Source organism: Chryseobacterium indologenes (genome assembly GCF_018362995.1).
Lineage (GTDB): Bacteria > Bacteroidota > Bacteroidia > Flavobacteriales > Weeksellaceae > Chryseobacterium > Chryseobacterium indologenes_G.
The window spans coordinates 3112074-3227416 of sequence record NZ_CP074372.1; the positions used below are offsets into that span (position 1 = coordinate 3112074).

A 115343-nucleotide genomic window follows, 5' to 3' on the forward strand; every position below is an offset into this window, starting at 1 on the left:
AGAAGAAGAAGAGGCACCTCTTGGGGATGATGAAGATGATGATTTTAATTTAAAAAATTAAACTATTTTTTATGAAACAAAGAACACCTGTTGTTATAAACATCTTAATAATAATCGGACTTTTAATAGTTTTTTATTATTTATTTGTACAGAGCTACGCGTTCCTAGCTTCGCCTTACTTCTGGGGAACTGTTGTGATCGCTGGTATCCTTGCCTATATCCATGGTGCAATTGGAGATCTGATTGAAAACAACAAATTCAAAAAATTATCTCCGGAGGAGAAAGCAGCCTATTTAGCTGAAAAGAAAGTACCTTTCTTAAAAAGAATGTATTTGGCTGCATTCAAAAAGCAATCTGAAACTGAAGAGAAAGATATCCTTATTGACCACGGTTTCGATGGAATCATGGAATTAGATAACCAATTACCAAAATGGTGGGTAGGTTTATTCTATTTTGGGACCGCTTTTTGTATTGTATATATTGCTGCATACTCTTTCACAGACTTCGCTCACCCGTTAAGCGAATATGAAAAAGAGTATAAAGAGCAGTTAGCCAGTATTGAAGAATATCAGAAATCTCAGCCTCCTGTAACCATTGAAACAGCGAAGTATTCAGCTGATAACATTGCAGAAGGTAAAGAATTATTCAAAACAAACTGTGCATCTTGTCACAAAGAAGACGGTAGTGGAGGTATCGGACCAAACCTTACTGATAACTACTGGATCAACCAGCCTGAGAAAACGTTATTTAAAAACGTATTCCATATGGACTGGAATGGTTCTCCTACTAACCCTGCGATGAGAGCATTCGGTAAAAACGGAGAAGTTTCAGGTGCAGAGATTGAAAAGATTGCAGCGTATGTATATCACATCAATCAAGAGCAGCCACCAGTGACTCCGGCTCAGGGAGGAGCAGCTCCTCAAGGAACTGAAGCACATTGGGAAAAAGAATAATTTAAAAAATTAGAAACATATGAAAAAAACATAATTTGTTATTAGATTAAAATAGTAACGAATTATGTTTTTTCTTTTTTAAAACCTATTAACATATGTCAGACATAGAAGAAATAGAAGTACGCGGCGGACAGGGACAGGTTCTGGACCCTGAGACTTACAGAGATTCTATAGGGACAATGGAGCAATCCGGAAAAAGAAGATGGGTCTTTCCAAGAAAACCTAAAGGAAAGTACACCAACTATAGAAACATTGTAAGCTATCTACTATTAATTATTTATTTTACATTACCATTCATCAAAATCAATGGCAACCCATTGTTGATGTTTAATGTAATAGACAGGGAGTTTTTCATCTTTGGACAGCCTTTCTATCCACAGGACTTTTTCATCCTCACTTTAGGTGCTATTGCCTCCTTAATCTTTATTATTGTTTTTACGATTGCGTTCGGAAGAATTTTCTGCGGGTGGATTTGCCCTCAGACAATTTTTATGGAATCGATTTTCCGTAAAATAGAATATCTGATTGAAGGTGACAGAAACAAGCAAATGAAGCTGGACAGACAGGAGTGGAACAGCGAAAAGATCTGGAAAAGAAGTTTAAAATGGACTGTTTATATCATCATTTCATTAATAATCACCCACTTCATGTTCATGTATATTGTAGGATATGAAGAGGTATTCAAGATCATTGGTGAAGGGCCATTTGCACATCCTACCAATTTTATCGTAATGATTCTTCTTACTGCTGCATTTTACTTTGTATTTGCATGGTTCAGAGAGCAGGTTTGTACATTGGTATGCCCATACGGAAGACTTCAGGGAGTATTAATTGATAAAGACACAATCAATGTTTTCTATGACTTCAAAAGAGGAGAAAACAGGTCAAAATGGAGAAAAGGCGAAGATCGTAAGGCTGCCGGCAAAGGAGATTGTATCGACTGCCACCAGTGTGTAGTGGTATGTCCTACCGGAATTGACATCAGAGACGGACAACAGCTGGAATGTATCAACTGTACCGCATGTATTGATGCCTGTGATGAAGTAATGGAGAAAGTAGGTCTTCCAAAAGGATTGATCCGATATGCTTCTGAGAACGAAATTGAAAAAGAAACTCAATTTAAGTTTACAGGAAGAATGAAAGGATTTGCTGTATTCTTATTCCTTCTTGTAGGATTCTTAGGATACCTTCTTTACAGCCGTGGTGAAATGGAAGCAAAATTCATTAAACCGGCAGGAAGTACATTCTTTGTAAAAGAAGGTAAAATTACCAATACCTATAATTATACATTCCTGAATAAGACAAACGAGAAAAAAATCGTTACGATCAAAGTAATTGATCCTGCACATGGTGAAATCACTTACAGTGCATCCAGTAAAATTCAGGTAGACCGGGATAAAATTTCTAAAGGAACTATTAATATCAGCTTCCCGGAAGATGAAATGAAACTCTCTAAACAGAATATTACCATTGGCGTTTACGATATGAAAGGAAAACTGGTCGATTCATATCAGACTTATTTTGAAGGACCATTCAAACTGCAATTTTAATTAGAAAAAAATGAAGAACTTTAGTTGGGGACACGGTGTTGTAATTGCATTATTAGCATTCATAGTTTTTATATTATCCATGATGTTCCTTTTCCCGAACGGGCAGAAGAACTCTGAAATGGTAACGGATAATTATTATGAAGAGGAGTTGAAATATCAGGATGTCATTGATGCTAAGAAAAAAGCAGATGAATTACCGGAAAAACCAGTATACAGCCAGGATCCTAAGGGAATTAAAATTACTTTTCCAAAAGAATATAACAACTCAAATACTACGGTAAAATTTGTTTTAAACAGAACCGACGACCAGAATTTAGATATCAAAAAATCTGTACAGCTTGATGCCAGCCAGTCTTTCATAATCCCTTCACAGGTATTGAAAATGGGTAACTATACACTTAGACTGAGTTGGACAACAGACAAAACAGACTACAGAATGGATTATGATGTGATATGGAAATAGGACTTATTGTATCGGCTATTGCTTTAGGCTTTGCTTCCGGTTTTCACTGTATCGGAATGTGCGGACCTATTGCCTTGTCGATGGGATTAACTAAAAAACAGGCAGCCAATTTCTATCTTCAAAACCTTACCTATCAATTCGGAAGAATTTTCACCTATTCATTTTTAGGGGCACTTCTTGGGATTATCGGACAGGGATTTGAAATGGCGGGCTTCCAGAAATATCTGACTATTACTGCAGGGATTCTTTTGATCATTATGGCTGTATTTTCATTTGGCGGAAAAGATTTTGCATCAAAGATTCCTTTCCTATCCAAATTTCTATATAGTGTAAAAATGAATCTGGGAAAGCTTCTTCAGAAAGCAGATTACCGTTCAAGATTTACCACAGGACTTCTTAATGGTTTTTTACCATGTGGAATGGTTTACATGGCTCTTACGGCAAGTCTTGCAGGCGGAGGAATATGGCAGGGAGCTTTATATATGGCTTTATTTGGTTTGGGAACCCTTCCGTTCATGTTTGCCATTGTTTTGGCTGGAAATCTCATGAATCAGGCTTTTAGAGTGAAAGTTTTGAAAGCGGTTCCGGTAATCATGATTATTTTAGGAGGATTATTTATTCTAAGAGGTCTTGAACTGGGAATTCCTTATGTTTCTCCAAAAGCAGAAGCAATGACAATCTCTAAAGATCCGAACGGAGCTGTTAACTGCCATTAATTCGTATTTAAATACACCATGAAGAAAACCATTGTCTTATTTCTGATAAGCTTTTTTATGCTGCAGTCCTGCAGTGTGAATTCTGAAATTGTCTATCACAAGGACGCCGCCTCTACTTCCGTAACCGATATTGATACGAAAGAGTTTATGACAGAAATGATGGCCATGACTCCAGACTCGCTAAAGCAGAAAGAATTTGGAGAAGTGGACAAGCTTCCAACAACCTGGACAAGTATGTACGATCTTGCCAAAAAGGAAGGAAAATTAAAAACTGAAAATCCGGATTCAATCAGGATCATGAGAAAGATATTCATGAAATCAACGAAAGAAGACAATAAACTGGCAGGGTTTTCTTTTAAAATGGAACATTTTGCTCCAGAAGATTATCAGGCTCTGAAAAATTTTACAAAAAAGGAAAAGATCCCTTTGGATCAGAACATTTACAATAACTGGGACGGAAAAACACTGACGATTGATACCGAAAATTTTAATCTTAAAAGTATTGAAGAGGCTATTCGCTCCAAAAGCTCAAAGGAGGAAACTGAGAAGATGGCCGGAATGATGATTATGTTTTTCAAAAATATCGGTACTACTTTAAAGTTTGAAAATCCCATAAAATCAATGACAGGGAAGCATGACTGGGTAAAGCAGATCGATGATCATTCCATAAGAATAGAATATGATCTGAAAGCCATTTATGATAAGGATACAAAACTCAAAAACGAAGATAAAAAGATTATCATCGTTACAGAATAAAGCAAAACCCACCGATCTCGGTGGGTTTTTATTGTATACTCAATTAATTGATTAGTTTAGTTGATTACTTCAAATCTTGCATATTCTGCAATCTTTTTAGGAAGCCTAATTCCTTCCGCTGTCTGGTTGTTCTCAAGCAATGCCGCCATAATTCTTGGCAGTGCCATTGCAGATCCGTTCAGGGTGTGAACCAACTGAGATTTACCATCACCTTTGTAACGGCATTTTAATCTGTTCGCCTGGAACGTTTCAAAGTTGGAAACAGAGCTTACTTCCAGCCACATTTCCTGCGCTGCACTCCATACTTCAAAATCATAAGTCATAGCAGATGCAAAACCAGTATCACCGCCACAAAGTCTCAATACTCTGAATGGAAGTTCAAGATCTGTAAGGATTTCCTTGATGTGCTCTACCATTTCTTCCAAAACAGCGTAAGAGTTTTCAGGCTTTTCAATTCTTACAATCTCTACTTTTTCAAACTGGTGAAGACGGTTCAAACCTCTTACATGAGCTCCATAGCTTCCCGCTTCTCTTCTGTAGCACTGAGAGAATGCCGTATTCTTGATTGGAAGATCTTTCTCATCAAGCAATACGTCACGGTAAAGGTTCGTTACAGGAACTTCCGCTGTAGGAATAAGGTATAGCTTATCTTCGTTGATATAATACATCTGTCCTTCTTTATCCGGCAGCTGTCCGGTTCCAAATCCAGATGCTTCATTTACAACGTGAGGAGGATTTACTTCTGTATATCCTTTTTCTACGTTTTTATCCAAGAAATACTGAACCAAGGCTCTTTGCAATCTTGCCCCTTTCCCTAAATAAACCGGGAAACCTGCTCCTGCAATTTTAACCCCTAATTCAAAATCAATAAGGTTATATTTTTTGGCCAGTTCCCAGTGAGGAATAGCGCCTTCACCAAGACCTTCTACCGGATGAGACTGGAAAATCATTTCATTATCATCAGCAGAAGCTCCGCTTTTTACCAATTCATTTGGAATGTTCGGAAGCTGGTACAGGATATTCAGTAAGTCATTTTCTTTAACTTCTAACTGGGATTTCAATTCTGAGCTCGACTCTTTGTATTGTGCTGTTTTAGATTTTGCAGATTCCGCTTCTTCTTTTTTCCCTTCTTTCATCAAAAGCCCGATTTCTTTCGAAATTTTGTTGATTTCGGATAGCTGGGAATCTAGTTCAAACTGGATTCTTTTTCTTTCGTCGTCGGCAGCGATAGCCTCGTCTACCAACTCAAGATTTTTGAATTGTCTTTTCTTAAGACCTTCTAAAACGCGTTCTTTATTGTCGCGCAAAAAATTGACTTGTAACATTTTATTTAGATGTTAAATATTAGATGTTTAGCTTATAATAAGCTAACAATTGTACAAATTTAAAAATTATTTTGTGATAGTAACGGTATTTATCGAAGTTGGTGCATCAGCATCTTTTGAAAATACCGGAACCCTGTTATACAAAACTTTTGAAACCTGGAATACGGTTGGTGTATTACGATACTGAATTTCCAAAGTATCAATCACATTGTCAGCTACATTAGTACTTTTTGTGTAGGTAATCTGCATTCTGGAATAGTAAGAATTTCCTGTACCCGGTTGATCCGGGCTGATAGAATCCAGCCTTCTTCTTTTTGCTCCTGCCAGATACTCCATATAGAATAATGAATCCGTTGTCATTCTTAACGAAACACTTACCGGGGAAATATCTTTAGTTCCAAAAATATCATTTACCGAAAATCCTGTATAAGACCCGGCCTTTTTACTGTTCAGAAGATCCTGTCCAGCGCTGTTTTTCATATAAATATTAAGTACCTGATCTATTCTCTGCAAAGAATCATCATCACTTTTACAACTTACAAGTGCAAAAACCGCAACAAGTATGCCCCAAAAATATTTCATCATAAATACAAAGGTAAAATATTAATCTTTAGGCTCCTTCTTTATTTTTCAAAATATTTCTGATACCACAGTTCAAAAGTCACCAGCTGCCAGATTTTCACCCAATCATACTCATGTTCCTGGTGATTCCACCACTCATCTATTACTGCAGCGTTGAAAAAATTTCTCTTTTTTAAACTTTCAAGATTTTCAACAATGAAATCCCTTACTCTTCTTTCATTCTTAATAAAATAATGCACCGGAAAAGAAAATCCTTTCTTAGGCATATTCAAAACGGATTCAGGAAGATATTTTTCAGCTGTTTTACGCAGTAATGGTTTATTCTGACTTCCGTTAAATCTGATATTCTCAGGTAATGACGCTACATAATTGATCAGATTATTACTCAGATAAGGATAGCGAAATTCCACGCTATATTTCATCGCACTCAGATCATCCCTGAATACATGATGGGAAGACAGGGAATATTTCATATCATATTCAAAATATCCGGAATAGCTTTTTGTTTCAGAAGTATGGTAACCGGACAAATCAGTATTAATATTTTTAAAAATAGAAGTATGAAAAAGATTTTTTACTTCCGAAGGCATCATACTGATCTGGCTCTGTCTGAAAAAATCAAACATATCATCCTGAGAAAAGTAGTTTTTTACCCGTTGCGAAAATTTATCTTTGGTAAAAATAAAAGGCTTTACAAAGTTAAAATTCCTCATCAGCAGCCATCTATTCAGCTTCAAGGTATGGGAATAACCGGCAAAAAGTTCATCGGCACCATTTCCGCTTAATACCACTTTAAAATCTTTGTCATGTGCATATTTTGCAGCATTGATCAAGACTTCAAAACTGCTGTAAGGTTCTTCAAAATGCTGGATATTTTCCTTAAGCTGTTCCAGCGCTTCATCATCACTCACTTCTTTTATGTCATGCGAAATGCCAAAATGTTGGGCAGCCAGAGAGGCGTTTTTCACTTCTTCTTCAGAAAACGGATAAGAGATAGTGTATGTATTGATATCTGGATTAAAAGGTTTTGATTTTGAAGCAATTAAAGTAGAATCTATTCCACCGCTCATCATCATTGCTACAGGAACATCAGCGTATAACTGTTCTGAAATGCTTTCCGAAAGCAATTCATCTATTTTTCTTACAGCTTCTTCTTCCGGAATATTTTTAACAGACGGTGAAGGGAGTGTCCAGAATTTTTCTTTGGTAATTTTTTGATCTGATAAATCAACGGTCATCAAAGAGGCAGGTTCCAGGGATAAAATATCCTGAAAACAGGTTTGCGGTGCTAATGTTGTTTGAAAAAGGAAATTGGTGTAAACTCCATTCCAGTTGATTTCAGGCTTTACAAATTCATTTATCAGCAGTGCTTTTATTTCTGAAGCCCAAACCAGTCCCTCTTCACTTTGATAGTAAAAAAGCGGTTTCATTCCTACTCTGTCCCTTGCCAGTATAAGTTTTTTATTGGTAAGGTCAACAATACAGATCGCAAACATCCCATCCAGCTTCACAAAGGTTGAATTTCCCCACTCCTTATAGCCCCTGAGGATAACTTCAGTATCAGAATTGCTTCGGAAAGAATGACCTAAGGACTCGAGTTCTTTTCTTAATTTTTTAAAATTATAAATCTCTCCATTAAAAGTAATAATGACCTGTTCATTCTCTGAAAGCATCGGCTGATGACCTTTTTCAGAAAGGTCAATAATGGATAATCTGCGGAAACCCAGGGCAATATCAGAGCTTCTTTCCTGTAAAACCGGAAACTGTTCTTTAATTTTAGGGGTAGAATCATTTCCTGAGAAAGAAATCCCCTGCTCATAATCATACAGCCAGAACCCTTCATCATCGGGCCCGCGATGTTTGATCGCCTGATTCATTTCCAGAATATTTGTGGAGGAAATACTTTTATGAAATGAATAATAACCGCTGATTCCGCACATACAATGAATTAATAGATTTGTAAAAATAGGAAAATGACTTTATTTTCCGTCCCTGAACTGAGTAAATTATTTTTTCAAAAATTTTTCTTTTAAAAGCTGAATTTCTTCTTTTGATACCATGTAATCTTTCAAACTGAAGGTGGTAGAACTATAAAATTTCCGAAACAGCAGAAAGGCAGAAACCAAATATGATGATGTGGTTGCAAGACAAGCACCCAAAATTCCCCATCTTGGTATGGCAATGAAAGAAAACACTACCGTAACAATAAGTCCTACAATTGATTTTATATTGAGAATTTTCAATTCCCTCATTCCAGAGAAGTAATGTCCTACCATATCACTCACAGCGATGGCAAAAATTCCCGGAGATAAGAGAAGCATAATTTCTTTGGTATTTCTGAATTCTTCTCCGAAAATCATTTCATAGACCTGTGACGGGATCATAATGATTCCCAGTACAAAACCTATCATCAAAATGAAAGTCAGTTTTAAAGCTTCTTTTGTTTTTTCTATAGATTCCTCACTGCTTTTACTATTCACCACATCTGAATATAAAATTACAGCAATACTGCGGGTAATCGTCCAGATCGCTTCGGAAAAAGTGACCCCGATAGAAAAAATCCCTACGCTGGCAATGCCTTCAAAATATTCAAGAAAATAAAATGAAAGTCTATAGTTCAGAAACTGAACAAATGCACTTAGCTGGGTTTTCCAGCCGTATTCAAACATATTCCTGGCAACATCTTTACAGAATGATATTTCGGAAATATTGCATTTTTTGATGATCTGAAAAAAGCTGGTCAGAAAAAGAAGTGCCAGACATCCGATCTGTGCAAGAAAGTATACTGAAACATCTTTCTTTCCGAAGAGATATACCAATATTCCGATAAAGATGATGTGTATCAGCTGTTGTAAAACAGTATAAATATTAAACTTCCTAATATCCTGTGTTCCAATAAACAAACTAATATTGGTGGACAACAGTGAAGAGAAAACAGAGATTCCGATAAGACACAAAAGATATTCACCCTGAATAGATGCCAGGCTAAATAGAAAAGGAATCAAAAGCCCCGTCAGAAGAGACCACAAGTAGGCAAATAATAAAACTTTCTCTATTTTAAATCTTGAAGCAAAATAGGAAGCACTGCTTCCCGAAAAGATACTGCTGAAAAAACTCACTGCTGCAGCATTGGCAACCACAATAGAAATGGTTCCCTTTCCTTCGCTTCCCCACATATTCGTAGAATAGATCACCAGCCCGAAACTCAGGATCAGAATAAGAAAACGTGAGACAAAGGTTTTAATAATAGTAAGCTGCATAGCAATTATTTATCAATAGATTTTTTCACAAAATCAACAAACGAATCTTTTATCGTTCCCCAATTATATTTTCTTTCAAATTCATTCCGTGCATTGAGAGCATGCAGATGATACAGTTCCGGGTTTCTTACATAATTGAGAATAATTTCTGAAATAGCCTCAGCATTCTGCGGATTTACCAAACTGCCAAACGGAAGCGTGCCCATATGTTTTCTGATGCCTTTTAAATTTGAATAGATCACAGGTTTTCCCGCTCCCATAAAGTAAAATAATTTTATTGGCAGTGAGTGGTTGTTTTCAAAATTGATTTCCCGAAGGTCAAAACATAGGTCTGCATCTGTCAACGCTTCTGTAAATTGCTCAAAAGCAGCAGGTTTTCTGATCTCGATATCATCAAAAGAATATTTCTCCAATAATGCTGAAAAATAGAGTTCATCACTTTCCTGTACTGTTGATCCGATAATCAGAATCTTAATATGAAGGGCTGGAACCTTTTGACGGAGAAGATCTACGGCTTTAAAGAAATTTTCAATCCCTTTATCCTTAGAAATCTGGCCTGTATAGCATAAAGTAATGACATCAGATCCAAGATTCCTGATATTTTCACTGATATAAACAGGATCGGGATAATAAGGAAGAATCATCTGCTTTTTAAAACAGAAAAAATATGCTAAAGGAAACTTTTTGGTAGTTTCTCCGAAAATAATATGAGTGCTTAAAGACCCTGCATACCACTGAATAAGAGAAAACTTAACGGCCTGAAATATTTTAGCCGGAAAACGATACCTGTCCAGCATCGACATAGAAGGATACCATTCTGTAACATCATAAATACAGCTTGCATTATGCTTTTTTACAAATTTCTTTGAAGCTACCACAGCAAGAGGTTCGGAACAAATAATAGTCTGGGGCTGAAAATTGTCGCAAACCTTACGGAATGTTTCCATTTTCTTTTCTATACTTTCTTCCAGTATGGCGTAGGATTCTATTTCAATTCCGTCAATAACTCCGTTGTACTCTGCATATAAACTGCATATTTTTACTTCATACCCATTATCTCTAAGAGCCTTTGCCTGATGATAAAAAATACGGTCATCATTATAGCTGTGGGATGTCGTTAAAAAAAGTACTTTAGGCATTAGTCTTAGTCGAATCTATACAAATATACATTAAAACAAAAAAGTGAGAAATAGGTTCTCACTTTATGATTATTCAGTTGTATAAGCTTAATAGTGTTTATTTTATAGAAGCCGCCCAGCTTTTCTCTAAAGGAAGAAGGAAGTGGCTCAAAAAGTCAAGGTAAGTGTTTTTTGAGAAGTCAAAAACCTGGATATCGTCTGAAAGTTCTCCGTTTCTCAATTTTGATTTAAAATCAATCAGCTTTAAAGTTTTCACTTCACCATTTTCTACAAAACTAGCTTTCATTCTGTCGAAAAGCCCCAATTGATATTCTTCATCAATTTCTCTCATTACCTTCCCTAAAGCATCAATGCTGCATCCTGAAGCCATTTCTTTTTCTTCATCTACACACACCACAATAAACTGATTCTTTTCAATTTTAAATGAAGAAGAAAGCGGTTTACCATGTGCGGCCCATGTAGCAAGGAAATCAAATAGTTTTTCGGTAATTGTCTTTGCTTCTTTAGTTTCAAAAGGTCTTGAAGCCGGATATATAATGACTCTGTAGTCGTTGGTTTCTACAATATTAGATTCTTCGATTTTCATAATGTAAGTATTTATTTTTCAAGGACCTCTGCAATCATTTTCAGTTCTGATTCCTGATCAGAATATTTCTGAGATTGTGATTTCAGATCCTTATTATCTTAAAGCAAAATTACGCAATTTTCTCGAGTTTGAGATCATTGTATTTTTTACTCAATACATAGAGCATCATAATAAAAAGCGGAAAAATAAACGGAAAGAAGAACCTCAATGCTGCCGACTGCGGAAAGAAAAAGAATTTGATGTACACGTTCACAAGGAAAAGTACTGAAATCATCCTTACCCAAGCATCTTTTGAACGCCAAAAAATTACTGCAATCATGATGCCTACAGATAAAGTCACCTTTTTGAAGTAAATAATCTTGATATAGATAATACTCAGATAGTCTTTTAAACTTACATCGATGGGATGTGTCGAAATAATAGGTCTTCTGTCAATAAAAGTATCATAAAACAGATCTTTCCATCCGGGATAATGATAAAACTTAATGATGGCGAGATACATGGCAAGAAGTACGATTCCCTGTGCGATAAAAGAAACATCAATCTTCTTTTCTCTGAAATAGTAAAAGAAGAAAACAGCCATAATATAAGTCAGGGTAAATGTAATATAGTCCGGCCGTATAAAGGTGATTGAAAACAGAAGTACAAACATCCCCCATTTGTTCCATTTTTTGAGCAGCCCAATGATAAAGATCAGGATAAACTGAAAAATGAACATATCCGGTGTGGAAACCCTGGACATATACGTCACTGGCGGCAAAAGCATGCAGGCAACTGTTAATACTGTTGCTAACCAGTATTTCCTTGGAAACAGAAGTTTTAGAATATAAAACAATAATAATCCGGAAAAAAAGTAAGAAATAAGACTAGTAAACAGGACCGCCATTGGAGAGCTAAGTCCCAGCTTATAAAAAAGGGTTATTACAAGAATATACCCTACTTTAATTTGAAAATAGGGTAATTGTTCTGTAAAAGATTGTGTATTTTTTACGAAATACTGCCTGGGAATATCCCACTGTTTTATTCCGATGATGTCTGTATAATGATCCGCAGGAGCTTCTTTTTTTATTTCATCATAAGTGATTATCCGAACTTTATCCGGTGAATTCGGGAATTCAGAAGTGTACATACTTCCTAAATACCCCGGCATATCCCAGTCATATACTCTGTTCTGGTAATTCCAGAATGTAAGAGCAGCAAGTATCGAAATTATAAACAAAAAGGAGAGTCTCCATTCTACCTTCATAAACCTGTGTAAGATTACAATTATAAATCTTCTGCTTCAGCAAGAAGTTCAACAATATCTTTTACGGCAACTTCGGTATTTTTGTTAAAGTGTTTTACACCATCTGTCATCATGGTATTACAGAATGGACATCCTGTAGCAATTACTTTTGGCTCAAAAGATAAAGCTTCTTCTGTTCTTTCGATATTGATGTCTTTATTTCCTTTTTCAGGTTCTTTAAACATCTGTGCTCCTCCTGCTCCACAGCAAAGTCCGTTGGTTTTACAACGCTTCATTTCTACAAGCTCTGCATCCAGCTTCTCAAGCAGCATTCTTGGAGCTTCATATTCATCATTGGCACGTCCCAGATAACAAGGATCATGGAAAGTGATTTTTTTCCCTTTGAATGCGCCTCCTTCTATTTTCAGTCTTCCTTCTTCCATCAAGGTTTTAAGGAACTGAGTATGGTGCACTACATCAAAGTGCCCACCTAAGCTTGGATATTCATTTTTCAGGGTATTGAAACAGTGTGGACAAGCCGTTACGATTTTCTTTACTTCGTAAGCATTCAGCACTTCAATATTCGTAAGGGCCATCATCTGGAAAACGAATTCGTTTCCTGCTCTTTTTGCAGGATCGCCGGTACAGCTTTCTTCCTGTCCTAAAACCGCAAATTCAACCCCTATCTTATTTAATATCTTGCAAAATGCTTTTGTAATTTTTTTAGCACGGTCATCAAAGCTTCCCGCACATCCAACCCAAAATAAAACTTCCGGGGCTTTTCCTTCGGCAGCATATTCTGCCATTGTTTTTATATTGAAATCCATTTCTTTTTCAATTTGAAAATGTGAGAATCTGGAAATTTGAAATGATTAGAATTGCATCAATTTCAAATTTTCAAATCGATTAATTATCTAGTTTTCCGATGCCCAGTTAAGACGGTCAGCCTGATTATACTGCCAAGGAGCTGCATTATTTTCCACATTGGTCATCATCAGATTCAGTTCCTGTGGAGCAGCAGACTGTTCCATCACCAGGAATCTTCTCATTTCAAAAATAATGGAAAGCGGATCAAGCAATACCGGACAGGCTTCTGTACATGCATTACATGTTGTACAAGCCCAAAGTTCTTCTTTTGTGATATAATCGTTCAGCAGTTTTTTACCGTCATCAACAAATTTTCCATTTGCATCAATATTTCTTCCTACTTCTTCCAATCTGTCTCTGGTTTTCATCAGGATCAGTCTCGGAGAAAGTTTTTTTCCGGTAATATTAGCCGGACAAACGGAAGTACAACGTCCGCATTCTGTACATGAATACGCATTAAGCAGCTGTACCTGGTTCAGGTCAAAGATATCTTCAGCACCGAATTTAGACGGTACATCAGCTTCAGCTCCTTCAGCTGGTGCAGCATAAGGATCTGCGTTAGGATCCATCATTAATTTGATCTCCTTGGTTACAGAGTCAAGATTATTGAATTTTCCTTTTTTATCAAGATTTGCATACCAAGTACTTGGAAATGCAAGGATAATATGCAGGTGTTTTGAGTAATAAAGATAGTTCATGAAGAAAAGAATCCCCACAAAATGGAACCACCAGGCTCCTTTTTCTGTGAACATCAAAAATCCGCTATCAAAATTGAAGATTTCCAAAAACGGAACGAATGTCATTTCACTGATCGGGAAGCTTCCATGTTCAGGAAAAACACCTCTCGCCTGTAAAATAAAATCTGAAGCATTCATCATAAAGAAAGCCATCATCAGTGCGAATTCGATGATCAAAATCCAGTTTGCATCATTTTTTGGCCAACCGAAAAGTTCTTTCATGGTTAACCTTTTCACTCCGTAAAAATTTCTACGGATAAAGAAAATAACAACTCCAATCACCACCAAAAGTGCTAAAACTTCTAGTGTTGCAGTGAAGAAATTATAAAATGTATGTCCTAAAATGCTTGATAAGAAACGATGCGTCCCAAATATTCCATCAACAACAATTTCTATTAATTCAATATTAATAATCACAAAACCGACATATACAAAAAGGTGCAAAACTCCTGCAACAGGACGTGCTGTCATTTTACTCTGCCCCATTGCTACACGAGCCATAGTTCCCCAACGTTCTCCTTTTCTGTCGTTTCTGTTGATTTCATGACCCAACCTGATATTTCTATAGATCTTTAGAAGGCTTTTGGCAAACAAACCAAATCCGGCCACTAATAAAATCAGGAAAATAATGTTATCGATGTACTGCATACGGTGTATTAGTCTTTATTATTTTTACCGAAAACCGAGAAGTTGATATATCTTTTCGGGTTCGCTTTCATATCTTCAATTAATGTATTCAAGTTGGAAGATGCTGAGTTCAGATTATTGTAAAGCTGATCATCTTTCATCAATTTACCTAAACTTCCTTCTCCTTTGTCTATTCCACCAATTACCTGATTCAGTTTTCCTACAGTAGCATCCAAGTTGGCGATAGTTGCATTCAATTGTTTAGTATCAATGCTCTGAGCCAGATTTCCGTATTTATCCAGCGTCACTTTTCCACTCTGCATCGTAAGACTGGCATCATCCAGTACTTTCTGCAGTTTAGGGTCATTGTGTCCTACAAGGTTGTTTACACTTCCTGCTGTAGTCTGTAGTGCACCTACTGTTTTATTAAGATTGGATAATAAAGCTTTTATTTCAGCTCTGTTTTGAGCATCCACAAGCAGATTGGCATTAGCCATCAGAGAGTCTACTCTGTGTAGAACCACCTGCAGCTGATCTTTTACCGGACCTACCTGAGAAGAAAGACTTCCCAATGTTCCCAGTTTAAAAGCACCTTTCAGGGTATCACCGTCTTTTGCAGTCGCACCTCCGTATGCAAGGTTTACTCTCATTTCTTTGCCGGACATTAGTCCTGGTTCAAAGATTTCTAATGATGAATTTTTTGAAAATTCAAATTTGTTATCTACTGTAATTTTTACAACAAAATTAATTTTACCGTCTTTTGAGGTCAGAGGAATAATTTTATCCACCTGCCCTACTTTCAATCCGTTGATAGAAACTGCCGAAGACTGCGCCAGACCTTCTACATTATCATATTTTGCGTAAAATATATTGTCGGTAGTAAAAAGGCTTTTCCCTTTCATAAACTGAAACAACACGACAAAGCCTACAATAGCCAGAAGTGTGATCACACCAGCTTTTAATTCTTTACTGAACTTCACTTGCTAATTTTTTTTCTAATAAGCAAATATAACACATTTTAAATAAATCTTTTCCAATATTGTTCTGCGTTAAATACAAAAAAAGGCGACAAAAAAAATTTGCCGCCTTTATATCATTGAAATGTATTTCTTATTGTTGCTGATTTCCAAGCTTACCCCAGATCTCGATTCTAAAATCTTCAATATCTGCATTGTCCTGAAGACTCTTCATCCAAGCCTGTCCGAACATTCCAGAACTTCTCTGAGTAAGAGACTCTGTAAACTGCTTAAGATCTCCAGGTTGTTTGTTGATCGTTTCTGATTTTTTGATCAAAACATAAACTCCAGTTCCTCCTTCAACCGGGTTAGAAAGCTTACCTTTTGCAACACCGAATGCTGCACCGGCAACTTTAGGCTCCATAGCACCCGCTACTGAAGGGTTCAATAGATTTACCTGAGCAGACTGTTTAGGAGCTGCAAATAATTTAGCTACCTGATCTAAGCTTGAAGCTTTTGCTGCAGTAATTTTATCAGAAATTTGTTTTGCAGCCAGTTTATTTTTAACGATAGTTTCAATCTGATCTCTTACAGATTCCGGATCAGCAAGACCTGCATCTTGTTTTCCGTTCAGATAAACTACAATTTTATCACCTGTTCCATCTACAGTAAATAGTTCAGTATCTCCTTTAGTTCTTTTCTTGTCGAAAGCCCAGGTAAGGATGTCTGCATCTTTTTCAGTACCTAAGCCCTGAATCTGACCTTCAAATCTTTTTGCTGCTTTTGGATTAGAGAACTGGTAATTTCCTTTTTTAGCAATGTTCACGAAATCGTTGAAAGATTTTCCTTGAACCTGCTGAATGAATTTTCTTGATTTTTTGTCTGATTCAGCCTCAGTAGCATCTGAAGGTTTAATTGCTTTCACAAGGTTGGCAACTTTATACCCCATTGATCCTGATTTTTTATCTTCAATATTGATGATATGGTAACCGAACTGTGTTTCTACTACACCTGTAGCTCCTTTAGGATTGCTTGCAAGGTAAGCAAGGAATTCTGGTACGAAAGGTGTTTCCGGAGTTGTCCACCCTAAGCTACCTCCCTGTGCTGCAGAATTCGGATCGCTGGAAAGCTTAAGGAACTCTGTAAATTTAGCAGGAGTTGCTTTTACAATAGCACCAATAGAGTCTGCTAATTTCTTAGCCTGCTCTTTAGTTCTTGTTACTCCTTCACCCGCAGGGCTTCCTTTGAACGCAATAAGGATATGTCTAGATAAAGTAGAGTCTGAAGCTCTTTTACCTATAAGTTTAGAAACTACATAAACATCTTGCTCTTTATAAGGTCCAAAAGTCTGACCTATTGCTGCTGTAGTGATCTGATCTTTGATCGTTGGAGGCAATTGAGCAGGACTTGTATACTGAGGATTGAATGGCGCATCAGAATTTGCCATTACAAACATAGAATCATTTTTCGTATTCTGGAAGTTTTCCGTACCCCCGCTTGCATCTGTACCTCCTGAATATAATTTTGTAATTTCTTTCAGAGTTGCTGCATCATCTGCTGCACTAGGTTTTGATGGGAAGTATACAACACCGATATTTCTGCTTGGTTCAGCTTTGAACATTACAGGGTGCTTCTGGATGTAGTCTGCAAGATCCTGTGTTGTAACATTGATCTTGGTTTTCTGAAGATATGCCGCATAATCCACTTTCACAAAGTCGATATCTGCAAGCTGATCTCTCTGCTTCATCAATTCTTCTGCTTCTTTCTTACCGGTAGTGATACCTGCTGAAATATTGGTAAACACCTGTCTTGCCATTAGTCTGTACTCAATCGTCTTTCTAGTTTTCAACCATTGATTATATCCTTCAGGATTGGTGTTTTTTAATGTTTCAATTTCTTTTTTAAGATCTTGAGTTTTAAAGTTACCTTTCTCATCAAAGAACTGTTGATTCTGGGCAAACATCTGATCGTACTGGATTTGGTTCCAGAAATAATCATCAGTCATTTCAAAACCTAGTTTCTCAAACTGTTGTTTGATAAGTTTAGATTGTACAAGTAACTGCCACGCCTGCTCTTCAAGACCGGCTTTCGGACGACCTTGTTGTTCAGCCTGCTGCTGCAACACGAAAAGCTGATCATTGAACTCTTCGCGGGTGATTTTCTCACCATTTACTTTTCCTAAAACGTCAGGATTTTTACCAAAAACCTTGTCGATACTATCGGGGTTCACCAAGAACGCCAAAAGCGCTAAGGCTATTACTCCCATTAAAAGCCAAGGCTTACTCCTAATCTGTCCTAAAATTGCCATTTTATAAATTATAGTTTTTTATCAGTTTGCGAAAATACACATTTTTAAGAAATTACAGAAACAGAACTGCTTTATTTTGATTTTTAATGCAAAGATTATCTAAAAAAGGAAATTTTGACCGTATTTTTAAGTAAAAAACAAATGGCATAAGTATTGTGCATTTTTAGAATATTATAATATGCCACACGTTTTCAGAGCATATTATAAAAAATCCCTTTAACGATAAAAAACGAAAATGACAATTTGTCATTAGATTGACTATGATAGAATTTGAAGATATTAGTTTAGAAGAAATGATCAGTGACGGATTTGATATCGTAACTGAAGAAATCAATCTTTCCGACTTCGCTGAGACTGATAAAAATTCCGAACAGAAAATATTCCCTATACTTCCCGTAAGAAATATGGTGATGTTCCCCAATGTGGTAATTCCTATTACTGCAGGGAGAAAAACCTCTATACAGCTTCTTGAGGAAGCACAGAAGAACGGAGATTTCATTGGAATTGTAAGCCAGAAAAATTCGGATATGGAACAGCCTGCCGAAAAAGATATTTATACAACAGGTACCTTAGCAAAAATCATTAAGATTATTAAGCTTCCGGAAGGAAATATTACGGCGATCACGAAAGGCTTCCATCGATTCAAGATTAAAAAGATTATTGAAAATCAGCCTTATTTCAGGGCAGAAATATCAAAATTAAAAGATACACGTCCTAAAAATCAGGAGGAATATGAAGCATTGCTTGAGAATATCAAGGATCTTGCTTTAAAGATCATTGAACTGGACCCGAATATCCCTAATGCAGCCAATTTTGCGATCAAAAACATCAATAATAATGATGACCTTCTTAATTTCATCTGCACCAATGCCAATTTTTCTTCAATAGCAAAACAAAAGCTTCTTGAAGAGAAAAACCTGATGATAAGAGCAAATCAATGCTACGAAATGATGCATGAAGATTTCAGAAAACTGGAACTGAGAAGCCAGATCCATCAGAAAACTTCAAAGGATCTTGACAAGCAGCAGAGAGAATATTTCCTGAATCAACAGATCAGAACCATCCAGGAAGAATTGGGCGGAGGACCTGAAAGTGATGTGGAAGATCTGATTGCCAAGGCTAAAACCAAAAAATGGAGTAAAGAAGTAGAGGAGCATTTTCAAAAGGAAATCGGCAGATTACAGCGCCAGAACCCTAATTCTCCCGACTATAATGTACAGAGAAACTATCTGGATTTCTTTACAGACCTTCCCTGGGAAACGTATACAAAAGATATTTTTGATATTGCAAAAGCAGAAAAAGTGCTTGACAAAGCTCACTTTGGGCTGGAAGATATCAAGAAAAGAATTTTGGAACACATGGCTGTTTTAAAATTAAAAAACAACATGAAGTCTCCTATTTTATTACTGGTAGGGCCTCCGGGAGTTGGTAAAACCTCTTTAGGAAAATCTATTGCAGATGCTTTAGGAAGAAAATATGTGAGATTATCTTTAGGTGGTCTTCATGACGAGAGTGAAATCCGCGGACATAGAAAAACCTATATCGGTGCTATGGCGGGAAGAATTTTACAGTCGATCAAGAAATCCGGTACTTCAAACCCGGTAATCGTACTTGATGAGATTGATAAAATCGGACAGGGACTTCATGGTGATCCAAGCTCAGCACTATTAGAGGTTCTTGATCCTGAACAAAATAAGTCTTTCTATGACAATTTCCTTGAGATGGGTTATGACCTGTCAAAAGTAATGTTTATTGCTACAGCCAATTCTCTTTCAACGATACAGACTCCTCTTTTAGACAGAACGGAGATCATTCAGATTGCCGGTTATACTTTGGAGGAAAAGATTGAGATTGCGAAAAGACACTTAATCAAGAAACAGCAAGAGGAAAATGGTCTGGATGCAAAGTCATTCAAACTTGGAAATGCAGAGCTTAAACATATTATAGAAGCCCACACTTCGGAGAGCGGTGTAAGAACTCTGGAGAAAAGAATTGCTGCCATTGGAAGATGGGTGGCCCTTCAGACTGCTTTGGTAAAAGAATATGATCCAAAAATTTCTGTTGCTAAAGTAGATGAAATTCTTGGGGTTCCAAGACCGAAAAGCCTGTCAGAAATTACCGGAGTTCCAGGCGTTGTAACAGGTCTTGCCTGGACAAGCGTAGGCGGAGATATTCTTTATATTGAAAGTATTCTAAGTAATGGTAAAGGGGCATTAACGATGACCGGAAACCTTGGTACAGTAATGAAAGAGTCTGCAACTATTGCCTTAGAATATATTAAAGCTAAGCATGACGAACTGGGAATTCCTCAGGAGGAACTGGACAAGAAAAACATCCACGTACACGTTCCTGAAGGAGCAACTCCTAAAGATGGACCGTCTGCAGGTATTGCAATGCTTACATCAATGGTTTCTTCTTTTAAAAACAAGAAGATAAAACCTCACCTTGCGATGACCGGAGAAATTACTTTAAGAGGAAAAGTACTTCCTGTAGGAGGAATCAAAGAAAAACTTCTTGCTGCTACAAGAGCCGGAATTAAAGATGTTATCCTTTGTGAAGCTAACAGAAAAGATGTTGAAGAGATCAAAAAAGACTATTTAAAAGATCTGAAAGTACATTACGTCAGCAGAATGGAGGAAGTCATTGACATCGCCATTGAAGAATAAAACAATTTGTAACATATTAACTTCTCAATAAGGAAACACGTTCTGAGTATCAGAGCGTGTTTCTGTTTTATAAACAAATACATTCCTTTCTCCGCTGCATGGAATAAAATTTGATACAATAGAAGAAAATCCTGAAGGATTGAATAAAAAATTTTTCAATTCAGATGGGTTTTCTTATTTTTATTCCACACTGCAGATTTTTAGATTATGAATTTTCTTAGACTTCCTTTCCTTGTCAAGCTTACGCTCGTGGTCATTTCTATCATTGGCCTTGGCTACCTTCTGGCGTTAGGACAGAGCATTTTAGCTCCGTTTTTTCTTGCATTCCTTATGGCTATGCTATTTTTGCCGGCAGCCACTTTTATGGAAAAAAAGTTAAGATTTCCGAGATCCATGTCTACCATGACTTCAGTATTTATTATGCTGATGATTCTAGGCGGTATTATTTATTTTTTCACCAATCAGCTGTCTGATTTCAGCAAAGATCTTCCACACCTCAAGGAGCAGTTCACCACCGTTTTCAATAGCCTTCAGCACTGGGTTTCAAAAACATTTAATGTGAAAGTGGATGAACAGGTGGATTATATTAATCAGGGATTAACTAAACTGCTGTCTTCTTCGGGGGTAATTTTAGGATTTACCTTTGGAATATTTTCAACAGGATTCGGTTTTATTATATTTTTCACTCTGTTTTTTATCTTTATTTTAAATTACAGAAGGCTTTTAAATAATTTTATCGTCACCGTTTTCAACGAAAGACACAAAGCAAGCGTACAGGAAGCTGTAAATGAGATCCGTATCATGACCAAGAAGTATATCTTCGGGCTTTTTCTTCAGGTAATCATCGTTTCTGTTTTAACATCTATTCTCCTTACAGTTTTAGGAGTAAAATATGCCATTCTCTTAGGAGTTCTTACCGGATTATTAAATGTTATTCCATATCTGGGAATTTTTATTTCCCTTTTAATCTCCTGTTTTATAGCTTTTGCAACTTCTACTCCTTCAACGTGTATCTATGTTGCTTTGGGATATATTGCAATTCATGCTGTAGACGGAAATATTGTCCTGCCATTTGTGGTGGGCTCCAAAGTAAAAATCAATGCTTTATTTTCCTTCATCGGGATTCTTTTAGGAGAGCATCTCTGGGGAATTGCAGGAATGTTCCTGTGTATTCCGGCGATTGCCATTATTAAGATTATTTGTGAAAGAGTAGATGACCTTAAACCTTGGGGAAGATTGCTTGGGGAAGAACAGAGACCTGATAAAAAGAAGAAAAGTTATAAGATTTCTAAAAATATTACGTTGAAGGAAATGGACTGATCATTACTAATGAGTAATTTGTAATGAGTAATAAATAATATTATTTTGAAGACTTGAGCTTTTAAATTAAATAAAAAAAACTGCCTTTTCAAGACAGTCTTTTTTTATTGTTATGGAAGAGGACACAAAGGACTCGTTCCATTTGGACAAGTTTCTGTACATAGAATATAAGATTGACTGTCCGGACAGTATCCATAAGTCGGACCTCCGGGTTCTCCTCCGGGGCCACCTAAACAAGGATCCCCAGGTGGAATTTTACATGGACATCCTATCGGTCCTATATCACATTTTCCAACACCTCCTCCCCCTTGGATTTCTCTTAAATCCGTACGGTTTAATTTTTTAAGATTTTTTAGCATGATTTATAGTTTTGATTTGCTTTTCGAAGATATGCAATAAAATTATACAAAAGCACTAATTAACGCACATTAACAATTGATTTAATATTTTATGTTAAATAAATAACAAAATATTCTATTTTTATTTTACATTTGATATCAAATCATCAATCATGAAAATAATAAAATTCATTTTATGCTTACTGTTCGGTCTTATGTTTATTAATGCCGGATTAAACAAGTTTTTTAACTATATGCCTATGGAGAAACCTACTCCGGAGCAAATGAAACTCTTCTCTGCTTTCGGAGAAATCAGCTGGCTCATGCCATTAGTGGGTATCGTAGAAGTCATTGGTGGATTACTGTTTATTTTCCCAAAAACGAGGGCGCTGGGAGCTATTGTTATTTTACCCGTGATGGTAGGAATTGTTGCCCATGTTTTCACTTTAGACAAATCTCCAATGGGTATGGGTATTGCCGGGGTGATGTTCCTGATCAACCTTTGGATACTCATTGACAACAAGGAGAAATATAAAAACTTAGTTTCATAAGGTTGCAGATAATAGGTTGTAGGTCGCATTGCCCACAACCTATTATCTGTTTTCTGCTACCTATTCCTCTACACAAAAGCACTGAAGCCTGTAATAGAACGTCCTACAATCAAAGAATTGATTTCTTTCGTTCCTTCATAAGAATAAATGGCTTCTGCATCAGCAACAAACCTGGCTACATCGTATTCCAGTAGAATTCCATTTCCTCCCATTACTTCTCTTGCTCTGGAAACAATATCTCTGGTTCTGAGCGTACAGAAAACTTTAGCCAAAGAGGCATGTTCATCTTTCAAAATTCCTTCATCCTGCATTTCAGACAACCGGAACACCATCGTTTGCATCGCAGTAAGATTGGACAACATTTCTACCAAATGCCCCTGAATCATTTGAAATGAAGCAATAGGTCTTCCAAACTGTTCTCTTTTTCTGGTATAATCCAGGGCACTTTCATAGGCCCCTCGTGCGCAGCCGGTTGCCATCCATGCCACCCCAGCTCTGGTCATTCTGAGTACTTTTCCGGTATCTTTAAATGAGTTGGCATTCTGAAGACGGTTTTCTTCAGTTACAATACAGTCTTTTAATGTGATCAATCCGTTCTGGACAATCCTTAAGGCCATTTTCCCTTTGATCTTTTCTACAGAAAATCCGGGATTATCTTTTTCAACAATAAATCCTTTCACCTCTCCGCTATCAAGATCTCTTGCCCAGATAATAATTATATCAGCAAAAGTGGCGTTCCCTATCCATTTTTTCTGACCATTCAGAACCCAGCCTTCAGGTGTTTTTTTACACGTTACGGTGAGACCGCCTGCTGCTCCGGAACCTACTTCCGGCTCTGTAAGTCCGAAAGCACCTATTTTTTCAAATTTCTGCATCTGCGGAAGCCATTTTTGTTTCTGTTCTTCAGATCCGCAGATATAAATAGATCCCATTGCCAGCCCAGATTGTACTCCGAAAAACGTTGCTATGGAAGCATCTACTCTTGCCATTTCCATAGCAATGACTCCTTCCATCAGGAAAGGCATTCCCGGACAGCCATAACCTTCGTAAGTCACGCCGCAGATATCCAGTTTTTGGAATTTGGGAATCAATTCAAATGGAAACTCGTCTCTGAGCCAGTAATGATTCACCAGAGGTTTTACTTCTTTTTCCATGAAAGCTCTTACTTTAAGCTGAATTTCGCGCTGTTCGGGAGTAAGAGTATGGTAGATATCATAGAAATCTCCGTCAATAGGTGGAAGTTCTTTCTTTTTCTTTTCCGGATCCAGCATTTTCATAAGCCCGGAAAGCTGTTTATCATCCAGTTTTGAGAAATTATGCATCAGTTTGGGAAGATCCACTTTTTGAGAAATGGCACTCAGCTGATCAAAATCTATGGATGTGAATAGTCCTATTGCGTTTCTGATTTTGGAAAAGGTATTTGACATAGTGATAGATTGTAGTTTTGGTTTGTAAAAGATAAGCAAAAATTGCTCCGAAAGCAAACACCGGAACTCTACCACATTTTACAAAACACTTATTTTCAATCAATTAAAACTGAATATTCCGTTTACAAGTTTTTTACTTTTGATTTTCAAGCGTTACAAAAGATCCTGCCTGAACTTTGACTCAAGGAAAACAACAAAAATCAACGCTATGAAACCGACTTACATTAAATTATCTCTATCCGCTGTACTTTTATTAGGAATTTATTCATGTAAAAAAGGCGAAGTTGCTGAGACAGATCTTAATGCTTATGCTACAACAGATTCAACTTCTGCTATTGTTTCAGACAGTATTTCATCTGTTGCTGAGATGAAGGTAAAAGACAAACAGTTCATCAAGACCGCAGATGTCAGCATGGAAGTAAAAGATGTGTATAATGCAACTATCGCAATTGAAAAATCGGTTCAGGAACTTGGAGGTTTTGTCACCAACAGTAATCTTCAAAGCAATGTAATTTCTGAAGACACTTACAACACTTCCAATGAAGAAGCGATGTTGGTTAAAAAATACCAGTCGGAGAATAGAATGCAGGTACGTATTCCTACTGAAAAGCTGGGTGAACTTTTAACAGCAATCAACTCAAACAAATTATTTCTTAATTCAAGATCCATCAATGCAGAAGATGTGACGGCCAACATCAAGTATTCTGAACTGGAAGGAAAAAGAAATCAAAAGACATCTGAGAACATCAGCAAGTTGAAAACAAATAAAGATAAAGTAACGCTGGATGATGAGAATATGTCTGAAGGAAATCTTCAAAAGCTGGCGAGTATGAATATGACAGACGACCTGAAATACAGCACCATCGACATCTATATCAAAGAACCTCAATTGCGTATCGCTGAAATTGCCGTTGCCAATACCACAAGCATTGATAATAAATATAAATACAATTTCATCTATGACGCGAAAGATGGTTTTGTCTATGGTTTTTATCTGATTCAGAGAATTATAGTTGCCCTTATTAATATCTGGCCAATTCTATTAATTGCAGCTGCTCTGATTTATTTCCTAAGAAAAAGAAAAATTTCAAAACCTGAACAACCGAAGATCCAACAATAAAAAAACTCTACTAACCAATTGGTTATCATCATAATTTTAGATTTTACAGCCTCCTGTTTTCGGGAGGTTTTTATTTTTTTGAAAAAAAAACTGTAACGATTGTAATACCTGCTTTACCTACTATTTAAAAGAACAGAAAATCAAAAAAATTAATTATTATGAAAAATTTAGTAAAACTTGGATTCGCAGCGTTATTATCATTGAGTTCTATGACATTAAAAGCACAGAGCTACATCACCAGCAAAGACAACAGCCTGCTTTGGGAGGTTTCCGGAAATGGTCTTTCCAAGCCTTCTTATATTACAGGAACATTTCATATCTTATGCACTAAAGATTTTGAAATAAAACCTAAGGTATTAAAAGCTCTCGAGAAATCTGACAACTTTGTTATGGAAATCAATTATACAGATCCTGCTGAAATGATGTCACTACAAAAAATGTATCAAAAGACGAATAAAAAAATTTCTGACCAGCTTTCTCCGGAAGAAGCCAAGGAACTGAATACTATTCTCGCCAATTACGGAACGGATCTGAAAAGCGTAGATTCTTCAAATCCTCAGACACTCTATGCACTGCTTTCCACCAAGGCTATTCCTTGTCCTCAGACCGAAGTAAAGCTTTACGAAATGGAACTTCTTAAAAAAGCCATCAAAGATAAAAAAAGCATCAAAGGCCTGGAAAAAGTAGATGATCAGATGAAAGCTATTAGCGAAGCCTATGATCTGAAAAGCACCATTGCTCAATTAAAAATGGGTAAAGAATATGAAAGACTCTTCAGTCAGATGATTGAAGCTTTCAAAAGTGAAAAGGTACAATCCCTTTACAGCCTTTTTAAAGATAAAAGATTCATGAATACCCGACAGGAAAAGGCAATGCTGACTGACAGAAATCAAAACTGGGTAAAAACAATGCCGGAAATGATGAAAAAGGGAAGCTCCTTATTTGCGGTTGGTGGTTCTCATCTTATGGGAGAAAATGGCATCATTCCACTTCTTCAGTCACAAGGCTACACGGTAAAACCTGTGACGAGTTTATAACAGTAACCTAACCATGAAATTATTGTGAGTAATCCAACCGAAACTGCCTTTTTAAAGCTTATCAACCAGCACAAAGGTATCTTATACAAAGCCTCGCGGATCTATGCAGATTCTGTAGAGGACCGGGAAGATCTGCAGCAGGAAATCCTTATCCAGCTTTGGAAGTCTTATCAGAATTTCAAAGGGAACAGTGAGTTCTCAACCTGGATGTATCGGGTTGCCATCAATACTGCGATTACATTTTTAAAAAAGGAAAAGCAGAGATCCAATAATCATACAGATGCTCCTCATCATTTTGAGGTACTGCAGGAAGATTATAATCCCACAAAAGACAGACAGCTGGAAATTTTCTACAGCGCTGTTCAGGAATTAAATTCCTTAGAAAAAGCAGTCATATTTTATTTCATGGAAGGAATGTCACACAAAGAGATTGGAAACAATCTCGGCCTCAGCGAAGGCAATGCCCGCGTAAAACTCAACAGAACAAAAGAAAAAATACAGCAAATCATAAAAAAAATCAGGCTATGAATTTTGATCAATTAAAAGAACAATGGAATAAAGAAGACAGTGATGTCCATATTCCTGACACCATAAAGCAATTAAAGGAAAGCAAACACCCTATAGAAAAAATCCAGAAAAACATGAAAAGAGAATTCCCTATGCAGATTCTGGCGATTATCCTCATGGCTTTTTTTCCTCTTCAGTTTCAGTTTCCTTCTTCACAGTATATTATTTATTATGTGTCCTATACAGTGATGGTCGTAATATCTTCATATTATCTGTTTGGGTTTTATAAATTTTACAAACAGACGGAGCTTTACACAGGAAGCACAAGAAATAGTCTTTGGAAGATCTATCACGAACTCAAATTAAATATGGAAAGATACCAGTCGTTTGGATTTTTGTTACTTCCCCATTTTCTAATAACATTAGGTCTAGTGGCATATAATGTTTTGGAGAAAAAAGGTGAATCATTGGCGGATATTAGCCATGAACATCAAATATCCCTTATTTTATTAGTATTGATAGGCGTTCTTTCTGTTGTAGTAAGTATTATTTTATGGACAAAATATTTTTACGGGCCTAGTGCCAAACAATTGGAAAAAATCCTGAACGAAATGGACGAATAGTATTGAAAACTCTTATCACAAAACACATTTTACAAAACCTCAGACCTGCTCTGAGGTTTTGTTTTTTAAAAAATCGTTATTTATCATCTTCAAATTTATCTGAGGTTTTATTTTTCCGTAAATTTGCAGATCAGAAATAAATCATTATGGATTATGAGCTATTTTCATCCGGTATATGACTTTCTGAACGATAAAAATTCTGTAATATGCTATCAAAAATAAATCCAACACAAACTAACAGCTGGAAAGCGCTTGATGAACACTTCGGTGGAAATGACTTTGATCTTAGAAGCCTTTTTCATTACAACCCGAACCGTTTTAATGAGTTTTCCCTGCAAAAGGACAACTATCTTTTTGATTACTCTAAAAATTTAATCGATTCAAGAACGAAGGATCTTTTATTACAACTGGCTGAAGAAAGTCAGTTAAAAGATGCCATTTCCAGAATGTTCTCTGGTGATAAAATCAATGAAACGGAAGGAAGAGCAGTTCTTCATACGGCACTGAGAGATTTTTCAGACCGCGAAATTCTTGTGGATGGCGAAAATATCAAGCCACAGATCAAAAGAGTTCTTGATCATATGAAATCTTTTTCTGAGAAAATCATTTCAGGAAAACATAAAGGTTTCAGCGGAAAAGAGATCACAGATGTAGTAAACATCGGAATCGGTGGATCAGATTTGGGCCCGGTAATGGTTTGTTCTGCTTTAAAGCATTTTAAAACAAGATTAAATGTTCACTTTGTTTCCAATGTGGACGGAAATCATATTGCAGAAGTGGTGAAAAACTTAAATCCTGAAACCACTTTATTCATCATTGCTTCCAAGACTTTTACGACTCAGGAAACAATGACGAATGCAAATTCAGCAAAGGACTGGTTCCTGAAGGCTGGAAAGCAGGAAGATGTGGCAAAGCATTTTGTAGCATTATCTACTAATATTGAAGAAGTTAAGAAGTTCGGAATCGCAGAAGAAAATATTTTTGAGTTCTGGGATTGGGTAGGCGGAAGATATTCTCTTTGGAGTGCTATCGGATTGAGTATCGTACTTTCTGTAGGATATGAAAACTTTGAGCAGCTTTTAAAAGGTGCTTTTGATACTGACCAGCACTTCCAGACTGCCGATTTCTCTGAAAATGTTCCCGTATTAATGGGACTTCTGGGAATCTGGTATCGTAATTTCTATGCAGCAACTACTTATGCAATTCTACCTTATTCCCAATATCTGGACAGATTCGCAGCGTATCTTCAACAGGGAGATATGGAAAGCAACGGAAAATGTGTAGACAGAAACGGTGAATTTGTAGAATATGAAACGGGGCCTATCATCTGGGGAGAACCGGGTACAAACGGCCAGCATGCTTTCTATCAATTGATCCACCAAGGTACAGAGTTGATTCCGGCAGACTTTATTGCCTATACAAAAAGCCCGAATAAAGTTTCTGATCATCAGGATAAATTATTAGCTAACTTTTTCGCTCAGACTGAGGCGCTTGCCTTCGGAAAACTGGAAGAAGAAGTTGAAGAGGAACTTAGAAATGCAGGAAAGTCTGATGAAGAAATAGACAGACTGATCAATTTCAAGGTCTTCCACGGAAATACACCCACTAACTCTATATTATTCAAAGAATTAACTCCTTTTTCATTAGGTCAGCTGATTGCTTTATATGAACACAAGATTTTCGTTCAGGGAGTTATCTGGAATATTTTCAGCTTTGACCAGTTTGGTGTGGAATTAGGAAAAGTATTAGCCAACAAAATCCTTCCTGAGCTTGAAAACAATGAGGCAATAAGCTCTCATGACAGCTCTACCAACGGATTGATCAATTACTATAAAGAAAATAAGTAGTAAGTAAAAAGAAAGTAAAAGTAAATCTATAAAGTAAAAAAGTAAAAATGGCAGAAATTCTTGACGGACTTAAAGTATCCAAGGAAATTAAAGCAGAGATCAAGGTTGAAGTAGAAAAGATTCTCGCAAGCAAAAAAAGAGCTCCCCATTTGGTAGCTATTCTTGTAGGGAATAACGGAGCTAGCAAGGCCTATGTAAACTCTAAAGTAAAAGACTGTGAAGAAGTAGGATTTCAATCCAGCTTAATCAAATTTCCAAGCACAGTTTCTGAATCGGAACTATTGGAAAAAATTGATGAGCTTAATAAATCTAAAGCAGTTGACGGATTTATCGTTCAGTTGCCTTTACCGGACCAGATAGATCAGGAAAAGATTATCAACGCAATTGATCCAAGAAAAGACGTGGATGGTTTCCACCCTGAAAACTTCGGAAAAATGGCGCTTGAAATGGATACTTTCTTACCAGCTACTCCTTTCGGTATTTTAACATTACTGGAAAGATATAATATTGAAACCAAAGGAAAAGACTGTGTAATTATCGGAAGAAGTAAAATTGTAGGAAGACCTATGAGTATTCTGATGGGAAGAAAAGATTTCCCTGGGAACTCTACCGTTACCCTTACACACTCTTATACGAAAGACATTGAAGAATACACGAAAAAAGCAGATATCGTAATTACCGCTTTGGGTGATCCTCATTTCTTAAAAGGAGATATGATCAAAGAAGGAGCTGTAATTGTTGACGTAGGTATTACAAGAGTAGATAATGACTCTCCAAAAGGATATTACCTTGCAGGTGACGTAGATTTTGACAGCTGTGCAGCTAAAGCAAGCTGGATTACTCCGGTACCTGGAGGAGTAGGCCCAATGACAAGAGCGATGTTGATGAAAAACACCATCATTGCTTACAAAACTTCGGTCTATAACGACTAATTTTAAAATGAATAAAGAAGAAGATATTTTATTAAAAGAAGGTAAAATGCTCCCTGTAATGGAGCATTTTTACACTTTACAGGGAGAAGGAGCACACACCGGAAAAGCCGCATACTTTATCAGGCTGGGAGGTTGTGATGTAGGATGTCACTGGTGTGATGTAAAAGAAAGCTGGAATCCTGAACTCCATCCTCTGATGAATGCAGTAGAAATTGCAGAAACAGCTGCGAAACATTGTAAAACCATTGTCCTGACTGGTGGAGAACCTCTGATGTGGAACTTAGATATACTAACTTCCAGATTGAAAGAGCTGGGATGTACTGTACATATTGAAACCTCGGGAGCTTATCCTATGAGCGGACAACTGGACTGGATTACCCTTTCGCCAAAGAAAACAGGACTGCCTAAAGAAGAGATCTATCAAAAAGCTCATGAACTTAAAGTGATCATTTTCAATCAGCATGACTTTACGTTTGCACAGGAACAGGCCTCAAAAGTTTCTGAAAACTGTAAGCTTTATCTTCAAAGTGAATGGAGTAAAAGAGATGAGATGTATCCAAAGATCACAGATTTCATCCTGGAGCATCCGGAATGGCAGGCGTCAGTTCAGACTCACAAATATCTGAATATCCCGTAAAAAAACTTAAATTAGCAGGGATTATCCGCTATATACCGATAGATGCAGAGAATTCGATACTCTAGATACCTGAAATCGATCATTATGTTGCTTGACCTCATGGTTATTGCATCTATCTTCATATTCTTTTTTATAAGCAGAAACGAAAGTTTAAAATACCATAAGGAAACCTGGTATCAGAATATTTTTTCTCTGATTCTGTTGTTTTTGTTCTGGGTGCTTCTGAGTGGCAGGACAAAAATATACAACATTCCGAGAAACCTTACCTATACCTTGTTTCTTGAACGCCTTTTAATCCACTTCCTCTTTTTTATACTTGGCGTACTGCTTATAGGAAAGGTAAGTAATAATGTATTTTTCAATTCGGATATATATTGGCTCTCACTATATCTTTTCATTTTCATCTTCCTTGTAAAGTCATTGGTCTATTTCGCGATCAAGTATTTACGTTCCCTTGGAGCTAACTACAGGAATGTCATGTTTTTAGGAGACAGCCACTCTATAGAGATCCTGAAAAATATTTTCACAGACCGTAAAGACTACGGATACAGAATATTTGAATACGAAAATTCTGATATCAATAGTAATGAACTGGTTGCTTTCTGGAAAAAGAACGGGATCCATACCTTATTCTTATCCATGGAAAACTCCTACGGTGAGTGGATTCAGAATGAGATTTTCAAGTTGGCAGAAGATAATAAGATTCATATTTCACTTATTCCAAGTATCACGCAAAGCGATTTTTTCCTGTATGATCTTGGGTATATACAAACCCAGCCGGTCCTTAACCAGGCAAGATATCCTCTAGATTATTATTCTAATTTTATAATGAAAAGGACGTTTGATGTTTTGTTTTCTGTTATTATACTGGTTTTTATCTGTTCGTGGGTATTCCCGATCATAGCGGTTTTAATCAAGGCAACTTCCAAAGGTCCTGTATTTTTTCTTCAGAAAAGGTATGGTTTCCATGAAGAAGTTTTCAATTGTTTTAAATTCAGAACAATGGTTGTAAATGATGAGTCTACAACCAAAACCACATCAATAAATGATTCAAGAATTACCAAAGTAGGCAAGTTTTTACGAAAAACAAGTCTTGATGAGCTTCCACAGTTCATCAATGTACTGAAAGGGGAAATGTCCGTAGTAGGTCCGCGTCCTCATATGCTCTCTGTAGATAATTATTATAAACCAAAAATAGGGAGATACAGTTTAAGAAGTATGGTAAACCCCGGTATCACAGGATTGGCACAGGTAAACGGGCTTCGCGGTGACTTCGGAGATGTGGAAGTAGAAATGAAAAAACGGGTTCTGGCCGATGCTTTCTATGTAAGAAACTGGAGTTTTATCCTTGATCTGGTGATTATTTTAAAAACCGTTTTCCTGGTGATAGGCGGAGATAAAAATGCAAAATAAAGAACAGGACCAAACCAGTATTGAAATAATTTTAACACAAAACCAGGCTTTAGTCTTCTTCCCGACTGTAGCCCAATTAAATAAAAAAGTCTAATTTAGCAGTATGTTAAAAAAGTTTTTCACAGCAGTAGGGGAATACATGATCCTCTTGGGAAAATCCCTGCAGAAGCCTCAGAAAATGAGGGTTTTCTGGAAGCTGTTCATGAGAGAAATTAATGATTTGGGAGTAAATTCTTTCGGACTTGTCATCTTCACATCCATATTCGTTGGAGCGGTAGTGGCTATTCAGATGTTCAATAACTTTGATGCTTCTTCCTTTCCTATTCCGCCTTCATTTGTAGGATATGCTACGAAAGCGGTTTTGGTTTTGGAATTTGCCCCTACCATTATCAGTCTTATTCTGGCAGGTAAGGTAGGTTCCTATATTGCGTCAAGTATTGGAACAATGAGAGTTTCCGAACAGATTGATGCATTGGACATCATGGGAGTAAACTCACCCAATTTTCTGATATTTCCTAAAATTATCGCCTGTATGCTGTTTAATCCCCTTCTTATTGCTATCAGTATCGTATTCGGTATTGGTGGTGGATATATTGCCGGGATTTTAACAGGAAACTGGACAGAAAATGATTATATCGTTGGTATTCAAATGTATATGCCGAATTTATTTATTTACTATGCATTTACCAAGACTATAGTTTTCGCTTTTATTATTGCAACGGTTCCTTCTTATTTCGGATACAATGTAAAAGGAGGATCACTGGAAGTAGGTAGAGCAAGTACACAGGCAGTGGTATGGACAATGGTATTCATTATCATTTCTGAATTAATTTTAACCCAATTAATATTAAGCTGATGATTGAGGTAAAAGATCTTAAGAAAAGTTTTGATGATGTTGAAGTATTGAAAGGAATTTCAACTTCATTTGATAAAGGAAAAGTAAACTTGATCATTGGGCAGAGTGGTTCCGGTAAAACCGTTTTTTTAAAAAGTTTATTGAATGTTTATATGCCATCTTCCGGAGAAATTTTATTCGATGGCAGAAATGTCAATACCATGAACAGGGAAGAAAAACAACATCTTCGTTCAGAAATCGGGACCGTTTTCCAGGGAAGTGCATTATTTGACTCCTTAACTGTGGAAGAGAATATTATGTTTCCTCTTGATATGTTTACCAATCTTACCTACAGAGAAAAAAAGAAAAGGGTTTTTGAAGTTATAGGAAGAGTGCATCTTGATAAGGCAGATAAAAAATACCCTTCAGAGATCTCAGGAGGAATGCAGAAAAGAGTTGCTATTGCCCGGGCGATTGTCAACAATCCTAAATATCTGTTCTGTGATGAGCCTAATTCCGGACTGGATCCGTATACTTCAAAGATCATTGATGATCTTCTTTACGAGATTACCAAAGAATATAATACCACCACCATCATCAATACTCACGACATGAACTCTGTAATGACGATTGGCGAGAAAATTGTATACCTAAGGCTGGGAATCAAAGAATGGGAAGGGAATAAAGACATCCTGATTACCGCAGGCAATAAAAATCTGATTGATTTCGTTTATTCTTCAGAACTGTTTAAAGAACTGAGAGAATATTTACTTGAGAATAATAAAACGATTGAAACTTCAAATACAAAAATAGACGATAATGAAAAAGGTACTTAGTATAGCGTTAATAGGATTTTCAATGTGGGCTTCTGCACAGATTTCACTGGCAGGGAAAGCTAACTTAATTTTTCCTACCGGCTCTCCTTCCTGGTCTAATATTAAAGGAACAGTGAATGATGCCATTGACGGAACAGGTAAAAACAATGTAGGGTTCAATGTCGGACTTTCATTAAAAGTGGGTCTTCCTACTTCCTTGTTTGTGATGCCGGAGATCTATTATACTCACTTCAAAAATGAGTTTACTACAGAGAACACTACTTTTGATGTTAAAAGCAACCGTATTGATGTTCCGGTTCTTTTAGGGTACAACCTTTTGGGGAATATGTTAGGTGTTTTCGTAGGACCTGTTGGAAGTTTTAATTTAAATAAAGACAATACTTACAATGATTTCAAAGAAAATGCTAAAAATGACTTTACAGTAGGTTATCAGTTTGGAGCACAGCTTGAAATCAAAAAGCTTATTGTAAATGCAAGATATGAAGGAGCTTTCAGTAAGGATGAAAGAAACTTTATCAACAGAGTTTCCGGTTCGGAAATCAGATATGATAACAGACCTAACCTGTTTATGGTAGGTTTAGGATACAAATTCTAATTTAATATCGAAATAACAACTTTAGACCCTCAAATTAAATTTGAGGGTTTTTATTTTGTTCTTCAAGTTCAGCCTGACGTTTTGCAATGTCTGCAGCCTGTTTTTCAAGCTCTTCTTTGTCTTTCTGCAGCTGTTTGAATTCTTTTTTCTTCTGTTCCGCTTTTATAGCGCTTCCTTTGCTTACATACCCTACCATTCCTCCAATGATAAGTCCTATTCCTACTCCTGCCATCACTCCCATAATGTGAGAAATTTTTATTTGTTCTACGGCAAAATCAGTAGTTAAATAGAAAAGCAATGCAGAAACAGCCAAAAGTATAAGTCCGGTAATTGATAAACTCTTCATAATATTGTGTTTAGGTGGTTACATAAAAAAGCCTTATCAAATTTACTAAAAATTTAATAAGGCCTTATTCAAGATTAAAATTCTAATTATAATTTTCCTCCCGCAGCCTTATAATATTCTAAAGCTTTCGGAAGATCTTTGTTGATATCTGAAATTCTTGTTTCCGGATTCGGGTGGGTGGATAAGAATTCCGGCTGTCTTGCTCCTGTAGATGCCGCTTCCATTCTGTTCCAGAAAGGGATTGCCGCTCTCGGATCATATCCTGCCATAGACATCAGGTAAAGTCCCATTTCATCTGCTTCAGATTCCTGACCTCTTCCGTATTTCAATAAAGCTACCTGTGAACCAATAGGATATACCTTCTGGAAAACACTCGCCCATTGTGAGTTTGAAATTGTTCCTCCCAGGATAGCTCCTCCGTACTGGGCTACCATTGCCTGAGAAATTCTTTCGTTTCCGTGGCCTGCCAGCGCGTGGGAAACCTCATGTCCCAATACTACTGCAAGTCCGTTATCGTCTTTTGTTACCGGTAATATTCCAGTATAAACGGCTACTTTACCACCAGGCATACACCAGGCATTCAGTTCATTGCTTTGCAGAAGATTAAACTCCCAGCTATAGTTGGCAAGATCTGCTGATCTTCCTATACTCTGATAATATCTTTCTGCTGCACTTTTAATTCTGTTTCCTACATTTACCACTCTCTTTGCATCTGCCGTACCGGTAATCACCTTACCTTTGGACAATGTCGTCTTATATTCCTGTGAAGACATTGTTAAAATTTCCGAGTTGTTGGCCAGCTGTAAAGACGATCTTCCGGTAATCGGGTTTGTAGTACAGGCAACAGCCGACAGAGCAATAGCTCCCATTCCTAATAGATGTGTAACTTTCATAGTTTGAGTGTTAATAATTCAACCTTAACAATTTTTATTCCAAAATATTTCAGAAAGAATATATTTGCATACATTTTGCTGTTTAAATTTAATAATTATCTCATTATGAAAAAGTATATTTCTTTACTAATGATTTTTGGATTCCTGTTCTTTTTTCAGAGCTGTGCTTCACAGGGTTCATTAGACTCGAAAACAGTGGACACATTAATTGATTCTCAAGAATTTACATTCCACGCGGAAAGAGCTAATCCTACGAATTATGATGTTATCAATGTCATGAATTCAATGCCTAATGCTACGGCAACGAGAATATTGAATCTGAATGGCGATTATACTATTGACGTAAGTAAAAATACACTGGATGTAGTTCTTCCTTATTTTGGAAGACTGTTCAATCCAACTTATGGAAATACAAGTGATAACAGCTACAGATTTACTTCAAAAGATTTTACAGTAACAAAAACTCAGAATAATAAGGGAAAATGGACTTTAAAGTTTAAGCCAAAAGATGTAAAAACCGTTGATGAGATGAATATTGAGATCTTTAAAAACGGTAAAGCTTTCGTTTCTATGAGAAGTAATGACAGACAGCCGATTAGTTATGACGGTTACATCTCTAAAACTGAGGTGAAACAGGAAAAAGAGAAACCTTAATCCCTGTTTTCATTCGATAAAAATTTTTCAACAAATAATTTTGCTTCAGTGCTTGGATTGGAAACCATCGCTGAAGCATTTTTTTTGTGCAAATGATAGGCTTCTTCTACAGCATTGCTCTTTTTCATCAGGGATAAAATATATTCCTGAACCCAATATTCAAATCGCTTTTCTGCCTGCTGAACACGGATTTCTTCAAAACGACCGCTTTTCTTTTTCAGATCAATAAACTCGAAGATTGTATCATAAACGTCCTGTAATCCTTCGTTATGTAGAGCAGAACCCAGTAAAACAGGAATTTTCCAGCCTTTTTCTTTAGGTGGAATAAAATCCAGGGCTCTTTTTAATTCCAGTCTTGTATTTTTTGCTTTCTGAAGATTGTCCTGATCTACTTTATTGATGAAAATAAGGTCTACCATTTCCATGATTCCGCGTTTTATGCCCTGAAGTTCGTCTCCGCCTCCAATAATTTTAAGGAATAAGAAAACATCGGTAATATCAGCAACAAGGACTTCTGACTGCCCTACTCCAACGGTTTCTATCAAAATATAATCATATCCTGCTGCTTCACAGATCATCATGGTTTCAAAAGTAGTATTGGCTACTCCGCCCAGAAAACCTGAACTTGGAGAAGGACGAATGAAAGCATTTTCTTCTTTGGCCAATTCTTCCATTCTGGTTTTGTCTCCCAGAATGCTTCCTTTATTGATTGCTGAGCTGGGATCAATAGCGAGAACGGCTACTTTTTTACCCTGTGCAATTACCAACCGGCCGAAGTTTTCTATAAAGGTAGATTTTCCGGCTCCCGGAACTCCTGTTACTCCTACTCTCACAGAGTTTCCGGTAAAAGGCATAATCTTCTTCAGAAGGTCTTCTGCCTGTACCCTGTGTTCTGCTTTTTTACTTTCAACCAATGTAATAGCTTTTGCAATCAGGCGTTTGTTTCCTGACTGTATTCCGTCTATTAGCTCTTCTGTAGAAAATTTCATTGATTCAAAATTAATAATTAAAATGGGAATGGTCAATAGCCGGCTTACAATGATGAGACAAAAGGCTTAAATTATCTTTATTCAGGATTACCGATTTTACGTGAATTTAATTTTTATTTCTTCTAAATTAAAACTAGAACGCCCTATATCAACGGCTTAAGGAATTTATTACATTTGTTATATGTCAAAAAGAAGAAACATGAAAAAACTCATCGCTGCGGCTTCGTTTACTGGTATTTTGCTGGTTTCCTGTACGCCGAAAGCTGCTACATCCACTGCTACTGCAGGCACTTCAACATCTACTGCGGAACAGATCGCTCAGGGGAAAACTATTTTTGAAAACTCTTGTGGAAGATGTCATAAATTACCTGATCCTGCTTCTCACAACCCTGTGCAATGGGTAGGAATCATGAATTCTATGGCTCCAAAGGCAAAATTAACGGATGAACAGCACCAATGGGTTTATGATTATATTGTTTCTGTGAAGAAGTAATCATCAAACAAAAATAGGATATGAAAAAATTCATCTTAACCGGTATCGCAGCATCAGCATTTCTGGTATCCTGCGGACCAAAAAGTGTGGCTGTAACAGGGCCAAAGTATACCTCATCTGAGCAGTTGGCGCAAGGAAAAACCATTTTTGAAAATTCCTGTGCAAAATGCCATAAGCTGCCAGAACCAACGAAACATGACGACAAGGGATGGATCAACACGTTAAGCAGAATGGCTCCAAAAGCTAAACTGAGCGATGACCAGCATCAAATGGTGTATGACTATCTGATCTCTGTTAACAAAAAATAAGCTTTCAATTGAAAGCTTATTTTTTTAATAGGCTTGAAAATCAGATTATTCCGTCTTTTTTATAGTTCTGTTTCTGGTTACTTTTCCTTTGACAAGTTTCTCTCTATCTTCAAGTATTTCGAGAGCTGCACGGTTGTAAGCAAATTTTTTAGCTTCTTTAAGGGTTCCTAAAGCTTGCTTATACTCAAAGTTTCTTTCCTGCAGAAGAGAGAGACAGTTCAGAATTTCCGATTTGTCAATTCCTTTTAATTTTAGAGCGAATTCAATTAATTTTTCAGCTTCTTTATAATCTTCATTATTCAAAAGACATTCAATATAATATTTAGGAGTATTGATATTGGCGATGTTACTCTGCATAGCTTCATCAAAATATTTCTTCGCTGTTTCGTAATCTTTCAGCTCTTCGGAATATACTCTTCCCATCAGGCAAAGACTGTCTGCGTCTTCAGGTTCGTAAGACAGAGCATAGTTAAGTGCATCCATACATTCAGAAAGATTGAATGGAAAGTAGTCTAATGCTTCAAAATAATATTTACTTTTAGTTAAGGTCATTGTTGTAGTTTTTAAGGTCGTTTTTCAAGGCATTCCTTTGTTTTTTGAATGTCTTGTCTTCGTAATTCTTTTTGAAATCTGTTCCTGAAAATGTCCGGACAGGATTTCCACGTTCTACCTGCATCTGAAGAGACCAGGTTTCTTTCAGTTTTCTTTCCAGCTGTTGGATATAAGCTGCCATTACTTTTTCTTTTAATCTGATAGCAGAAAGTTTTTTATTCTCCAGCTGCGAGCGTGAGTCCTGTACAAACACTGTTTCTTTGGTCAGAATATGAGTAGCACGCACCGCTGTATTCACTTTGTTTACATTCTGTCCTCCGCTTCCCTGGCTTCTCGCTGTTTGAAATCTGATATCTTTTTCATTGAAATCAACCATTTTTACATCATCCAATTCAAAAATTCCGATAAACCAATTGCTTCTTTTATGGAGTTTCCTGAATGTGCTTTTTCCTATCCAGCAAACAGTTCCCAACCAGTTTTTAAGAAACAGGTTTATCTCTTTTCCTTTTAAAAGCAGGGTTACTGATTTTAATGTAAGGTTTTCATCACCGTTTTCACGATGAATGATTTCGTATTCTATTGTATTTTGCTTGGCCTCTTCAAGAAAGGTCTTCAGAACCTTTGCGGCAACCCACTGACATTCTAAAGGACCTCTTCCTGAAGTGATCTGTATTAATTTTTCCATTTTATGTTGGCATTTTGCTTAATAAAGGGTGTCCTACCGGATCTGTCCCTTTTTGTAATAAATCTTTTGCAGCCATTACTGCCCAGCATTTGTCACTGGAGTGTATATTTCTGTAAAATGAAAGTAAAATATCAGGCTTTACGACAGTAAAACCATTGGCTTCTATAGTTTCAAGATCGTCTCTTTCAAAGAAATCTATGGTAATTCTGTGGAATTTATCATTCTCCAGTTCTACTGTTTTCTCGTACCTGCGGAAGTTTTCTTCACTCGGCAGGTGATCATACCGGGTCCAGACTTTCTGAAATCCTTCCTGTTGAAGAATGATAACTACATCTGCAACATTTTCTTTCTTTACAAAAACATCAATATCCTTATGGTCGTGCGCATGTTTGTATTCCGTATGTCCTGTTTCAGACATAAAATGCCATGCCCAGCCACCTGAAATAATGATTTTATCTTTTAATATGTTTAAAATTCCGAGTCCTAACCGGATTCTGAATTCCGGCCAGACTTCGCCGTATCTTTTTATGTTATGTGGTGCTCCCATTACTTTGTTTTTAAATTAAAAGCTGAAAGTTTATAGTTGAAAGCTCAATATTTTCAGCTGACAACTATAAACGATCAACCAAATTATCTGTCCATTCTCACAATTCTCGGCTGGAATGTTCCCAGGATATCTACCAGTTCACTCTGTGCATTCATTACTTCATTGATGTCTTTATAGGCCATTGGTGCTTCTTCTGCATTTCCGCCCATCAGTGTGACATTTTTAAGTTTTAATTCTTTCTTGATATCATGCTGAGTGAAAAGGGTTCTGCATTCTCCTCTGGAGTGTGCTCTTCCTGCGCCATGAGATGCTGAATTCAGGGATTCCGGGTTTCCTTTTCCGCGAACGATAAATCCTTTCGCTGTCATGGATCCGGGAATCATTCCCAGTTCATTTTCATTGGCAGGTGTTGCTCCTTTTCGGTGAACAATCACTTCTTTTCCGTTATGGATTTCTTTCCAGGCAAAGTTGTGATGGTTCTCAATTCTGGCTTTTACTCTTCCACCAACGGCTTTTACCAGCCTTCTGTGAATATCATCATGACAGGCTGAAGCATAATCTCCAGCGAGATTCATTGCCGTCCAATATTCCAATCCAAGGTGTGTGCTAAGATCCAGCCAGGCGAAGTTTTGGGCTTCTTTTGGTAACGGACACTGTTCTGTAGCCACTCTTGAGTAATATTGGGCAATTTCTGCTCCAAGACCTCTTGAGCCACTGTGAGAAAGTATTCCAAGATATTTTCCTTTCGGCAGGCCAATCTGCTCATCTTCTTCGGTGATTTCCACTTCTCCGAATTCGACAAAGTGATTTCCTCCGCCTGAGGATCCCATCTGTTTAATGGCTTTTCCCTTTAATCTTCTTAAGATCGGGATCATGTCGAATGTATCTCTTTCAAAAATCTCATGGTCTATGTGAGACTTGTGCGTTTCATACATCCCGAATTTTGTATGTTCGGCAAGCGCTTTTTCATATTTATCTCTTGCACCTTCAAGATATGAAATAGGTGTATCCAAAATACTGAGGCTCATTCTGCAGCCAATATCCATTCCTACTCCGTAAGGAATTACTGCATTTTCCACTGCCAGAACTCCCCCAATCGGAAGTCCGTAGCCGCTGTGGGCATCGGGCATTAATGCTCCCTGTGTAGAAATTGGCAGTTTCAAAGCTGTGTACAACTGATTTTTTGCCTCTTCTGAGATATTGTTACCAAAAATCTGAAATGTAGCACGTTGTGAATTCAACATTCTTTTTTCCGTTTTTTTGGATGAAAGCAAGGTTTCTGCAATTTGTCCGAAAGTCAGATCTTTTTCAAATTCTTCCGGATTAAGCAGAATTTCCTTTAAAATAGATTTTACATGATGAATATTCTTCGTTGCAAAATTTCTTTTCATGACTTCCAATGCTACGTTTACGCTTTGATTATTTGGATAGCCCAGTTTTAATATATCTTTTCCTTTTAGTTTTAAATTTCCCATTGTTTTTGTTTTAAATAACAGTTGGACTTATACGTCCTGTAAGCTTTCTGCAATCTCTGTTGCAGACATTTTGTAGTGAAAGTATTTTGTACTTTCATTTTGATCAGATTTGTATTTCATCTTCCATGAACTTGGCTTTCCATATATTGTTTTATGGATAATCCCAGCAACTTTGTGTTGTCCTAAATAATCTCCCAGCTCTGCATATTCTTTTTCGAGTTCAAAGTCTACAGGCTTATAATGGGTAATCATATTGGGTCTTATTCTAAGGATAAACCTCCACGGTTCAATGAATTCGTAGTAAATCTCATACCTCTTCCTTATAGGGCAATATTCTTCCTTTTGCAAAAAATACTGCCTTTCCATTGGTGTAAGTCCGAATTTCGGATCATTCCAGGCATATTCTGAAACTCGATTGAGCTTCTGCTCTCTTTCCACATAGATTCTTCTTCCGGATTTTCTTTTCTTTTTAAGAAATTTTCTGCTTTCAGAATACATGTAAGTATTGATTTTCTTCAGAATTCCTTCAAAGAATTCTCCGTATTTGGATCTCATTACATCTTCCCTTACCACAAAGAATCTTACAAATCCTCTTTGATAAGGCTTATCCAAAGGAATCCATTGGATATTTCTTCTGATGTCTGAAAGTTCTTCACTACGTCGATATTTTTTTCTGATCTGTTTTTCTACATCTTTTCTAATTGTTCTTTTTCTGCTTCTCAAGCTTCTCAGCCGGGAAAACAGAAAGTTATCATTTTCCATTGTTCACAGAAGTATGATGCGAGATTGTAAAGTTTTTTATCTCACACAACTTTTAATCAACTAAAATATTAGTTGAATGGATTAATAATAGACGGCTACAGTGTGAGGATATAATTCACCTGTTTCGTCTGTAATGACACTAAAAAAGATTTCGGGTAAACCTGGGAGTTTGAAATATTGCGCAATAAAAAACCCGAAATCTCTACGACTTCGGGTTTTGATATTTTATTGTACTGTTATTCTAAGAATGTACCAAACCGCGAAGCCTTACCACCATAAGTGGCAATCCAACTGTAGAATTCTGTTTAGTTCTGAACATTGCTTCGTCGTTTTTTATTGGTTAAACTTGATTTTCAGGTGCAAATATATAAATTTTTCTGAGAATCAAAATTATTTTTTTCACTTAAGGTGAATAATACTGAGAAAAATAGCATCAATAACTTTTGTCATTCTCTTTGTATCGAGGGTTTCCAGAGTGTCTGTGGGTTGGTGATAATTTTTATTTCTGAAAAAAGATGAATCGGTGATCATGAGTGCCTGAAAATCAAAATTCCAATAGTTGAGATGGTCGGAAAAGTCTATTCCAGCCACAAATTTAGGCGCTGAGAAGGTTTCTATTTTGATCTGCTCAGAGCCTTTAAATTTGTCGATAAAGTTTTTTACAAACGGACCTGCCCCACTGAACTTTTTAGCCAAAGTAATAAAGTCTCCTTTATCACCGTAAAACCATGAAAGAATGCCTAAAGGAAAGCTCTGCGATCCCTTTTCATCTCTGAAGTATCCAATCATTTCCACGCTGGCCATCCCATACACATCGATATTATTGTCTTTTAAGTATTTTGCATGGACATAACTTCCCATATTTTCAGTCCTGAAATAAGGAGGTTCTTCCAATGTGTAAGCTACAAGATCAACTCTGTACTTCAGCTTTTGTCCTTTAAGCATTCTTGCCAGCTCCAAGAGGGCTGTAACTCCGGTTGCATTATCATCTGCACCCTGCTGATCTCCGCAAACATCGTAATGAGCTCCTATAATGATTCGTTTTTTGTTTTCTGTTCCAAAGGAAGTAATTACGTTCTTATATATTTTCCCATCCACTTTATATTCCTGGTAAGCAGTGCTGTCGCCATAGGTATTGAAAGTCTGATGGATATAGTCTGCGATTGTATTAAGCTGGTCTATATTTTTATGGTTTCTGAATTGTGGTGTTTGGGTAAGCGCTGTCAAATGTTTTTTAACCAAAGTAGTATCTGCAATGATCTTCGAGCTTTGTATGGATCTATTTTTCTTCCCCGAAGCTAACAGGAAAATACCAGCGATAATAAATAAGCCTACGAGAAGAAACAGTTTTTTCCTCGTAGGCTTTATTATATTTTTCAGATTCATAGGATGTGTTTTAATTTCAAATTGAAATTAAAGCTTTTCTGTTTATTTTTCTAAAAACCTCTCTAAAATTTCTACTGCACATTTCGGCAGGTTGGTTCCAGGTCCGAAAATAAAGTCTGCACCGTTGGCATATAGGAATTCATAATCCTGTTGGGGAATTACTCCTCCTACAACGATGGTGATATCATCTGCTCCCAGTTTGGATAATTCTTCCACTACCTGCGGAACTAATGTTTTGTGTCCGGCAGCCAGTGAAGAAACTCCTAAAATATGGATATCATTTTCCACGGCCTGTTTAGCTACTTCTTCCGGTGTCTGGAATAATGGAGCGACATCTACGTCAAATCCCATATCGGCAAATGCTGTGGCTACTACTTTCGCACCTCTGTCATGTCCGTCCTGTCCCATTTTAGCTACCATAAGTCTTGGGCGGCGTCCTTCTTCTTCTTCAAATTTCTGAGTCAGATGAAGGGCTTTTTCAAAGTATTCATTTTTACCGGCATTCATTGCGTATACACCAGAGATTGTTTTAATATTTGCTTTATATCTTCCAAAGGTTTCTTCCATAGCATCACTCATTTCGCCAAGGGTAACTCTTCTTCTTGCTGCTTCGATACATAATGCCAGAAGATTTCCTTTTCCTGTTTTTGCGCTTTCACGGATCTCATTCAGGATTTGTTCAACAGCAGCTTTATTTCGTTCAGCTTTAATAGTATCTAATCTTTCGATCTGCTTTCTGCGAACTTCTGTATTATCAATGTCTAAGATTTCTATCTGGTCCTGTTTCAATGAGGATTTGAATGAATTCACTCCGATAATGAATTCTTCTCCACTGTCGATCTTAGCTTGTTTTTTAGCAGCAGCTTCTTCAATTCTCATTTTGGGAATTCCGGCTTCGATGGCTTTGGTCATACCTCCTTCCTGCTCTACCTCATCAATGTACCTCATCGCTTCTTCGATCATTTGCTGAGTAAGGCTTTCCACCAGGTTACTTCCTCCCATCGGATCTACCACATCGCATATTCCGCTTTCCTGCTGAAGAATGATCTGTGTATTTCTTGCAATTTTTGCTGAATAGTCTGTAGGAAGAGCAATGGCTTCATCCAGTGCATTGGTGTGGAGAGACTGTGTACCTCCTAAAGCTGAAGACAAAGCTTCAATGGCTGTTCTTGTAATATTATTGAAAGGTTCCTGCTCTGTCAGAGACCATCCGGACGTCTGGGAATGGGTTCTTAATGCCAGAGATTTTGGATTCTGAGGATTAAACTGTTTTAAAAGGGTTGCCCAGATATATCTTGCGGCACGCATTTTAGCAATTTCCATGAAATGATTCATCCCGATTGCCCAGAAGAAAGATAGTCTTGGAGCAAAATCGTCTACATTCATTCCTGCTTTTATTCCTGTTCTTACGTATTCAAGACCATCGGCCAGCGTATAAGCCATTTCAAGTACCGGTGTGGCACCCGCTTCCTGCATATGATATCCGGAAATGGAAATAGAATTGAATTTTGGAATGTTTTGCGAAGTGTATTCAAAAATATCTGCGATAATTTTCATGGAAGGTGCCGGCGGATAGATATAGGTATTTCTTACCATGAACTCCTTCAGAATATCATTTTGAATGGTTCCTGAAAGCAGTTCCTGTTTTACTCCCTGCTCTTCTGCTGCTACGATATAGAAAGACAAAATAGGAAGTACCGCCCCATTCATGGTCATGGATACTGAAATCTGGTCCAGTGGGATTTCATTGAAAAGGATTTTCATGTCTTCCACAGAGTCGATGGCAACTCCTGCTTTTCCTACGTCACCCACCACTCTTGAGTGATCAGAATCATATCCTCTGTGCGTTGCCAAGTCAAATGCCACCGAAAGTCCTTTCTGACCTGCGGCAAGATTTCTTCTGTAAAAAGCGTTGGATTCTTCGGCAGTAGAAAACCCTGCATATTGACGAACCGTCCAAGGTTTCTGTACATACATCGTAGAATACGGTCCTCTCAGATAAGGAGCAATTCCTGGAGAAGTCTGCGTTAATGATTCATCTTTTACATCTTTTTTCTCATAAGATGATTTGAGTTCAAGCCCGTCTTTTTCAAAATTGTAAATCTCTCTTTCCTGAGGTAATACATTAAAATCCGGTTTTTTCACAGAAATTGTCTTTCGCATTCCAATTATTTTTGTCCCCGTAAAGTTAATTTTTTTGAACGAAACATGAAACTTCTGTTAACGTTCTGTTTTACTTCAATTTAGCAAAAGAAAAAGGCCGGACAAATGCCCGGCCTTTCTTATTGATATATCGTCTGCTTATTTTTTGATAAGCTTCGTATTGTAAGTGTTTTTGTCATCTTTTATCGTGATCACATACATTCCTTTGATTAATGAAGCAACATTAATTCTTTGTCCATCAATCTGACCTTCCTGAGCTAATCTTCCGTCAGCAGTATAGATTTTGTAATCTGCCTTACCTTTAAGATTTTTCACTTCCACGAAAGTATCTGCAGGGTTAGGATAAATTGAAATTTCAGTTGATTTAACGTCTTTTGTTTCATTTACCGCAAGAGTTTCTGAAATTTTTACAGAGAAATCTTTGAATGAACCTTGTGAAATAACACCACCTCCCTGTACCGGAACTGATGGGCTGCCACATGGTCCTGTAGCTGCATTAAAGAAAGTATTTGCCACTCTCATTCTTAAGAGTTTATCTCCTGCATATGCAGTAGCTGGTACAGTGAATACCATAGTTCCTGTATATTGTCCATTTGCTGGAGGAACAGTTGTTTTAGTACCTATTTTCTCTGAAGCTTCAAAAACTCCGTTTCTGTTAAAGTCAATCCAAACTTCCATTTTGTCATTATAACCTGCTGTGTTACCAACATTGAAATAAGACAATGTATATTGTGTTCCTTTGGTCAAATTAACCTGTTTTGTTACATCTTCAGTAAAATCCTGATAAGTACTGAAAATAGTTTTATAAGTTAATTGAGAATACGCTAAGTTCGCTAAGTTTAATTGAGCTAAACCACTGTTAAAGCTAAAGCTTGCAAAGCTATTTCCACCTGTTGTCATTAAACAATAGTCTGAACCAGTTCTTAAGCCTTTTGTTTTGAACGCATAAGTAGAAGAATATGTTCCGGGAACTGTATTCACTACTGCAGCCACCTGAACTTCATAGTTAGTCTCGTCTTCAAGAGAGCTCAACGATACAAAATTAGTAGCGCTGGTAGTATTTGTCCAGTTAGTTTCTCCCAGTTTTCTATATTTGATAGCATATGTAGCACCTGGTACACTATTCCATCCGATAGTAGCAGATGTTTTCAAAATCCCTGCAGCGATTGAACCTACCCCTGTTGGAGCGTCTGTAGTTGAAGTAGGAGCAGCTCCAACTATAATCTTAGGAGATACAGCGTAGAATACATTTCCAATGGCAGAAATTCTCAATTTAACAGGTCCTGTTAAACCAGAAGGCATTTGAGCTGTATAACTTCCTGTGTTAGGAGTAGAAGCTACAAGCTCTGTCCATGTTGATCCGTTAACAAGATCTGTGGTATATTCAATTTTTACATTAGCAGCATTATAAGGCGCAGCGTTGGTATTAGCTACATCCCATGAAATTGTATTGGCTGCATTGTTATATAATGTAGTATTATCAATAAGACCACTAAATTTAAAAGGCCCGTCATTGGTAACAGTTACTGTAGTTTCAGCAGATACCAGCATTGGTTTAGCAGCATTCTCATCTCTAACAGTTACTGCGTATTTAAGTACTCTTGGAATATAAGAAACAGTTTCCCATTTCGTTTTATCAGTTAAAGATCCTCCCATTACTACAGGAAGACTTGGGAAGTATCTTCTTCCGCTTGCTGTACCAAAATAAGATCTCGTCAAAGCACCTTGAGCATTATATCCCCAACCGCTGTCTCCTGAGATTGAGTTGTAAGAATCAACACTATCATACTGTTCCCAAGTATACTTAATAGGATCAGTATCTGTAGCAGAAGCATCAAGATAATATGCAGTTCCTTTTGGAATACTGTAAGCAGGAAGAGCTGAAATTACCGGAGCCGTATTTGTTGTTATATTTTCTGATGTTCCACATCCAGGTTTGCTGTCTAAACTATTAAGAATCTGATTAACAGAAGAATAATGGAAATAAGCATCAGTAAAATCCTGAACATTATCTCCTGTAATTCCGGCATATCCCATAATAGTAGTTCCTCCTCCCGGCTCAATATTTACTCCTGAACCTTCTGAAACATGTGAGAATGTATGGTTACCTCCCAGCTGATGTCCCATTTCATGAGCAACATAGTCAATATCAAAAGAGTCACCTACCGGATTTGTATTCTGTGTAAATGCAGATCCTTTTGCCAATGAAGTAGGGGTTGCAGGATCAACACATGTAGATCCGATAGAACCAGCATTTCCATTACCTCCGGAAGCATTGAAAACATGCCCCATATCGTAATTAGCATTTCCTACCACACTTGTTAAAGTTTGCTGAAGCTGTAGATTTAAATTCCCTGTATAAGGATCAGTTGCAGGGTCAGTATAGATAATATTCTGAAGATCCTGAATAATAAGTTTGATGGCAAAATCTTTCTGGAAAATACCGTTTACACGGGTCATCGTAGCATTCATCTGAGTAACCGTATTGACTATTCCTCCAGACGGATCAAATTTCTTGGTATACTCTCCTGTTGTTGAAAGCGCTAATCTATACGTTCTGTATTTTGTACTTGCCGGTCTGTTTGTAATTCCTACATTAGAAAGATTTTTTTTCCCGAAAGCTTCCAAAGACTTTATATCTTTTAAGCTTTTTTCTTCTGTAGAACATTCAAAGCCATGATCAGCATCTGTTCTTTTTGTTTTGTAAAAAACTCCATATACCTGCTTATCTGTAGTAATAGGTTCTATAAACTGGAATTTTCCATCTTTGATAATCATTGACTGCATTTCAGTAGGTGCAGTACTGAATCTTACATATTTGCCGGGATCATCAACCCCTACTCCTATATAAGATCCCAATTGGTATCTGTCAGCCATAGATTTTTCCATAACAGGATCACTATATACCGCAAACTTTTCAATCTTTCCTTCTGCTGTAGGGAGAGATACAATAACAGCCTGAGCTCCTTTCCCTGTTTCTACAGCATCTTTTAAAATGTTTCTAAGCGACTGCAAATCAAATCTGTAAGAATACTGAACTTCTACTTCTTTTCTGATTTCTGATGTCCTTTGTGAGGCCGGTTCCCACCTCTGTGCATTAAAGCTGGACAGCCCGGCAGCCAATGCACAAACCAGTAAAATTCTTTTTTTCATAATTACTTAATTAATTTAGAATTAATAAACTTTAAATATCCGGCATAAAAATAAGAATTATAAACACAACCGCATAAAAAAAACAGTCAATTTTAAATAAAATTGACTGTTTTTTTAAATATTATTCTTTTTAGAGTTATTTATTTATTCCCATCTCAAATAAAGCAAATGATATAAGATCTGCATTTTCACTAATAACCTGATCTGTGGCTCTTCCGGCTCCGTGACCTGCATTCTTTTCAATTCTCAAAAGAATAGGATTTTTACACGCTTGCTTTTCCTGAAGTTCTGCTCCAAATTTGAACGAGTGTGCCGGAACTACTCTATCATCATGATCACTGGTGATAATCATTGTTGATGGATAGCAAGTTCCTGCTTTTACATTATGTACTGGAGAATAGGATTTAAGATATTCGAACATTTCTTTACTGTCTTCTGCAGTACCATAATCGTAAGACCATCCTGCTCCAGCAGTAAATTTGTTATATCTTAACATATCCAACACTCCTACTCCCGGGAAAGCCACTCTTGCCAGGTCCGGTCTCATCGTCATTGTTGCACCAACCAATAATCCTCCATTTGATCTTCCTGAAAGAGCCATGTATTGTTTTGAAGTATATCCTTTGCTTTGAAGATATTCTCCGGCAGCAATAAAGTCTTCAAAAACATTTTTCTTCTGTTGCTTTGTTCCTGCATCATGCCATTTTTTACCATACTCACCTCCTCCACGGATGTTTGGAACGGCATAAATTCCTCCATTTTCCATCCAAATCGCATTGACTACAGAGAATGAAGGCTGTAAGCTGATGTTAAAACCTCCATAAGAATATAGGATCGTAGGGTTTTTACCGTTAAGTTTAGTTCCTTTCTTATAATTGATCATCATAGGAACTTTTGTACCGTCTTTTGAAGTATAGAATACCTGTTCTGAAACATAATCATCCGGATTAAACTTCACTTTAGGCTTTTGATACACTTCAGATTTTCCTGAGTCTACATTGAATTTATAAGTGGTTCCCGGTGTAATATAATTGCTGAAAGAAAAGTAAACATCTTTCTCTTTTTCTTTTCCTCCAAATCCTGAAACATTTCCTTTACCGGGAAGTGTAATTTCTCTAACCTGTTTTCCTGTTTTATCAAACTGTTTTACCTGATCTATAGCATCAATCATATAGGTTGCAAAGAAATAGCCTCCGCCTGTAGAAATTCCCAATACATTTTCAGTTTGTGGGATTACATCTTTCCATGTTGTAGGAGCAGGATTGCTTATCGTAGTTTTTACAAGACGCATATTCGGAGCATCTTTATCGGTGAAAATGAAAAGGTCATCACCTTGTGTATCTACAATGCTGGCATTGATATCAAACCCATTTACTATTTGTACAAAATCACCTCTTTTCTGAAGGTCTTTTATGTATAATTCATTACCATTGGTAGCATTAGCAGCAGAAATAATCAGGTATCTCTGGTCCTCAGAAACGCCGGCACTTAAATATCTTCTTGGCGTTTTTTCTCCTCCGAAGATCAATTGATCTTCAGACTGTTTCGTCCCTAATTTGTGAAAGTATACTTTATGCTTGTCTGTCATACCGGAAAGCACTGTTCCTTCTTTTGGCTTATCGTAGCTTGAATAGTAGAATCCTTCATCTCCCTGCCATGAAATCCCGCTGAATTTTACATCCAGTAAAGTCTCATCAATCTGTTTTTTGGTAACAGCATCAATGATAATAATCTTGTTCCAGTCACTTCCGCCTTCAGAAATAGAATAAGCCGCAAGGTTTCCTTTTTTATTGAATGAAAGATTGGAAAGCGAAGTAGTTCCTTTTTCCGAAAATTTATTCGGATCTAAAAATACTTCTGTAGCATTGGTCTTGTTGTTTGTTCTGTACAAAACAGATTGTGCCTGCAAACCATCGTTTTTATAATAATAAGTATAATCTCCTTCTTTGAAAGGAGCTGAAATTTTTTCATAATTCCAGATTTCCTTCAGCTGATTTTTAATTTTATCCCTGAACGGAATTTTTGAAAGGTAATTCTGACTGTAAGCTACTTCTTCATCTACCCATTTCTTTGTAGGTTCGGAATCATTTTCCAAATCTCTGAAGGGATCAGAAACAGCAGTTCCGAAATAGGTATCTGTCTGGCTTCCTTTTAACGCTTTAGGATAATTCATTTTCTGAGAATAAAAAGATGCTGAAAATAAAACTCCAGCTGTTAACAATATAGGTTTAAAATTCATATTGATCGGTTTTTCTCAAAAATACGTAAAGTATATTAAACAAAAAAACAGACCTTATTTCCTTGTAATCTATATTAAAATAATGTTAAATTTCATCTTTTTTTAAATGTAATAAACGTTGTTACATTTAAAATTCTATATTTGTTTTTTTTTATGAATTCAAATTTTTATTAACCAACCAAAAAAACACAATGATTAAAAAAGTTTTTGTAATTCTTATTACAAGTATTATTGCTCTATCATGCAATAATGAACAGGATAATACTAATACTCCTGAACAGGCAGAAATGAATGAAATTCAACGGCTTTATAATGAAGCAAAGACCGTGGACAAAGAAATAACAATATGGGGAGGTGGAGATGCACCTGGTCGGTTAGATTGGATAAGAAATGAATGGGAGAAAGATTTTCCCGATATTAAAATAAATGTAAGAGTAGATCTTTCAAAATTTTTAGATGCAGAGGTTGACCAACAGCTTGCTAGCAATACATTAGTCCCAGATGTTGTACAATTACAGACTGTTCACGATTTCCATCGTTGGAAAAGTGAAGGTGTTCTTGAAAATTTCAAACCATTCGGGGGAGAGCAGATTCCCAATAACATAAAAGATCCAGATGGTGCATTTACCCCAGTCTATATGGTAACATTTGCCATGATCGCCAACAGATCACTTGTACCGAATATACCTCAGTCCTATGCAGATTTATTAACTCCTCAATATAAAAACAATCTGATATTAACCTATCCTCATGACGATGATGCTGTCTTATATCTTTATAAGAAAATTGTAGATCAATATGGCTGGGAATATATTGATAAGCTTATTCATCAAAAACCTCAATGGATAAGAGGAACCGCAGCACCAACTGCTCAAGTAAGAAAAGGAAACAAGCTCGCCACTATGGGAACTGCAGGTATTTTTGATAAATCTTTAGACGGAGGAGCACAGGTAGTACTTCCTGTGAAAGATCATTTTTTAACATGGGCACAAACGGGAGCCATCTTCAAAACCACGAAGCACAAAGCTGCCGCCAAGCTGTACATGACATGGATCCTTTCTAAAAAAATGCAGGGATTATGGGGAGAATGGTCAGTAAGAGATGATATGCCTGATAAAGCAGAGTACAAAAGTTACAAAACCTATCCAAATACTTCTCCAACTGAATTTATCAATTTTATGCTAGATAGAGATGCACTTAATAATTTTTCAAAGCAGATAGAAGCCAAAATAGGTCCTGTACAAGGAGGCTCCCCATTAACAGATCCTGCAATTCTCGAGCTTTTATAATTCTATTAAATAGATAACAAAAAAGTCCCGATCTATCGGGACTTTTATTCTTTGAATGAGCTTTTCAACTATTCATTGGCTCCGAAGCTTTCAAAATAGAAATCGGTAAGATTGGTAACAATCTCATCGGGACTTCCGTTCCAATAATATATTTTATCGCCTTCTTTAAGTTCGTAAAGCGTAAAATTTTGGTCGGTTGTTACTGTTTTATCAGCATTCTTAAAATCCTGAACTGCCTGAATAAGATACTTTTTAAGATCTTCAGCTTTTATTTTATTCAGATCACCTTTTGGTCCCGAGGTTAGCTTTGAAGGAACAAGGAAGCTTACAGAATAATTTATTTCTGCAATTTTTTGTCCTTCAACATATTCATTCGGAACAACTTTTACATTTTTAACAGTCAGTTTACCTGTTTTAAAATTTCCAAACATTGCGGTGAAATATTCCTCCGCCTCTTTTTTACATGCAGCGGCTGTTGCTTTAGGGAAAGCAGACAGAAAATTCTCTACGCTGCCATTCATCATTTCTTTTGAGGTTTCTTTAAAATCTACCTGGTAAGCATTCTGTCCTTCTACTGTCGGTTTCAGGTAATCATTCAGCTTATTCAATGACGCTTCGTCATTATTTACAAAAGTTCCGAAAAATAATTCAAAAGCTTCTTTAGGTTTCTTCACTTCAGTTTGAGCGATAAGTTGCTGCCCCATCATGGTAAGCAGCAGGAAAATAATTTTGTAGTTTTTCATAGTTGATATTTTTACATTTAGTCATTTGAAAAAACAAAGCCCCTGAAGGATCAGAGGCTTTATTTTTATTTGTTTTAATTTTAATAATTTTCTTCTTCTCCCTTCATTTTCTCTGCATTTTCCGCCATGATTACGGCATCAATCATTTCAGAAATATCTCCGTTCATATAAGCGTCCAGATTGTACATAGACTTATTGATTCTGTGGTCTGTAACTCTACCTTGCGGGTAATTGTACGTTTTAATTTTTGCAGAACGGTCACCGGTAGAAACCATAGATTTACGTTGTGCGGCAATATCTCCCTGTACTTTCTGCAATTCGATATCGTATAATTTTGTTCTTAGCATTTCCATTGCCAACTCACGGTTAGCCAGCTGAGAACGAGCCTGTTGACAAACCACAACAAGTCCTGACGGTTTGTGGGTAAGCTGAACTTTCGTTTCAACCTTGTTTACGTTCTGACCTCCGGCACCTCCTGAACGGGAAGTCTGCATTTCAATATCAGCAGGATTCAGTTCAAAATCTACTTCTTCAGCTTCCGGAAGAACAGCAATGGTAATGGCAGAAGTGTGTACTCTTCCCTGAGATTCTGTTTCAGGTACACGCTGTACACGGTGAACTCCGGACTCGAATTTCATGATTCCGTAAACTCCTTCTCCTTCCACTTTCATGATCAATTCTTTGTATCCTTTTGCTGCTTCGTTAGAATCTGTCACTTCATGTCTCCATCCTTTTGTTTTGAAATACATGGTATACATTCTGTAGATATCTTCTACGAAAATAGCCGCTTCATCACCACCTGTTCCGGCACGTAATTCTACGATAACGTTTTTGTCATCGGCAGGGTCTTTAGGAATCAGTAATACTTTCAGCTCTTCTTCCAATCCCGGAAGTTTAGCCTGAGCTTCCAGCTTTTCTTCTTTAGCCAGATCTACCAGATCTCTGTCTGATCCGTCTGCAATGATCTCTTCAGATTCTGCAATACTGTCCAGGGCCCCTTTGTACTGATCGTAAACTCTTACAATTTTTCCCAAATCACTATATTCTTTGTTCAAAGAAGAATATCTTTTTTGGTCTGAAATGACATCAGGCTGTATAATAAGGTCTGCAACCTCATTATATCTTTGTTTTATAGCTTCTAATTTTGGAATTAATGATTTAGACATTGTAGAAATTTTGTGGGTGCAAAGATAAGGATTATTAATTCAAAATTAAAATTACTGATGATCATAAATTTTTGAGCATTAGGGATAAAGGGAGCAAAACTGTAAAAAGGTGGATTTCCAAATTTCCCTGTCAGTATTTCTGTACAGTTAAGACTTGCTCTGATATTGTTTAGAAAGTCTCCAGTCAACCCAATATAAAACAATTCCTACTGCAATAATCCCCACTCCTATAAGGCTTTCTTTAGGATTATGAATAAAAGTAAAATAGAGAATATAGATGCTGAACAATAGAAAAACAACCGGAAAAATATGGAAAGCGTTCGACTTAAAAATTTTCCTGTCTTTTTTCTTCAGGAAGAAAACGGTAGAAATTGCCAGACTCGCAAAAAGCTGTAAAATAAAAGCGGTGTAAACAAAAATTTCTTTAAAACTTCCCGTTAGAATAATAACCGTCGCAATGACTGCATGGGCAAAAATGGCTCTTACAGGAATTCCTCTTGAATTGCCTGCTGATAATGGCTTCCAAATGTAGGTATGTTTTGCAAAAGCCTGTGTCAACCTTGAACCAACCCATAAATATCCGCTAATTGTTGCAACCAGCTGCAAAGCAATAAAAACGTTGACAATCTTTCCAAAAGCAGGACCTAACATATTGACAGCCGCTTCACCCATCACATCTTCTTTTCCCGCCAGCTGACTTACAGGGGCGTGTTTCAGCATAATATAATTCACCAGAATATAGCTTACCGTCACGAAAACGGTTCCAATGATCAAAGATTTGGGAAGGTTTTTCTGAACGTCCCTTATTTCTCCCGCAATATAAGAAGCTGAGTTCCAGCCTGTGTAGGAATAGGTAACAAATACAAGAGAAGTAGCAAATGCAGGAAGCATGATCTCATTCTGCCAGCTGTCACTGAAATTCAAACTGTTGCCAAACTGTGGAGATTCTGAAAGTCCAACGCCAAGGATGATCAGGACAATTATAAAGGCTATTTTAATGAAGGTGAAAAAGTTATGAAATCTGCTGGATGTTTTTAAGCTGAATGATAATGAAACTGCCACGAGAAAAATAGCGGCAATCGCAAAACCGTTTCCAAAGGTATAATCAAATACGGAAAGATATTTTGACATGGCCAATGCTGCCAGTGCGACAGGAGAGGAAAACCCAATAATCAGAGAAACCCAGCTTATCAGATATCCAAACAAAGGATGATAGGTTTCTTTAAGATAGATAAAATCGCCTCCGTTCCCTTTGAAATGTGAACCTAATTCGGCATAGCAAAAAGCCCCGAACAAAGCAAGAATTCCCCCGATGGCCCATAACAGGAAAATACTGTAGGTATTGGTAATATCAGATAACTGAAATCCCAGCGTTGTAAAAATCCCGGTTCCTATCATATTGGAAACGACAATTGCAGCGGCTGTTTTCCAGCCAATCTGATGTGAGGTAGTACTCATTTAATGATTAAAAGTTAAAATTAAGTCTTCCGAAGAAATAATTCCCCAGTGTTCCCATCTGAACCGGTGCATATTTGAATACTCCATAGTATGAATTTTCATAAATCTGGCGATCCGGAAAGACATCAAATACATTATTGGCTCCTACCGTAAGGTTGATACTTTTTGTGATATCATAGCCAACGCTGATGTCAGTCACTACTTTTGGGGAAAATTCCTGTACTCCTCCAAATGGATAACCATCTCTTATTACTTTACCAAAATAAGTATTTCTTACGAGAAAATTGAATTTCCCGATTCCATAATTTAATCCTAATGAAGCCTTGGTTTTTGGAGACAGTGTTTCAATGATATTGATCTGATCGGGACCAAAAAACTGATCCTGAGGTGTTCCTAAGTTTTCAGGAAAATGGAAATCTGTAATTTTTGTTTCTGTGTAATTTCCGGCAAGATTCATATTCAATTTTCCATTCCCGAGAATCCAATCATAAGAAACCACTACATCTACTCCTTTTGTTTCTGTATCAATAGCATTGGCGAAAAATCTTCCGCTTTCTACCTTAAACTGGTCTAACCTTGAATCTGTAATATTGCTGGTAACCACAATTCTGTCTTTCACTTTAATCCAGTATCCATCTATGGTGATCGTCAAGTTGTTTAAAGGTTTCAGCGTAAATCCAGCACTCGCATTGATAGAAGTTTCCTGTTTGAGCTTATCAAATCCAAGAATTCTGGCAGCTTCACTATCGTTACTGAATATTCCTTTGGTAACAATCTTTGAGCCGGAAGTAGAGATATCCGCGTATGAGTTATTGAAATACTGCTGCTGAAGCGAAGGCGCTCTGAACCCCGTTCCAACCGCTGCTCTTATTGCATAATTTTTTACGAACTCATATCGGACGGCAAGCTTTCCATTCAAGGTATTTCCGAAATCTGAATAATTTTCAAATCTGGCAGCCGCATCAATATTCAGTTTTTTATCTAAATCATACGAAACATCCGCATACACGGCCGTTGAATGTCTGTCTTTTTTCAAGGCATTGTTTGGAGAAAATCCGATAAAGGATTGAGAACCACCTGCACCAAGCACTGTCGATCCTTCAGTGGCAACATTTCCATTGATGTCATATTGGGTATAAGAAGCTTCATCCCCAGCTTTGATCTGGTATTGTTCAAATCTGAATTCTCCCCCGAAAGCAATATTGAATTGTTTTATATTTTTTGAAACATCAAGATTAACAGTATTCTGAAGGAAGCTATGGGCTCCTGCATAAAACCGGGTTGGAGATTTTGCTCCCAGGGAAGCATTATTGGTATTGCTTACGTTATAATTGAAGGTATTGCTGCCGAATGTATTACTTATGTCAAACAGCCAGTCATTGACATTATATTTTGCACCTACAGCATAGGAAATATCATATACCTGAGATCCAAGAGTGGCCTGAAAACCATTCGGATAAATGGATGAAACTACATTAGACTTTTCGCTCGGCAGTCTTCTGAAACCAAAGCCTTTTCCTTCTTTAATACTAAAGCCTCCGAAAGAATATACTTTAAAATTATCATTAAAAGGGTATTCTGAATTGAAAAACAACTGTCCCTGTCTAATTTGGGCATCTCCGATCTGAAAATTGAAATCATCACGGGTTAATCCTCTTTTTTCAATTTCTGCATCATCCGCAGCTCTGGCAGCTTTTACGGCTTCAGCGTCACCTGCAAATTCATAAGCGAAATTATCTCCGAAAATATCTAAATCGTGATTTTGAGTTCTAGTAGTTTTTCCTCTGTGGCTTAACTGCAGGGAAAGGTTGATATACCCGTCTTTTTTTCCTAATGAAGTTCCGTAATTGACTCCCGCCTGGTAAGTGTCTCCATCATTTCTCCCGGTCAATCCGTAAGTAAGGCTTGCTGAAGCTCCTGCATTTTTTTTAAGAATAATATTGATTACTCCTGCAATGGCATCAGACCCGTATTGTGCTGCTGCACCGTCTCTTAACACTTCTATTCTGTCAATAGCAATGACAGGAATTGTGCTCAGATCTGTTCCTACAGAACCGTTTCCCACGGTATTCTGATAGTTGACCAAAGAGGTTGTATGTCTTCTTTTCCCGTTAAGCAATACGAGAACCTGGTCGGGACCCATTCCTCTTAAAGTTACAGGATCAATATGTTCTGTACCATCAGAAGCAGACTGCCTCACTGCATTAAAGGATGGGATCACATAATTCAGAAGATCCTGAGCCGTCATTTGCGGAGAACTCCTTTGGATTTTGTCAATATTGATAACATCTACAGGAACCGGTGTTTCCAGTTTTGTTCTTTTGACATTACGGTTTCCAACGATGATAATATCTTCGATTTGTTTTCCTTTTTCCTCGTTTTCCTGAGCAGCAGCCAAAACGGCCCCAAGCAATAATACCGCTGTACTTAATTTTTTCATTTTTGTTCTTGCCAATTAATAATAACAGTCTGACGGATATTTCCGCAGATATACAAGACTTCAAGAAATGGAATTCATATAAGAATATTGACTTCACTTATCTCCCCCTCAGGGTTGGAATTAGCACCTTTACACTTCTGGAATCATGCAGGTTGCTAAGGTTTCTTTGGGCCAAATCCCTCCACCTTTCTTGATAAATCTACTGCAAAAGTAGACTAATTTTTTAAATATACAAAAAAGCAGATCTGCTGTACTGCAAATCTGCTTTATTATTTTATAGAACTTGTGTAAAGTTTTATTTTTGAAACATTAAGATGATATTAAGACGATAAGAGTATTAAGATAAGCTTCGCTTTAAGCTTAAAAATCAGAATGATTCATCTTAACTACACTTTATTTCTTAAATCCTTCTTAATGGTTTTAATATATTCAACATTTTTATAAGTCTAAACAACTTCATAGTTTATTTTTATTTGATCATCATCTTTTGAATGGCAGTTCCTGTTTCCGATTTCAGCTGAACCAGATAAGTTCCTGCAGGATAGCTGACTTTCATTTCATAAGTTCCGTTTTCTTTATTTAGCTTGAATGAATCCAGCTTTTTACCGGTCATATCAAAAATCAAAATTTCTCCGTTTTTCGCTTTATTAAAAATTAATTTTGCGACTCCGTTTTGTATCGGATTATCCGCAATCTGAAGCGATAATTTATGTACAGCGTTTGGATCTGTTGTTGACAGAGTACCTGCATAATTTCCGAAAATTCTGAACTCTCCCGGCTGTAAAGTTATCGGAGTTGTGGTAGAAGCTACATTCAGGATATTATCATCCATCAGATTCTGCCATTGCCCTGTGTAAGGAAAGTAAGGAACAACATTTTTTGCAGAGGTATCATAATTAGCCAATACCACTACATTTTTTATTCCGGTTGTTATAGCCTGATCATACAGATAAATTCTCGTAATCAATCCATTTGGATCATTAGTCAGGTTATTGGATTCTATACTGTACGTTTTAGTTTTAAAAATCTGATGGGTATTTCTGATCGTAATTATTTTAGCCCATGTATCATACACGGCTTTTCTGTTTACGTTTGTATCATAGTTTAAAGTGAATGCAACAGGCTTTTCATCGGTTCTGCACCCGTTGTTGATGGTACCATCCGCACATCTGTTGATACTGAACTCATATCCTAATTCCCCAAACTGCCAGATCATTTTCGGGCCGGGAATGGTAAAGAAAGTCGCTCCGAAAGTCTTCATTCTTTCAAGAGCAGTATTAAGATTTTTAACATCATAACTTCCATTAACAGCTCCGTAAGCAAGGTTTTTAAACATCAGCCTTTCTTCATCATGGCTTTCTCCATACCCTACAGCGCGCATATTGGTAAAACCATGAAGGCTATGATTCATTCTGTCATAATTACTGTTGTCTTTATATCCCATGGTATTCTGGTTATAAGGATCGGTTTGTTTATTCCAAAGCATCACTCCCTTTCCTTCTGCTACTCTGTAGTTTGCCCATTGCTGCTCTTCTGCATCCGTTCCCAGGTGTTCAAAGATCATATATGAATTGGGATCAATTGCCCATTGCCTGTCTGCATAATGTTTCATAATGTCAACCCTGTCCTGCTGATAAGCATTGGTACAGGCTTCATCATTTTCAGAGCAGCTTTGGGTAAATCCTTTGGTTAAATCCCAGCGGAATCCGTCAATGTGATACTCTGTCAGCCATTGCTGAAGACATCTTTCAACGTAATATTGAGTTGAAGGGCTTGTATGATTAAAATCGTTAAATACATTGTATGAATGTTTCGGAACCTGATTGAAATAAGGGTTGTCTGCAGCCACATTTCCATAGCCATCACCATCCGGATCTATATTCCAGAGCCTTACCAGGGGTGAACGTCCTGTTGCGTGGTTAAATGCAACATCCAGAATAACCGCAATTCCATTCTGGTGGCACAGGTCTACAAATTCTTTGAATTTTTCAGGAGTTCCATAGGCTTTATCCAGTGCATAATGGAAAGAGGTGTTGTAACCCCATGAAAGATTGCCATCAAATTCCATGATGGGAAGTAATTCTATTGCATTGATCTTTAGGTTTTTTAAATAAGAAATTTTATTAATCAATGACTGCCAGTTCTTTTCCTGTGTGAAATCTCTCAATAATAATTCATAGACCACCAGATCTTCTTTCGCTGGTCGTTGAAAATTGGTTGTCTGCCAGTTATAAGCGGCCTGACCAGTTTTAAATGTTGAAACTTCAAACCCTTGGCCGGCAGGAAATGCTGGTAGATTTGGATAGGTTGAAGCTGAAATCCAAGCATCATCATAAGAAGATAAAATCTGTGGTGAATAAGGGTCTGCCACTTTTCTCAGATCATTTGTTCTGTACTGGAAAGTATAGAGTTGCTGAGGAGTCAGGCCAATTAACTCAATCCAATAAAGATCCGGATTTGTAGTATCTCTCTTCATTAAATATGTGTCATTCACCATCCAGTTATTAAAACTTCCGATGACATGTACAAAACTTTTGCCCGGTGCATATAATGCAAGCCCTACCTTGGTCTGATCTGTCGGATGATAATTAATCCCCTGTTTAATCCAGTTTGGAATGGCTTCTGAAACAACATTTCTTGGAACCTGTAAAATGAATGTTGCAGCTTTAGAATTGGTTCCCTGGGTCGCAACAAGTTCCATACTGGCATCCTGAGTAACGGTATAACTATAAGAATAAGACTGTGAAGGAGTTGTCGTTGAGTTGACAACAATTCCGTTTGCTTTTAGCTGAAATGTTGCGTTGGTATTTGTCGCAGCTGTAATATTGATAGCATTTCCTACCGGAACAGAAGTCAGGCTATTAGCCAGCGGATTGGTAAGATTTAAGCTTAAAGTACCCACATTCACAAATATGTCCGGAGAGGTCTGATGGGATCCTGTTTTATCTTTCAATAAAAATCCAAACCTTCCGATTCCTGTTCTTCCATAAAAAGAAGTGGGTGTAAAAGTGAGTGAATAACTGTCTGTTGCTGCATTATAATTCAGCTTATTCAGATCATTGGAATTGTTCCAGCTTCCATTGGTAGGACAATCCTGGCTGTTCTGATAATTGGTATCAAAAGACCATGTCCAGATATAAATGGCATTATTGGAAACTCCCCATGCAGACTCATCAATCTGATCTCCGGGAACAGTAAGGGTAACAGCATCTGTCTCGTTGAATGGATTTGGACTGATGGAGTAATTGATCTGTCCAAAAACAGCCATTGCAATCAACAGAAAAACAACGGAATAAAGCTTTTTCATTTCTTATTTTTTATCGAATATAGTATAAATTTTTCTTCATAACGAGTATTCTTGTCCACTCAGCATCAAATATTTCAATTTTCCGGGGAAAAAATAAATTAAAAAAAGGCTCATGAAAATTTCATGAGCCTCCCAATAAAAGTAATTGTAATGAACTATTTTTTGGACGAAAATCTTTCTTATTGCAATTCTGTTAGTCTTTTATAATCTTTTTAGAAACGGATTGTCTGTTCTTTAATTTTAATTCCACGATATATAACCCGGAAGGAAGTTCAGTCATATTGATCTGATGATCTGAGAACTGTGCATTCATTTTTTGTCCTACTGCATTAACAACGTTTACTTTGTCAATCGCAGAGTCTGATTTCACAGTAAGAATTCCTTTCGTTGGATTAGGATACATTCCTGTTACTGCGTTATTCAACCTGATATCTGAAGTACCTAAAGAAGATGAAGGTTTAATACATCTTACTGAAGACCCCTGTCCTCTCATAGCTCCAGCCGATGGATTGGCAATAGTTGATCCGATATACAGATACTTCGCCCCTAAACTTGATGTATCTGAACTCCAGAAATATCCTCTCTGGCCTACGAAAGTAAAGTTCCCGTCACTGGAGCTTCTGTATCCTCCTGCCGGTAATTTAAGATTGCTGCTGTAAGCTGTTGCCGGGTTACCGATACCTTCAGCTCCTATTAAAATCGTCCAATCTGCCTGTGAAGGCATTTTCCAGTCCGCTCCTATAGCTTTACATGGATCTACCCCAGTAGAGGCATTAGCTTGTGAAGCTGTTACTCCATTCCATGTGTCTGAACCTGCAAAACCTGCCCACCATGCCGGAGATCCTGCAATATATGCGCCTCCCACAGTACCAATTCCTTCCGGTGTATTAGGTGAAGGCGCTTGTGCTGTCTGTGAATTTCTAAGCTGGTGTCCATCGTCCCATCTACCCCATTGGAAAAGATCTCCATATGAATTCGCGTCTGCTATTGATGAAGCAACCTGTGTGCTTCCAAGGTTCTGCTGAAGCCAGATTTTTCCGTCAGCACCTCTTACCGTGGAATAAGCAACCTGCTGACCACGATACATAAAACTTACACAACCTACATCTCCTGCATTGGTTCCGGGGTCTGTATTGCTACATGTCTGAGGATTTAACGTCAGAGAAATTCTTTTCACTTTTGTAGTATTTTCAGAATAAGCAAGGACAAGATAATTGTTTGCCTTATCTATAGCAAGATCGTTGTATTTAGCTTCACCATCAGAGACAAAGTCACCTCCGAAAGCAACCCAGTTTTGTGAATCGTCTAATTTATAAACCGTGTTTCTCAGGAAATTGTCATTTTCAAAACGGCTGGCAACCACATATGGCTTCCCGGATTCTGTCACTGCCAAAGCTACATGCTGAACTTTTCCGTCTGAAAAATTAGCATTTCCAACCTGAACCCAAGAGTTTCCGTCAAACTTTTTAACATTCAGTTTTCTGCCGCCTCCTGAATTTGAAACATAGGCTACATAAATCGTATTAGATCCATCCAAAGCGATATCGGCATTGTATTGTTCTCCTGAAGAAGAAGCATCTGCAGCAGCACCTCCTACCAGATTCCAGTTTTGTGAAGGGCCTGCACCAGTACTGTTCTGATATACTTTTAAACCTCCGGAAACATTACATGTATACACCATATCATTGGTTCCAATCACCATTTCTGCAAATTCGGCACCTCCTGAAAAACCGGCATTTCCTACCTGTTCCCATGCACCTGCAGCATATCTTTTCACAGTTCCGGAGCCATAAGATCCATAAGTAAATATAATATTATCAGAAGATACTGCAGAAGCCTGATAATTTACAGAACTGTCTGTAGCATTGGGAAGCTGAGACCATAAGGATCCGGTATACAGACGAACTTCCATCCCTGACTCCGGATAACCAAGCTGATTGGTATAATAAAGGCTGTTTCCATTAGAACTTATAGACAATGAATTATAAGTTGCTGTTCCTGTTGTAACTCCCGCACTTCCTCCTAAATATGACCATGAATTCCCGTTAAATTTCTGAACAGAACCTTTGGCTACGGAAACATCATAATATGAGAGATAATAATTTCCTGAGTTGTCAATAACTAAATTGTTAAAGCTGCTTCCTCCTGCCGATACATCCTGAACGCCTCCAACATTTTCCCATTGCTGAGCATACAGGCAGCTTCCGGCAATCGTCAGCAACGATAGTCCCGTTCTGATTTTCTGTATTGCAAAATGTAAATCTCTAAACATATAAAATATTATTTTTAATTATTCTAAATTTAATTTAATTTTGCACAAAAGTACCTCACTTAATTAACCCCGAGTTATCATTTACGAACTTTTGGTTATCCTGTGAAGGACTTTTACCCTTAAGTAGTTGTACCATGGCTGTAAAAATGTGTTGTATGAGGAAATCATCTAAAAGTGGACTTTTGTTCAGATCCGAAGACATCAAAATTATCATGCAGGAAGATCTTAGCCCTGATCAAACCTTCAAATCTCATATGCTGGAAGGGAAGGCAAGCTTTAATCTTCTTTTTTTGTTAAGTGATTATATCAATTTGGAAGCACATGACTGCGGAACGAAATTTTATTTTAAGAAAAATCAATACATCCTCCATTATTCGTCCCAAGAAAGTACTGCCGAGCTATGGACAGAAAACCAGGAAGTTCTGAAATTTCTTCACATACAGATCAATTATCAATATATTTTCAACCTCATCAACCCGGATCTCAACCGTGAGAATGCAGAAATTCTGGAAAACATGACTCACAATAATTTCATATTTCTTCATAAAGAAACACCGCCGGATATGACCGTCGAAATGCATATGATCGTAAAGGAAATTCTGGGGTATACCAAAAAGGGAATTATGCAGAAGCTATTTATAGAAGCCAAGATCATCAAACTTCTTATTCTGATTTTTGAGCAGTTCAATGAGAAAAATATTCTGGAATCTAATCCTAAAACTCCTGAAATGATCAGAAAATTCATTGATGAAAATTACCACAGGAATATAAAAGCGGAAGAAATTGGAAAATATATGGGGATGAATCAAAGCATCATCAGAAAGGAATTCAAAGCTCAGTATCATACAACGATTGCTCATTACATATCGGAACTCAGAATGCTGAAGGCAAAGAAACTGATTACTAACAAAGAGATTATGATCAAAGAAATCGCTATTGAATGCGGTTATGAATATCTTCAAAACTTTACCCGGGCTTTTAAAAAGAAATTTGGAGTGTCTCCGGAAAGCCTCAGGAATAATAAATAGAAAAACCGCCTAACGAATTAAGCGGTTTTGTATATGTTGTTTTGCTTTGATATTACTTTTTCAGAATTCAGGTGAAAAAGCAATGACAATCAATTAATGATGATGTCCGTGATCGTGAAGGAAAGGTCCGTTTCCTTTAGGCTCGTTATAGATAACTTCTACACCTTCCTGCTCAGTAATAAGCTTTCTTCTGATATCTTCAGGATCGAAAGGCTTTACTTTTCCGAAATACTCTTTCAAACCTTCAGTTAGCCACATTGGGATTACTAATCCGAAGAACATAAAAATACACCAGAATCCCACTAAGAACATAGTGATGAAGAAAATAGTCCAAAGGAACTGGTAGAATGGCCAAAATGCTGATAATATCGTTATCATTCTCTTTAAGATTTTAGGCAAAAATAAAGCTTTTTTCTTTTTTACACAAAAGATCAGTGCTCTATTTTATTATTTATTTTCATTTTAAACTAATTAGTGAGCAAGATTTGCGAAGAAATCATTGCCTTTATCATCGGAAATAATGAATGCAGGGAAGTCTTTTACTTCGATTTTTCTTACCGCTTCCATTCCTAATTCCGGGAAGTCTACTACATCTACAGACACAATATTGTCTTTGGCAAGAATAGCAGCCGGCCCTCCGATGGATCCAAGGTAGAAACCTCCGTATTTATGGCAGGCATTGGTAACATCTTTACTTCTGTTTCCTTTTGCCAGCATGATCATGCTTCCACCGTGGCTTTGGAATTCATCTACATAAACGTCCATTCTCCCTGCTGTAGTAGGCCCAAAGCTTCCTGAAGCCATTCCTTCCGGAGTTTTTGCAGGTCCTGCATAATAGATTGGGTGATTTTTGAAATATTCCGGCATTGGTTTACCGCTGTCGATGATTTCTTTAATTTTTGCGTGTGCAATATCTCTTGCTACGATTAATGTTCCGTTTAGTTTCAATCTTGTTTTGATCGGATATTTGGAGAGTTCCGCAAGAATTTCCGGCATTGGTTTATTCAGGTTAATCTCAACCGCTTCTTCTAAGTGTGGAGGAGTATCAGGTAAGAATCTTTTTGGATCCTGCTCCAACTGCTCAAGGAAGATGCCTTCTTTTGTGATTTTCCCTTTGATATTTCTGTCCGCAGAACAAGAAACACCCATTCCTACAGGACAAGATGCAGCGTGTCTCGGAAGTCTGATCACTCTTACATCATGAGTAAGATATTTTCCTCCAAACTGAGCTCCGATAGCACTTTCCTGGCAGATTTTCTGTACTTTTGCTTCCCATTCAAGATCTCTGAATGCCTGTCCGGCCTCATTTCCTTCTGTTGGAAGATGGTCATAGTATTTTGCCGAAGCTTTTTTCACTGCCGCAAGGTTGGCTTCTGCAGAAGTTCCTCCAATTACCAATGCTAAGTGATAAGGTGGGCATGCCGCTGTTCCAAGGTCTGAAATTCTTTCTTTAACGAACTCTTCAAGAGACTTTTCGTTCAATAAAGATTTCGTCTTTTGGTATAAGAATGTTTTATTGGCTGAACCTCCTCCTTTTGTTAAGAATAAAAATTCGTAATAATCTCCTTTTTTGGCATAGATATCAATCTGTGCAGGAAGGTTAGATCCTGAATTCTTCTCATCAAACATGGTCAAAGGAACTACCTGAGAATATCTTAGGTTTCTTTTCTGATAGGTATTGAAAATTCCTTTGCTCAGGTATTCCCCATCCTCTACTCCTGTATATACATTTTCTCCTTTCTTTCCCATTACGATAGCCGTTCCCGTATCCTGGCATGAAGGAAGAGCTCCCTCAACGGCTACTGCAGCGTTTTGTAAAAGGTTATAAGCAACGAATCTGTCATTATCTGTAGCTTCAGGATCATCAATGATTCTTCTAAGGCTTTCCAGGTGTGAAGAACGAAGCATGAAAGAAACATCTGCCATAGCTTCTTCAGCTAATAGTTCCAGTCCTTTCGGATCAATTGTTAAAATTTCTCTGTCACCCAGTTTTTCAACCTTTACATAATCTGATGTAAGCTTCTTATACACCGTATCATCTTTCTGAATTGGATACGGATCCTGATATCTAAAGTCCATTCAATTTTTGTTTGTGCAAAAATACGGCTCATTAAAAAAATATGAGTAAAATCAGTCATTTAAATTGATATTTATAATGATTATAAATTGGAGGTTTGTGAGTTTATAAGTACCTTTATAGAAAGTTATTGTAATAGTAAAAGATTTAAAAATTACATAATTCAATTGAATGAAAAATATATTAATTATTTTTTTCTGTCTCGTATTGTACAGTAACAGCTTTGGTCAGTGTGAAAGTACAATACAGCTTTCGGGAACTTGGACCGGAGAAATTGAAGACCATCCAATTAAGTTTGAGATTTTGGAAAAAACGCCTGATTCGGTTACGTTTTCATTCATCAATTTTCAAAATGAGAAGTTTACAATTCTAAAATCTGATGTAACAGCTAATGAAAAAAATGAATTTGTTATCCATATTAAAGAAGCCAAATTCTCTTCACCACGTTACGAGAATTGTATCTTTTCTACAGGAGACATAATACTTTCAGACGTTTCTCAAAACAAGATGAAATTAAATTTAAAATCAGTTGGTCCTACATGTTTTATAAGCTATGATGTGTTAATGAATATGAATGACATAAAGGATCTCACTTTAACAAAAGAAAAATCAAATAAATAATATGAATTACAGAATAGAAAAAGACACCATGGGAGAAGTGCAGGTACCTGCAGACAAACTTTGGGGCGCACAGACGGAACGTTCCAGAAACAATTTTAAAATAGGACCTGAAGGTTCAATGCCGCATGAGATTATTGAAGCTTTTGCTTATCTGAAAAAGGCTGCAGCGTATACCAATACAGATCTGGGTATACTTCCTGCTGAAAAAAGAGACATGATCGCCAAGGTATGTGATGAAATTCTGGATGGAAAACTTAACGACCAGTTTCCTTTGGTGATCTGGCAGACGGGTTCCGGAACACAATCGAACATGAATGTCAATGAAGTAATTTCAAACAGAGCTCACGTCAACAACGGCGGAACATTAGGTGAAAAATCTGAAATCCACCCGAATGATGACGTCAACAAATCCCAGTCATCCAATGATACCTATCCTACTGCCATGCACATTGCGGCTTACACAAAAGTAGTGGAAGTAACCATTCCGGCGGTAGAGAAACTAAAAAATACGCTGGCTGAAAAATCAAAGGCCTTTAAAGATGTTGTAAAAATCGGGAGAACCCATTTAATGGATGCTACACCGCTTACTCTGGGACAGGAATTTTCCGGATATGTGGCACAACTGGAATTCGGATTGAGAGCTTTAAAAAATACATTACCTCACCTTTCTGAGCTTGCCTTAGGTGGAACAGCTGTAGGTACAGGTTTGAATACCCCTAACGGCTATGATGTAAAAGTGGCTGAATATATTGCTCAGTTTACGAAACATCCTTTTGTTACTGCTGAAAACAAGTTTGAAGCGCTTGCTGCTCATGATGCAATTGTAGAATCTCATGGTGCCTTGAAACAACTTGCGGTTTCTTTGTATAAAATTGCTCAGGATATAAGATTACTGGCATCAGGGCCACGTTCGGGAATCGGGGAAATTCATATTCCTGAAAATGAACCGGGATCTTCTATTATGCCAGGGAAAGTAAATCCAACTCAAAATGAAGCTATGACCATGGTTTGTGCCCAGGTTTTAGGAAATGATACGACAATTTCATTTGCCGGAACTCAGGGGAATTATGAACTGAATGTTTTCAAACCGGTAATGGCTTACAATTTCCTGCAATCTGCCCAATTGATCGCTGATGCATGTATTTCTTTCAATGATCATTGTGCTGTAGGCATTGAACCGAATCATGAGAGAATTAAAGAGCTTGTAGACAAATCATTAATGCTTGTTACCGCTTTAAACACTCATATCGGATACGAAAATGCAGCGAAGATCGCTAAAACAGCTCATAAAAACGGAACAACATTGAAAGAAGAAGCTATTAATCTTGGTCTTTTAACAGCTGAACAATTTGACGAATGGGTAAAACCGGAAGATATGGTAGGAAGTTTAAAGTAAGACTTTTCTACCTCAACCATAATAAAAACTCCGGGAGCTTTTCCGGAGTTTTTAATTTACTATCAATAGTTATTTAATCTAATCCGATGCTTAAACCGAATATTAATGCTTTATCATTTTTAAAATAGCTGTCTTTAAAGAAGTTGCTGAAATCTTTTTTAACAAATACACTGACGCTGTTATAGGAGAAAGTAAGCTGAGCTCCATACACGAAAGGATTTACCTGATAATTTCCGCGGTCTCTGGTTTCTCCGTCATTTCCTTTTACAATATTATTGGTAGACATTTTCACACCACCATATACATTAGCTCCTATTTTAAATCCGGTGTAATAACTTCTGTACTGAACATCCATCCCACCATTTTTAAGCTTGGAAAAGTTATACTGCATACCAAGAGGAACCATAATATACCCGGTTCTCAGCTTGCTTTTATCAAGATTCCCATTATACTGAGCCAAAGCCACCCCTTGATCTGCGTTTCTTGTAAAAAGCATATTGTTATCTGCCCTTACTGTTCTCCACGAAAATCCTAATCCGGAAATAACGGCCCACGGACTTGTTCTGCTGAGCTGATAGTTCAGTTTCAGGCCAAATTCCAGATTGTTGGCATATCCGATGTTTTTATCCAGGTCGTTATCTGGAGAGCTGTTCGTCAGAGTCATGATTCCGTATGAGAAATATCCTGTAAAGCTTCTGCTGGGGCGGAATTTTTTCAACAACTTTTCTTTGAGCTCTTCTTTGGAAGTAACGTCTGTATTCAAAAGTGAATATCTTACCTGTTTCTGAATAACGTCATCCAGATCAAATCCAAGTTCATCAATTCTTTTATCCATCTTCTCAGAATAACGGTCTGCAATCTGAGCTTTCTCCCTGTCAAAATCCGCTTTATCAAGGTTTCTTGCCTGCAAAACGACAAGTTCGTCCTCCATCAATTTTTTCTCTTCCTGAATGATGGTATTGATTTTCGTAGCATATTCTTCTACTTTTTCTTTTACAATTGGGCTTACTTCGGTGTCTTTTTTAGAAGAGAGGTTAATATTCAGTCCCTTCTTCTGTGCATGGAATGATGCTGAAATAGAGCATAGCAGTCCCATTACGATTAATTTCTTGATCATATTATTAATTTTTATTTTTTTACGGATAAATTATCTGGCATTCAAATCAATAGTCGTAGCCACGTTGCTTCCATCTTTTGTTTTTTCAATAACATCTTTATGTTCTACTGAAAAAAGGAGCGTAGAAGGGTCTACATATTTTTTCTTTTTAACCGGAGTTTTCAAAGAATCAGCTTTTGCCAGAAGTTTAGGATTAGAAATCTGAGGTATTTCCGGCTTCTTTACTGTGGATTCTCCGGGAATAAGTTTATTTTGACCTATTGTTACTGCAGAAATCATTTCTTCTTTATCGTGGGAAGGTGTTGTTATCTTTACTTCCTTTTTATCATGATTCTGAGCAGCCAACGGAGCACTATTCTGAACAGTATTTTTTATAATTTCTTCTGAAGTATTTTTTCTTGTTTGCTTTACAATTTCCGGTTGGATTTCTGAAGGCTGATTAAGAAAAAGCAGAACGACTCCTAAACTCAATGTCAACATCAGACATGCAGCCACTAAAAACCAGTTGATTTTTGATTTGGAGCGGTGATTATTGTTGTTCTGAAGATCAATTTCAGACCACAGATCACGTGAAGGAGTAATTTCTCTTTCCTCAATCTGCTTTTTGATGTGACATTCAATATTATCTTTAAACGTTTTCATTTCTCACTTTTTTTTGTTGTTGAAAGTAGATCTTTCTTAATTTTTCTTTTGCTCTGAACAGCTGTGTTTTGCTGACAGTTATTGAAATCTGCAAGGTATCAGCAATTTCCTGATGAGAATACCCTTCCAGCACGTACAGGTTAAAAACCATTCTGTAAGCATCAGGGAGCTGATCCAAAAGGTCCTGTGCATTAAAGTCACAATCAATCTCCGGTTCATGGATATCTTCATGAAAGGATTGGTTGATCTCATCCAGATAGAATACTGTTTTATGGCTTTTGATAAAATTCAGGCATTCATTCACGACAATTCTTCTTGCCCAGCTATCCAGGTTCGACTCTCCTCTGAAGCTTTCTATGTGCTTAAAAATTTTACAGAACGCTTTTATGAGACAATCTTCTGCCTGATATAAATCGCTTACATAGCTTTTGCTTACACTCAGGAATCTCTTTACATTCTGTTCATAGAAAATCTTCTGTGCAGCCGGATCCTGTTTTTTCAGGAGGCTCAACAAATCATTCTTTTTATTTCCGAACAAAAGTTTCATGCTTATGCTGTTTCTATACTAAAGACAATTAAAACAAAAAAAGGTTACAATATTTTTGAAAAAAATTTATTTGTAATACTCAACAAAATAAAAAAAGCTGCCTCAGATTGAGACAGCCTTTTCTATTTTATCCTGAGAATTCATCCAGCATATTTCTGGTAGGAACAAAGAAAAGCGTTCCTGTAACTGCTGTACTGAAATCTAAAATTCTGTCATAATTTCCCGGAGGATCACCAATAAACATTTGGGTCAACATTTTTTTAGTTGTCGAAAATGTACTTGAATAGGCAATAAAATAGGTTCCAAACTCATTTGTGGAAGGATTTCCGAATGGCATATTATCTCTTACAATTTTCAATTCTTCCCCATTCTCCCCTTCAATATTGGCTAAAGCAATATGTGAGTTGGAAGGCTTTACATCATCAGACATTTCAATATCATTTTCTTTTGATCTTCCGATTACTTTTTCCTGATCTTCTGTGGAAAGCCCTTTCCAGGCATCCATATTGTGAAGGTATTTCTGAACAAAAAGGTAGCTTCCTCCTTTGTACTGAAGATCTTCATCTCCTATTTTTGCAAAATAATCACGGTCCTCACCATGCGGATTTTCAGTTCCGTCTACAAAGCCAAGAATGGAACGCGCATCCCAATATTTGAATCCATGGATTTCCAGAATACTTTCGGCCACTGAACTCAATAGCTTTGATATTTCAACAGCCATATCGAAAATCAGGCTTTTATTATCAGCTCTCAAATGAAAATGAAGATCTCCGGGAGTGGAAACTGCCGTGTGTTTTATTCCTTTTATTTCTTCAAAATTGATTAACTCCTTTGGCGGTGGTGTCGGAAGTTCCAGTTTTCTCCATGCCTCAGCACCAATTCCCATTACGCAGCTTGCTCTGCTGTCCGGAAAACGGTTGAAAACTGAGTTATTAAGATTTAAAACCAAAGCACACAATTCCTGAAAAACGTCTTTCAGCTGTGGACTGTCATGAAGTTTCCAGACCATGAAAATAGTATTGCTATTTGGATAATCTGTTACATTTTGTGATTCTATCGTATTCATACCTCTTTTTTTGTGGTATTAAATATCCGAAACAGAAACCTGATCTGCAAAATATTGTTCCAGATCTTTCAATGTTTCCGGATTGGTCTGAATATCTTTTACCAGAAGGCCTTTGTTCACTACCACAATCCTGTTGCAGACTTCCGTTGTATGGGAAAGATCATGGCTGGAAATAAGGAAAGTAACACCATCCTGTTTTGATAATTCTTTGATCAGATTTTTCAATTTGATCTGTGTGGATGGATCGAGGTTGGCAAAAGGCTCATCCAGGATAATAATCTCAGGATTTCCAATAATTGCTCCTACAATTCCTACTTTTTTCTGGTTTCCTTTTGAAAGGTCGCGGACATATTTCCCGGATTTAAGGATTTCTCCATTGAAAAAATCATGAAAAGGCTTCAGAAATTCATCTACTGATGCTTTGTTCTGCCCTCTCAACTCTCCAATGAAGTAAAAATATTCCTCAGGAGTAAGATAGCCGATAAGAAATGTATCGTCTACAAAGGCTGAAACTTTATTTTTCCATGCTTCAGATTCAGCTACTTTAATTCCGTCAATGCTTACAGATCCTGTAGTAGCCTGAATCAGATCCAGCATCAGGCTGAAAAGGGTAGTTTTCCCAGCTCCGTTATTTCCCACGAGGCCAAATGTTTCCCCGTTTGGAATTTCAAGATGTTCGATATTTAGAACCGTTGCCGTTCCGTATGTTTTAGATAAATTTTGTATGTTGATCATGGCTTAACTTATATTTTTAAATGCATCCAGTGTGCTGTATTTTTCTTTTTTGTAAAGTTTTACGATAATATCGAAGATTTTCTCTCTCAGGAAAAACCCTACAATCCCGATAATTGCAATGCTTATTACACCTCCGGTAATTCCCCATAAATACTTTGTTAGGGCAAATACTCCCATCGGAAGAAGCATTTTAGGAATCAGCAAAAGCATAGCGATCATATTGAAGCTCCCTTTCTGTCCCAATCTTTTCTCTTTTGTATTAAGGTCAATCTGAGTTTTATTGAAAGCTCCGGACCATAGGGTAAATTGTGAATTCACGCCAATATTATATAATCCTGCGGCAAAAAATGTAACGTAGACTTCCCATCCGAAGTAGGCATAGCAAAGCGCTATAATGATAGAAATTCCTGTTACAATATTCATCAGCCACCATTTCGCCTTTAAATATTCTTTATAGGGAACATTCAGGGTCATCATCAACGGATAATATGAACTATCAAAAGCCGGAACTCTCTGCCCGAACAGAAACTGGAATCCTCCTGTCACAAAAAGCCCCATAACCATCATCATTGCCGGTGTTTTATACATTGAAGAAGTAAACATCAGCAGTCCATAGAACAGAAACATAAAACTGCCCAGCAAAATACCTTTGGGTACTTTATTGCGTCTCAGCATTTTAATATCATTATTGATGAATGTTCCAATAACTCCATATTTATTCAGGAAAGCAATATTCTCAGTTTTCCCTACTGTTTTTTTGGCTTCTAGCCCTTGGTCAAGATAAAATTCATTACGCAGGTACCTGAAACAAATCCACCACAGCATTACGAACAAAGCAACTGGTATCAATGCAAAGTATGGCTTCTCATAAAAACTGAAGAAAACAGATTCGGAATAAGACAGAACCGGAATTATTTTATAATATCCCAGCATTCCTACGCCCAAAAGGCATACTCCTATAATCACCGCCAACGTTTCTTTACCGTTGAAGAAAATATTGAGGAAATTATTCAGGTAGAGTAATGAAATCACCCCTATCAACCACACCAATACTCCTAAGATACTATATCCGTTGAATAAGGCAATGAATGAGAATGTGATAAAGAATAATGAACTCAGCCAGCTGAATGCTGAAAGAAAAGTTTTGGCCAGCATATAATTAACCAATGTATTCTTCCGGATATTCATCGTAAGAAACGGTTTGATATTCTGTGTAGGAATTTCCTGCCAGAGGTATTTGAGGACAAGATCAATAATCCAGGCAACAATCATGAATTTTGAAACCACCTTTACAGGATTCTGATGCATTTCCTCCTGTACGTAGAAAAAAGCGATAAAAGCTCCACCTACAAGACAGCCCACGAAATAAAGTATTCCGATAAAACGGAGGATTTTCATGGTCAGATTGATCCCTAAAGATGTACCACGGAAGAAGCTTTTTATTTCAAGCTTAAGGAACTTTAGAAACATATGTTAGTTTTTTACATTAGTAAATATAATGTAAAATATGTTACAAGTTTTTAAAGAAAAATAGATTTATGTAGTTATCCAATAAGTTCTTTAGCCTGTGCCAGAGCAGCTTCCGTAATTTTGCTTCCGGAAAGTAACTGGGCAATTTCGTTCAGTTTTTCCTCGTTGCTCAAAGGAATTATAGTAGACTGTGTTCTGCCGGAAATATCCTGCTTTACCACTTTATAGTTGTCATTTCCTTTTGCAGCAACCTGCGCCAGGTGTGAAATAACGATCAGCTGCATGTCTTCAGACATTTCTCTCATAAGGTTTCCAATCTCTTCGGCAACTTTTCCCGAAACTCCGGTATCGATTTCGTCCAGAATAAGGGTTGGAAGCTCATCACTTTCTGCAATAATCTTTTTTACGGCGAGCATTACCCTTGATCTTTCTCCTCCGGAAATAGCCGTCTGAATTGGTTTTAAAGGAAATCCGGAATTAGCCTGGAATAGCAACTGAATATTTTCTTTTCCAAACGGATTGAATTCCTCAGCATCCTGCAGTTCTATGTCAACTTTAGCTTTTTCAAGGCCTAATTTTTTCAGAAGACCTTCAGCTTTTTTGATGAATACAGAAATATTTTTATGCCTGTTCTTTGAAAGCTTTGCAGCAAGACTTTGAAGTGCTTTTTCTTTTTGAGCAATATTCTCCTCGGTTTCTTCAATCTGTAACTCCAGTTCAGAAGCTCCTTTCTGATCTCCTGCCAGCTGGTTTCTGATCTCAATCAGTTCATTAAGATCTGAAACATTATGTTTAAGAAATACAGCGTTGATTTTATTATTAAGATCGGTAAGATATACCAGATTTTCAGGATTGATTTCAACTCTTTCAGCAGCATGCTCCAGTTCAGAAATAATATCTTTCAGCTCTACAAAAGATGTTTCCAATCTTTCATCTAACTCTGCGAAACTGGTAGAAACTTCAGAAATTTTTGAAAGCTTATGGGTAGCTTCATGAAAGAAAGACAAAATTCCTATTTCTTCCTGATGGAACCTGGACAGGATCTGACCTACGTTTTCGGAAATCATCCCTGCATTTTCCTGAATAGAAAGCTGATTCTGAACATCTTCATAATCAACATCATCAAGTTTTAACTCTTCTAACTCGTTAAGTAAAAATTCTTTATAATCGCTTTCTTTATTGCTTTCTGAAAGTTGAGTCTTCAGTTTTTTCAACAGCAGTTTCAGGGTTTGAAAGTCAGAAAACTCCTTCTGATACTCTTCAATAATTTTTTTATTCTCAGAAAGTCCGTCGATAATTTTAAACTGATATTCTGAGGTAAAAAGGTTGGATGTCTCAAACTGGGAATGAATATCGATCAGTTGTGAAGAAAGTTCTTTAAGAATATCCAGCGTTACCGGCACATCATTGATGAATGCACGCGATTTCCCCGATGGAAGGATTTCTCTTCTTATAATCGTCTGAAGTTCATAATCCAGATCATTTTCAATAAAGAATTTCTTAAACTGGTTGTTCAGGGAAAACTCAGTTTCCACCACGCTTTTCTCTTCAGTTTTGGCAATAGATTTTACATCTGCTCTTTCTCCTAAAATAAGTCGGAGCGCTCCTAAAATAATAGATTTACCCGCCCCTGTTTCACCGGTAATAACCTGTAAACCATTTTTAAGAGATACGTCAAGGGTATCAATCAGGGCAAAGTTTTTAATATATATTCTCGAAAGCATTGATAATCCGGGTTATGATCCAATTTCAGTTTGAACTGTAAAAGTAAGTTTTTTTTTAATGAATTGAGAAAATGTTTAAGTGCTTTCTACTCATTGATATTTTTCCTCTCGCCAATTTTCATAAAACGGCTTCTAAGAAATTATTAAAGCTTATTAATGGATTTAAATCTTATACTTTCCACTTATTCCATTTATTATCAATATTTTTTGGTGAAAGAATAATCATCGTCTGTTTAAGATCATTAAGAATCAAACCTCCGTTATTTCCGGAATTGAATATATTGAAGATCTCATCACTTTTTGTATCCATGAACAGGTTAAAGAAAAATGCCTGCTGAAATGTGTTCTCGTACATTTTCAATTGCATCAGGGCATCAAAGATCACTTTTTTTCCGGCAGTCTGGTCCTGATTAAAGAGGTTATCCATTCCGGCTCTGTGATAAGTATAAATAGTAGAGCGTAACTGGTTCCAGTTAGGGTTCATCACCTCATTGATCAATATAGAGCGGCTTCTTGGTTCATTGATGGTGTTCCAGCCTTCATAGTTTCTGTTCTGGGAATTCTGCGCAATCTGCTGTGCTTTTGCGTACCACTGAGATCCTCCCATAGACTGGAAACTGTCTGCATCGAGTCCCAAAATAAGATAAATATAGAAACCGACTACATCCGTAAGATTTTTCCCTGAAAACTGTCTTTCATTAAAAATAAGACTCTCATTTTCAATATACTCAAAGCCAAATCTCTGATCCTGAAGGTTAATTAAAGGGGAGTCGTACGTTGTGTTATAAACAGGACGCATAGCCTGAACAACAATAGATCCTTTGAATCTGTTTCCATCTCTTTCTCCAATAACAACGGAAAAACCACATTTTATTTTTTCAAAATTCTGAAGCTTTTTCCCTGTCCAGCTTGTATTATTGATAAAATCCCTGAGACTTTTCTCCAATGCTTTAAATGCCTGCTGGTTACTTCCTCCTACCTGCTGGGAGTTTACCTGAACGGTTGCCAACAGCTCTTGAGAAAAACTTTGGGTATATATAAAAAACAGAAAAAATAAGCTTATAATTTTTTTCATTGTCTATTAAAAATTGAGAACGGAAATTTATTAAAATTATTTTAAAAGTTGAGACTCAACAAAATTGAGAATATCTTTCGCAACATCATCTTTTGATTTCAGATCGAATTCTTTTTTCTCCGTCTTTGTAAAGATCCTTATTTTGTTGGTATCATTCTTAAACCCGGCACCTTCGTCACGCAAAGAGTTTAAAACAATCATATCAAGGTTTTTCTTCTCCAGCTTTCCTTTTGCATTTTCTTCTTCATTTTGGGTTTCCAGAGCAAAACCTACCAAAAACTGGTGTGTTTTCTTTTCCCCCATCGTTTTAAGGATATCAGGATTTTTAACCAGTTCAATCGTCAGGTTATCATCATTTTTCTTTATCTTTTCTTTTGCCACTTCTTTGGGTGCATAATCAGCCACCGCAGCACTTGCAATACCGATGTCTATGTTGTCATAAAATTCAAATACTTTTGCCAGCATTTCTTTTGCTGAAGTTACTTTATGAAGTTCAACATTGGGATCATTAATGGTTTGGAAACTTGGCCCTGAAATCAGAATCACTTTTGCTCCTCTTTTTGAAGCCTCTTCTGCCAGAGAAAATCCCATTTTTCCGGATGAATGATTTCCGATGAATCTTACAGGATCTATCGCTTCATAAGTAGGGCCGGCAGTAATTAAAACCGTTTTTCCTTCAAGACTTCCGGAATGATTGCTCTCAGTAAAAGAGTTTTCAACAGTATTAAAAATCGTGGATGGTTCTGCCATTCTTCCCTGTCCGATCAGTCCGCTAGCGAGCTCTCCGTTTTCTGCAGGAATTATAATATGTCCGAAACTTTCTGCAAGCTCCAGATTCTTCTTTGTGGATGGGTGTACATACATATCAAGATCCATTGCCGGAGCTATAAAAACCGGGCATTTTGCAGACATATAAGTTGCAATAACCAGATTATCACACATCCCGTGAACCATCTTAGACAGTGTATTGGCAGTACAGGGAGCTACGATCATAACATCTGCCCACAGTGCCATTTCCACATGGCTGTTCCATGTTCCGTTATCGCTGTAAAATTCTGAATACACAGGTTTTTTGGATAGTGTAGACAGGCTTAGTTTCGTTACAAAATGCTCCGCATCGGGCGTTATAATGACCTGCACTTCGGCTCCTTTTTTCACAAAATCCCTTATCAGAAAATGAATTTTGTAGGCCGCAATTCCCCCAGAGACGGCGATAAGTATCTTTTTACCGGAAACACTCATTGAGTTTTAATTTTTGAAATACTAAAATACTTATTTTTTCCCACACAATCAGGCTTTAAAACAACAAAGGTCATAAAAGAACAGATTTCTTTTATGACCCTCATTTATAAAAAACACAGATGATTATTTTCTATCTTCTGTTTTTCTGAAATAAACATCTTCGTTTAACCACTCTTCAATAGCAATTGAAGTTGGCTTTGGAAGCTTTTCGTAATGTTTAGAGATCTCAATCTGTTCTCTGTTTTCGAAAACCTCTTCTAATGTAGAATTGTGAACGGCAAATTCATCCAATTTGTTGTGAAGTTCCGTACGGATCTCCGCATTGATCTGCTCCGCTCTCTTTCCCATGATAACAATAGCTTCATAGATTGAACCTACTTTATCTTCAATCTTATCTTTATCGTAAGTAATTGTATTTACTTCTGCTTTTGTATCTTTTACACTCATTTTGAGAAAATTATTTTTATTTTAAGATGGCAAATTTACGAATTATCTTTGAATTTTGAAAGTCGCTGCAGGAGGAGGCGTCTTAAGTGCTGCACTGTCCCTCTGTAACTGCATTGCTTTCTTTTCATTGCTGATCTGATCTTTAATTTGCTGTTCGGTTTTACCCTGATCAGCCAATTTTTCAGCTTCTTTTTTCTGTCTTGCTGTTAAAGCTGCAATTTTAGCGTCTGTTTCTTTTTTAACAACAGCAAAGTGCTCTTTTTCCTTTTCCAGTTTTTCTCTCAGGTCTGTAGCTGTTTTAGAATATTCTGTATTAGGAAGTTCTTTTTCTACAAATCTTGTATAAGTTAATGCACTTTCAATACGCTCAGCTTTAAGATTATAAACAGATTTCATTGCCAGTTCATAACGTGACTTCAGGATATAATCATAAATTTTTGAACGAAGCTTTGTACCTGGGAAATCTTCCAGAACGTTTTCCAATGCTACATTGGCTGCTTTATAATCTCCCATTTTGAAGTATTGTCTTCCATTTTCATAGGCTTTAAACTCAAGCTTATAAGACAATTCATCAATCAGTTGGCTGATATTTTTAGATCTCTCAGAATTTGGATAGTTGTTCAGGAAGTCCTGAAGTTCATTGATTGCCAATTCTGTACTGGACTGATCTAAGTTATAATCCATAGATCCTTCATAATAGCACAGTGCAGACATGTAGGCTGCTTCTTCAGCTCTTGGATCTTTCGGAAAACTCACTGCAAAGTTTTTGAACTGGTGACCTGCCAATTTATAACTCTTGTCATAATAGTTAGCATAAGCAGTGTTGAAACCTACATTAGGAAAATCATCTGTTCCTGCCACAAGATTTGCAAGTCTGTCATAAAGAGCCAATGCATTTTTCCACTTTTTCTTAGCAAAGTTTTCATTAGCTGCTTTCAAGATAAATTCTTTATCAGCACTCCTCATTGCTCTTTCCTGCTGGCTTACACAAGATGAAATTACCGCTACAGCAAAAAGACCTAAAATATATTTTTTCATATAAAAAGTTCAACAGTTTTCGGATTATACAGCCGATTTACTAATTTGCAAAAATATAACTTTTTTGCCAATAGATTTTTTTTTATGAATATTTAACGTAATTTTAGTCTGCAGCGTATCCCAAAATTGCAAAAACACTTAATAAAAGATTCATTCTTACCTTTTTCTCCGCTTCTTTGGTATATGTTTCTTCATTTTTACTCGGAACATACAGCTCATAAAAGTTTTTATTCCTGATAACAAATAACGTGGATCCAATAATCATGGTAAGGATGTCTTCAGGCTTTGGGGTAAAAGTAAAAACACCGGAAGCCACCCCTTTTTTAATTACTTCATCCAGTTTTTTAACGAATAACTGATAGAAATCAAGTAATTCATCTTTCAGGTTTTCTGTATGGCGGAGTTCCTGGGTAACGAACCCATGGAAATAATTATACTTGAAGAGTTGAGAAACGATATATTTGATCATCTCCCGCATCTGCATTTCCGGTTTCCCATCTTTGATGGTATCTGCAAATTCTGAAAAGTTTTCTCTGGTCTTCAACACCCTGTACTGGTAGAGATAAGACATCATTTTCTCTTTAGAACCGAAGTAATAAGAGATCATAGCGACGTTGATATTTGCTTTTGAACAGATATCTCTTACAGAAGTTCCCTCATATCCTTTCTTGGCTATGAGCTCTTCCGCAATATCCAGTATGTGAATCTGTTTTTCTGTAAATTTTTTTTTCATGAAGTGCACTTTGAGTAAAGTTAAGAAATTTTTAACACATTTATAAACGATCGTTTAATAATTTTAAATTAAATCTGAAAAATACTTATTTTTGAAAATGGAATTTTTTGATTTTCACCATCATAAAAGATATATCAGAAACGGAATTTACAATCTGTCGAATGGAATTCCGCCCGATTTCCCATACTCCATCGGTATTCACCCCAACGATATTGATGTTAATACTATAGAACAGCAGTTTTCATGGATGAGAAATATGATGTCTGAAAACTGTTTTGCTATTGGCGAATGTGGTTTGGATTCTTTGGTTTCTGTAGATCAGAAAATTCAGGAAGAAGTTTTTTTAAGACAGATAAAAATCGCAAATGAGGTAAAAAAGCCTCTGATTATTCATTGTGTAAGAAAGTTTTATGAGGTGATCTCTTTTAAAAAGAAGGCCGAACAGCCAATGATTATCCATGGTTTTAATAAAAAACAGCAAATTGCTGAAGATCTTCTGAGCAATAATTTTTACCTGAGTTTTGGAAAAGCTGTTTTGTATAATTTATCTTTGCAGGATATTATAAAAGATACTCCATTAGACAGAATCTTTTTAGAAACTGATAATGAAGATTTTAACATTGAAGAATTGTACATCAAAGTTTCGGAAATAAAAGCTATTTCCCTGGAACAACTGAATGAACAAATTTTAGAAAATTTACACTCAATAAAAAATGGATAAATACTGGCTGGAAAGAACTGAACTTTTGATAAAGGAAGAAGGATTGGATAGACTGATCAAAGCGAATGTGCTTGTGGTAGGTTTAGGCGGAGTAGGTTCTTTTGCCGCAGAATTCCTGGCGAGAGCCGGAGTAGGAAATATGACCATTGTGGATGGTGATACGGTAGATATTACAAATATCAACAGACAGCTGCCTGCTTTACACTCTACTGTAGGAAAACATAAGGTAGATGTTGTTGCTGAAAGACTTCTTGACATCAATCCACAGCTTAATTTAACGAAAATCAATGAATTTCTGAATCCGGAAAGAATGGAAGAAGTGCTGGATTCTGCCAAATTCGATTATGTGTTAGACTGTATCGACAGTGTTACTCCAAAACTTTCTTTGATTATCGCAGCGAAAAGAAGAAGGATCAAAATCGTAAGCTCAATGGGAGCCGGCGGAAAAACCGATCCAAGCAAAGTACTGGTAAGAGACATCAGCAAAACAGAACACTGCCACCTTGCAAGACAGGTAAGAAAAAGGCTGAAAAAAGTAAAAATTGACAAAGGTGTGCGTTGTGTTTTTGCCAATGATATCCAGGATGAAGAAAGTCTGAAAATGACTGACGGAACTAATTATAAAAGATCTTTTTACGGAACAATAAGTTATATGCCAGCCATTTTCGGGTTGTACACCGCTTCAGAAGTGATTAATCATTTATTAAATCAGGATTAAATTCACTCCGTAAATGACAAATTCCAAGTATCCCAGAGCGGAAAAGCTCAAAAAAAATACGGAAATCAGTTTGCTTTTTGAGAAAGGCAAATGGAGAACCAGCGGAAATCTGAGAATTATTATTCTGAAAGACAAGGCCACCCTTCCAGTAGAAGCACCCAGATTCGGGGTTTCTGTTTCAAAAAGATATTTTAAAAAAGCTGTCCATAGAAACCGTATCAAAAGATTACTGAGAGAATGCTACCGTCTTAATAAAGATTTATTTAAAGAAGCCTTTGGAGAAAAAACGATGGCAATGTTATTTTGGGTTTCTCCTGAGATGCCTCCGAAATTTCAGGATGTAGAGACTCAGTTTATCAAGCTTTGCGAAGCGCAGAAAAAATAATTTTCATTAGAACAGAGATCTGTGAGGCATTTTATCTCAAAGATTATGCATTTTTATTTTATAGTAAATCACAAATAGCGAAGCTCGAAACCCGCATCCCGTATCTCATATCCGGAACCTGGAAATTAACAACTCTTAATATCATATACTTTTTGTAATTTAGGGAAAACAATAAATCTGAAAATTAATATGTTAGATAATATTCCCTATTTTTCTTATGTCATCAGCGCATTTATCGGGATTGGACTGGCAGCAGCTACCGGATTTCGGGTATTTCTCCCAATGTTTATCGTAAGCCTTTCTTCTTATTTCAACTGGATTCCCATGAATGAGCATTTTGAGTGGCTTGCAGGCCTTCCTACGTTGATTACAACAGGAATTGCCACCGTAGCCGAGATTCTTGCCTATTATATCCCTTTTATTGATCATTTGCTGGATACGATTTCTATTCCGATGGCGACAGTAGCAGGTTCTATATTATTTGCGAGTCAGTTTGCTGAACTGGGAACATTTCCGCAATGGGCACTGGCATTAATTGCAGGTGGAGGTACAGCAGCTACCATCAGCTCCGGATTTGCAGGAATACGGGCAGCTTCTACGGCAACAACTGGAGGATTGGGGAATTCTGTGGTAGGAACTACGGAAACAGCCGGTGCGGGTCTTATGTCTGTTCTTGCGATGGCAGCACCGGTCATTGCAGCAATTCTTGCAATAATTACCTTAATTCTTGTTATCGTTTTTGGAAGGAGGGCATGGAAAAAATTACGGGGAAGTAAAAGTGATCCCCAGAATTTATAAATAAAAAAGGTACTGTTTAAAGCAGTACCTTTTTTATTTTAATTTTTACTTCTGAAGTCCTTAATATCCTGAATTTTAGATTCAAAATATTCTTTTTTCTCAGGACTCTTTTTAATTAATATTTCAAACGCTTTTATCGCCTTTGTGTATAGTTTCTGTTCAAAATAAAGATTCGCCAGTGTCTCTGTCATCAAATGTGAGATATCATCATTCTTTTCTTTAACAACATAGGAGCTTTCTTCTTTTAGCTGACTGATTCTAGGATTATTTTCAATGAAGGTTTCAATAGCCTTTTCTTTGATTTCAGATTTTTCCTTTACGACTTCTTCAGTTCTGTCGATCTTAAGCCAGCTTTGCCAGGTATTGATAAAACCGGGAACATTGCTGTCTAATTGCGGCTGTGTTGTATTCTTAATAGTTACTTCCTGTATTTGCTCTACAGGTTCTTCTTTACTTTCCTTCTGCTTATCTTCAACCTTAAGGGTAGAAATATCGGTTCCAAAGAAAGAAACATTCATCACGGGAACTTCTTCTTTTTCAACAGCTTTATCAGTATTTTCTTCGGTTGTTTCAATTGGGGCAGAATGGTCTTCAGCAGCTTCTGAAGTTTTCTCAATTGCCGGAACAGTATCTTCCTGAACAATTTCTGTAATGCTCTCAATCATTTCAGATGGAGCTTCAGCTTCAACTACCGGTTCCGGTTTTTCTGCAGGAATTATCTCTGCTACCGGGGCTTTTATTTCAGGAGTTGCCGCTTCTGTTGATTTACTGATTAATGAATCAGGCAAGATGGATTCCACACTCATAGGCTTCCATGTAGACTGAACTTCAGGAGCTTCTTCCTTTTCTTCCGCTGCTTCAACCTTCACCTCTTCTTCAGTAGGTAATTGATCTTCAACAACTTCTTCTTTTACAGGCTCTTCTTTGATTTCCGAAGGTTTCTCCTCACTTGTTGACCAGAAATGGAAATTCTGAGTTTCAGCGAAGCTAATCTCATGATCTTCAGCAACTTCAGGCTCTGTCTTTTCTTCTTGAACAACAGGTTTAGCCTCCTTCATCTTTTTCTCCACTTCTTCAATCAGACGTCTCATTTCCTCTTCATGCTTATTTACATGAGGCTGGGAAACTTCAGCTGTTTCAGAAATTTCTTCGTTGTTGGCCTGGATTTTAACATCCGGCATAAATGATTCTGTTCCATGGAAGCTTACTTCAGCATCGGATAATTCCACTGAAGATGTTTCTTCCGTATCATTTACTTCTTCTTTTGCAGCAGAAATCTGATCTTCGTCGATAATGGTTTCTGGTGTAAAATTTTCTCCAGCATTCTCTTCTATTTCAGCTTGTATTTCTTGTTGAGAAGGTTCTTCTTCAGAAACAATTCCAGTTTCATTAGCTGTTGATTCTGTCTTTACAGGCTCTTCTACAATTTCTTCAACATTTTCTTCCGGTACTATAGGAGCTACCTCATGAAAACTGATATTTTCTTCCTCGTCAATCTTTTCTTCTTCTTTTTCTGATGAAATCTGATCTTCGTGAACGATGGTTTCCGATGTAAAGTTCTCTCCTGCTTCAGCTTGTTTTTCTTCCTGCTTAACAGACTCTTCCACTACAGGTTCAGTCTTTTGAGTGACCAGAACTCCTGATTCCAGAGTAGACTCAATATCTATTGTTTCAGAATTTTGCTCATCAAGGAAATTTTCTTCCCCTTCGAATAAAATTCTGTTTCGTTCACCATTTACATAAATGTGCTTAACCTCCTGTGTAGGTAAAACGCATGCGGTATCATGCTCTTCTGTCGGTTTTTGCCCAGAAACGCCTTCTTCTCTTTTGATAGGAAAAGACTTTTTCGGGGCTAACTGAGTTGGTTTTTCAATTGCTTTGGAAGATTTTTTCTCTTCAACAATTTCCGGTTTGGGTTCCTGTTTGATCTTTCCGTTGATCAGCTGATACAAAATCTTCTTATCAGTTGTATAAGCTGCCGTGGTGGAAAGCTCTTTCTGATAGTTTTCCTTTTCGTACAGATGAACTCCATACAGATGAAGCGCCCTGATATTTTGAATATAAGGAAAAGTATGAATCTCTTCTTTCAAAAGACCAAGGTCTTCGGACTGAATATTTTTCGGATCTTTTATTAATTCTAAAACTCTCGGATTCATCTTACCAATTCGCTACAATGTCGTTAAATATCTTATTAATAATTCTATCTGTTACCAGCTTTACCTGCTGGTCTTCGATTTGACTTAGTGATACATCACTGTTGAAAGCGGCTTCATCGGAATAGGTTCTGTCGAAACTTGCATCCGGATGAATTTTGTTTTCATAATGTACCTTTACGGTAATCGTAAGTTTATTCTGTGCCTGCTGAATCACTCCGCCAGAAGGGTTGGTCTGGGTATTGGAGCTGATGGTAGTAGGAGTAATGGAATAGTCCGTAATCTCTCCTTCTATCAGGATATCAGGGTTTTCTTTGGTTCCTTTCAGTGTTGTTCGCTGAAGGAATCTGTTTTGTATTGCGGTAGAAAACTGTTGGGATAATGCAGGGTTTACAAGGGGGGCATTATTCGGAAATTCATTGATCTGCACCGTTTTTTCATCCGTAAGAGATGATCCCGTAAAGCTGTAACATGAGTTTAAAACACCCAGCAATGCAAAAAGCATTACGGTAAGTATTGACTGTTTCAGACTGATATTTTTAATGTTAAAATTCATTTTTAATTCCAATTTCAGTAATTTCATCATACTCAATTTGTTGCATAGCATCTTCATAAGCAAAATATTTTGCGGTGTATAAAAATGGTATTGTAAGGAAAAGACCAATCCCGCAGGCAACAATACCAATCTGAGCTAAGATACTCACCACTAACGAGAAAAGAAAAATTGACAACAGATTTCCTTTGCTCATTATTTTTGAAATATTCCATGCTTCTTTTATTTCTGAGATTCCTTTAAGGCTAATTAATGGAATGATATAAAACCCTTTTAATACAAAGTAATATATCGCAACGAACATCAGAAAAATATAAGGGAACATTAAAAACATTATCATTGGATTAGGCTGATGACCTTCTGATAGTGCACCAGATAGTCCCATGATAATAATTAAAGGAGTGTAAAGTAATAAAACAGCTCCGAAAATAATTAACTGTAACATAAAATAAGGCATGAAATCTTTAAAATCAAAGATATCTCCTGGACTTGCCGGCTGATTTCTATTCAGCCTTTGAAGGTATTTGAATAAATTACCCATTGCAAGCAATCCACAAAATGGAATAATAGACATGATTAAGCATACTAAACATGCTATAAATATATTCCCAAAATCTTTCTTTAAAAGTTCAAAACCTTTATTAATATATTCTCCGAGTTTAAAATTGATCGGCTTAGGTGTTAAATTTACTTTCATTATTGTGCTAATCTTCCAGGTTATATTGTTTTATTTTTCTGTATAAAGTTCTTTGTGAGATTCCCAATTCATCTGCAGCTCTGTTCCTACGTCCCTTATGCTTCTCCAACGCCTTGATAATCAAATCCTTTTCATTATTCTGAAGCGAAAGAGATTCTGGTCTGTTTTCTTCAATTTCGATATCTTCAATATCTTCATAGCTGTCATCCGGAGTTGAGATAATCGTAGGATTCTGAACTACCGGCGCATCATTATGATTGTCAAAATAGACTAAAGACCCCGGATTTACCTGAGGTTGAGTCTCAGGGGTATAAATCCTGTTGATCAGGTTTTTCTCATGGTTACTTAGATCTGCTGTTCCCCTGTTCTTAATCAATTCCGAAGTTAAGGATTTTAAATCATTAATATCATTCCTCATATCGAACAGAATTTTATACATGATTTCCCTTTCGCTTCCAAAATCGTTCTGCTTAGGAGTATTCTGACTGTTCACGACCATTGGAAGGTGTGTTTCCATCGGAATATACTCGGCCAGTTTCTCAGCAGTGATATTCCTATTCCTTTCCACAACGGTCATCTGTTCTACCAGGTTTCTTAACTGGCGGACGTTACCCGGAAAAGAATAACTTTCTATGTAATGAACAGCGCTTTGCTCCAGTTCCAATTCCGGCATTCTGTATTTTTCAGCAAAGTCTATTGCAAACTTTCTGAACAGCAAATGAATGTCCCCTTTTCTTTCTCTCAAAGGTGGCATATCGATCTGAACGGTATTCAGACGGTAATATAAATCCTCACGGAATCTTCCGTCATGGATCGCTTTCATCATATTAACGTTGGTAGCCGCTACAATTCTTACGTTGGTCTTTTGTACCTGTGAAGAACCTACTTTCATAAATTCACCACTTTCCAGTACTCTTAGAAGACGAACCTGGGTCTGCAGCGGAAGCTCTCCCACCTCATCCAAAAAGATGGTTCCACCGTCTGCTACTTCAAAGTACCCTTTTCTTGTAGCTGTAGCTCCTGTAAAAGCCCCTTTTTCGTGCCCGAACAGCTCAGAATCTATGGTTCCTTCCGGAATTGCTCCACAGTTTACTACGATATAAGGCTGATGTTTTCTTTTGGATTCTGAATGGATAATTTTCGGAATAAATTCTTTTCCAACCCCACTTTCCCCTATTACCAGTACAGAAATATCTGTAGGGGCTACCTGAATAGATTTTTCCAGTGCGCGGTTGAGTGCCGGAAAGTTTCCGATAATTCCGAAACGGTTTTTTATGTTTTGTAACTCGTTGCTCATAAGTAAATTTTTGATTATTGATTTAATGTTAATCTTCTACAGTTCTTCAATCTCTTTTCTGTAGACTTTGTTAAAGTGATGAGTGTAGACATCTTTCATGGTCTTTCCCTCATCATACGTTTGCAGGGCTAACATTTTTAAATCTAAATAATCTTTGTTTCTGATCTTAGAAACTTTACTTTTAAAGTATATATTCTCGGCAAAGTTGTATTCTTTGCTTTGTTTTTCAAAATTTTCCAGGGCTTTGTCATACCTTTCCAGCTCGAAGTAAGTGACTCCCAATTGATAATGATCAAACATTCCCTTCACATAACCTCTGGTAGCCAGAAGCCTTTCTATAATCCCTGCCGCTTTTTCTTTCTGTCCTAACGCGCTGTAGGACATAGCTCTTACTACATCCAGATTATAGTCCCCGTTTTGAGATCTTCCTAGGTCTCCGGGATAATATTTTTTTAGTTGGTCTAAATCCTGAATAGCCCCTTTATAATCTCTTAGAAACTGAAACTTGGTCCAGCCTCTGTATCCAAGGTTCATTTGAGGATCTAAAGCAACGGCTTTATCAATTAAAATTTTCCAGGTTACGAAATCTCCGTTCTTAAGATATGGAACTGCTTTTTCCATATAAGCAAGGGAGAAATCAGGACACAGCTCGATAGCTTTATCAAAGCCTTCCTGAGATTCTGCGAAACCTTGTAAATCTGAAGCCCAGTTGTATAACTCACACGCTTTTTTGCAGTTCTCACCCTCTACTGCATTACAGTTGACCTGTGCAATAGTATTGGTGTAAACGATAAGCAACAAAAAGCTAAGGTAATACCTCTGAAACTTTTCCATTTTCAATTTTATAGGTTAAATACTGATAATAATCTACTTTTAAACCTTTTATCTCTTTCGGCATCCAGCCATCGAGTGACTTTGTAAACTGCAACAGCTTATTTTCCAATTCTTCATCAAGTACAGTTTCTTCCAGATCCGGGCTCATATGCTGCAATCTGAACAATCCTGTCTTTCCTTCACAATTTACTAAAAATCTTACGGTAATATAACCGCTGATCTTCTTTTCAGAATATATATTTTCTTTTTTAAGTTTTTCTACGATCGCAATCTTCTCTCCCGTGTAGCTAAATTCCTTTGAACCTTGATAGTATTGAAAGCTGAAATGTCCCCATTTTTCTGAACCACATTTCTTAAAATCAGCATCATCAAGCTTTTCATCAAATTCAATATCACCTACAGTATTCGGATACTTTTTTGCTGTCTTTTCTGTCTGGCAGGATACCAGAGCAAACGAAAGCATTGCAAAAAGATAGACTGCTTTGATCACAACTTACTGTTATTCCGCTGTTCTCCCTAAAAGCGTGCCTTGTGTATTGTCATAGACAAAAACGTTCACAATGTCACCTATTTTCTGTCCTTCAAGCTGATCAAAGACACATACGGCATTCTGAGAGTTTCTTCCTTTCCATTGGTTTTTATTCTTTTTGGAAATTCCTTCAATCAGAATCTGATGCATTCTTCCTACATAAGATTTCATTCTTTGTTTTGAAAGCTCGCCCTGAAGGGCAATAACCTCAGCAAGACGTCTCTGCTTCACATCGGCAGGAATATTGTCTTCCATTTTCTTGTGAGCCGGAGTTCCCGGTCTTTCCGAGTAAGCAAACATATACCCGTAGTCATATTCCACTTCTCTCATCAGGCTTAAGGTATCCTGGTGGTCTTCTTCTGATTCATTACAGAATCCAACGATCATATCCTGAGAAAAAGCTACTTCCGGAACAATTTCTTTTGCTTTTTTAATCAGATCAAGGTATTCTTCACGGGTATGCTGTCTGTTCATCGCTTCAAGCATATTATTGCTTCCGCTTTGTACAGGAAGGTGTACATATTTACAGATGTTATCGTGTTTTGCCATCATTTTAAATACATCCAGGCTCATATCCTGCGGATTTGAAGTGGAGAATCTTATTCTTAATTCCGGAACAGCTTTAGCCACCAAATCAAGCAATTGAGCAAAATTTACAGCAGTTGCCTTCTGCATTTCAGAAGCTTTGGCAAAATCTTTTTTAGGCCCTCCTCCGTACCAAAGGTAAGAGTCTACGTTCTGTCCTAAAAGGGTAATTTCTTTATATCCGTTGTTGGCAAGATCTTTACACTCATCTATGATAGAGTGTGGGTCACGGCTTCTTTCTCTTCCTCTGGTAAAAGGAACCACACAGAATGTACACATGTTATCACAACCTCTGGTAATGGTAACAAAAGCGGTAACACCGTTTCCTCCTAAACGAACAGGATTGATATCTGCATAGGTTTCTTCTTTGGAAAGGATCACGTTAATTGCATCTCTTCCATCGTCAGTTTCTTTTAAAAGATTAGGTAAATCTCTATAGGCATCAGGACCTACAACAAGGTCAACTAGCTGTTCTTCTTCTAAAAATTTGGTTTTTAATCTTTCCGCCATACAACCTAAAACTCCCACCGTCATATTCGGTTTTTCTTTTTTCAGGTTTTTGAATTGAGAAAGACGCATTCTCACGGTCTGTTCTGCTTTTTCCCGGATGGAACATGTATTTAAAAGAATCAGGTCAGCTTCTTCAACTTTCATTGTTGTATTATAACCCTGTTCATTGAGAATGGATGCAACAATTTCAGAGTCAGAGAAGTTCATCTGACAGCCATAGCTTTCTAAAAACAGTTTTTTAGAGTTCTCCGGTCTTTCTGCAATAGCAAAAGCTTCGCCCTGTTTTGTTTCGTCTATATATTTTTCCTGCACGATAATCAATTTAAGGTTCGCAATTTTAAATTACGAACAAATAAGTTTGCAAAGATACAAAATATTGTGACAGAATGTCAGGATTATCTTTCAGTAAATGTTATTGAAAACTGTACCGGAAATGAAATCCTCTCAACAATAGGAATATCTTTATAGAAAGCTGGTATCCAGATTTTTTTCATCCTTGCAAGAGTCCGCATAAAATCAATATTGAAATTTTTATTATCAACTTCAGGATAAATTCTGGGATTAGTAATATATCCGTCTTTACTGATATAGAACTCCAGATTTACTTTCCCATTAAGCTGATAATCTGAAAAAATCGTCATAAAATTATCATGAAATAAGGTATGAAAAACTTTAGATCCTTCAGGGTATTTGGTATGCGCTACAAATTTATTGGCATCATAACCAGGCTGATAATTGCTCATTACATCTTTTGGATATAAAATAAACTCAGTAATAGCTCCAATTTTCCAGCCTTTTGCTTCAGCCGGCTTCCATTTTTTAAGATTTTTAAGAATTTCTCTGGAAAGATCATATGCACATTTGTTCCTTGCAATATTAGCCGTATCCTGATCTTTAATAAATTTAACTTCAGATTTTTCGGTGATGATAATTCTAGGTTGATAAATTTCTTTATCATCACATTCCTTCAATTTACTATTAATAAGAAATTCATGAACATCTTTGTAAAAATTAACCATTCCTCCTTCATAAAAGGTTTGTTTCTCCGGATATTCATCAAGTATCTGCGCCTTATAAAGAGATACAAAAGCCAGAAAAAATATAATAAAAGTCTTTTTCATTATTGTGTTTAAATTATTTAATCAATATCTGCTGACATTGAAGAGAAGTTCATTTTAACTTTAATCTGTGAAGCTACAGGCTGCCCGCTGCAAGACGCCGGCGTCCAGTTTTTCTTTATTCTTCTTACGACATACTGCATGTCATCAAAAAAAACTTCGCTGTTCTGTACTTTAGGCATTCCTTTTATATCTACAACTTTTCCTTTGTCATCAAGCACCAAAGTAAATATAAAGTCTCCTGTCAGCGCATAGAAATCCGAATTCAGATAAGCATACATATACTTATTCAGGATATCTTTGTAAGCCGCAACTCCACCTTCATAAGCTGCCGGTTTAAAATCATTACATTTCACAGCAACCTGCATAAAAGGTTCTTTAATATCTATTTTTAAAAGGGTTTTATTACTATCTCTTATGAAGGAATCATCCCGTTCTTCCTGATCTTGTGCAAATGAAAAATTCACTGCACACAAAGCCAAAAATAAAAGTACTGTTCTCATAATTGTTTACTAATAATAAGCAAAGGTAAATATTTAGCACATTTATAAAAAAGAAAAACTTCACGCAAAGCATGAAGTTTCACATATAAATTCTGAATTTCAGAGAACTTTCCAATTATTTATTTCTTCTTACAGCAGGCCTTTGATGTGTTTATAATTGGTCTTTACTGTTTCAAAAACCTCATCCATTTTACCGCCAAGCATCAGTTGAGCCATAGATTTGGTCATTCCCATGATCTGATCAAATTCAATTTTAGGAGGAAGAGCCAGTGCATTGGGATTGGTAAAAATATTCAGAAGATAAGGTCCGTTGTGATCTAAGCATTCTTTGATCGCGCTTTCCACTTCTTCGGGAAGATGTACATTCTTACCGGGATATCCCATTGCATGGGCTACCATAGCAAAGTCGGGATTGATCATATCTGTTTCATTATCGGGCATTCCGCCGACTTCCATTTCAAGCTTTACCATTCCCAGCGTTCTGTTGTTGAAAACGATCAGTTTTATCGGTAATTTATACTGAAAAATAGTCGCCATATCTCCTAACAGCATAGATAATCCTCCATCCCCACACATGGCAATAACCTCTTTTTCAGGATGGGCTAAAGCAGCTCCGATTGCCATTGGCATTGCATTGGCCATTGATCCATGATTAAAAGACCCAAGCATTTTCCTTTCTCCTGTTCCTGTAATAAACCGGGCTCCCCAAACACAGCACATTCCGGTATCAACAGTAAAAATAGCATCTTTTTTGGCAAGCTTATCTAAAGTATGGGCCACATATTCCGGCTGAATGGCATTTTCTTTTCCAAAATCTTTTACATATTCCAACTGACTTTCTTTTACTTTATCATAAAACGCCAGCTGCTCATTCAGAAAGTGAACATCTGTTTTTTCTTCCAATAAAGGGAGCAATGCTTTTATCGTTTCTTTGATGTCTCCTGCAAGGCCTAATTCCAGCTTTGCCCTTCTTCCCAATCTTTCCGGACTTTCATCTATCTGTACAATTTTATTTTTTACCGGCATGAATTTCTGATACGGAAAATCGGTTCCTAAAAGAAGAACCAGATCTGCTTCGTGCATTGCATGATATGCTGAAGGAAATCCCAGCAGCCCGGTCAGTCCCACTTCATTAGGATTATTAGGCTGAATGGCCATTTTTCCCCGGAATGAATATCCTACAGGTGCTTTTAAAAGTTTAGACAGCTCTATAACTTCTGCACTCGCTTCACCCGCTCCGACTCCGCAGTATAATGTTACTTTTTTGCTTCCATTCACTAATGTTGCCAGTTTCTTCAATTCATCATCAGAGGGTCTTATAACAGGATTGGTTTTAAAAACTTGGGTAGAAGTAGATCCTTCTTCTGCATCCAGTTCGGAAACATCTCCCGGAAGACCTATTACTGCAACTCCTTTTTTCGAAATTGCATGTTGAATAGCAGTCTGAACAGTTCTCTGCACCTGTTCTGGACGTGTAATCATCTGGTTATAGTAACTGCAATCATCAAAGAGTTTTATTGTATTGGTTTCCTGAAAGTAATCCATTCCCATTTCATCACTGGGAATCGTAGAGGCAATCACCAGCATAGGAACATGGGATCTGTGTGCTTCATATACTCCATTGATAAGGTGAACGTGTCCCGGGCCGCAACTTCCTGCACATACTGCCAAGCCATCTAATTCGGCCTCTGCAGCAGCTGCATAAGCTCCTACTTCCTCGTGTCTTACATGGATCCATTGGATGCTGCTTTTTTTGACGGCAATATTCAGATGGTTGAGACTGTCACCCGTCACTGCATAAATTCTTTTCACATTGGCATTTTCGAGCATTTCAACAATCTGCTCTGCAATATTTTTTGCCATAATTATTTGTTTTGGTAGTTATTTTTTGATGAAAATAGTATTTGACAGAAAGAAAAATCTTCCTATGTCTATCAAATTTAGCTAATAAAATTGGAACTTTCACCCGGCTTCAATGTTAAAAATTTGTAATTTAATTTTGAGTTTTTGACTATTTAAGCCCATACGTTTTAGAAATTCATGAGGCTTAGTCCATCAATAATAACCTAACGTATTAATCTCAAAACAAAAACAGCCACCCAAAAAGGCGGCTGTTCATATATTATCGTCTGAGTTTACATCACAACTTCGATCTGATTTCTCAGTAAGTCTTCAAACTCATCTCTTTTACGGATCAGGTGGGCTTTCCCGTCCAGGAATAACACTTCTGCAGGTTTTAATCTTGAGTTGAAGTTGGAACTCATTTCAAAACCATAAGCTCCTGCATTATGGAAGGCAAGAATATCTCCTTCTCTTACTTCGTTCAGTTTTCTGTCCCAAGCGAAAGTATCTGTTTCACAAATGTTTCCTACTACGGTATAAATTCTTTCTGCTCCTTTTGGATTGGATAAGTTTTCAATCATGTGGTAAGAATCATAGAACATTGGACGGATAAGGTGATTGAATCCGGAATTCACTCCCACAAAAACAGTAGCCGTTGTCTGCTTGATCACATTAGCTTTTACCAATAAATATCCGCTTTTCCCAACTAAGAATTTCCCTGGTTCAAACCATAACTCGAATTTTTTTCCTGTAGATTTTGAAAATTCAGAAATTACTTTTTCTACTTTTTTTCCTAATGTTCTTACATCAGTTTCTTCCTCACTATCCTGATAAGGGATTTTGAAACCACTTCCCATATCCAGATATTTCAGGTTCGGGAAATGCTCGGAAAGCTCTAACATGATTTCCAAAGCCTGTAAAAATACATCCGGATCTTTGATCTCACTTCCTGTGTGCATATGAAGTCCTTCCACATTCAGGTTTGTACTTTTCATCACTCTTTCGATGTGACGAACCTGGTGAATGGAAATCCCGAATTTACTATCGATATGCCCTGTTGAAATTTTATAATTCCCTCCGGCAAAAATATGCGGGTTGATTCTTACTAAAATAGGATAGGTATTTCCATACTTGTTCCCGAATTGCTCAAGAATAGAAATGTTATCAATGTTTATATGAACACCAAAAGTCATTGCTTCCTCTATTTCAGCCAAGTCAACACAATTTGGAGTAAACAATATTTTCTCTTTTGAGAATCCTGCTTTTAATCCAAGTTTAACTTCATTAATAGATACACAATCCAAAGAAGCACCCAGGTTCTTGACATACTTAAGGATATTGATATTCGTCAATGCCTTCGCTGCATAGAAGAACTTTGTATGTTTTAAAAAAGAAGATGTAAGTTTTTCGTATTGAACTTTGATGGACTCCGCATCATAAACATACACCGGTGTACCAAACTCATTGGCAATCTTTAGTAATTCTTTTGAATTCATAATTTCATTTTAACATAAAAAAAGGCAGATCCTTCGAAAAAAGAGTCTGCCACATTGATTATTTTTTATGCAAGACAACTCTTTTAAATATTCCAAACCTTAGAGAACTTTACAGCTCCCTTTTTTCCAGTTTTTATTTGTTTAAAATTTTGCATTGCTACTATTTATTTTTTGCAAAAATACTATTTATTTTTTATTTTACGAAAATTGATTTGAAACGTAACTTCTTCCGATAAAATGGATAACGCTTAAATTTCTCTGTTATTTTGGCAACGGCAGCGTCTCAAAGTCGCCTCGAAGCAGTGCCAGCTGCAATTCATTATTCAAATCTGCAGAAGATAACGGAAGATCAATTTTTAATTTAGCCAGCTTACTGAGAGTCTGAATCTGCGTGAACAGTTCATAAAAACCAAATGAAATCACTTTTCCGTTTTCGATGATTAAAAATAATTTTTCACCCAATTTTCTTCCCGGCCCCAGCCACAGTTCATTTCTTTTTCTGAATTCAATTTTCTGCTTCAACGCCGTATAATCATTAAACTCCTCCTGCAAACCAATAAATTGAACCGCTTTTGTTCCCTGGGTAAATGATCTGAATTTCAAGCCCGGTTTTTCTGTTTTATTGAGCGTGTTTTTTTCAACAACATATTTATTATTCCTGAAATAAAGCCCGAAAGGCAGTACTTCTTTCTTTTTAATATTCTTTGAATTCAAAATCAGCTTTGCAATAATATCTGTTCCTGTAAGTTCAAAATTAATCTGCTCAACCTCTTTTTGAATATTCTCCCATTTCTTCGATTTGGAATTGAAAACCTTTTTGGAAAACTTGTTGATATCCTGAACATAATCCGAGAAAATAATACGGCCTGCTTCATCCTGAAAATAGACAAAGCCTTTATCATTAGGAAGATCCTGAGTAAGCTCTTTGATCTTATTGATATAGGTTTTTGCATTAGATTCATCGTGCTGTTTCTGAATGATTTCGTTTTCAGTATCTTTTGAAACCAGGAGTTTAAAAAGTTCCAGCGTAGCTCTTGCATCACCTTCAGCCCTGTGATGATTGGTCAAAGGAATCCCCAGTGATTTCACCAGCTTCCCCAGCGAGTAACTTACCTCATCGGGAATCAGTTTTTTCGCTAAAGGAATAGTATCTAAAGTATTGATTTTAAAATCATAACCAAGCCTTTTGAAGGACTGGCGAAGCATTCTGTAATCAAAATCAATATTATGACCTACCAATGTTGTATTTTGAGTTATTTCTATAACTCTTTTGGCAATTTCATGAAATTTCGGAGCGGTTTTGACCATTTTTGGGGTAATACTGGTCAGTTTCTGTACAAAAGGAGTAATATCACTTTCAGGGTTTACAAGGGATATAAACTGGTCCGTAATTTTCTGACCATCATATCTGTAGATGGCGATATCGATAATGCATTCATTTCTATAACCTGCACCATTACTTTCTATATCTATAATTGAATACATTGAATGTGTGTTAACTGCTGTTTTGTCATTGATATTAAAACCGTGCTTTATTCCCCGATAAAATCCGGTTCTATTTTTACTGTTATGTAAAGATAACCTGCTAAAATAACAAAAAATATATCAAAATATAGCAGGTTATCTTTCAAAATTATCTTCTTCTGCCTCCCAAACCAAACATTCCGAGAATAGCTTTTGCTCCTTCTCTCATTAATGTATTGGTAAAAGTACGGCCGGCTTTACTCTGTAACACCTGTTCAAACATTCCCGGCTCTTCTTTCACAGGTCTTGTTTTTTGTGCAGGAGTGGGATTTTGTGCCGCCTGCTCCATTCTGTTGGTCAGCATTTCGTAAGCGGATTCTCTGTCAATAGCCTGCTCGTATTTTGCAACCATTGCTGATTTACCTGTCAGATCAGAGATTTCCGCTTCACTCAGAACATCCATTCTTGATTCCGGAGAGATCAGATAAGTATGTACTAATGGAGTAGGTATTCCTTTTTCATCCAGAGCGGTAACAAATGCTTCCCCAATTCCTAAGTTCTGGATCAGGCTGGAAGCATTATAGTATTCTGTAGTAGGATAGTTTTCAACAGCTTTGGAAATTTCTTTTTTATCTTTTGCTGTAAAACCTCTCAATGCATGCTGGATTTTTAATCCTAATTGAGAAAGCACATTTTCAGGAACATCTCCCGGAATCTGGGTAATGAAATAGATCCCAACCCCTTTGGAACGAATTAGCTTTACCATCGTTTCAATCTGTGAAAGAAGTGCTTTGGAAGCTTCGTCAAAAATCAGGTGTGCCTCATCTATGAATAATACAAGCTTTGGTTTACCGCTATCTCCTTCTTCCGGAAATGTCATATAAATTTCAGCAAAAAGTGAAAGCATAAAGGTTGAGAAAAGCTGTGGTTTATTCTGAATGTCAGATACTCTTAAAATATTGACTACTCCTTTTCCATCTCTTGTTTCCAGTAAATCCTGAACATCAAAGCTTAATTCACCAAAGAAGCCTGCTGCTCCCTGCTGTTCTAAAGCAACGATAGATCTTAAAATTGTTCCTAAAGATGCTGGCGCAATAGATCCGTAATTTGCTGCAAGCTCAGCTTTTCCTTGTGCATTATCCGTCACATATTGCAGGACTTTCTTCAAATCATTAAGGTCAATCAAGGGAAGGCCTTTATCATCACAGTATTTGAAGACAATAGACATAATGCTTTGCTGAGTATCATTAAGTTCAAGGATTTTACTTAGCAAAACGGGTCCAAATTCCGTAACGGTAGCTCTCAATTTTACACCTTCACCACCGGAAATACTCATCAGTTCTACGGGAAAACCCTGTGGATTATAAGGAAGCTGTGTTTTAGCATATCTTTCTTCAATGATAGGATTCATCTGGCCTGCTTCTGCAATCCCGGAGAAATCTCCTTTAATATCAAGAACCAAAGAAGGAATTCCCGCATGGGAAAGCTGCTCTGCAAACACCTGCAATGTCTTTGTTTTACCAGTACCCGTGGCTCCGGCAATCAGACCATGACGGTTAATTGTTTTCAAGGGAATGGTTACATTTACTTCTGTAACAACTTCTCCATCCAGCATTCCTTTTCCTAATATAATATGTTCTCCTTTTGGAGTGTATCTAGCGTTGAGTTCTTCAATAAATTGTGTTTTGTCTGCCATCTGATCGCTTTTTTAACTTATAAATATAAAATTTTTGGAGAATATTTAAAGATATTTTCCAATGAACTTATCTTTATTTCTTCGAAAAATAAAATTTGCATCTGCATAAACAAATTTCAAACCATATGTATTAATCTGTTAACAATAGATGATTCTCAGAAGACATGATAAAAAACAGCATTTGCAAATTCACAAGTTGTAAGGCATTCTTTTTGCTGAAAAACACACCAGATTAAACATTCGTTTAACAAAGTATTGAAAGAAACTATCAATGGGATTTAACATTTCATTTAGAATTTATCTAATACTTTGTATCTTTAACTCATTAAAAAAAGACCCAATGAAAATTGAACAAATATATACGGGCTGTCTGGCTCAGGGTGCCTATTATATTGTATCAGAGAATGAAGCTGTCATTATAGATCCACTAAGAGAAGTAAAACCTTATCTTGACCGTCTGGAAAAAGACAATGTCACTTTAAAATATATTTTTGAAACTCACTTCCACGCTGATTTTGTATCCGGACATTTGGATCTAAGCAAAAAAACAGGTGCTCCTATTGTATACGGACCTACTGCTGCTCCTGAATTTGAAGCAATTATTGCTGAAGACAACCAGATTTTTGAAATCGGAAAGGTAAAAATAAAGGTAATGCATACGCCGGGACACACGATGGAAAGCAGCACTTATCTTTTAATCGATGAAAATGGTGTTGAAAAGGCAATTTTCACGGGTGACACCCTGTTTTTAGGTGATGTCGGAAGACCGGACCTTGCCCAGAAGGCCACTAATCTTACCCAGGAAGACCTTGCAGGAATTCTGTACGACAGTCTTCAGAACAAAATCATGCCATTGGATGACAGCATCACTGTTTATCCTGCTCATGGCGCAGGTTCTGCCTGTGGAAAAAATATGCAGAAGGAAACAGTGGATATTCTGGGAAACCAAAAGAAAACGAATTATGCGCTTAATCAACCAGACAAAGCATCTTTTATCAGAGAGGTTCTTGACGGTTTAACAGCACCACCGAAGTATTTCGGAATGAATGTCGCATTAAACAAAAGCGGATATGAAAGTCTGGACGTTGTAATGAACAAAGGATTACAGCCTGTAGCACCGGAAGATTTTGAAGCATTGGCTGAAGAAACCGGAGCATTAATTTTAGACACAAGAGGAGCGGCGGACTTCCATAAAGGATTTGTCCCAAACTCTATCAACATAGGATTGAAAGGTGATTTTGCCCCATGGGTAGGAAACCTTATCGTGGATGTAAAGCACCCTTTATTACTGGTAACAGATGAAGGGACTGAAGAAGAAGTAATTACAAGACTAAGCAGAGTTGGTTTTGATAATGTAGTAGGATATCTGAAAGGAAGTTTTGAAGCCTGGAAAAATGCAGGTAAGGAAACCGATGAGATCAAAAGAATCACTCCAGCTGAATTTGCTGAGCAGTTTACAGAAGATGCAAAAGTAATTGATGTAAGAAAACTGACTGAATATTCTGCAGAACATATTGATAATGCGTACAACAAGCCATTAGATGCAATCAGTGATTGGGCTCGCACGATTGATGATTCAGAACACTTTTTCCTTCACTGTGCAGGCGGATATAGAAGCATGATTGCAGCAAGCATCCTTAACTCACACGGAATCAGAAACTTCACTGAAATAGAAGGAGGTTTTAACGGTATAAAAAAGACCGAAAAATTCCCGACTACAGATTTTGTATGCCAATCCAAAACGTCGTAAGATATGAAAATTAAGTTTTTGGAACTTTTCTTAAAAACAAACTAATAAAACCAAAACTATGTCACAAAAATTTCAGGAAATCATTGATTCCGAAAGGCCGGTACTTATTGATTTTTTCGCAACATGGTGCCAACCCTGTAAAGTACAGTCTTCGGTATTAAATACCGTAAAAGAAAATATTGGCGAAGGAGCCAGAATTATAAAGGTAGATGTAGATCAATATCCTGCATTAGCAGCTCAGTATGGAGTTCGTGGAGTTCCTACTCTGGCGATCTTCAAAAAAGGAGAAATGCTATGGAAAGAAAGTGGAGTGCATGATGTGAATACATTAACCCATCTTCTCCAACAATATGTTTAGATAAATAGCAAAATAAAGGCTGAACTTCAAATGAATTTCAGCCTTTATTTTTTATTACAATTGAATGGAGAAACTATCCCGGTCATTCAAAAACTGGAAATGTTTTCTAAAATCTTTCAATTCATCCATATTTAATTCTGCGGATACAAGATTCCCTTGTTTTTCAGAAATTTCTTTTCCGTCACCAAAGAAACAGTGAGAACTTTCCTGATAAAAAAGGTCATTCCCATCGGTTCCTATTCTGTTTAAACCAAAAACAAAAGACAAATTCTCAATTGCCCGGGCTTTTAACAAATGTTCCCAAGCTCCTACTCTTTTCTCCGGCCAGTTGGCAACATATAAAATAGCATCATAGTCATCATTGTTTCTGGCAAAAACAGGAAAACGCAGGTCATAGCATACCTGAAGCAGAAATCGTATTCCCTGATATTCAACAATTACTCTCTCCTTTCCGGGTGTATACACTTTATCTTCTCCCGAAAAGGAAAATAAGTGCCTTTTATCATAAAAAGAGGGTTCACCATCCGGCTTTACAAAATACATTCTGTTGTAAAAGTTTCCGTTTTGTCCTACGGGAGCACTTCCACAGAAGGCAGCATTTTTATCTTTTGAAAGCTTTTTCAAAAATTCCAGTGATTCATTATTTCGGTCCGAAACTTCAGAAGCGTCCATACAGAAACCTGTTGAAAACATTTCAGGAAGAAGAAACAGATCCGCTTCCACATTTTGAAGTTCTTTTTCTATGAGTTTAAAATTCTCAGCTTTATTTTTCCAGATGATATCTAAATTAAGCCCTACAACTTTCATCTTTTATTCTTTTTAAATTATTACAAATCTGATGTATAAAAATACAGCTTTTATGATTACAAAAGGAGAATTAAACCGTTGAAAAAATAGTTTTATCCACAAAAACGGAGTTATATTTCTTAATAATTTATTAAAGTCTCGTCTTTTTACAATACTGTCATTCTTTCGGTTTCATTTTTGATAGAGATATTTTTTATTACTATCCTTAAAAATTTAAAATTTATGAAGAAATTGTTTTTTATGGTGACGATCTTCTTTTTTGGGGCTATGGCTAATGCTCAGGCCTGGACAGGAAAGGGAGATCAGAAAATACAACTGGGGCTGAGTGCCTGGGGATATGGAACCGGAGTAACGGGAACTTATGACTATGGGCTCAACAAGCTTATTTCAGTAGGAGCCGGGATTAATGGCTATTTTGACAATTACAAAAACAACGATAAGGATAACCGTGTTTTTGTTTTCGGAAGACTTAATTTCCACTTACAGGAAGCACTGAACCTGCCTTCAAAATGGGACATCTATCCTGGTGTAGACCTTGGAGTTCTTGGAAGAGACTTCGGAGTTGGCGCTCACATTGGAGCCCGTTATTTCTTCACAGAGAAAATAGGGGTATTTGCAGAAGTAGGTAATAATGGCAGTCTGGGTGTTTCTTTCAATTTATAATCATATCGTCTTTAAATATGACAAAGCTTCTCGTTTCGGGGAGCTTTTTTATTTGGCATAGTTTTGATAATTGTTACCTTTGCAAATTAAAATCTAAAATTTATTAATGGAAATAGCAATCAAACTTTTTCAGTTCATTCTGAGCATCTCTATACTTGTGCTTCTTCATGAGCTTGGGCATTTTTTACCCGCAATATGGTTTAAGACCAGAGCAGAAAAGTTTTTCCTGTTCTTTGATCCTTACTTCTCCATATTCTCCATGAAGAAAATCAACGGAAAATGGCAGTATAAGTTTTTATCAAAGAACCTGCCGGATTCTGAAGTAATAGAGGTAAACGGAAAGAAGGAAGAAGTTCCTATCGATATATCAAAACTTCCGGATAACGACTGGAGAAAACATCCTGAACAAACCAAATACGGGATCGGTTGGCTTCCTTTCGGAGGGTATGTGAAAATTGCCGGAATGGTGGATGAAAGTATGGATACTGCCCAGATGAAAAAACCGGCAGAACCATGGGAATTCAGATCAAAACCGGCCTGGCAGAGACTAATCATTATGTTGGGAGGAGTTACGGTTAACTTTTTCCTTGCATGGCTAATCTACAGTTGCCTGTCTTTCTTCAACGGAGAAACCTATACGGATATCACGAAATTCCAAAATGGTATTGAAGCTACTTCAGCCGGAAAGAAAATGGGATTCCAGAATGGTGACAAAATCATCAGCGTAGACGGAAAACCTGCAGAAAGACTTGAAAACACTTCAATCAATATTCTTTTAGGAGATCATGTTACTGTAAACAGAAACGGGCAGGAAGTTACTTTCCCGGTAAATGCTGACGGTGTTGCAGATGTTCTTAAACAGAGAGAAGCAAAATTGTATATCACTCCAAGAGTTTCTATGGTGATTGATTCATTGGCAACTCCTTCTTCTCAGGCATCAGGTCTTGCAAAAGGAGATAAAATTGTAGGAATCAACGGTAAAAAAGTAGCATTCTTTGATGAAGTAAGCACTCTTTTAAGTGAAAATAAAGGTAAAACGATTACTGTAGATGTTGAAAGAAATGGAGCTTTACAGACTTTACCAGCCGTTTCTGTTGATAAAAACGGAAAACTGGGTGTAGCAATTGATACAAAAAGCATCGCAAAAGCAATCGTAACGAATAAAAAATACTCTTTTGGAGAAGCTATTCCAAGAGGATTCACAAGAACTATTGAAGCATTAACAACTCAGGTTAAGCAGTTCAAAATCATGTTCAATTCTAAAGTTCAGGGTTATAAAAATGTAGGAGGTCCTATTGCGATTGTAAAAAATATGCCTGTAGATAAAGATGCAGACGGTAGCTTTAAAATCAACTGGGTTGCTTTCTGGAGCTTTACAGCAATGTTCTCCATATGGTTGGCATTCCTTAATCTTATTCCTATTCCGGGGCTTGATGGCGGACACGTTTTATTTACTTTATATGAAATTATTGTAGGGAAACCAGTTCCTCAGAAAGTTTTGGAAAACGCGCAGATGATTGGGGTTATCTTCCTGTTAGGATTGATGTTACTGATCTTTGGAAGCGATATCTTCAAGGTATTTACAGGGAAATTATAATTTTTTTAAAATTTTTCTTAAAAATATTTGTAGGGTATAAATATTCGTCCTATATTTGCACCACTTAAAACAAAGGACATTCCTCCTTAGCTCAGTTGGTTAGAGCATCTGACTGTTAATCAGAGGGTCGCTGGTTCGAGCCCAGCAGGAGGAGCAAAAAGACTTACAGAAATGTGAGTCTTTTTTTGTGCTTTAATCCGAACGATTGTAAAAGACAGATATCGGTAACTTATATTAACTTTTATCAAGTATCGATCTGCTTCACTGAATATTATCCACCTTTTTTAGCTATTTTTCATGTAACGATTTCCGTAATCATTCGACTATTCTTTTTTAGAGTTATTCAAAGCGCTAGAATTCTCAGCAAACGGATACTCCTCTACCAAGACAAAAGAGTAAAAAAAACCAATATTATAGTATTGTATCAATACCCATTATACCATGAAGAAAACTATTATTTCGTTATTAGCAGCATTTTCTATTATAGGGATTTCGGCACAGGAAAAGTCTTATTTTTTATCAAGTCCTTCATTGAGCCCTGATGGAAAAACAGCGTATTTCGCTTATGACGGTGACATCTGGAAAGCAGACTCCAATGGAGGGAACGCTTCAAGAATTACCGCATTGGACGGAGAAGAAATCAATCCCCGACTTTCACCGGATGGAAAATGGCTTGCATTCAGTTCTAACCAATATGGAAATTATGACGTGTATGTAATGCCTGCGGGAGGAGGAACAATCAAGCAGCTAACCTTCCACACCGGAAGAGACGAAATGGAAAGCTGGGCATGGGACAGCAAAACCATTTATTTTACCTCAAGCAGAAATAATAATTTCGGCAGTTTTAAAACTACAATTGAAGGAAAAACTCCACAAAAATTATTCAACAATTATTTCAACAATACCAATGGACTTGTAGAAACTCCTGCGGGAGAATATCTTTTCACCAGCTCTTCAGAAAGCGCCCAGCAGGTACAGCGTAAGCGTTACAAAGGGGAAAACAATCCTGATATTTTAGGATATAACCCCGAAAACAACACTTTCAAACAGTACACGAATTACGAAGGCAAAGATTTTAACCCAAGCGTAGATAAAAACGGTATTATTTACTTTATTTCTGATGAAAATAATGGAGAATACAATCTTTATAAGCTTGAAAATGGTAAAAAAACGGCTTTAACGCAATTTGATACTTCTATAAAAAAACCTTTTGTCTCAGCAGACGGCTCTAAAGTTATTTTTGAAAAAGATTATCAGCTTTATACTTATGATATAGCATCAAAAAACACTACTCCACTCAATATCAGTTTAAACACCAATAAAACATTGGATAAAGAACAGAATTTCAATGTGGAAAACAACATTTCTTATTATGATGTATCTCCGGATGGTAAAAAAATGGCATTTATAAGCCGTGGAGTTTTATTTGTATCTGATATTGAAGGAAAATTTGCACAGCAGGTTTCTGACGGAAAAGAACGCGCCATGGAAGTAAAATGGCTGAAAGACAACCGCACCCTGCTTTACAGCCAGACCTACAACGGATACCAAAACTGGTTTACGATTCAGGCAGACGGAAAAGGACAGCCAAAGCAGTTAACGGAAGATTTACGCAACAACCGAAATATCACACTCAACAGCGATCTTTCAAAAGCAGTTTATTTAAGCGGAAGAGATGAAGTAAGATTATTGGATTTAAAAAGCTTCAAATCTACAACGATCGTAAAAGACGAAATCTGGGCTTTCCAAAACTCAAGACCTTCTTTTTCGCCAAATAACGAATATGTATTATTCTCGGCAAAAAGAAATTTCGAGCTTGATATTTTCATTTATAATATCAAAAAAGGACAGACACTTAACCTCACCAATACTGGTGTTTCAGAGGAAGATCCTGTATGGTCACCCAATGGCAGGTATATTTATTTTGCCAGCGACAGAACCAATCCGTCTTATCCTTTAGGCATGCAGAAGTCTAACATTTACCGCATGGCTTTAGACTGGTTTGATGAACCTTTTAAATCTGAAAAATTCGACAATCTCTTCACGGAAGAAAAAAAGGAAGAAAAATCTTCGGATAAAGCAAAGGATAAAGATAAAGACAAGAAGGATAAGAAAGAAGAAGACAAGGACAAAGAGAAAAAGGAAGAAAAAGAACCGGTAATCAAAGAACTGAAGGTAAACCCTGAAGATACTCTGGACAGAATCGAACTGGTTACCGACCGATATGGATATCAGGATGATCCTGCAGTTTTCACTGATGATAAAAAGGAGATCTTGTTATTCAACTCTAATCAGGATAATGGAAAGAGACAGTTGTACAAAAAAGTATTCACAGATTTTGAGCCTGCCAAATCCGAAAAAGTTTTTGATAAAGCAGCTTATTATCTTACTAAAAATGAGAAAAACCTGTTTGCTTTGATCGAAGGAAACATTTATAAAACCACTGTAGCGGCTTTAAAACCTGAGAAAATAAGTATTCAGTATAGTTTTGACAAAGATCTGGCTTCTGAATTTACCCAGATGTATGCCGAGGCATGGACAGGTGTGGAGGAAAACTTCTATGACGAAAAATTCCACGGTATTGATTGGAAAGCGAAAAAGGAGCAGTATGCCAAATATCTGCCGTATGTACATAACAGAAATGATCTTCGGATTTTATTAAATGACCTTTTAGGAGAGCTTAACTCTTCTCACACCGGGTTTTCTTCAACCGGAAAAGAAGAAGCCATGTTCCTGAATTATTTCACCAACGAAACAGGGGTTATCTTCAAAAAAGACCAGCCTTACACAGTGGAAAGTATTGTAAGAAAATCACCGGCTTTCCGTTCAGGAGTTGATATCAAACCGGGAGATCAGTTGATTTCTGTTAACGGGAAAAAGATTGACCCGAATGAAAACCGTGAGACCTATTTTACGAGCCCTAAAAAACAGGATGAACTTGTTCTTACTTTCAACCGTGACGGTAAAAATGTAACAACTAAAGTACACCCAATATCAAACGGAGAACTAAAAGGACTGCTTTATGATGACTGGATTTACAACAATCACCAGCGTGTTGATAAGCTCAGCAACAACCGTATTGCTTATTCCTGCATGAAAAACATGTCTACGGATGAGCTGGACCGTTTCCTTCTGGATATGGTAGAACAGGAAAACAGAAAGGATGCCGTTATTCTTGATCTGCGTTATAATACAGGTGGAAATGTTCATGATAAGGTATTAAATTTCCTTTCTCAGAAACCTTATTTACAATGGAAATATCGTGAGGGAAAAATGACGACACAGCCAAACTTTGCTCCTTCCGGAAAACCTATTGTACTTCTGATTAATGAAGCTTCACTAAGTGATGCCGAGATGACTGCAGCAGGATTTAAAGCACTGAAACTGGGTAAAATCATAGGCCAGGATACCTATCGCTGGATCATTTTCACTTCTGCCAAGGGTCTGGTAGATGGATCGTCTTACAGACTTCCTTCATGGGGAACTTATGCTTTAGACGGACAAAACCTTGAAAAAACAGGTGTGAAACCAGATATTTATGTTAAAAACACCTTTATGGACCGTCTTCAAAATAACGATCCACAGCTGGAAAGAGCCGTGCAGGAAATCCTTAAAGATTTGAAGAAATAAGAATTAAAATATTGCTCTTATTTTTGCACATATTTTGCTTGATAGGATTAATAATTCTATCAAGCAAAATGCCTTATTTATCCAAAATTTATTTACAAGATAATCATCCTCAAGACTTTCCTTTCAACCTGCCTTTTTTACGCAACGGTTTAGATTTAAGGTTAAAAAGTAATGTTACCTTTTTCGTTGGCGAAAATGGAATTGGAAAATCTACCCTGCTTGAAGCCATTGCAGACAAATGCAATTTTAATGTCGCCGGAGGAAACCGTAATCACAATTACGACTTTCATAAAACAGAATCTGCGCTGTCAGAATACCTTACACTTTCCTGGCATCATAAGACTTCTCAGGGCTTTTTTATGAGGGCTGAAAGTTTTTTCAATTTTGCCACCTATATCGATGAAGTGGCTCAAGAAGATCAAAGAGTCCTGGAAGCCTATGGAGGAAAATCTTTACACCAGCAGTCCCACGGTGAAGCTTTTTTATCATTATTTCATAACCATTTCCAGCATGGCATTTATATTCTTGATGAACCGGAAGCTGCTTTATCACCACAAAGACAACTTTCATTATTATCCATTATTCATAAATTAGAACAAACAGGAAAGGCTCAGTTTATCATTTCAAGCCATTCACCGATATTAATGAGCTATCCAGCTGCTGAAATTTATTTACTTGACGATAAAATTCAAAAAGTTCATTATAAAGAAACGGAGCATTATCAGCTGACAAAGAATTTTCTGGAATCGCCGGAACATTATTTTAGGCATTTATTTGAAGACCTCTAGGTTTCAATAGAAATATTCAGAAAATATTTCTTATTGAAATTCAATACATTTAGTTAAAAACGATTCAGAATACACGATAAAACTTGCTTGGTACGGATATTCCTATTATATTTGCAGCACCTTAAACAAAGGAAATTCCTCCTTAGCTCAGTTGGTTAGAGCATCTGACTGTTAATCAGAGGGTCGCTGGTTCGAGCCCAGCAGGAGGAGCAAAAAGACTTACATTTCTGTAAGTCTTTTTTCATTTACAACCCATAAAGATAGAACGGTGAAATAATGGATCGATGCCTGGACTTTTCACTTGTTATTAATCCTCTGATTCTTATCCTGTAAGCATTAAAATTTCTCATTTAATTTTAATGAACCCGTATATAATTTTCGCTACATTTGTCGTTTTATATGGTAGACTAAAAATATTTTATTTTTTTACCTGTTTTTTAAATAAACTGCATACTTTTTGTTTATGCTAATTGCCTGAAGAAACGAATGATGTTAAACAATAACTCCCAAAAACACTATCTTTTATTTTTTTTCCTGATTCTCTCCAGTTCCGTATGCGCTCAAAACCGGGCCAGCGGCAGGGTGGTTGACGAAAAAAGCAACAAAGAACTTACTAAAGTTGATATTTTTATCAACAACAGCAAAACACCTGCCCTGACGACAACTTCAGGCAGCTTCATCGTTCAGTCAGACAGTATTATTCATCAGCTAAAATTTTCCAGAAAAAGTTATACTACAGAAACGCTTGATATTACCCCTGAAAATGCTGAAAATATTTTCGTACAGCTTTCCCAGGCTAAAGTAAGTGACATTCAGGAGATTGTCCTTCAAAGCGGTAAGACTAAATACAAGAATAAAAAAGAAAACCCTGCGTATGCTATTATGCAAAAAGTATGGGCTCAAAAAAGAAATAACGGGTTAGAAAAATTTGATACGTATTCCTTTAAAGAATACGAAAAAACTCAATTCGACCTGAACAATCTGGACAGCGCCTTCATGAAGAAAAAGATTTTCAATAAACTGGATTTCATTTTCGATTATGCTGATTCTACAGCCAGCGGAAGATTGGGACTTCCCATCTTTTTAAATGAAGCCGTATATGAGAATTTTGGTAAAAACAGACCTGATAAAGACAGCAAGAGAACATTGGTGGCTCAAAAAACTTCAGGTTTCCAGGACAATCAGGTGATTACTGTTTCTGCTAAAAACCTGTACCGTGATATTAATATCTACGACAATACCCTTAATTATTTCGATATCGGATTCCAGAGTCCTGTGGGAACAGATGGATTTAGCACCTACGACTACAGTCTTATGGACACTATTACTATCCGTGGGGAGAAAGCCTTTCAGATCAGATATCAACCCAAGAGAAAGGATATCCTTGCCTTTCAGGGAAACCTTTATATAGATACGGATACCTATGCCGTTTTAGGAGCAACGTTAAAGTCAACCCAGAAAATCAATGTAAATTTCGTCAACAGTGTCTATACCCAGGTAGAATATGACAATCCTGACGAAACAACTTTTCTTCCTAAAAAACTGATTACAGAATTTGAAATGAGCCCTTTTTCAAAAAAGAAAGGCGCTAAAAGTATTATAGCCAAACGATCAGTAGATTATTCTGAATATCAATTTAATAAACCTCTTGATCCAAAAGTATTCAAACGCACGGAAGAGGAATATGAAGATAAATTCACCAATAAAGATGATGCATACTGGACCAAAGCCAGACCTGACACTTTATCCAAAGCTGAGCAGGGTGTTTACAACATGCTTGACCAGCTTCAGCAGACCCCGAAATTCAACAGGATGGTAAAACTGTTTGAAACCCTTGGTTCGCGATATTACAATGCCTTTAAAGGAATAGATATTGGTCCTATTTTCTCTATTTATGGAAGAAATGAAGTGGAAGGAGACAGAATAAGATTAGGAGCAAGAACCTATTTCGGATTGAATGATACCTGGAGAGCTCAGTTTTATACAGCTTATGGGTTCAAAGATCAACAGTTTAAATATGGCGTGGAAGCAAGATATATGTTCAATAAGCTTAACCGATTTATGATTGGAGCAGGAACCAGCAGAGATATCGTTCAGCTTGGAGGACAGCTTACATCCGGTGATGGCGTTACCCCGCAATCATCATCTTCCAGTACCTTTTTTGCAAGAGGAGAAAACATTTCCTTAAGTTCTGTAAACAAAACAAGTGTTTTTGCAGCTATTGAACCCTGGAAAAACTTTCAGATAAGAGTAGATGGAGTAATGCAGAGCATTAAATCTGCAATTCCCGAGAAATTTAACCTGATGTATTACAAAGACGGCCAGCTAAGACAAACTGTTAATGATTCTCACGTTACCATCAGCTTAATTGCAAAACCGGGAGCAAAGTTCTCACAAACCGGAATTGACCGTTACCAAGCCAGAAACCTTGCACCAACGATTGTTTTAAGATACACCAGAGGTATTGAAGGTTTATTTAATGCTGACTTCAATTATGATAAGCTTCAATTCATGCTTTATAAACCATTTTTAATTGGAAGCATGGGTAAATTGGTAGTGAATTTTGAGGCAGGAAAGAATTTCAACACAGTTCCTCTGGCATTACAGAATATCATTCCAGCCAATCTTTCCTATGGTTTGGTACCGAATACATTCTCTCAGCTTAACTATTATGAGTTTGTTACGGATGCTTATACTACACTTCAACTGGAACACCATTTTAACGGTAAGATCCTTTCTTATATTCCTTTGATTAAAAAACTGAAACTCAGAGAAGTTGCATTCATCAGAGGAGCTTACGGAACGTTAAGTGATGCTTCCAAGGCAATCAACGTAGAAGGTTTTAAATATTCCGCGCCAAGTGAACATATTTATTATGAATACGGATTCGGGATTGAAAATATAGGAATCGGGAACCTTAGAATCTTCAGAGTAGATTTCAACTGGAGAGGAAATTATCTTGACAGACCGGATATTTCAAAATTTGGGGTTAAAGCAGGATTCCAGGTAGGATTCTAAACAAAAATATAATATAAAACAGGATCGGCGGCTTCTTTGAAGCCGCCGATCTTTTATTTTCAGCTTTATAAAAAAGTCTGAGATGATGATTAAAAGCACTCACAAGGTTCTTCTACATCAAGCAGGCAACGCATTTTCTGTTCTTTTGTCATTCCGCACCAGATGTCACATGATGTAATGGGTTTTGGTGGACATAATACTAAAGCTGCTCCTCCATTGATTTCTTTAAGATTCTTCTTCGCTAATTTTTTCAAATTTTTCATGATTATTTAGTTTTATTTGTTGCCTACTCTCTCTGCTTTTCGGCTTCCGCAATGATTTTTCATTTGATAACGGACAAATATATAATTATTTCACCACCATAGGATATTATTTAAGCTTTTTTAACTTAATATAAAAAGGTTCAGCGCTGTAAAAAGTCTTAAAGAAGATTATTTATATCATTCAAAACATTCTGTACATGGCTGAGAAAGCATACAGTGTGATTTTTACCATGGTGACCATCTGCACCATTCATCACAAGACTGAAACATAGAGGGACAAACTGCGGCCACTCCTCCTGTTAACCTTTTTAAATTCTCTCTGTTTAATTTTCTTACATTTTTCATAGATATTTTGTTTTAATAGGCTGCCTACTCTTTTTGCTTTTCGGCATACGCAACTGTTTCAAAATTGGACAGTTAACAAATATAAAATATTTCACAAAGAAATGAACACAATACAATATGGACTATTACTAAATAAAAAAAGCCTCAGCAAATGCTGAGGCTTTAATTTTTATAAAACGCTTACAAAATTATGCGTTTGGCTCTACAGATACGAAAGATCTGTTGTTTGCTTTCTTTCTGAAAACTACTTTACCATCTACTAATGCAAACAAAGTGTGATCTTTACCGATTCCCACGTTATCACCTGGGTGGTGCTGAGTACCTCTTTGTCTAACAATAATATTTCCGGCAATAGCTGCTTGTCCTCCGAAAATCTTCACACCTAATCTTTTAGAGTGAGACTCTCTACCGTTCTTGGAACTACCGACTCCTTTCTTGTGTGCCATTTTATTACTGGATTATTTATTAAGTGCTTTAAATTGATCGATATTCTTGATGATAGCAGCATCTACTTCTTCATGAGTAAGAATATTCTTTTCTAATTCCACTTTAACTGCTTTACCTAAAGTAATTAAAGTTTCTCTGTTCTCTTTAGACTGAGACAAGTTGTTTTTCTTTAAATGATAGTTCAACTCGTGATCTTCACTAAAGTTAACAGTTGCGTTGTCTGAAAGAACTTCACCTTTCACAGTTTCTTTTTTAGCAGTAGCTTTTTTAGCTCCACCTTCAAAACCAGTAATACCAGTGATTACGATTTGAGTTAAAGATTGTCTGTGACCGTTTTTCACTTTGTAACCTTTTCTTCTTTTCTTTTTGAAAACGATTACTTTATCAGCTTTAACGTGGTCAAGGATCTCTGCTTCTACAGTGATTCCGTTTACAGCTGGGGCGCCTACAGTGATTGCACCGTTTACAGTAAGAAGAACTTTATCGAAAGAAACTTTTCCTCCTTTATCTCCTTTTAAACGGTTTACAAACAACTTCTGGTCTTGCTCAACTTTGTATTGAAGCCCTGCTATTTCTACAATTGCAAACATTGTTTATAAATTTTTAGTTATTTCGAGGTGCAAATATACATATAAATTTCTAATTAGCTTACAATCAAAGCAATGTTTTTTTAATAAAATCCTATTCACTATGTTTTGAATAATTTTTTTTAATAATGTACTCACACTTAAGAGATAATTTCATACCTTCGTTCTACCAAATTGAATTTATATATGAAAAGAAACTTTAATCTCTGCTTACTAGCAGGCGCCATTGCTGTAACTTCATTGACAGCATGTAGTGATGACCAAATGGACAACAATGTTCAACCTCAGCAAGAACTTAGTGCAAAAATTGATCAGCCGGGAGATCTGGAAAAAATCTGCTCTTATGTAGATAACAACTGGAGCGCAAATTCAGTTTTACTAACCGGACTTCAAAATTCCACAGACACCAATTTCATGAACGGTCAGATGACTAAGATTGCAAGTATGTGGGGAAGAAGCAATCCTACACTAAGATTTGTGAATGATCCATCCAATTACAATTCAACGTATAATGCAATTTCCTATTCAACCGGAAAGATCTATTACGGATACGCCATCTATTATGATGCAAAATCAAAAGGCGGTGATATTGTGAATGCAATGATCCTTGCTCACGAGTATGGACATCAGCTGCAGTATATCTTTGGACTTCCATCTGTAAACGAAAACACGGCCAGACCTAACGAGCTTGAAGCTGACGGTTTTGCAGGATACTATTTGAGAAGACCTAACGGGTACAATAAAACAAGCTTCCCGGAAATTGCAGCCGCCTATGAGTTTGCTCAAAGTATCGGAGATTATCAGACGACCAATCCCGGACACCACGGAACACCTGCACAAAGAAGATCTGCAGTTCGTTTAGGATTCCTTTTAGGACAGTATGATCTTAACGCTTCCAATTTCGATTATAATTTCTTCTATTATTATCAGGGAGTATTAAACGGAACTTACAAGATGGCTAAAAACACAGTAAATCCTGAAATTGACGCCTACATGAGTCAATATATCGATGAGCTGAGAAAAATTCAGTCAGGAGAAATTTCCGCAGAAGAATTTAAGCATCTTCAATAAACAAGAACATTCATTTTTAGCATATTTAAGAAAGGAGGCGGGCAGTATGTTCCGCCCCTTTTTTGTTTTAAAAATCTTTTTATGTTCTATAAAATCAATTTGTTTGTATTTTTGAAAAAATAAAAAAATTCCAAGCAATCTATAATGAACAGAGATCTCTATATTGATTTCGCCAAAGGACTGGCTACACTTTCTATCATATTTATCCATACTGCTTTCTGGTCTGGGCAGTTTTATATTCCTGCAGAAGTAAGAGTCTTCTCACTTGTTTTTGACGTTGCCCTTTTTTATGCCCTGAGCGGGATTACATCCGGAGCCAATATTGAAAAAACATTGTACCGCCTGTTGAAACTGCAGATTACCTATATGATATTTGTAACTTTTCTGTTCTTTTTAGATTACTTCTTTAAAGTTTTCGGACTGAGCTTCTTTTCTATGGAATGGCTTCAAAGCTTTTATTCCACATTTGGATCCAAATATTCTGCTATCGGCATTTCAACAACTCCTCAATGGGAAAATCTGGGTAACTGGTATCTGCATCAATATACAAATGCTGACACTTTTCCTGTGGTGATGGGAAGCTTCTGGTATCTTAAAGTTTATTATATCCTCACTGTTTTGGGTGTTCTTATCTTAAGATTCTTCCCGAAACATATCAATTGGTTTATCGGGCTTTGCATAGGTTTAACTTTATTATTTAACATCTTCCCGGAATATTATCCAACCGGACAGGTGGGATACGTAGCTTTTTATCTTGCTGTATTTTTAATTGGAAACAAAATGCGTGGGAAAAAGATTCCGGCCAAAGCAATTCCTGTCTTGTATGCACTTGTGGGAGTTGCTCTTGCATGGATGTTCTGGTATTATGGAGGAGAAATTTTTTATAAAATCAATAAAAACAAATTCCCACCAAAAATCCCTTATATCATCTGGGCGTTATTCTCTCTGGTAACCTTATTTGTTCTTTATAACCGATTAAAGATCACAAAAGAAAATTTCGTCACCCACATCGGAAAGAATGCTATTTTCTTCTACTTTGCACAGGGAATCAGCTCTTCATTGGTTTATTTCCTGGTAGTCCCGTTAAAAGAAAACATGCCCTGGTGGA

102 protein-coding genes, 2 tRNA genes and 1 riboswitch (2 of these 105 cut by a window edge) are annotated in these 115343 nt (G+C 36.9%); of the genes, 42 read left to right on the forward strand and 62 right to left on the reverse strand.

The genetic code is table 11. From position 1 onward, the window contains the following. The 6 genes from DYR29_RS14025 to DYR29_RS14050 all read left to right on the forward strand — a co-directional run. Nucleotides 1-61 carry the end of a cbb3-type cytochrome oxidase subunit 3 gene (locus DYR29_RS14025; RefSeq protein ID WP_002983870.1) on the forward strand. The gene continues 140 nt to the left of window position 1, outside the view, so the window shows 61 of its 201 coding nt (coding positions 141-201); its start codon lies beyond the left edge, outside the window; it ends in the stop codon at nucleotides 59-61. A gap of 10 nt (nucleotides 62-71) precedes the next feature. Beyond that, on the forward strand, nucleotides 72-953 hold the full coding sequence (locus DYR29_RS14030; RefSeq protein WP_213277361.1) for a cbb3-type cytochrome c oxidase N-terminal domain-containing protein: 882 nt from the start codon (nucleotides 72-74) through the stop codon (nucleotides 951-953). A 95-nt stretch (nucleotides 954-1048) separates the two neighbouring features. After that, on the forward strand, nucleotides 1049-2503 hold the full coding sequence (gene ccoG, locus DYR29_RS14035; RefSeq protein ID WP_213277362.1) for a cytochrome c oxidase accessory protein CcoG: 1455 nt from the start codon (nucleotides 1049-1051) through the stop codon (nucleotides 2501-2503). A gap of 10 nt (nucleotides 2504-2513) precedes the next feature. Beyond that, a complete protein-coding gene (locus tag DYR29_RS14040; RefSeq protein WP_142718846.1) occupies nucleotides 2514-2966 on the forward strand; it encodes a FixH family protein in 453 nt (150 codons plus the stop codon). Beyond that, nucleotides 2957-3682, forward strand: coding sequence for a sulfite exporter TauE/SafE family protein (locus DYR29_RS14045; RefSeq protein WP_213277363.1), 726 nt, complete (start codon nucleotides 2957-2959; stop codon nucleotides 3680-3682). Before DYR29_RS14040 ends, DYR29_RS14045 begins: the two co-directional genes overlap by 10 nt. Nucleotides 3683-3700: 18 nt before the next feature. After that, entirely contained in the window at nucleotides 3701-4438 is a 738-nt protein-coding gene (locus tag DYR29_RS14050) for a hypothetical protein (RefSeq protein WP_213277364.1), read from the forward strand. 56 nt (nucleotides 4439-4494) lie between these two features. On the opposite strand, the gene serS is transcribed toward DYR29_RS14050, so the two are convergent. The 11 genes from serS to DYR29_RS14105 form a co-directional block, all read right to left on the reverse strand. Further along, a complete protein-coding gene (gene serS / locus DYR29_RS14055) occupies nucleotides 4495-5763 on the reverse strand; it encodes a serine--tRNA ligase (protein WP_213277365.1) in 1269 nt (422 codons plus the stop codon). 66 nt (nucleotides 5764-5829) lie between these two features. Next, nucleotides 5830-6348 (reverse strand): hypothetical protein, encoded by a 519-nt coding sequence (locus DYR29_RS14060; protein WP_213277366.1) that lies wholly within the window; start codon nucleotides 6346-6348, stop codon nucleotides 5830-5832. Nucleotides 6349-6386: 38 nt separating this feature from the next. After that, nucleotides 6387-8285 carry an asparagine synthase (glutamine-hydrolyzing) gene (asnB, locus tag DYR29_RS14065; protein ID WP_213277367.1) on the reverse strand — a complete coding sequence of 633 codons (1899 nt, stop codon included), beginning with the start codon at nucleotides 8283-8285 and terminating at the stop codon, nucleotides 6387-6389. 66 nt (nucleotides 8286-8351) lie between these two features. Next, nucleotides 8352-9605, reverse strand: coding sequence for a polysaccharide biosynthesis C-terminal domain-containing protein (locus DYR29_RS14070; RefSeq protein WP_213277368.1), 1254 nt, complete (start codon nucleotides 9603-9605; stop codon nucleotides 8352-8354). A 5-nt stretch (nucleotides 9606-9610) separates the two neighbouring features. Then, nucleotides 9611-10744: a glycosyltransferase gene (locus DYR29_RS14075; RefSeq protein ID WP_213277369.1), complete on the reverse strand. Its 1134-nt coding sequence runs from the start codon at nucleotides 10742-10744 to the stop codon at nucleotides 9611-9613. Between the two features lie 97 nt (nucleotides 10745-10841). Beyond that, on the reverse strand, nucleotides 10842-11330 hold the full coding sequence (locus DYR29_RS14080; RefSeq protein WP_213277370.1) for a hypothetical protein: 489 nt from the start codon (nucleotides 11328-11330) through the stop codon (nucleotides 10842-10844). Between the two features lie 109 nt (nucleotides 11331-11439). Further along, on the reverse strand, nucleotides 11440-12576 hold the full coding sequence (locus DYR29_RS14085) for a hypothetical protein (RefSeq protein ID WP_213277371.1): 1137 nt from the start codon (nucleotides 12574-12576) through the stop codon (nucleotides 11440-11442). Between the two features lie 20 nt (nucleotides 12577-12596). Next, on the reverse strand, nucleotides 12597-13382 hold the full coding sequence (locus tag DYR29_RS14090; protein WP_047377320.1) for a (Fe-S)-binding protein: 786 nt from the start codon (nucleotides 13380-13382) through the stop codon (nucleotides 12597-12599). Between the two features lie 87 nt (nucleotides 13383-13469). After that, nucleotides 13470-14807, reverse strand: coding sequence for a (Fe-S)-binding protein (locus tag DYR29_RS14095; RefSeq protein ID WP_047424663.1), 1338 nt, complete (start codon nucleotides 14805-14807; stop codon nucleotides 13470-13472). 8 nt (nucleotides 14808-14815) lie between these two features. Continuing rightward, nucleotides 14816-15766 (reverse strand): MlaD family protein, encoded by a 951-nt coding sequence (locus DYR29_RS14100; protein WP_213277372.1) that lies wholly within the window; start codon nucleotides 15764-15766, stop codon nucleotides 14816-14818. Between the two features lie 130 nt (nucleotides 15767-15896). Beyond that, complete coding sequence (locus DYR29_RS14105) at nucleotides 15897-18050, reverse strand: peptidylprolyl isomerase (RefSeq protein WP_213277373.1); 2154 nt, start codon at nucleotides 18048-18050, stop codon at nucleotides 15897-15899. Between the two features lie 260 nt (nucleotides 18051-18310). On the opposite strand from DYR29_RS14105, the gene lon reads away from it, so the two are divergent. Beyond that, nucleotides 18311-20716, forward strand: coding sequence for an endopeptidase La (gene lon, locus DYR29_RS14110; protein ID WP_213277374.1), 2406 nt, complete (start codon nucleotides 18311-18313; stop codon nucleotides 20714-20716). Between the two features lie 207 nt (nucleotides 20717-20923). After that, nucleotides 20924-22036 (forward strand): AI-2E family transporter, encoded by a 1113-nt coding sequence (locus DYR29_RS14115; RefSeq protein WP_142718832.1) that lies wholly within the window; start codon nucleotides 20924-20926, stop codon nucleotides 22034-22036. Between the two features lie 110 nt (nucleotides 22037-22146). On the opposite strand, the gene DYR29_RS14120 is transcribed toward DYR29_RS14115, so the two are convergent. Next, entirely contained in the window at nucleotides 22147-22395 is a 249-nt protein-coding gene (locus tag DYR29_RS14120; RefSeq protein WP_213277375.1) for a bacteriocin-like protein, read from the reverse strand. Between the two features lie 152 nt (nucleotides 22396-22547). Between DYR29_RS14120 and DYR29_RS14125 the strand changes: the two genes are divergently transcribed. Then, the gene (locus DYR29_RS14125) at nucleotides 22548-22925 is read left to right on the forward strand and encodes a DoxX family protein (protein WP_213277376.1); all 378 of its coding nucleotides are present in this window, start codon (nucleotides 22548-22550) and stop codon (nucleotides 22923-22925) included. Nucleotides 22926-22993: 68 nt separating this feature from the next. Here the strand turns inward: DYR29_RS14125 and DYR29_RS14130 are convergent, their stop codons facing one another. Beyond that, nucleotides 22994-24352, reverse strand: coding sequence for an acyl-CoA dehydrogenase family protein (locus DYR29_RS14130; RefSeq protein ID WP_142718830.1), 1359 nt, complete (start codon nucleotides 24350-24352; stop codon nucleotides 22994-22996). A 208-nt stretch (nucleotides 24353-24560) separates the two neighbouring features. Here DYR29_RS14130 and DYR29_RS14135 point away from each other — a divergent pair, with 208 nt between their 5' ends. The 11 genes from DYR29_RS14135 to DYR29_RS14185 all read left to right on the forward strand — a co-directional run bounded on the left by DYR29_RS14135 (nucleotide 24561) and on the right by DYR29_RS14185 (nucleotide 34734). Continuing rightward, nucleotides 24561-25472: a DUF4349 domain-containing protein gene (locus DYR29_RS14135; RefSeq protein WP_213277377.1), complete on the forward strand. Its 912-nt coding sequence runs from the start codon at nucleotides 24561-24563 to the stop codon at nucleotides 25470-25472. 158 nt (nucleotides 25473-25630) lie between these two features. Further along, entirely contained in the window at nucleotides 25631-26509 is an 879-nt protein-coding gene (locus DYR29_RS14140; RefSeq protein ID WP_213277378.1) for a TraB/GumN family protein, read from the forward strand. 24 nt (nucleotides 26510-26533) lie between these two features. After that, on the forward strand, nucleotides 26534-27037 hold the full coding sequence (locus DYR29_RS14145) for an RNA polymerase sigma factor (protein WP_342213405.1): 504 nt from the start codon (nucleotides 26534-26536) through the stop codon (nucleotides 27035-27037). After that, the gene (locus DYR29_RS14150) at nucleotides 27034-27639 is read left to right on the forward strand and encodes a hypothetical protein (RefSeq protein ID WP_213277379.1); all 606 of its coding nucleotides are present in this window, start codon (nucleotides 27034-27036) and stop codon (nucleotides 27637-27639) included. Before DYR29_RS14145 ends, DYR29_RS14150 begins: the two co-directional genes overlap by 4 nt. Before the next feature lie 206 nt (nucleotides 27640-27845). Then, a complete protein-coding gene (gene pgi, locus DYR29_RS14155) occupies nucleotides 27846-29486 on the forward strand; it encodes a glucose-6-phosphate isomerase (RefSeq protein WP_213277380.1) in 1641 nt (546 codons plus the stop codon). A 47-nt stretch (nucleotides 29487-29533) separates the two neighbouring features. After that, the gene (locus DYR29_RS14160) at nucleotides 29534-30418 is read left to right on the forward strand and encodes a bifunctional 5,10-methylenetetrahydrofolate dehydrogenase/5,10-methenyltetrahydrofolate cyclohydrolase (RefSeq protein ID WP_047424635.1); all 885 of its coding nucleotides are present in this window, start codon (nucleotides 29534-29536) and stop codon (nucleotides 30416-30418) included. A 7-nt stretch (nucleotides 30419-30425) separates the two neighbouring features. Beyond that, nucleotides 30426-31055, forward strand: a complete 630-nt coding sequence (locus tag DYR29_RS14165; protein WP_047424632.1) for a 7-carboxy-7-deazaguanine synthase QueE — start codon at nucleotides 30426-30428, stop codon at nucleotides 31053-31055. A 42-nt stretch (nucleotides 31056-31097) separates the two neighbouring features. Further along, nucleotides 31098-32468 carry an exopolysaccharide biosynthesis polyprenyl glycosylphosphotransferase gene (locus DYR29_RS14170; RefSeq protein ID WP_213277381.1) on the forward strand — a complete coding sequence of 457 codons (1371 nt, stop codon included), beginning with the start codon at nucleotides 31098-31100 and terminating at the stop codon, nucleotides 32466-32468. 103 nt (nucleotides 32469-32571) lie between these two features. Beyond that, the gene (locus DYR29_RS14175; protein ID WP_047381748.1) at nucleotides 32572-33324 is read left to right on the forward strand and encodes an MlaE family ABC transporter permease; all 753 of its coding nucleotides are present in this window, start codon (nucleotides 32572-32574) and stop codon (nucleotides 33322-33324) included. Further along, on the forward strand, nucleotides 33324-34139 hold the full coding sequence (locus tag DYR29_RS14180) for an ABC transporter ATP-binding protein (protein WP_213277382.1): 816 nt from the start codon (nucleotides 33324-33326) through the stop codon (nucleotides 34137-34139). The genes DYR29_RS14175 and DYR29_RS14180 overlap by 1 nt, the downstream gene beginning before the upstream one ends. Continuing rightward, entirely contained in the window at nucleotides 34123-34734 is a 612-nt protein-coding gene (locus DYR29_RS14185) for an outer membrane beta-barrel protein (protein WP_047377301.1), read from the forward strand. The genes DYR29_RS14180 and DYR29_RS14185 overlap by 17 nt, the downstream gene beginning before the upstream one ends. A gap of 34 nt (nucleotides 34735-34768) precedes the next feature. Here the strand turns inward: DYR29_RS14185 and DYR29_RS14190 are convergent, their stop codons facing one another. Both DYR29_RS14190 and DYR29_RS14195 read right to left on the reverse strand, forming a co-directional pair. Next, complete coding sequence (locus tag DYR29_RS14190) at nucleotides 34769-35080, reverse strand: hypothetical protein (protein WP_047424626.1); 312 nt, start codon at nucleotides 35078-35080, stop codon at nucleotides 34769-34771. Nucleotides 35081-35166: 86 nt separating this feature from the next. Further along, nucleotides 35167-35973 carry a M48 family metallopeptidase gene (locus DYR29_RS14195; protein WP_047424625.1) on the reverse strand — a complete coding sequence of 269 codons (807 nt, stop codon included), beginning with the start codon at nucleotides 35971-35973 and terminating at the stop codon, nucleotides 35167-35169. Between the two features lie 105 nt (nucleotides 35974-36078). On the opposite strand from DYR29_RS14195, the gene DYR29_RS14200 reads away from it, so the two are divergent. Beyond that, nucleotides 36079-36627, forward strand: coding sequence for a DUF4251 domain-containing protein (locus DYR29_RS14200; RefSeq protein ID WP_213277383.1), 549 nt, complete (start codon nucleotides 36079-36081; stop codon nucleotides 36625-36627). Here DYR29_RS14200 and meaB read toward each other — a convergent pair. Next, nucleotides 36624-37616, reverse strand: a complete 993-nt coding sequence (meaB, locus tag DYR29_RS14205) for a methylmalonyl Co-A mutase-associated GTPase MeaB (RefSeq protein ID WP_213277384.1) — start codon at nucleotides 37614-37616, stop codon at nucleotides 36624-36626. The genes DYR29_RS14200 and meaB overlap by 4 nt on opposite strands. Before the next feature lie 199 nt (nucleotides 37617-37815). Between meaB and DYR29_RS14210 the strand changes: the two genes are divergently transcribed. Both DYR29_RS14210 and DYR29_RS14215 read left to right on the forward strand, forming a co-directional pair. Beyond that, on the forward strand, nucleotides 37816-38109 hold the full coding sequence (locus DYR29_RS14210) for a c-type cytochrome (RefSeq protein WP_213277385.1): 294 nt from the start codon (nucleotides 37816-37818) through the stop codon (nucleotides 38107-38109). 20 nt (nucleotides 38110-38129) lie between these two features. After that, nucleotides 38130-38417 carry a c-type cytochrome gene (locus DYR29_RS14215; protein WP_047424621.1) on the forward strand — a complete coding sequence of 96 codons (288 nt, stop codon included), beginning with the start codon at nucleotides 38130-38132 and terminating at the stop codon, nucleotides 38415-38417. Between the two features lie 45 nt (nucleotides 38418-38462). Here DYR29_RS14215 and DYR29_RS14220 read toward each other — a convergent pair whose 3' ends face one another. The 9 genes from DYR29_RS14220 to DYR29_RS14260 form a co-directional block, all read right to left on the reverse strand. Then, nucleotides 38463-38969, reverse strand: coding sequence for a tetratricopeptide repeat protein (locus DYR29_RS14220; protein ID WP_213277386.1), 507 nt, complete (start codon nucleotides 38967-38969; stop codon nucleotides 38463-38465). Further along, a complete protein-coding gene (gene prfH, locus DYR29_RS14225; RefSeq protein ID WP_213277387.1) occupies nucleotides 38956-39654 on the reverse strand; it encodes a peptide chain release factor H in 699 nt (232 codons plus the stop codon). The genes DYR29_RS14220 and prfH overlap by 14 nt, the downstream gene beginning before the upstream one ends. A 1-nt stretch (nucleotide 39655) precedes the next feature. Continuing rightward, nucleotides 39656-40201 (reverse strand): hypothetical protein, encoded by a 546-nt coding sequence (locus DYR29_RS14230; RefSeq protein ID WP_213277388.1) that lies wholly within the window; start codon nucleotides 40199-40201, stop codon nucleotides 39656-39658. A gap of 83 nt (nucleotides 40202-40284) precedes the next feature. After that, nucleotides 40285-41676: an RtcB family protein gene (locus tag DYR29_RS14235; protein WP_213277389.1), complete on the reverse strand. Its 1392-nt coding sequence runs from the start codon at nucleotides 41674-41676 to the stop codon at nucleotides 40285-40287. Between the two features lie 27 nt (nucleotides 41677-41703). Beyond that, on the reverse strand, nucleotides 41704-42438 hold the full coding sequence (locus DYR29_RS14240; protein WP_213277390.1) for a hypothetical protein: 735 nt from the start codon (nucleotides 42436-42438) through the stop codon (nucleotides 41704-41706). A 399-nt stretch (nucleotides 42439-42837) separates the two neighbouring features. Next, entirely contained in the window at nucleotides 42838-43824 is a 987-nt protein-coding gene (locus DYR29_RS14245; protein WP_213277391.1) for a M28 family peptidase, read from the reverse strand. A gap of 42 nt (nucleotides 43825-43866) precedes the next feature. Beyond that, nucleotides 43867-45987: a methylmalonyl-CoA mutase gene (gene scpA / locus DYR29_RS14250; protein WP_213277392.1), complete on the reverse strand. Its 2121-nt coding sequence runs from the start codon at nucleotides 45985-45987 to the stop codon at nucleotides 43867-43869. A gap of 138 nt (nucleotides 45988-46125) precedes the next feature. Further along, the gene (locus tag DYR29_RS14255; RefSeq protein ID WP_213277393.1) at nucleotides 46126-49140 is read right to left on the reverse strand and encodes a reprolysin-like metallopeptidase; all 3015 of its coding nucleotides are present in this window, start codon (nucleotides 49138-49140) and stop codon (nucleotides 46126-46128) included. A gap of 136 nt (nucleotides 49141-49276) precedes the next feature. After that, the gene (locus tag DYR29_RS14260; protein WP_213277394.1) at nucleotides 49277-51379 is read right to left on the reverse strand and encodes a prolyl oligopeptidase family serine peptidase; all 2103 of its coding nucleotides are present in this window, start codon (nucleotides 51377-51379) and stop codon (nucleotides 49277-49279) included. 191 nt (nucleotides 51380-51570) lie between these two features. Between DYR29_RS14260 and DYR29_RS14265 the strand changes: the two genes are divergently transcribed. Continuing rightward, a complete protein-coding gene (locus DYR29_RS14265; RefSeq protein ID WP_213277395.1) occupies nucleotides 51571-52668 on the forward strand; it encodes an ABC transporter substrate-binding protein in 1098 nt (365 codons plus the stop codon). Between the two features lie 68 nt (nucleotides 52669-52736). On the opposite strand, the gene DYR29_RS14270 is transcribed toward DYR29_RS14265, so the two are convergent. The 6 genes from DYR29_RS14270 to DYR29_RS14295 all read right to left on the reverse strand — a co-directional run bounded on the left by DYR29_RS14270 (nucleotide 52737) and on the right by DYR29_RS14295 (nucleotide 64054). After that, nucleotides 52737-53411 (reverse strand): hypothetical protein, encoded by a 675-nt coding sequence (locus DYR29_RS14270; protein ID WP_213277396.1) that lies wholly within the window; start codon nucleotides 53409-53411, stop codon nucleotides 52737-52739. A gap of 80 nt (nucleotides 53412-53491) precedes the next feature. Continuing rightward, nucleotides 53492-54577: a peptide chain release factor 1 gene (prfA, locus tag DYR29_RS14275; RefSeq protein WP_047424606.1), complete on the reverse strand. Its 1086-nt coding sequence runs from the start codon at nucleotides 54575-54577 to the stop codon at nucleotides 53492-53494. A gap of 147 nt (nucleotides 54578-54724) precedes the next feature. Beyond that, nucleotides 54725-56035: an APC family permease gene (locus tag DYR29_RS14280; protein WP_213277397.1), complete on the reverse strand. Its 1311-nt coding sequence runs from the start codon at nucleotides 56033-56035 to the stop codon at nucleotides 54725-54727. A 7-nt stretch (nucleotides 56036-56042) separates the two neighbouring features. Continuing rightward, nucleotides 56043-58475, reverse strand: a complete 2433-nt coding sequence (locus DYR29_RS14285) for a TonB-dependent receptor plug domain-containing protein (protein WP_213277398.1) — start codon at nucleotides 58473-58475, stop codon at nucleotides 56043-56045. Between the two features lie 94 nt (nucleotides 58476-58569). After that, nucleotides 58570-58675, reverse strand: a riboswitch (SAM riboswitch). Between the two features lie 269 nt (nucleotides 58676-58944). Then, complete coding sequence (locus DYR29_RS14290; RefSeq protein ID WP_213277399.1) at nucleotides 58945-61782, reverse strand: alpha-amylase family glycosyl hydrolase; 2838 nt, start codon at nucleotides 61780-61782, stop codon at nucleotides 58945-58947. Between the two features lie 193 nt (nucleotides 61783-61975). Further along, nucleotides 61976-64054 (reverse strand): T9SS type A sorting domain-containing protein, encoded by a 2079-nt coding sequence (locus tag DYR29_RS14295; RefSeq protein ID WP_213277400.1) that lies wholly within the window; start codon nucleotides 64052-64054, stop codon nucleotides 61976-61978. Nucleotides 64055-64209: 155 nt separating this feature from the next. On the opposite strand from DYR29_RS14295, the gene DYR29_RS14300 reads away from it, so the two are divergent. Further along, nucleotides 64210-65082, forward strand: a complete 873-nt coding sequence (locus tag DYR29_RS14300) for a helix-turn-helix domain-containing protein (RefSeq protein WP_213277401.1) — start codon at nucleotides 64210-64212, stop codon at nucleotides 65080-65082. A 93-nt stretch (nucleotides 65083-65175) separates the two neighbouring features. Here the strand turns inward: DYR29_RS14300 and DYR29_RS14305 are convergent, their stop codons facing one another. Together DYR29_RS14305 and DYR29_RS14310 are read right to left on the reverse strand one after the other, a co-directional pair. Then, the gene (locus DYR29_RS14305; protein ID WP_171006268.1) at nucleotides 65176-65460 is read right to left on the reverse strand and encodes a hypothetical protein; all 285 of its coding nucleotides are present in this window, start codon (nucleotides 65458-65460) and stop codon (nucleotides 65176-65178) included. A 93-nt stretch (nucleotides 65461-65553) separates the two neighbouring features. Further along, a complete protein-coding gene (locus DYR29_RS14310; RefSeq protein ID WP_047377280.1) occupies nucleotides 65554-67161 on the reverse strand; it encodes a fumarate hydratase in 1608 nt (535 codons plus the stop codon). A 169-nt stretch (nucleotides 67162-67330) separates the two neighbouring features. Here DYR29_RS14310 and DYR29_RS14315 point away from each other — a divergent pair, with 169 nt between their 5' ends. Then, nucleotides 67331-67780 carry a hypothetical protein gene (locus DYR29_RS14315; protein ID WP_213277402.1) on the forward strand — a complete coding sequence of 150 codons (450 nt, stop codon included), beginning with the start codon at nucleotides 67331-67333 and terminating at the stop codon, nucleotides 67778-67780. 1 nt (nucleotide 67781) lies between these two features. Beyond that, nucleotides 67782-69176 (forward strand): class II fumarate hydratase, encoded by a 1395-nt coding sequence (gene fumC, locus DYR29_RS14320; RefSeq protein ID WP_213277403.1) that lies wholly within the window; start codon nucleotides 67782-67784, stop codon nucleotides 69174-69176. Nucleotides 69177-69249: 73 nt separating this feature from the next. Here fumC and DYR29_RS14325 read toward each other — a convergent pair whose 3' ends face one another. The 12 genes from DYR29_RS14325 to DYR29_RS14380 all read right to left on the reverse strand — a co-directional run bounded on the left by DYR29_RS14325 (nucleotide 69250) and on the right by DYR29_RS14380 (nucleotide 81012). Further along, the gene (locus DYR29_RS14325; protein WP_213277404.1) at nucleotides 69250-70293 is read right to left on the reverse strand and encodes a porin family protein; all 1044 of its coding nucleotides are present in this window, start codon (nucleotides 70291-70293) and stop codon (nucleotides 69250-69252) included. A gap of 30 nt (nucleotides 70294-70323) precedes the next feature. Beyond that, nucleotides 70324-70935, reverse strand: coding sequence for a hypothetical protein (locus tag DYR29_RS14330; RefSeq protein WP_213277405.1), 612 nt, complete (start codon nucleotides 70933-70935; stop codon nucleotides 70324-70326). Further along, a complete protein-coding gene (locus DYR29_RS14335; RefSeq protein WP_142718799.1) occupies nucleotides 70922-71482 on the reverse strand; it encodes an RNA polymerase sigma factor in 561 nt (186 codons plus the stop codon). The genes DYR29_RS14330 and DYR29_RS14335 overlap by 14 nt, the downstream gene beginning before the upstream one ends. 127 nt (nucleotides 71483-71609) lie before the next feature. Then, nucleotides 71610-72548 carry a Dyp-type peroxidase gene (locus DYR29_RS14340; RefSeq protein ID WP_213277406.1) on the reverse strand — a complete coding sequence of 313 codons (939 nt, stop codon included), beginning with the start codon at nucleotides 72546-72548 and terminating at the stop codon, nucleotides 71610-71612. Nucleotides 72549-72566: 18 nt separating this feature from the next. Next, entirely contained in the window at nucleotides 72567-73283 is a 717-nt protein-coding gene (locus DYR29_RS14345) for an ABC transporter ATP-binding protein (RefSeq protein ID WP_047424587.1), read from the reverse strand. A 3-nt stretch (nucleotides 73284-73286) separates the two neighbouring features. Beyond that, on the reverse strand, nucleotides 73287-74753 hold the full coding sequence (locus DYR29_RS14350; RefSeq protein ID WP_213277407.1) for a DUF5687 family protein: 1467 nt from the start codon (nucleotides 74751-74753) through the stop codon (nucleotides 73287-73289). A 74-nt stretch (nucleotides 74754-74827) separates the two neighbouring features. Beyond that, entirely contained in the window at nucleotides 74828-76477 is a 1650-nt protein-coding gene (locus DYR29_RS14355; protein WP_213277408.1) for a DNA repair protein RecN, read from the reverse strand. A 169-nt stretch (nucleotides 76478-76646) separates the two neighbouring features. After that, complete coding sequence (locus DYR29_RS14360) at nucleotides 76647-77552, reverse strand: DUF4835 family protein (protein ID WP_213277409.1); 906 nt, start codon at nucleotides 77550-77552, stop codon at nucleotides 76647-76649. Between the two features lie 36 nt (nucleotides 77553-77588). Next, nucleotides 77589-78794, reverse strand: a complete 1206-nt coding sequence (gene coaBC, locus DYR29_RS14365) for a bifunctional phosphopantothenoylcysteine decarboxylase/phosphopantothenate--cysteine ligase CoaBC (protein WP_213277410.1) — start codon at nucleotides 78792-78794, stop codon at nucleotides 77589-77591. A gap of 123 nt (nucleotides 78795-78917) precedes the next feature. Further along, entirely contained in the window at nucleotides 78918-79241 is a 324-nt protein-coding gene (locus tag DYR29_RS14370; RefSeq protein WP_047424579.1) for a DNA-directed RNA polymerase subunit omega, read from the reverse strand. A gap of 42 nt (nucleotides 79242-79283) precedes the next feature. After that, nucleotides 79284-80279 carry an outer membrane protein assembly factor BamD gene (locus DYR29_RS14375; protein ID WP_047424577.1) on the reverse strand — a complete coding sequence of 332 codons (996 nt, stop codon included), beginning with the start codon at nucleotides 80277-80279 and terminating at the stop codon, nucleotides 79284-79286. Nucleotides 80280-80382: 103 nt separating this feature from the next. Then, on the reverse strand, nucleotides 80383-81012 hold the full coding sequence (locus DYR29_RS14380; RefSeq protein WP_027372956.1) for a TetR/AcrR family transcriptional regulator: 630 nt from the start codon (nucleotides 81010-81012) through the stop codon (nucleotides 80383-80385). A 97-nt stretch (nucleotides 81013-81109) separates the two neighbouring features. Between DYR29_RS14380 and DYR29_RS14385 the strand changes: the two genes are divergently transcribed. The 4 genes from DYR29_RS14385 (at nucleotide 81110) to DYR29_RS14400 (ending at nucleotide 83634) form a co-directional block, all read left to right on the forward strand. Next, nucleotides 81110-81733 (forward strand): TatD family hydrolase, encoded by a 624-nt coding sequence (locus DYR29_RS14385; RefSeq protein ID WP_213277411.1) that lies wholly within the window; start codon nucleotides 81110-81112, stop codon nucleotides 81731-81733. Then, nucleotides 81726-82451: a tRNA threonylcarbamoyladenosine dehydratase gene (locus DYR29_RS14390; protein WP_213277412.1), complete on the forward strand. Its 726-nt coding sequence runs from the start codon at nucleotides 81726-81728 to the stop codon at nucleotides 82449-82451. The genes DYR29_RS14385 and DYR29_RS14390 overlap by 8 nt, the downstream gene beginning before the upstream one ends. 13 nt (nucleotides 82452-82464) lie before the next feature. Continuing rightward, entirely contained in the window at nucleotides 82465-82836 is a 372-nt protein-coding gene (gene rnpA / locus DYR29_RS14395) for a ribonuclease P protein component (protein WP_213277413.1), read from the forward strand. Between the two features lie 189 nt (nucleotides 82837-83025). Further along, the gene (locus DYR29_RS14400; RefSeq protein ID WP_047424570.1) at nucleotides 83026-83634 is read left to right on the forward strand and encodes a DUF4126 domain-containing protein; all 609 of its coding nucleotides are present in this window, start codon (nucleotides 83026-83028) and stop codon (nucleotides 83632-83634) included. Between the two features lie 38 nt (nucleotides 83635-83672). Here the strand turns inward: DYR29_RS14400 and DYR29_RS14405 are convergent, their stop codons facing one another. From DYR29_RS14405 to DYR29_RS14465, 13 genes are all read right to left on the reverse strand, one after another. Continuing rightward, entirely contained in the window at nucleotides 83673-85790 is a 2118-nt protein-coding gene (locus DYR29_RS14405; protein WP_213277414.1) for a hypothetical protein, read from the reverse strand. 1 nt (nucleotide 85791) lies between these two features. Then, nucleotides 85792-86343, reverse strand: a complete 552-nt coding sequence (locus DYR29_RS14410; RefSeq protein ID WP_213277415.1) for an LptE family protein — start codon at nucleotides 86341-86343, stop codon at nucleotides 85792-85794. Continuing rightward, entirely contained in the window at nucleotides 86333-87037 is a 705-nt protein-coding gene (locus DYR29_RS14415) for a hypothetical protein (protein ID WP_213277416.1), read from the reverse strand. Before DYR29_RS14415 ends, DYR29_RS14410 begins: the two co-directional genes overlap by 11 nt. A gap of 7 nt (nucleotides 87038-87044) precedes the next feature. Then, the gene (locus tag DYR29_RS14420) at nucleotides 87045-88334 is read right to left on the reverse strand and encodes a sigma-54 interaction domain-containing protein (RefSeq protein ID WP_213277417.1); all 1290 of its coding nucleotides are present in this window, start codon (nucleotides 88332-88334) and stop codon (nucleotides 87045-87047) included. 36 nt (nucleotides 88335-88370) lie between these two features. Continuing rightward, nucleotides 88371-89168, reverse strand: a complete 798-nt coding sequence (locus tag DYR29_RS14425) for a tetratricopeptide repeat protein (protein ID WP_213277418.1) — start codon at nucleotides 89166-89168, stop codon at nucleotides 88371-88373. Beyond that, nucleotides 89140-89658, reverse strand: a complete 519-nt coding sequence (locus DYR29_RS14430) for a hypothetical protein (RefSeq protein WP_213277419.1) — start codon at nucleotides 89656-89658, stop codon at nucleotides 89140-89142. The genes DYR29_RS14425 and DYR29_RS14430 overlap by 29 nt, the downstream gene beginning before the upstream one ends. A gap of 9 nt (nucleotides 89659-89667) precedes the next feature. Continuing rightward, complete coding sequence (miaB, locus tag DYR29_RS14435) at nucleotides 89668-91104, reverse strand: tRNA (N6-isopentenyl adenosine(37)-C2)-methylthiotransferase MiaB (protein WP_213277420.1); 1437 nt, start codon at nucleotides 91102-91104, stop codon at nucleotides 89668-89670. 83 nt (nucleotides 91105-91187) lie between these two features. Beyond that, the gene (locus DYR29_RS14440; RefSeq protein ID WP_213277421.1) at nucleotides 91188-91913 is read right to left on the reverse strand and encodes an energy transducer TonB; all 726 of its coding nucleotides are present in this window, start codon (nucleotides 91911-91913) and stop codon (nucleotides 91188-91190) included. A 17-nt stretch (nucleotides 91914-91930) separates the two neighbouring features. Beyond that, on the reverse strand, nucleotides 91931-92413 hold the full coding sequence (locus DYR29_RS14445; RefSeq protein ID WP_249413506.1) for a hypothetical protein: 483 nt from the start codon (nucleotides 92411-92413) through the stop codon (nucleotides 91931-91933). A 129-nt stretch (nucleotides 92414-92542) separates the two neighbouring features. Then, nucleotides 92543-94276 (reverse strand): thiamine pyrophosphate-dependent enzyme, encoded by a 1734-nt coding sequence (locus DYR29_RS14450; RefSeq protein ID WP_213277422.1) that lies wholly within the window; start codon nucleotides 94274-94276, stop codon nucleotides 92543-92545. 272 nt (nucleotides 94277-94548) lie between these two features. Then, the gene (lysA, locus tag DYR29_RS14455) at nucleotides 94549-95751 is read right to left on the reverse strand and encodes a diaminopimelate decarboxylase (RefSeq protein WP_174774481.1); all 1203 of its coding nucleotides are present in this window, start codon (nucleotides 95749-95751) and stop codon (nucleotides 94549-94551) included. A 261-nt stretch (nucleotides 95752-96012) separates the two neighbouring features. Beyond that, nucleotides 96013-97236 (reverse strand): 3'-5' exonuclease, encoded by a 1224-nt coding sequence (locus DYR29_RS14460; RefSeq protein WP_213277423.1) that lies wholly within the window; start codon nucleotides 97234-97236, stop codon nucleotides 96013-96015. Between the two features lie 148 nt (nucleotides 97237-97384). Further along, the gene (locus DYR29_RS14465) at nucleotides 97385-98911 is read right to left on the reverse strand and encodes a helicase HerA-like domain-containing protein (protein ID WP_213277424.1); all 1527 of its coding nucleotides are present in this window, start codon (nucleotides 98909-98911) and stop codon (nucleotides 97385-97387) included. Between the two features lie 340 nt (nucleotides 98912-99251). Between DYR29_RS14465 and DYR29_RS14470 the strand changes: the two genes are divergently transcribed. Together DYR29_RS14470 and DYR29_RS14475 are read left to right on the forward strand one after the other, a co-directional pair. Next, the gene (locus DYR29_RS14470; RefSeq protein ID WP_213277425.1) at nucleotides 99252-100661 is read left to right on the forward strand and encodes an MBL fold metallo-hydrolase; all 1410 of its coding nucleotides are present in this window, start codon (nucleotides 99252-99254) and stop codon (nucleotides 100659-100661) included. Nucleotides 100662-100719: 58 nt separating this feature from the next. Next, nucleotides 100720-101019 (forward strand): thioredoxin family protein, encoded by a 300-nt coding sequence (locus tag DYR29_RS14475; RefSeq protein WP_213277426.1) that lies wholly within the window; start codon nucleotides 100720-100722, stop codon nucleotides 101017-101019. Between the two features lie 54 nt (nucleotides 101020-101073). Here the strand turns inward: DYR29_RS14475 and DYR29_RS14480 are convergent, their stop codons facing one another. Next, nucleotides 101074-101826 carry a nitrilase-related carbon-nitrogen hydrolase gene (locus DYR29_RS14480; protein WP_213277427.1) on the reverse strand — a complete coding sequence of 251 codons (753 nt, stop codon included), beginning with the start codon at nucleotides 101824-101826 and terminating at the stop codon, nucleotides 101074-101076. Between the two features lie 222 nt (nucleotides 101827-102048). Between DYR29_RS14480 and DYR29_RS14485 the strand changes: the two genes are divergently transcribed. From DYR29_RS14485 to DYR29_RS14515, 7 genes are all read left to right on the forward strand, one after another. Further along, nucleotides 102049-102489: a DUF6646 family protein gene (locus DYR29_RS14485; RefSeq protein ID WP_047381880.1), complete on the forward strand. Its 441-nt coding sequence runs from the start codon at nucleotides 102049-102051 to the stop codon at nucleotides 102487-102489. Between the two features lie 106 nt (nucleotides 102490-102595). Further along, nucleotides 102596-104086, forward strand: coding sequence for an RIP metalloprotease RseP (rseP, locus tag DYR29_RS14490; RefSeq protein WP_213277428.1), 1491 nt, complete (start codon nucleotides 102596-102598; stop codon nucleotides 104084-104086). Nucleotides 104087-104166: 80 nt separating this feature from the next. Further along, a tRNA-Asn gene (locus tag DYR29_RS14495) sits at nucleotides 104167-104240 on the forward strand. Between the two features lie 287 nt (nucleotides 104241-104527). Next, nucleotides 104528-107716, forward strand: a complete 3189-nt coding sequence (locus DYR29_RS14500; protein WP_213277429.1) for a S41 family peptidase — start codon at nucleotides 104528-104530, stop codon at nucleotides 107714-107716. Between the two features lie 68 nt (nucleotides 107717-107784). Then, nucleotides 107785-108504, forward strand: a complete 720-nt coding sequence (locus tag DYR29_RS14505) for an AAA family ATPase (protein ID WP_047424542.1) — start codon at nucleotides 107785-107787, stop codon at nucleotides 108502-108504. 136 nt (nucleotides 108505-108640) lie between these two features. Next, a tRNA-Asn gene (locus DYR29_RS14510) sits at nucleotides 108641-108714 on the forward strand. Between the two features lie 372 nt (nucleotides 108715-109086). Then, nucleotides 109087-111522 (forward strand): DUF5686 family protein, encoded by a 2436-nt coding sequence (locus tag DYR29_RS14515; protein WP_249413507.1) that lies wholly within the window; start codon nucleotides 109087-109089, stop codon nucleotides 111520-111522. 89 nt (nucleotides 111523-111611) lie between these two features. On the opposite strand, the gene DYR29_RS14520 is transcribed toward DYR29_RS14515, so the two are convergent. The 3 genes from DYR29_RS14520 to rplU all read right to left on the reverse strand — a co-directional run bounded on the left by DYR29_RS14520 (nucleotide 111612) and on the right by rplU (nucleotide 113167). Next, nucleotides 111612-111785, reverse strand: coding sequence for a bacteriocin-like protein (locus tag DYR29_RS14520; RefSeq protein ID WP_213277430.1), 174 nt, complete (start codon nucleotides 111783-111785; stop codon nucleotides 111612-111614). Between the two features lie 533 nt (nucleotides 111786-112318). Then, on the reverse strand, nucleotides 112319-112576 hold the full coding sequence (rpmA, locus tag DYR29_RS14525; protein WP_027372929.1) for a 50S ribosomal protein L27: 258 nt from the start codon (nucleotides 112574-112576) through the stop codon (nucleotides 112319-112321). A 12-nt stretch (nucleotides 112577-112588) separates the two neighbouring features. Further along, the gene (gene rplU / locus DYR29_RS14530; protein ID WP_213277431.1) at nucleotides 112589-113167 is read right to left on the reverse strand and encodes a 50S ribosomal protein L21; all 579 of its coding nucleotides are present in this window, start codon (nucleotides 113165-113167) and stop codon (nucleotides 112589-112591) included. A 183-nt stretch (nucleotides 113168-113350) separates the two neighbouring features. Here rplU and DYR29_RS14535 point away from each other — a divergent pair, with 183 nt between their 5' ends. Together DYR29_RS14535 and DYR29_RS14540 are read left to right on the forward strand one after the other, a co-directional pair. Beyond that, nucleotides 113351-114235, forward strand: a complete 885-nt coding sequence (locus DYR29_RS14535; protein ID WP_047420759.1) for a metalloprotease — start codon at nucleotides 113351-113353, stop codon at nucleotides 114233-114235. Nucleotides 114236-114379: 144 nt separating this feature from the next. Continuing rightward, nucleotides 114380-115343, forward strand: the 5' portion of a protein-coding gene (locus DYR29_RS14540) for an acyltransferase family protein (protein ID WP_213277432.1). It continues 125 nt past the right edge of the window; 964 of the gene's 1089 nt are visible here — the first part of the coding sequence; its start codon is at nucleotides 114380-114382; its stop codon lies beyond the right edge, outside the window.

What these genes read in the sequence shown, in the direction of transcription:
- DYR29_RS14165 (WP_047424632.1), top strand. Translation starts at nt 30,426, where the DNA reads ATGAATAAAGAAGAAGATATTTTATTAAAAGAAGGTAAAATGCTCCCT.
- DYR29_RS14315 (WP_213277402.1), top strand. Translation starts at nt 67,331, where the DNA reads ATGAAAAATATATTAATTATTTTTTTCTGTCTCGTATTGTACAGTAAC.
- DYR29_RS14235 (WP_213277389.1), bottom strand. Translation starts at nt 41,676, where the DNA reads ATGGGAAATTTAAAACTAAAAGGAAAAGATATATTAAAACTGGGCTAT.
- DYR29_RS14215 (WP_047424621.1), top strand. Translation starts at nt 38,130, where the DNA reads ATGAAAAAATTCATCTTAACCGGTATCGCAGCATCAGCATTTCTGGTA.
- DYR29_RS14520 (WP_213277430.1), bottom strand. Translation starts at nt 111,785, where the DNA reads ATGAAAAATTTGAAAAAATTAGCGAAGAAGAATCTTAAAGAAATCAAT.
- DYR29_RS14410 (WP_213277415.1), bottom strand. Translation starts at nt 86,343, where the DNA reads ATGAATTTTAACATTAAAAATATCAGTCTGAAACAGTCAATACTTACC.
- DYR29_RS14080 (WP_213277370.1), bottom strand. Translation starts at nt 11,330, where the DNA reads ATGAAAATCGAAGAATCTAATATTGTAGAAACCAACGACTACAGAGTC.
- DYR29_RS14030 (WP_213277361.1), top strand. Translation starts at nt 72, where the DNA reads ATGAAACAAAGAACACCTGTTGTTATAAACATCTTAATAATAATCGGA.
- DYR29_RS14070 (WP_213277368.1), bottom strand. Translation starts at nt 9,605, where the DNA reads ATGCAGCTTACTATTATTAAAACCTTTGTCTCACGTTTTCTTATTCTG.
- DYR29_RS14185 (WP_047377301.1), top strand. Translation starts at nt 34,123, where the DNA reads ATGAAAAAGGTACTTAGTATAGCGTTAATAGGATTTTCAATGTGGGCT.
- DYR29_RS14460 (WP_213277423.1), bottom strand. Translation starts at nt 97,236, where the DNA reads ATGTATTCAATTATAGATATAGAAAGTAATGGTGCAGGTTATAGAAAT.
- DYR29_RS14050 (WP_213277364.1), top strand. Translation starts at nt 3,701, where the DNA reads ATGAAGAAAACCATTGTCTTATTTCTGATAAGCTTTTTTATGCTGCAG.
- DYR29_RS14350 (WP_213277407.1), bottom strand. Translation starts at nt 74,753, where the DNA reads ATGTTTCTAAAGTTCCTTAAGCTTGAAATAAAAAGCTTCTTCCGTGGT.
- DYR29_RS14090 (WP_047377320.1), bottom strand. Translation starts at nt 13,382, where the DNA reads ATGGATTTCAATATAAAAACAATGGCAGAATATGCTGCCGAAGGAAAA.
- scpA (WP_213277392.1), bottom strand. Translation starts at nt 45,987, where the DNA reads ATGCGAAAGACAATTTCTGTGAAAAAACCGGATTTTAATGTATTACCT.
- DYR29_RS14170 (WP_213277381.1), top strand. Translation starts at nt 31,098, where the DNA reads ATGCAGAGAATTCGATACTCTAGATACCTGAAATCGATCATTATGTTG.
- DYR29_RS14375 (WP_047424577.1), bottom strand. Translation starts at nt 80,279, where the DNA reads ATGAAAAAATATATTTTAGGTCTTTTTGCTGTAGCGGTAATTTCATCT.
- rplU (WP_213277431.1), bottom strand. Translation starts at nt 113,167, where the DNA reads ATGTTTGCAATTGTAGAAATAGCAGGGCTTCAATACAAAGTTGAGCAA.
- DYR29_RS14440 (WP_213277421.1), bottom strand. Translation starts at nt 91,913, where the DNA reads ATGAAAAAGACTTTTATTATATTTTTTCTGGCTTTTGTATCTCTTTAT.
- DYR29_RS14415 (WP_213277416.1), bottom strand. Translation starts at nt 87,037, where the DNA reads ATGAAAGTAAATTTAACACCTAAGCCGATCAATTTTAAACTCGGAGAA.
- asnB (WP_213277367.1), bottom strand. Translation starts at nt 8,285, where the DNA reads ATGTGCGGAATCAGCGGTTATTATTCATTTCATAAAAGTATTTCCTCC.
- DYR29_RS14210 (WP_213277385.1), top strand. Translation starts at nt 37,816, where the DNA reads ATGAAAAAACTCATCGCTGCGGCTTCGTTTACTGGTATTTTGCTGGTT.
- DYR29_RS14360 (WP_213277409.1), bottom strand. Translation starts at nt 77,552, where the DNA reads ATGAAAAAAATTATAAGCTTATTTTTTCTGTTTTTTATATATACCCAA.
- DYR29_RS14270 (WP_213277396.1), bottom strand. Translation starts at nt 53,411, where the DNA reads ATGAAAAACTACAAAATTATTTTCCTGCTGCTTACCATGATGGGGCAG.
- DYR29_RS14060 (WP_213277366.1), bottom strand. Translation starts at nt 6,348, where the DNA reads ATGATGAAATATTTTTGGGGCATACTTGTTGCGGTTTTTGCACTTGTA.
- DYR29_RS14150 (WP_213277379.1), top strand. Translation starts at nt 27,034, where the DNA reads ATGAATTTTGATCAATTAAAAGAACAATGGAATAAAGAAGACAGTGAT.
- DYR29_RS14425 (WP_213277418.1), bottom strand. Translation starts at nt 89,168, where the DNA reads ATGGAAAAGTTTCAGAGGTATTACCTTAGCTTTTTGTTGCTTATCGTT.
- DYR29_RS14135 (WP_213277377.1), top strand. Translation starts at nt 24,561, where the DNA reads ATGAAACCGACTTACATTAAATTATCTCTATCCGCTGTACTTTTATTA.
- DYR29_RS14445 (WP_249413506.1), bottom strand. Translation starts at nt 92,413, where the DNA reads ATGAGAACAGTACTTTTATTTTTGGCTTTGTGTGCAGTGAATTTTTCA.
- pgi (WP_213277380.1), top strand. Translation starts at nt 27,846, where the DNA reads ATGCTATCAAAAATAAATCCAACACAAACTAACAGCTGGAAAGCGCTT.
- DYR29_RS14500 (WP_213277429.1), top strand. Translation starts at nt 104,528, where the DNA reads ATGAAGAAAACTATTATTTCGTTATTAGCAGCATTTTCTATTATAGGG.
- DYR29_RS14370 (WP_047424579.1), bottom strand. Translation starts at nt 79,241, where the DNA reads ATGAGTGTAAAAGATACAAAAGCAGAAGTAAATACAATTACTTACGAT.
- DYR29_RS14340 (WP_213277406.1), bottom strand. Translation starts at nt 72,548, where the DNA reads ATGAATACGATAGAATCACAAAATGTAACAGATTATCCAAATAGCAAT.
- rpmA (WP_027372929.1), bottom strand. Translation starts at nt 112,576, where the DNA reads ATGGCACACAAGAAAGGAGTCGGTAGTTCCAAGAACGGTAGAGAGTCT.
- DYR29_RS14420 (WP_213277417.1), bottom strand. Translation starts at nt 88,334, where the DNA reads ATGAGCAACGAGTTACAAAACATAAAAAACCGTTTCGGAATTATCGGA.
- DYR29_RS14265 (WP_213277395.1), top strand. Translation starts at nt 51,571, where the DNA reads ATGATTAAAAAAGTTTTTGTAATTCTTATTACAAGTATTATTGCTCTA.
- DYR29_RS14125 (WP_213277376.1), top strand. Translation starts at nt 22,548, where the DNA reads ATGAAAATAATAAAATTCATTTTATGCTTACTGTTCGGTCTTATGTTT.
- meaB (WP_213277384.1), bottom strand. Translation starts at nt 37,616, where the DNA reads ATGAAATTTTCTACAGAAGAGCTAATAGACGGAATACAGTCAGGAAAC.
- DYR29_RS14385 (WP_213277411.1), top strand. Translation starts at nt 81,110, where the DNA reads ATGGAATTTTTTGATTTTCACCATCATAAAAGATATATCAGAAACGGA.
- DYR29_RS14300 (WP_213277401.1), top strand. Translation starts at nt 64,210, where the DNA reads ATGAGGAAATCATCTAAAAGTGGACTTTTGTTCAGATCCGAAGACATC.
- DYR29_RS14450 (WP_213277422.1), bottom strand. Translation starts at nt 94,276, where the DNA reads ATGGCAAAAAATATTGCAGAGCAGATTGTTGAAATGCTCGAAAATGCC.
- prfH (WP_213277387.1), bottom strand. Translation starts at nt 39,654, where the DNA reads ATGGAAAAATTAATACAGATCACTTCAGGAAGAGGTCCTTTAGAATGT.
- DYR29_RS14245 (WP_213277391.1), bottom strand. Translation starts at nt 43,824, where the DNA reads ATGAATCTGAAAAATATAATAAAGCCTACGAGGAAAAAACTGTTTCTT.
- DYR29_RS14040 (WP_142718846.1), top strand. Translation starts at nt 2,514, where the DNA reads ATGAAGAACTTTAGTTGGGGACACGGTGTTGTAATTGCATTATTAGCA.
- DYR29_RS14160 (WP_047424635.1), top strand. Translation starts at nt 29,534, where the DNA reads ATGGCAGAAATTCTTGACGGACTTAAAGTATCCAAGGAAATTAAAGCA.
- DYR29_RS14255 (WP_213277393.1), bottom strand. Translation starts at nt 49,140, where the DNA reads ATGAAAAAAAGAATTTTACTGGTTTGTGCATTGGCTGCCGGGCTGTCC.
- DYR29_RS14285 (WP_213277398.1), bottom strand. Translation starts at nt 58,475, where the DNA reads ATGAAAAAATTAAGTACAGCGGTATTATTGCTTGGGGCCGTTTTGGCT.
- DYR29_RS14400 (WP_047424570.1), top strand. Translation starts at nt 83,026, where the DNA reads ATGTTAGATAATATTCCCTATTTTTCTTATGTCATCAGCGCATTTATC.
- DYR29_RS14480 (WP_213277427.1), bottom strand. Translation starts at nt 101,826, where the DNA reads ATGAAAGTTGTAGGGCTTAATTTAGATATCATCTGGAAAAATAAAGCT.
- rnpA (WP_213277413.1), top strand. Translation starts at nt 82,465, where the DNA reads ATGACAAATTCCAAGTATCCCAGAGCGGAAAAGCTCAAAAAAAATACG.
- DYR29_RS14355 (WP_213277408.1), bottom strand. Translation starts at nt 76,477, where the DNA reads ATGCTTTCGAGAATATATATTAAAAACTTTGCCCTGATTGATACCCTT.
- DYR29_RS14280 (WP_213277397.1), bottom strand. Translation starts at nt 56,035, where the DNA reads ATGAGTACTACCTCACATCAGATTGGCTGGAAAACAGCCGCTGCAATT.
- DYR29_RS14190 (WP_047424626.1), bottom strand. Translation starts at nt 35,080, where the DNA reads ATGAAGAGTTTATCAATTACCGGACTTATACTTTTGGCTGTTTCTGCA.
- DYR29_RS14195 (WP_047424625.1), bottom strand. Translation starts at nt 35,973, where the DNA reads ATGAAAGTTACACATCTATTAGGAATGGGAGCTATTGCTCTGTCGGCT.
- DYR29_RS14325 (WP_213277404.1), bottom strand. Translation starts at nt 70,293, where the DNA reads ATGATCAAGAAATTAATCGTAATGGGACTGCTATGCTCTATTTCAGCA.
- rseP (WP_213277428.1), top strand. Translation starts at nt 102,596, where the DNA reads ATGGAAATAGCAATCAAACTTTTTCAGTTCATTCTGAGCATCTCTATA.
- DYR29_RS14470 (WP_213277425.1), top strand. Translation starts at nt 99,252, where the DNA reads ATGAAAATTGAACAAATATATACGGGCTGTCTGGCTCAGGGTGCCTAT.
- prfA (WP_047424606.1), bottom strand. Translation starts at nt 54,577, where the DNA reads ATGTCTAAATCATTAATTCCAAAATTAGAAGCTATAAAACAAAGATAT.
- DYR29_RS14405 (WP_213277414.1), bottom strand. Translation starts at nt 85,790, where the DNA reads ATGAATCCGAGAGTTTTAGAATTAATAAAAGATCCGAAAAATATTCAG.
- DYR29_RS14140 (WP_213277378.1), top strand. Translation starts at nt 25,631, where the DNA reads ATGAAAAATTTAGTAAAACTTGGATTCGCAGCGTTATTATCATTGAGT.
- DYR29_RS14335 (WP_142718799.1), bottom strand. Translation starts at nt 71,482, where the DNA reads ATGAAACTTTTGTTCGGAAATAAAAAGAATGATTTGTTGAGCCTCCTG.
- DYR29_RS14075 (WP_213277369.1), bottom strand. Translation starts at nt 10,744, where the DNA reads ATGCCTAAAGTACTTTTTTTAACGACATCCCACAGCTATAATGATGAC.
- DYR29_RS14485 (WP_047381880.1), top strand. Translation starts at nt 102,049, where the DNA reads ATGAAGAAATTGTTTTTTATGGTGACGATCTTCTTTTTTGGGGCTATG.
- DYR29_RS14330 (WP_213277405.1), bottom strand. Translation starts at nt 70,935, where the DNA reads ATGAAAACGTTTAAAGATAATATTGAATGTCACATCAAAAAGCAGATT.
- DYR29_RS14045 (WP_213277363.1), top strand. Translation starts at nt 2,957, where the DNA reads ATGGAAATAGGACTTATTGTATCGGCTATTGCTTTAGGCTTTGCTTCC.
- DYR29_RS14200 (WP_213277383.1), top strand. Translation starts at nt 36,079, where the DNA reads ATGAAAAAGTATATTTCTTTACTAATGATTTTTGGATTCCTGTTCTTT.
- fumC (WP_213277403.1), top strand. Translation starts at nt 67,782, where the DNA reads ATGAATTACAGAATAGAAAAAGACACCATGGGAGAAGTGCAGGTACCT.
- DYR29_RS14130 (WP_142718830.1), bottom strand. Translation starts at nt 24,352, where the DNA reads ATGTCAAATACCTTTTCCAAAATCAGAAACGCAATAGGACTATTCACA.
- DYR29_RS14115 (WP_142718832.1), top strand. Translation starts at nt 20,924, where the DNA reads ATGAATTTTCTTAGACTTCCTTTCCTTGTCAAGCTTACGCTCGTGGTC.
- DYR29_RS14260 (WP_213277394.1), bottom strand. Translation starts at nt 51,379, where the DNA reads ATGAATTTTAAACCTATATTGTTAACAGCTGGAGTTTTATTTTCAGCA.
- coaBC (WP_213277410.1), bottom strand. Translation starts at nt 78,794, where the DNA reads ATGAGTGTTTCCGGTAAAAAGATACTTATCGCCGTCTCTGGGGGAATT.
- DYR29_RS14220 (WP_213277386.1), bottom strand. Translation starts at nt 38,969, where the DNA reads ATGACCTTAACTAAAAGTAAATATTATTTTGAAGCATTAGACTACTTT.
- serS (WP_213277365.1), bottom strand. Translation starts at nt 5,763, where the DNA reads ATGTTACAAGTCAATTTTTTGCGCGACAATAAAGAACGCGTTTTAGAA.
- ccoG (WP_213277362.1), top strand. Translation starts at nt 1,049, where the DNA reads ATGTCAGACATAGAAGAAATAGAAGTACGCGGCGGACAGGGACAGGTT.
- lon (WP_213277374.1), top strand. Translation starts at nt 18,311, where the DNA reads ATGATAGAATTTGAAGATATTAGTTTAGAAGAAATGATCAGTGACGGA.
- DYR29_RS14345 (WP_047424587.1), bottom strand. Translation starts at nt 73,283, where the DNA reads ATGATCAACATACAAAATTTATCTAAAACATACGGAACGGCAACGGTT.
- DYR29_RS14180 (WP_213277382.1), top strand. Translation starts at nt 33,324, where the DNA reads ATGATTGAGGTAAAAGATCTTAAGAAAAGTTTTGATGATGTTGAAGTA.
- DYR29_RS14465 (WP_213277424.1), bottom strand. Translation starts at nt 98,911, where the DNA reads ATGGCAGACAAAACACAATTTATTGAAGAACTCAACGCTAGATACACT.
- DYR29_RS14390 (WP_213277412.1), top strand. Translation starts at nt 81,726, where the DNA reads ATGGATAAATACTGGCTGGAAAGAACTGAACTTTTGATAAAGGAAGAA.
- DYR29_RS14290 (WP_213277399.1), bottom strand. Translation starts at nt 61,782, where the DNA reads ATGAAAAAGCTTTATTCCGTTGTTTTTCTGTTGATTGCAATGGCTGTT.
- DYR29_RS14475 (WP_213277426.1), top strand. Translation starts at nt 100,720, where the DNA reads ATGTCACAAAAATTTCAGGAAATCATTGATTCCGAAAGGCCGGTACTT.
- DYR29_RS14310 (WP_047377280.1), bottom strand. Translation starts at nt 67,161, where the DNA reads ATGGACTTTAGATATCAGGATCCGTATCCAATTCAGAAAGATGATACG.
- lysA (WP_174774481.1), bottom strand. Translation starts at nt 95,751, where the DNA reads ATGAATTCAAAAGAATTACTAAAGATTGCCAATGAGTTTGGTACACCG.
- DYR29_RS14295 (WP_213277400.1), bottom strand. Translation starts at nt 64,054, where the DNA reads ATGTTTAGAGATTTACATTTTGCAATACAGAAAATCAGAACGGGACTA.
- DYR29_RS14305 (WP_171006268.1), bottom strand. Translation starts at nt 65,460, where the DNA reads ATGATAACGATATTATCAGCATTTTGGCCATTCTACCAGTTCCTTTGG.
- DYR29_RS14105 (WP_213277373.1), bottom strand. Translation starts at nt 18,050, where the DNA reads ATGGCAATTTTAGGACAGATTAGGAGTAAGCCTTGGCTTTTAATGGGA.
- DYR29_RS14175 (WP_047381748.1), top strand. Translation starts at nt 32,572, where the DNA reads ATGTTAAAAAAGTTTTTCACAGCAGTAGGGGAATACATGATCCTCTTG.
- DYR29_RS14095 (WP_047424663.1), bottom strand. Translation starts at nt 14,807, where the DNA reads ATGCAGTACATCGATAACATTATTTTCCTGATTTTATTAGTGGCCGGA.
- DYR29_RS14380 (WP_027372956.1), bottom strand. Translation starts at nt 81,012, where the DNA reads ATGAAAAAAAAATTTACAGAAAAACAGATTCACATACTGGATATTGCG.
- DYR29_RS14535 (WP_047420759.1), top strand. Translation starts at nt 113,351, where the DNA reads ATGAAAAGAAACTTTAATCTCTGCTTACTAGCAGGCGCCATTGCTGTA.
- DYR29_RS14505 (WP_047424542.1), top strand. Translation starts at nt 107,785, where the DNA reads ATGCCTTATTTATCCAAAATTTATTTACAAGATAATCATCCTCAAGAC.
- DYR29_RS14120 (WP_213277375.1), bottom strand. Translation starts at nt 22,395, where the DNA reads ATGCTAAAAAATCTTAAAAAATTAAACCGTACGGATTTAAGAGAAATC.
- DYR29_RS14240 (WP_213277390.1), bottom strand. Translation starts at nt 42,438, where the DNA reads ATGGAAAATGATAACTTTCTGTTTTCCCGGCTGAGAAGCTTGAGAAGC.
- DYR29_RS14230 (WP_213277388.1), bottom strand. Translation starts at nt 40,201, where the DNA reads ATGGGAGCACCACATAACATAAAAAGATACGGCGAAGTCTGGCCGGAA.
- DYR29_RS14085 (WP_213277371.1), bottom strand. Translation starts at nt 12,576, where the DNA reads ATGAAGGTAGAATGGAGACTCTCCTTTTTGTTTATAATTTCGATACTT.